Origin of the sequence: Aminobacterium colombiense DSM 12261 (genome assembly GCF_000025885.1) — a bacterium.
Lineage (GTDB): Bacteria > Synergistota > Synergistia > Synergistales > Aminobacteriaceae > Aminobacterium > Aminobacterium colombiense.
The window spans coordinates 344,932-460,274 of record NC_014011.1 but is presented as its reverse complement, the minus strand read 5'-3'; the positions used below and the strand labels follow the sequence as shown (position 1 = coordinate 460,274).

Sequence of the window (115,343 nt, the reverse complement as noted above, 5' to 3'; positions counted from 1 at the left end):
ATCCCATCCACACGAGCAAGCAAGGCGCTCAAAAGCTCATCAAGACTAATCTGCATCGGCATGTGTCGATCCTCCTCTCTTCTCGTAAAATTCAATTTTATATTCTAGCACATTTCAATATCTGGCTTGTAGGTTAAACATTGAAACGAATTTCTATCATGTCGCCATCCTGCACGAGGTATTCCTTTCCTTCAAGGCGCAGCACGCCCTTATCGCGGCAGGCGGGCATGGAATCTCCACAGGCTACAAAATCAGGGTAGTGTACAACCTGGGCTCGAATAAATCCTCTTGCCAAATCAGAGTGAATTGCCCCCGCAGCCTCTACAGCTGTAGCATCTTTTTTCAGCGTCCATGCCTTCACTTCATCTTTTCCCGTAGTAAAAAAGGAGATGAGTCCAAGCAGGCTATAGGCTTCCTGAATGAGACGTTCTCTGCCAGCCTCTTTGATGCCCAGGTCTGCCATGAATTCCCTCTGCTCATCCTCCGAGAGATCTGCCATCTCCATTTCCATCCGGCCAAAAACCTGCACAAGGCCTAGGCCTCGTTCTTTTGCAATAGACATTATTGCGTCAAGGCCTGGCACGTGCCCTTCAGTCTGGGTTTCGTCAAGATTGAGCACGATCATTTCAGGCTTCAGGGTCAGAAAAGCAAAGCCGCTCAATTTTCGCTGTTCATCTTCTGATAAACCAAGCTCTCTAAGAGGTTTTTCCTCCATAAGGAAGGCCTGGCAACGTTCAAGGAGCTTTTTTTCTTCCTCCTCTTCAGGAAGAAGACGTTTCTTTGCTGCTAAACGGGACAGCCTATTATCGATAACTCCGAGGTCTCGATAAATAAGTTCCATTTCCACTATATTCCAGTCCCGTGCTGGATCGATATTATCTTCCGGATGGGGAACTTCCGGGTTATCAAAAGTTCTGACCACATGGACAAGGGCATCTGACTCAGCCACAAAAGAAAGAAAAGCATTTCCCAGGCCGGCTCCTTTGCTGGCATCCCGGGAAAGTCCCGCCAAGTCAACAAACTCCACAGTAGCCGGCGTCTGTTTTTTCGGCTCAAAGATCGTAACGAGATGCTCAAATCTTGGGTCAGGAACTGAAACCATTGCTCGGTTGGGATCGGTTTTACCACTGGCATAGGGCTTTACTTCTGCTCCAGCTCTAGTTATAACATTGAAGACAGTGCTTTTGCCACAAAGGGGCAAACCCACTATACCGCATTTCAGCATGAGGGCATTCCTCCTGTTCATTCATTTATCCATTTATACATGGCGAACATGCATTATAATTGTATTATACGCTTCTGCTAATTAGAAAAAAGAAAAGGAGGTCTTTTCTTCTATGAAAAAGCTCTTGTCTCTATGCTTCGCCACCTTTGTCATCATGTTGACAAGCATATCACTCTTTGCTGCTGAAATGGTTATAGAGCATGTATATGTCTACCCGAGGGGAGCACAAATACGATTGAAGGCAAATGTAACTGGTGAAGGTAAAATTTTGCTTCCCAACACTTTCGATCTCGAAAGTATCAGTGTCATTCCTGAAGATGGCCTTTTATTAGAGAAGGTACAAATTGTGGTTTTGAATGATGCTCAGTGGCTCCCTCCCTCCCTTGTCCCCCTCCAGCTTCGCCTGGAAGACAAAAAAAGGGAGCTCTCGTCCCTAAAATCCCAAGCTGTCGCATTAAAACAATGGTCCGCACTAATAGAAAGCTCCACGCCCGCCGACCTTTCTGTTCATAATCTGGAATCCTATTTGCAGGCAGCGGAAGAATCCCGACAAAAGAAAGAGCAGGAAAGAGCCGCTGTAGAAAGCGACATCGAAAGAGTTGAACAGGAGATTACCGATATAAAGGGAGAAATTGAAGAGAAAAAACCTCAAACTCAGGGGAAGGTTATAGCTATAGAATATAAGACTCTGACAAGTGGCAGTCTTTTCATAGAAGGGTGGACACCCCATGCCCGCTGGGTTCCTGAATATAGTCTTTCTCTTTCCACCAATGAAGGAAGAGTGGAGGGGCAACTATTGGCTAAAGTGCGGCAGCATACCGGACTTATCTGGAATGGAATTATACAGCTCCATACGGCCCAGCCCGTCTCTTCTGTTGAAACCCCTGACATTCCTCCTTTGGTCGCAACCTTTACAGAGCCTCTCTATGGCTCTGGCGCTCAGCAAAATGGGCGAATGCTTAAAACTATGGCAGTAGAAGAAACAGCGATACCTTCTGCTGTAGAAGAAACAATTACAGACCGTTTCTTCACTACTAAGGGAAAGATATCGGGGGATAATATGCCTGTTACACTGCTGCTGCGTGATTTCACAATGCCTGCAACAGTTTCCATAGAGTGTATCCCTCTTCTTTCATCCCAGGCCTGGATAATGGCTTCTTCAGAAGCCATCGAAGATCCGCTCCTACCTGGAAAGGCCGACCTATTTATCGACGGAATGGGGTCAGGGAGAACTAGATTGCCAGCCTTGGCGCGAGGAGAGAAGCTTACTCTGGCCTTCGGCCAGACACCCTCTGTTACCGCTACACGGGAAGAAATTATCCCTAAAGAAGGAAGCAACTGGTTTGGCAAAGGAAAACTGGCTCAGGGTTATACCCTTAATATTACAAACGGTCTGCCCTTTGAAGCTGAGCTTATGATCAAAGACAGAATTCCTGTATCTGCCCATGAAAAAATAACAGTAGAAGTAGAGACCCTGGATCCCCAGCCTGCGGAAAAAGATGAGAAAAAGGGAGTTCTTACGTGGAAAAAGAAATTTAAAGCAGGGGAACAATGGCAAATTTCAGTAGTCTATCGACTTTCTTTCCCCTCTGATAAAGAGATCTGGCTGAAATAAGTTTGAAAAGGGAGAGTGAATGATATATGAATGTTACTGTGGTCGTCGATGATTATTGCGGCACATCTAAACTGCTAGGAGAACATGGTCTCAGTATGTATATAGAAACTCCTAGGGGCTCTTTGCTTTTTGATACGGGGAGGGGGGCCTCCCTTTACCCAAACGCATCGGCCCTTGAGGTTCCTCTTGGCAATCTCAATGGAATCGTTCTTAGCCACGGTCATTTTGACCACACGTGGGGATTGCCTGAAATCTTGAGGCGTGAAGGAAATTTGCCCGTATGGGCTTCTCCATTTTTCGACCGCCAGCGATTTGCGCGGAAAGGAGAAGAACTGGAGATTGCCGGAAGCCTTTTTAGCAAAGACGACCTGAACTTTCGCCCTGTAAATGATAGAACTGAAATTATAGATGCCATATGGGCCATAACAATACCACTCTCAGAAAGAAATCCTGATTTTGTTCCAGTGGATCCCGATCTCGTAATAAAAGAGAACGGTGAGCTCAAAGCTGACCTTATGGAAGATGATCTTTCTCTTGTAGTTCGAGGTATTAATGGATATAGCGTCATTCTCGGATGCGCCCACGCTGGAACCGTGAATATCCTTGAACGGGCTGCCCTTCTTTTTAACACCCGTGAATTTTACAGTGTTACTGGGGGCATGCATTTTCGAAGTCAGGGAAGAGGATTCCTTCTTCGTTCAGCGAAGGAGCTTAAAGACAAATTTTCTGTACAGCATTGGAGACCTTGTCACTGTACCGGCTTCAGCGCTGCTTTTATCCTTGGAGAGCAGCTATCAAATGTTGAATGGGCCCATTCGGGCTCTTCTTTTGAAATATAGAAATCCACAATGTGAAAGGGCGGCTTTTATAGCAAAGGCCGCCCTTCATATTTTTCTTATACTTCTACCCCAACACCCAGCTGTACAAGCACTCCGTCAGCCAAGGCGTTCAGCAATTCTTCATTTTTATATTCCTCCATGCGGCCCTGATCTCCCAGATGGGACAGTTCAAGATCGAGGGGGAATTTGCCAAGCACCGGGAGAGAGAATTTCTCTTCAATCTCCTTCACATGACTGGGACCGAAGACTTCTATAGCCTTGCCGCAATCAGGACAGGTCACATAGCTCATATTTTCGACAGCACCAAGAAGAGGAACCTCCATCATTTTAGTCATGTTAAGGGCCTTTTCCACCACCATTACAGAGAGTTCCTGAGGTGACGTCACTACAAGAAATCCGTCCAAATCAATAGTTTGCATGACGGTAAGAGGAGCATCGGCCGTTCCCGGGGGCAGGTCTACGATGATAAAATCGGTTTTATCCCACGCCACATCTTCCCAGAACTGCTTAATCACGCTAGCAATAATAGGCCCCCGCCAAACTACAGGCTTCGTTGGATCATCAAGAAGAAGATTGACAGACATGACTTTTATATCGAAAATCGATGATGCCGGAGGGATAATTCCCTGAGGAGAACCATACGGCGAATCGGTGACACCCATAAGTTTAGGAACGGAAGGACCAGTTATATCGGCATCAAGAATTCCTACAGAAAACCCCTTTTTAGCTAGAGCCACCGCCAATAGGCAGGATATGGAGCTCTTACCCACTCCACCTTTGCCGCTGCCCACAGCAATAACTTTTCCAACGTCCTTTTTCTTTTTAGAGCATCCACTGCAACCTTCGCAGGAAGACTTTCCACAAGACATTTCGTTACATCCTTGCTCAGACATATATCGTTCCTCCCTGTCAACATCTCCATATAAAGAAATTTTTACCTTCTCTTTTATACGCCTAGCGATAGATAGCGTCAAGTAATATACACTCTTGTCGACTTTTCCGAATAGGTTTATAGCAAAAAATCCATCAGGAGGCGATCTTTAAGGAATTAGCGCTGGGTTCCTGTTCTGGAGGTAATGGCAGTTTTCTTGGCGCAGCAGCTAACCTTGTAGTAGGATTTTATGCGGTGTGTACCTTGTCATTCGAACTCGAACACGTCTATAAGGAAACGATATCCCCCTCTGGACTATAAAGAGGAGGAACGACCATCACCTTTTCGGGGCGCACCCCTTTCTCCTGTATGGCGTTCAAGGACAGGCGCCCCGCAATGGCTCCCAGCTCGAAGGCCGGCCAGTCAAGGCAATAACTTTTCAGAAGTCTAGCCACATTGGGGTATCCGCACAGGACCACATTCTCTCCCCCCCCCGATATGGGGATATCATGGGATGAATCGACCACATACAGCGGGGGCAAGGTTTTGAGGGAGGGCCCTTTTAGAAAGGAGGCAATATCCCTGAAGAAAGGTGCCGACCCACTTCTAACCTCACAGACTCTCCCCTTCGCTATTTTTTGAAGTTTCTGAGCCCCCCTTTCCACATCGATCAACACAGAAAAACCTCGTGGGTTCTCCGAACCCACCGCTACCAATGGCCCGTCAAAGGAAAGGTCTGGTACGGCGCCAGCTATCCAGATAATGCCATCCACATTACGAGAAAGGAGATCCCTGGCCACAACATTTTTCTGGGAAGGGCCCTGTCCCGAACATTTGACAAGCAAACTGTAGCTCTGCTTCGACGCGACACGGTCAAGGCCTGACAAAAAGCTTCCTACCCATGGCTGTGAGAGGTCTACAAAGACTACCCCCAAAAGACCTGTCCTATTGCTCGATAATCCCCTTGCCACAGCATCAGGCTGATATCCAAGAGCTTTGGCCGCTTTCCAAACCCTTTCTCTCGTAGATGCTGATATCCTTGAGTCTCCCTTGAGCGCCCTGCTAACTGTCGCTTTATTAACATTAGCCAGTTTAGCTACATCTTCCATCTTAACTTTCACCGCTGGCACCTCGTTTTGTTGAATCTGTCCATTCAATCAGTGTTCGTAACATCCACCGCCAATAAACTCTCTTAATATGGAATTGGACGGAACATTTTCAGAAGGTAGGGGGGGCACAAACTTTAACATGGAAAGAAGCCGCCTTGCCTCCCCATGCATAGATGAAGATTCTGGAACAGTCTGCAAGAGAGGCTGCGCATACCCCCTCAAGACCGCTAGCTCATAGGGCAAAGAGGAATTAAACATGGCAACAGCGCTGCTCTGGTAGGGGAAAATATACTCTCTTGCCCCTTTAATGACCGATGGCCAAAGATCGAGGGTCCGCTCAGCCGAATGTCCTCTTGTTCTATAATCCCTGATCATCCGTCGCAACAACCTATTGTCCGTAGTACTTGTCCGATTGTGTTCGTCAAGATTGATACCCGTCAAAGGGGACACGAAAATACCAAATTTCATCTCTTCTGGAACAACTGCCGTTACCTTTTCATTTAAACCATGGATACCTTCAATAATAAGGACATCGTGTTTGTTGAGGCGAAGAGTTGCTCCAGGAAATTTTTTGCCTTTAATAAAATCAAACTCTGGAACTCTAACCTCTTCCCCCTTAAGAAGCTTGGCAAGCTGGCTTTCTAGAAGGTCGAGATCTATTGCCTCTAAAACTTCAAAATCATAATTCCCCTGTTCGTCAAGAGGCGTTTTCTCCCTATCCACGAAATAGTTATCAAGAGAGATCACTGTGGGATTTAAACCACAGACCTGAAGCTGGATCTTTAGCCGTTTCGCTGTTGTTGTCTTCCCTGATCCGGAAGGACCTGCAATAACTATGACTTTTGTTTTTTCCCGCAGTGCTACGTCTTCCGCAATACGGCTGAGGCGTTGAGAATGAAAGGCTTCTGAAATAAGAACCAGTTCAAGCCCCTTTCCCTGGGCTATTTTTGCGTGAAAACTATCCATGGTCTTAAGGCCTAAAATTTCCAGCCATTTAGCGTAGTCAAGAAAGACCCCGGAAAGTTTTTTCGATGCCCTGAAGGGCGGAAGCCGGTCTGGGTAGGAAACAGTAGGAAACTGCAGAACCATTCCAGGGGGGAAATACTTCAGTTCAAAAACACGAAGATATCCTGTTGAAGGGGCCAGAGGAGCGTAATAAAAACCATAGTTGTCTTCGCAACGATAAAGCTCTACAGGATCCTCAGCCGCCCACATAAAGAGTCTGGCGCTTTCAGGATTGCCCTGACGCTCAAAAATACGCCGGGCCTTATCAAGAGGAACAACCTCGCGGGTAATGGGAACATCTCGGTTGACCAGATCCCTGAGAGCCTTGTTTATACGAAGAACTTCTTCCTCCGTTAAATCCCTATCTGGAAGCTCCCAATAATATCCGTCACTAATGGAATGTTTAATGGTCACATTTTTTCCCAATGCCCGCTGGGCTGCCAATACAAGCGAAAAACTCAGAGAACGACGATATACTTCCATCCCCTCAAAGGAAGAGGTGTCTACAAATTCCACTTCCGAGTCTTCATCTACAACCCAGCCCAAAGGGCGAAGATAACTGTTGACACGCCAGGCAACTATATGGGATCCTCCATCAATATCAGCTTTAGAGAGAACATCTTTCCCACTCATGGCACTAGAACACTCGCACGTATGGTAGTTACGAATATTGATCTGGAAAGACATTTTTCTCCTCCTTTCGGGCAATTTCGTTATTGCTCTATAATCTTTACTTTTCTATCTGGTATGATTTACTTTACTACAAGAAGGCAAATCCGTCTTGAATTGTTTGTGGAGGGCGATTGATATGACTGGGAAAAAAACCACGAAGAACAGGTCTGTTAAAATATATGAACACGTAGCTGAAGAAATAAAAGAGCTTATTACCCGGGGAGAAATATCCCAGGGAGATCCTCTTCCCCCTGAAAGACAACTTATAGAAGACCTTAACGTGAGTCGAAGTTCTCTGAGGGAAGCTTTTCGCATCCTGGAGCTAGTAGGGCTTATAGAAAGCATCCCGGGGAAAGGACGTTTTGTCCGCAAGTCCCGTTTTGATACCCAGAATATGAGAATGCCACTGCAGGACGAAGCCATTCTAGAACTGGTAGAAGCCCGCATGATTCTAGAACCTGCCATCGTGTCAGAAGCCGTTAAACATGCCACCCCCACAGATCTGACCCGCATACGGAAGATACTGACCCTTACAAGCAAAGATGTAGAGTCCCTTGAACATCGCGCTCAGTGCGATTATGACTTTCATTTGCTTCTCGCCGAAGCTACTCATAATTTCGTTTTCGTCAACATTGTAAAAATGACCTTTAATCTAATTATGGAAACCCATGAGAGGATCTATTCTCTTCTTGATGACAAGGAGATCTTTCTTAAAGAACATAAAGAGATTTATCAATGCATATTGGCAAGGGACATAAAAAAGGCTCAGCGTTTCATGACCAACCATGTAGCCAGAGTATATAAAACACTCCTTGATGGCATTGCCTTGGGAGAGGAAGGGAGACTTCTTCATAATGAAGAAACCTCAAAGCGTTAAGAATTACATTCTGGCTTCTCTCTCTGTAGTTATAATTGCTCTTATCGCTGCTCTATCTTTTCATAAAATGGTACTGAAATCGTGGAATACAGAGGATTCGGTTATTGTCAGTATAGACCGTGTGGGAAAGGTTCGAGGTACTGAAACGCCTCTGCCCTTTAACAATTCCACGGCTGAACGCGAAAAAGCTTCGCCGGAAACAGAAGAATCTCCATGGGAAACAGAATACATTGATATTACTGTGACCTTTCTCAATGGAGAGAAAAAAGGGGAATCAGAAGATATCCTTATTACGCAACTGTCAACATCATCATTGAAGTTGACCGAGGGGCGCAGATATCTTCTTGTCTGCGACCGCTTCGAAGATGGTACCCTCCAGTACTCTATAAGCGATCGGTATAGAATCCCCTGGGTCATCGCTTTTCTGATCTTAGCGTCAGGGGGGCTCATTGCTTCTGCCGGGAAGGCCGGCTTCAGGGCCCTGGCCGGGCTTCTTCTTTCCCTGGCTGTACTGTTGGGATGGTATGTACCAGCTCTTGCCAAGGGGGTGGCGCCAATACCCTTTGCCATCCTTACAATAGGCGCCGTTTCTATTATTACCGTTCTTCTTGTGGTTAGACGCCCGGCGTTCTGGATCGTTGCCTTTTTGGGGGCCCTTGGTGGAGCCATTGCCGCGTCCACGGTAGGCTGGATTATAGTTAAGACATGGCAATTGACTGGATTGGCAAGCGACAGCGCCAGCCTTCTAGCTTCCACTATTCCCAACCTTTCTATGGAAGGCTTGCTTCTTGCGGCTGTCATGATCGGTGCTATCGGGGCCGTACTCGATGTAGCTGTTTCAGTTACATCAACTCTAGCCGAACTTTTTTCATACGACTCCCACATAGAAAGCCATCGCCTCTGGCAAGCTGGCATTGGAGTTGGCCGAGAAGTTTTAGGAAGCATGATCAACACCCTGATCCTGGCCTACCTAGGAAGCTCTCTTCCTTTCACCATCCTTATTTCTTACGCAGGGATCGATGCCATGGCCCTTCTTAACGACCCTTATATTGCGCAGGAACTGTTAAGAAGCGTTGCGGGAACTATCGGACTTCTCCTTACGATCCCCATCACTACCGGAGTTTGTGTCTGGTGGCTGGATTTCAGGTTGCGCTCTAAAAAGAGCGCCGGATAAAAAGACTGATCAGGAGAGACCCAATACTGTCGCCCACAAAGGAATTGTAACAATTGAACATAAAGTTGACGCGGCAATGGACTCTGCCGTGTATGCCGGATCCATCCCCATGCCTTTAGCCACAATATAAGAGTTTACGGCAATAGGCATGGAAGACACAAGCACTGTTGTCTGAAAAAGAATGGGATCAACTGGCCAGAGGAGCAAAAAAAGCCACACAATTGAAGGGAAAATAACAAGCTTGAACAAAAGAGTTTCCCACGTTTCTTTAAGAGACGCCCCTACCCTCGTAAGGTTAAGGGATGCCCCAAGGGCGAGGAGTGCAAGACCATTGCCTACATTCCCTAAGGCCTTAAGAGCTTCGTCGATCCATCTGGGCATGGGGCCCGTTCCTGCAAGGGCAAAGATAATTCCTGCGATACAGGCCATTATAAGGGGGTTGGTAAATATTTTTTTAAACGCATCTTTTAATGCACTGATACGAAAGCTTCCAGAGAGGACGATCTGCCCCCATGCTATGGAAATGAGCTGGTAGCCAGCCATCACCACGGCAAGGTAGAGGGAGAGGGCCTGAAGACCGGCTTCCCCCAAAGCGACAGAAACAGCGGGGACGCCCATAAAGATATTGTTGGAACGAATGGACACCATGGTCAGAACAGCAAGACGTTCCTTTTTCAGTCCCACAAACCGGCCGAAGATCAACGCCATCGGAGGTGCAATCATAAGTGAAACATAAACGGCCTTAACAAAATTCCCTCCAGAGAGAATTCCTACGTCTGCATTGTAAGTTACTCTAAAAAGGAGGGCTGGGAGAGCTACCCAATACAAAATAAAATTCATTCCAGCAAAAGCTTCTTCCCTTACAAGACCTTTATTTCTGATGAACCATCCAATGCCGACGATAATGACAATAGGAAGAACAATGAAAAAGCTTCCCACGAAAAACCACACTCCCCTCAGTTCAAATGGTATTATACAATCTACGTAGGCAAAAAGGTCATAGAAATATAATATTAAGCAAAAAATAATCAGGGAAGGTGATGAGACCTGATGCAAGTACCAAAACATATTTTTAGAGAATATGACATTCGCGGAATAGCCGACACCGAACTCACTGAAAAAACAGTTACCGCTATCGGCAAGGCATACGGGACATTCCTTTACAGAGAGGGAATTACGTCGATTACCGTAGGAGGGGACGTAAGGCTCTCTACAGACCGAATCAAAAAAAATGTCATCGATGGCGTAACGTGGGCAGGAATTCATGTTACGGATATTGGGGTTGCCACCTCTCCCCTTCTTTATTGGAGTCAGTTCCGCTTCAATTTTGATGGGGGTATTATGGTAACGGGCAGCCATAACCCCAAAGATATGAACGGCTTAAAATTGGCTTATGGCAAGAGCACCATGTACGGAGAGCAAATACAACTAATCCTCTCAATGATAGAGAAGGATGACTTCGAAAAAGGCCCTGCTCCAGGGACAATAAAAAAAGCAAATATCTGGGAAGAATATATTGCCATGCTTCTCTCAAAGATAAAACTGGGACCCAGAAAACTAAAAGTGGCAGCAGATGCTGGCAATGGAACCGCTGGCCTTTATATTCAAACCTTCCTTGAAAAACTGGGATGTGAAGTCGTTCCCCTTTTCTGTGAACCTGACGGGACATTTCCAAACCATCATCCAGATCCCCTTAAAAGAGAAAATCTCACCTTTCTAATAGAAAAAGTGAGGCAGGAAAAAGCAGATCTGGGGATCGCTTTTGATGGAGACGCCGATCGTATTGGCGTAGTAGATGAAAAAGGAACAGTCATATGGGGAGACACCCTCATGGGACTCTATTGGCGTGAGATTCTCCCTAAATATCCTGGGGCCGTGGCAATTATCGAAGTCAAGTGTTCACAGGCCCTTGAAGATGAGATTTTGAGACTTGGTGGGAAACCGCTTTATTACAAGGCAGGACACTCTCTTATTAAAGCAAAGATGAAAGAAGTGGATGCCCTCTTTGCAGGAGAACTTTCTGGCCATATGTTCTTTGCTGATGAGTTTTACGGCTTTGATGATTCTTTCTATGCTGCGGGACGACTTCTCAGAATTCTCTCTAACGACGCGCGGTCTCTTTCAGAAATGCTCGTTGACTATCCTGTCTACTACAGCACTGCTGAAATACGGGTAGACTGCCCCGATGAAAAGAAATTTCAGGTTATCGAAAAAATAAAGGAAGAAGCCCTCAAGGATCACGATGCCATTACCATTGATGGTGTGAGGATTCTCTATGACCGGCGTGGATGGGGGCTTGTGAGGGCGTCAAACACTCAGCCGGTGCTTGTTACTCGATGCGAGGGGAAAACTCAAGAGGATCTGGACCATATTACAAGAGATATGAAACAGCGAATGTTAGACGTTGGGATTCCCGATTTTGAGTGGACATACTAATATATGCCAAGGAGCCCTGTTGCGGGGCTCCTTTTCAATGCTTTTTCTGCCATAGAAGGTTGCCTTTTTCTACAAAAGGTACAATCAGTCCCTTTTTCTCCAGAAAGGTTAGATAGGCTGAAAGGGAACTGGAGTTAAGGACATACTGTACGGGATTCATTTCCAGATCCCATTTTTGCACCAGCAAGGCGAGGATTTCTTCACGGCTACGGGGAACAGAACACAAGTCATGAACAGCGTGACTTAAAGCCTCGATTCCCTTCCTATTTTCATTTACGAGAGGACGAATATCTTCAACTGGCTCCGCATGACAGGGAACAAACCATGCAGCTTCAAGTTTTTCCAACATATCTAATGTAGCGAGAGTTGCCTCCACATCAAAAGCAACCATAAAACGATATTTTTCTATGACTTCTTTTGCAAAGAGGCTGTCCGCAATATAACAAACCCCATCTGCCGAAAGAAAACCAATCATATTGATAAAGTGGCCAGGAAGGGCTAATACCGTTAAGTCCGTATCAGGCACTCTTTCACCAGGAGATAATATTTGCGTTACAAGAGAAGGGGCTGCCTGAAGAAACTTTCCGGTCAGGGCACGAAAAGGAGCGGCTCCCCACAAGAGCATCGGCTCCAAAAATGGATTTTGAATTACAGTATCTTCTATTGAACTTGCCCAAATGGGACATGCCGTTTTTTTCTGCAAATAGGCGTTTCCTCCAACGTGATCAGCGTTGGAGTGAGTATTGAGAATCCCTCTGAGTTTCAGATTATTTTCCTGTATCAGTCTGAAAAGCCGCCGCCCTGACGTTTCATCACCTCCACTATCGATAAGAAAACAACCATCTTTCCCATCTTTCCAGAGGCCGACATTGACTCGTCCAGGAATATAGCAGCTTTGTCCTTTCAATATTTTTATTTCCATGGCATTTATCCCCTTTACAAAAAACTTTTTGAACTTTGCATTTCCTTTTTTCCATGCTAAAATGACTTTGTTTGGTCCGTACCAATAAGGGTCAGTAGTCAAATGGTTCGGATTTAATGTTTTTCAGGAGGTGGAACAGCAGTGGAGATGAAAAAAGCAAAAGAGAGCTCTAAGAGTATTCGCGCGAAGCACCTAAACGACCAGAGTGACTCCTTCTCTAACGAGATGTCAGACCTGAATCAGGAATTATACCGTTGCCGTTACGATTCATAGAATAAGGATACAATAGAGTCTTAAGGTAAATCAAATCATGGGGCCGCTGGCCCCTTTTTTTATGGCTTATTTCCCCTTTTTAGAAGGGTAAATTTACTGCGGCTAGATTATATAATCTTATTTTTTAATTTTTTTTCAAAAAAATGTTTGCCAGTAACCTAAAGTTGAGTTATAATTCCCGCGACTAATAGGAGGTGACGATTGTTGCAAAGTGCAATCGAAGTTAAGAATTTACATAAATCCTTTGGAAATCTTCACGTTTTACAGGGCGTATCCATGACCGTGGGCGAAGGTGAAGTTGTTTCAGTCATTGGCCCTAGCGGATCAGGAAAAAGCACTTTAGCACGGTGCATATGCCGTCTCGAGGACATTAACGATGGAGAAATCTACCTCTACGGCCAACGAGTCGATAATGGGAAACATTCAAATAAAGAAGTCGCAACCCTCGTAGGAATGATTTTCCAACAATTTAATCTTTTCCCTCATCTTTCAGTTCTTGATAATATCACACTCTGCCCTATCCAGGCCAAGGGGATGAAAAAAAAGGAAGCGGAAGATCTAGCTATTCGGCTTCTCGAGCGAGTAGGCCTCGGGGACAAGGTATACGCTAAGCCAAGCCAGCTTTCTGGTGGACAGCAGCAACGGGTAGCAATTGCGCGAGCTCTTGCCATGCAGCCTAAGATCATGCTTTTCGATGAGCCTACAAGCGCCCTTGACCCCGAACTCGTGGGAGAAGTGCTCGAAGTTATTGCCCAGCTTGCTGAAACAGGCATGACCATGGTGATTATTACTCACGAAATGCTTTTTGCAAAAGATGTTTCTGACAGAATTATCTTTATGGCCGATGGGAATATTGTAGAACAGGGCTCGCCCCAAGACATTATGGTCAAACCTGCTCATCCACGTACTCAGGCCTTTTTACAACGAATGCTTGTTCATTTTGGTGAAGACCTCACAAAGGAAGAAGGAGGTGCGTGCTGAAATGATGCTTGACTTCTCCTCTATAGTTCCCTATTGGCATATGTTCGTGACGGGAGCTGTTTTCACAGTTAAAGCTTCCATTCTTGCCGTTACCCTTGGTTCAATCATGGGAATTTTAATTGGAGCCCTTCGAGTAGTTCCGGTTAAGCCAATTAAGGGGCTGGCAGCGGCATATATTTACGTTATACGGGGCACTCCACTGCTCATACAGCTCTTTTTGATTTATTTTGGATTGCCTTCCCTTGGCATCAACCTCCCCGCTTTTACAGCAGGGATCATTGGTCTCTCTATTAATTCGGCAGGGTATGTGGGGGAAATTGTCCGCGGGGGCATAGAGGCTGTTCCCAAAGGGCAGTGGGAAGCCGCAAAGGTTCTTGGCCTTTCCTATCTGGGGACCATGCGCCATATTATTCTCCCGCAGGCCATACGGAACATGTTGCCGGCTTTGGGGAATGAATTTGTAACCCTTATCAAAGAATCATCGCTGCTGTCGACGCTGGCCATTGCGGAATTGACCATGGTGGGACAGCAGGTTCGAAGCGTTACATACGCCTCTTTTGAAACCTTTATTATGGTAGGACTGATCTATCTGTGTCTTACCAGCTTTACAAGCATTGCTCTTCAGCTTATAGAAAAACGGTGGCAAGTCCATTAAAAAATAAAAAGGAAGGCCGGGGATAATTTCCTCCCCGGCCCTTTAATTCGGCGATGTTGTAGTTTGTGTTTTCTTTCCGTAATATTCCATTTCCCTCATGGCGTCCCTTGCGTCTATATAACCCCATGAAGCTGACACGATTTCACGTATAGAGAGTTTCCTTTTTTCTCTGAGCTCGTTCCACAAATGAAGAGGAAGGAAAAGCCATATTCGAAATATGGTTTCTGATTTCTCCAGGGATTGCTCCGAAAGAACCAAGTACCCTGTCCGGCTGAAAAGAACAACAGGCCTGGATCTCTGGGAGTTCATTCGTTGAAGATCATCGAGAGTAAAAGACAGGCCTTCTAGCTCTGCCATTTCCTTCCCCCCTGGAAGATCTGTGAGAGAAAACCACATTTGCATAGCCTGACCCACTTCATCAAAAAGATTCCCAACACTTTTAATCCACGTCTTTATGCGGGCAACCGACGCATAATCATTACGTGCCAGAGCAAAACGGATGCCCCAATATGCCTGCTTCACAGATAAATCTCGCTCTATAAGATCTAAAACAAACTGCTCGTCTTTTAGGGTTTCTCCTGACATAATATCAGCCACATCATTCCGCAGGAGCCTCTTAAGGATCAGTATTGTTGACATGTGATCCCCTGGAAGTTCAAGCTGTGACAATAAACTCTTACGGAGTTCTGATACCACTTCATCATTCAAAAAAATGGAATGAAAGCCTTCCACGGCCAATGTCAGTGATTGGTTCTGATATAAGAAGACCTCTGCCCGTCTCTCTTCTCCAATTTTGCCCCATTCCCATTTTTCGCCATTCAAATACGATGACGTCCCTATTAAAATCCTATTGTACGGGAGGAGGACGACGACTATGGGTGCTTTTGTTTTCGGTAGGCCAGGCACTGCCATAGCGTCTGGAAGTCTGACAATGTTGCCGCTTGACATGAGCTCATAGATCACCGATATCCCCTCCTTTCTCTAAAAAGGATACCACGTGAGAAAAACGTTATCAAGGAAAACGAGATCGCCAACGGCGATGAAGCCAAAGCCACTGTTCCGGGTGACGGATCACCATTTTTTCTAAAGTCATATCTACACTCCGTGTCATACCCTCTAACTGCTCCTTCTTCTTTCCAACTCCAGAAAAGGTCAAAGGAGAAGATATTATAATCTGATGCCTAAAAGGCGCTATACGGTAAGAAATTACTGGAACGATAGGAACATGAGCCATGAGAGAAATAGCGGCTGGGCCATTGACTGTAGAGCACTCTTTTCCAAGGAAAAGCGACGGCAGCCCTGTGTGACCGCCATCTTGATCTGAAAGCAGTCCTAAAAAAGCTCCATTTTGAGCCAGCCGGACAGATTCTTTCATAATAGATTTTTTCTTTAGGGTGCGAAGGCCCACGCGGCATCTGTAAGATTCTATAAGTTTCGCCACATCTTTGTCGTCAGGATCCCGTACAACAGCATAAAGGGGATACCCTTTTTGACAGAGCCATGCTGCCAGCAATTCCCAATTCCCAAGATGCCCCGTAAGTATGATTGCTCCCTTTTTTTCTTGCACCAGCTGTTCCAGTATGTGTTCCCCTTCTACTTCCACAACCCAGTCGAGAACCGAGGAAGGATCCTTCACAAGTACCAGATATTCTGCCAACATCCAGGCAATATGCCGATATACACCAGCAAGGGTCTTTTGACGCCACTCCTCACTATCCGGGAAAACAGTGTTTTTCATGTTTTCAAGGGCAACTTTTTTTCTGGGGCCTATGAGACAAAGGAGGTTGTCAAAAATAGCAGCACTCAAAGATGCCCTCCAGCCAGGAGCCACAAATTTTTGAAAAATTTGTAATAAAAAAGAACCAGCGCTCACTTTATACACCGTCCTCATAAAAAACAGAAAGCAGAAGAAACGAAAAGGAGCTTCATAACGAAGCCCCTCAAAAAGATCCAAGGTTGCCTCGTGAGAACTGACCGGCAACAGATCATTAAATGACCAATCAGGGGAAAATGATATTATTCCTTTATCTCGATAAGATTAAATCTCTTTTTCCCAAGGCGCACAAAGAGATGACGGCCACCGATAAGGAGTGTTTTTTCAATAGTTCCGTTCTCATCTTCTATCCTGTCACCATTTACATAGACTCCGCCGCCGCGGATGAGACGCCTTGCTTCTCCTTTGCTTTTACATGCTTCAACAGATACAAGAACATCTACAAGAGAACGAGGCAGAGCTGTGCTGATGGTTCCATAGGGCACTTCCTCTGCCAGCATTTCCATCATCTCTTCAGACATATCTTCGTGGGTTATTTCTCCTCCAAAAAGAATTTCACTAGCCCGCGCCACTGTATCTGCAGCATGAGGACTGTGCACTAATGAAGTAACCTCCCAGGCCAACCGTTTTTGAGCTTCACGCTTTTCTGGAGCCGCAAGATGCTTGCTCATAATTTCTTCAATTTCTTCCAGCGGAAGGAATGTGAAAAATTTTAAAAGCTTTTCTACCATTTCATCTTCTGTGTTGATCCAGAACTGGTAAAAACGGTAGGGTGATGTCCGTTTAGGATCAAGCCAAACTGCACCCCCCTCTGTTTTTCCAAACTTCGTTCCTGATGAAGTGAGGAGAAGGGGGTTTGTCCATCCATAGGCCTGGTCTCCCTTTCGTTTGCGAATGAGATCTATGCCAGACACAATATTCCCCTGTTGGTCATTACCGCCCATCTGTATTTTACATCCATACTTTTCCAGCAAGTGCATGAAGTCATAGGCCTGCAGGAGAGTATAAGAAAATTCAGTATAAGAGATGCTCTTTTCCGGATCGTTAAGGCGAGATTTAACATGTTCTTTATTGACCATGTAATTGATAGTAAAAAACTTTCCCACCTCTCTTAGAAAATCAAGAAAGGAGATGTCTTTTAACCAATCATAGTTATTGACAATGAGGGCCGAGTTTTTCCCGCAATTAAAATTCATAAAATGTTCGAGTTGATTTCTAACACCTCTGATGTTTTCCCGTACCGCTTCTGGGGAAAGGAGGTTTCTCTCTTTACTCTTGCCGGAGGGGTCACCAATCATGCCTGTCCCTCCGCCAGCAAGACAAATTGGCCTGTGCCCCATACGTTGCAGCCAGCTCAGAGTCATTATGGGGATAAGGTGCCCCACATGAAGGCTGTCTGCCGTAGGATCGAAACCAATGTACGCTGTAATCATTTCTTCTTTTTCAAAAAACTCATCCAGTTCTTCCGGATGACTGCACCATTCCACAAGACCTCGCTCTTGAAGAGCGCGGAACGCATTAACCATCGATACTTTTCCTCCCATAATAAATAATCAAGTAGTTTTTATAATTCCGGTGCTGTCCATCTAATGTATCCTTCATTGATGGAGGGCATTACTAAAGATATCTCACCGATGTTGCGTATTTTTTCTGCGCCTCTGGCCAGTTCCTCCACATTTACGCCAATATCACTTCCAAGCTTGCTTGCCATGGCACTCGCCCGGGCCACCACGTCGAAAGCATCTGCAAGACGAGCTCCATGAGCGTAAAGCCACGCAAAGGCTTCGGAGTTATTTTTCAAGGCTGGCACAGTACTACTTATTTTTTTCTCAACTTGTATCTCGTCTTTCTGCATAACTCCAAAAATTGCCAGATCCTCTCTGGCTGCGCCTACTACGGTAAGGGGGACATCTGAAGTTCCTCCCGCATGAAATCCTTCAAGACCTTGAATGGATGGCACAAGCACTCGCCACTCTTGCGACCAGAACTCATTTACAAGCTTTACGCCAGCGACGCCCCTATCTGGCAACTGAAGAAGGATACCAGGCAAGGAAAAGAAAATAAACTTACTGCTTCCACCAACGGTGACACACAGCGGACCTTTTAACAATTCTAAAATTTCTTCAGAAGAAAAGGGAAATCCCTCTGGAATCTCTTCTGTCAAATCCTGTTCTATATCCATATGGGCCACATCAGGAACATTAAGACCGCCTGCCAGCATTAGAGGTTCTGGCACAACTATTCGATTGTCCCACCGAATGGGAGAAAGCCTTTCCAGTATAGGTGCCGGTATGACTCCCTCTATGCCAGTTGTTTTCCATCGAAGTTCGCCTTTTTCCTCATTTTCATTCCATGCCGCGTCAAATGTAAAGGGGACAAGAGATACTTCCACACCATCAAGGGATAGGAGCTGAGAAAATATGCCCCCGTCATAGAAACGAAAATGGCTAGCCCAGTCAGCAGAAACCTTCCAACTCATGTCAAGTTTATCTTTCGTATTGTTCAGCACGTCTTTCATCAGATTCAACCCTTCTCTGGAAGTAGATAAAAGGGTGAGCCCGCCATCTATGTGGACATAAAGTGGAGGCATTCCGCTGCTCCCCATCAAAACAACAGAACCATCCTCCTCTTTAGTTATTGAAATCTGCTCCTCAATCTCTTTCCATTCTTGGGGGAATTCCCCCTTTTCCAAACTCTGCGTTGTAGCCAGGCTAAAAAGCGCCGATCCGTAAAGATGGGGCTGGTTGCTTTCCCACGTTATAAGACTCGCGCCTTGCTGGGAATAGGAAAGGACTGGAGAAAATCCCTGAACAGCAAGTAAAAAAGGCCTTGCCTGACTTGTTTCTTTAACCAGCTCTTCCGGGAGGTCAAAGTCAAAAACATCGCCTTTCCCTTCGAGGTAGACATATGGAGCTGATGGTTCAGGAATTGGAATAGGCTCGGTAATAGCTCGCTGTTCCGGCTGTTTGCCCATAAAGAATATGGCGAGGCCGATGATTGCAAAGCATAGTATAAAGCCTCCCCAGAAAAATAGCCCTTTCCGCATCGTATTCCCTCCCTGCGATAAAAATCAAACTACTGATGTATCATAAGCTCAAAAGCCCCTAAAATCCAGACGAACAAACAGTATCATTCTTTTTCTTCAACAACTCCGGCCTTCTGACTCGCCGTTTCCAATAGGATAATGGTTGACTCCAAAAGAGGAACGAGAAGATCCGGATTCTCTACACTATCAGTTTTGGTACGAATAGAGGCTGCCAGGCCTGAAATATTAGAGAGTAGGGTATTCAGTTCTTCGTAGCCTCTCTTCTCCAGATAGACAGGAGCAATGACCGACGTTGTAATATCTTTTTGTGGAGTCAGTTCAAACTCTTCCCCCGCAATAGGTACAACGGCCCTATGGTTTTTCTTCTGCAAAGCAAGAGCCAGGGCTTGAGATGACTTAGGTTCGCCATGGGTGACAAAAAAGACAGGGTCTGTTTCAAAGTTGTCCGCCCAGGTTAAAAGGTCGTCTCTGTCTCCGTGGGCAGAAAACCCATTAATAGTATGAAGCTGGGCATTGACTGTAACTTCTTCCCCCGCGATTCGAAGGGTTTTCTCGCCATCCACCATGCGGCGTCCCAATGTTCCTTTAGCCTGATATCCTACAAAGATGATTCTGTTGCTCGGATCCCACACTCCATGCTTCAGATGGTGCACAATACGTCCTCCGTTGCACATGCCGCTTCCCGCCATAACGATAGCGTGCTTAATATCATTGATGCGGCGGGAATCAGCAACACTTTCTACATAGTGAAGCTGTTCAGGCGTAAAGGGATCGTACCCTTCTTTAACATGCTGCTGTATTTCCCTGGAGAACAGACTGAGATGCTTGTTATAAATTTCTGTCGCTTTAACACCCATAGGAGAGTCAAAGAAAATGGGAATGTTGTTTCTCAATATCCCGTCCTTCTGTAAAAGCATCAGTTCATACAGTAGACGTTGTGCCCTGTCAACGACAAACGTGGGGATCATAACTTTAGCCCTGGATTTTAGAGCATGGGCTATTACTTGTCTGAATTCTTCACGAGTTTCCTTGTTTGACTTATGAAGGCGGTCTCCATAGGTAGACTCGATCACCACGTAGTCAGCCCTGGAAATAATAGCGGGATTGCGCTCCATAACAGTTTCCTGAGGACCTAGATCTCCACTGAAAACTATTTTTACTTCTTTACCGTCTTCCTGGGCCCAAATTTCTATAATAGCACTTCCCAAAATGTGTCCTGCATCTCGAAAACGCACGGAAATACCTGGCGCCACCTCTATTTTATCGTCATAGGTTGCCGCGGTAAGAAGCTGGGCTGCTTTTTGAGCATCTTCTTCCCTATAGAGGGGTTCCACCGGGGGCAAGCCTTTTCTTTCATTCTTTCTTGTCTTCCATTCCGCTTCTTCTTTCATTAATCGGACAGAGTCCTGCCAGAGAACATTAACCAATTCTACTGTGGGAAGGGTTGCCCAGACCTTACCTTTAAATCCCTGTTGTACTAGGAGAGGAACTCGTCCCGAATGATCCATGTGAGCATGGGTAAGTACCACAGCATTAAGGCTCGATGGAACAAAGTCAAATTGCGCCCTATTCTTTTCGTCGTCCCCCTTCCCCTGATATATGCCACAATCAACCAGGATGCGGCTTGTGCCGCATTCGATCAGATAATTGGAACCCGTTACTTCTCCTGCTGCTCCGAGTACTTTTAATCTCATTTAGTGCGCCCTGAACGGGGCTGCCTCCCTTCCTGGTTTTCCTCATTATCTTTTGGTATGGGGACAAGACATCGTAGTACTGCACCTTTTCCTGGGGCGGATTTGACTTCAAACTCCCCGTGAAGGGTGGTGAGACGTTCCATAATGTTGGCAAGCCCCCTATGACCCTGTATACGAAGTTCCTCGTAGCTCTTGTAAGGCTCGAATCCTTTTCCATTATCTCGTATTTCAAACGACACCGTAGAAGAATCTATAAGAGATACATCCCCATGGACTTCTGTGGCTTTGCCATGACGGACCGCATTGGAAACTGCCTCCTGAAAGATTCTAAAAAAAGCTAAGACCACTTCTGAAGGCATAAAAAGCTGCTCTTCCACTTCTACCGTTATTTCTATACCATTATGCCTTGCCAGTCTATCAGCTAGCTCGGTAAGTGCATGTTCAAGGCCAAGATCAAGCCATGGAGGAGAAAGCTCATCGCATAGTTCTCGTAGATCTCTCACTGCTATCTGAGCCGCTTCTTCTGCCAATTTTAAATGCCTGCTCTCTTTAGGAGGGCAATGATGATTCATATTGAAAAGACGCATCTGCTGAATCATGGCGGTAATATCCTGCAGCGGCCCATCGTGGATGTCTCGAGCAATCCGTTTTTTCTCTTCTTCCTGCACACTCACCACATCGTGGACATAACGGTTTCGAAGATCGTCACGCTCGATAGCTGTTTTTGCCAACCGGTAAAGGGCCCTGCGAAGCCGACCAAGTTCAAAAACTGCCTGGGGATCATCGGCCTCGGGCAATTCCTTACCCCAGGCCAGGATATCAACCTCCGTCACCATTTTTTTAAGAGGAAGAATGAGCCAACGCCACATTGCCCATACGGCGATAAGGCTCGTAAGAGTCATCAGCACTATCAGAACAGGCCAGATATGGCCAAATCTGAGCATGGGGCCAATGAGCTGGCGCCATGCCACCGCGGCAATAACAAGATGATTGCCTCCATCCAGGGGGTAGACTGCTATGGTGTACCTATCCCCCTTGCGATCTCTGACTTCCACGGCCTTCCCTATTGGGATGCGAGGATCCCAGATAGCCGCAAGGTTGCTTACACCTGGAGAGGCCATAAGGATCTTTCCATCAGCAGTCACCACTGCCACCCATCCAGGTAATGACGGCCCCCACGAAAAGACCCTTAATTTTTTTATTAGAGAGGCAAAAGAGTCGCCCCCCCACATAGGCGTATCCAGGTTAAGCCATGATGCTACATTTTCCGCCAGATCCTCCACATATGATCGCGTCACAGCTTCCATCGCCCACTCCTGATGGATCATGGCAAAACTTGAAACGATAAGGACTGCCATGGTGGGGAGTGTTACAGCTAAAACAAGAACTAATAGCAGGTGTCGCCTCATTCCAGTAATTCCTCAAGAGTGACCACACCATACTTCAACGCTAGAAGCAAGGCTTCCGTTTTATTTCTTGCTCCCAGTTTATCGTAAATAGAAGCAAGATGGGTTTGCACCGTTCTTTCGCTGATAAAAAGTTCCGCTGCCACCTCTTTGCTCGAAAGTCCTTTTGATGCCAATACAAGGACCTCCCTTTCCCGTGCAGAGAGAGATTCAGGCACAAGTTCCCGATCTCCTACAACTGTTGCCACTTCCGAATCAAGGTAGAGCCCACCTTGCACTACGGTCTGGATAGCTCTAATCAGATCCTGGGGAGTAGACGTTTTCAGTATAAAGCCTCTAGCTCCCGCGCGAAGAGACGCTACAACATACTGGTGAGCATCATAGGATGTAAGCATCACCGGAATTACAGGAAGTTTCTCTTCTTTTATACGCCGGGCGATAGAAACACCGTCTTCTCCGGGCATCCGAATATCAAGCAGAGCTACATCAGGTTTGAGATCAACAATAAGCTCCCATGCCTTTTCGCCATCTTCTGCCTCACCAACAAGCTCTATGGAATTTTCTTGCTGAAGATAAGCTGAGAGACCAGCTCTGGTAAGGGGATGATCATCCGCCAATACTACACGTATCGTCATGCTTTTCCCTCCAAGGTCTTAATTGTATCGCTCCTATCATAGCGAATCGACCTTATTTGACAATCCGCGAAGTGACTGAACTCTCACTACGCTATTCTATACCGAGACCCAACTCCTCCTCTATTGGGCGAAGGGCCTCAAGAACCCCATCGATCATTTCATCAAGACTCATATCGAGCATATCAACACCTTTTTGAATGACATCGCGATCCACCCCTCTTGCAAAGGCCTTATCCTTCCACTTCTTCTTTACTGATTTTACCTGCAAATCCTGAAGGGATTTTGATGGACGGACTAGGGCTGCCGCTATAATAAGCCCCGTCAATTCATCTACGGCAAAAAGTGTTTTTTCCATAAGGGTGTGGGGCTCCACATCAGACGTCAACCCCCATCCGTGGGCCTGCACGGCACGAATGATATCATCAGCATATCCCTTTTCCTTAAGCCACAAGGCAGCAAGATGGGTGTGCTTCTCTGGGGCCTGTTCTGTGTGTTCCCAGTCAATGTCGTGAAGAAGACCAACAATGCCCCATTTCTCTTCATCTTCTTGAGACTGTCTTGCAAAATACTTCATGGCAGCCTCTACAGCCAAAGCATGTTTAATATGGGATTCATCTTTGTTGTATTCTCTCAAATGTGCCAATGCCTGTTCCCGAGTAAACTTCATATTTCCTTCCCTCCTCAGCGTTTTAGCCTCTTTGTTGTAAGAAGGCTTTGAGAGCCAGATCCATCTCCTGAAACACTTTTTCTGAAAGCTGACATACTTCTAAAGATGCCTGAGAGCGCATTTCTGAGGCCAGAGCATCAGGATAGGGATAAACAAATACTATCCGCCGTATGCCTGCATTAATAATAGCTTTTGTACAGAAGGAACATGGCTCATGGGTACAATAGAGCACCGCTCCTTCTGTGCGGGTTCCTACAGCCGCGGCCTGGGCGATTGCGTTTATTTCCGCATGGGACCCACGGCAGATTTCATGCCGTTCACCTGAGGGAATGCCTAGCTTGTCCCGTAGACACCCAACTTCAGAACAATGGGGCAGGCCCTTGGGCGCTCCATTATATCCCGTACTTATAATCTGTAAGTCTCTTACTATGACTGCGCCTACTTTTCGTCGCAAACATGTTCCCCTCGTAGCCGCTACCGCAGCTATCATCATAAAGTATGAATCCCAATCGGGACGAATGAATGTCATTATGGCCTCCATAATGTTTTAAGTTTTCAATTAATCGACATTATATCATTCAATAGATCTCACCACTGCCACCTTACCCTATGGTACTATCAATTATATTGTTATATTGCGATCAGAGGTGGGACATTGTGGAAAAATTCAGGCTGATCATCCCAAGAGATCGAAAAGTAGCCTCATGGTGCCTGTACGATGTAGGCAATTCAGCTTTTGCAACAACTATTATGGCAGCAGTGCTCCCCGTCTATTTCAGAGAAATAGCCGCTCCTTTTCTGAAAGGGAGTCTTCCCACTGCCTTTTGGGGCTACACTTCCGCATCTGCTCTTCTCTGCTGCGCTGTGGCTGCTCCTTTTCTTGGCGCCATAGGCGACATGGTCAGAAAGAAAAAAATGATGCTTACCATCTTCACTCTCTTGGGTGTCCTGGCTTCTGCCGGTCTTTTTTTTGTGGATTACGGCCATTGGCAATCTGCCCTCGTATTAATGGCCCTTGGAACTATAGGATTCTCTGCCTCTATGATCTTTTACGATTCTCTTCTGCCCCACATTGTCCCCCTTGATCAGGTGGACATGGTCTCTTCACAAGGGTATGCATTTGGATATCTAGGTGGAGGGGTGCTCCTTGCCATCAACCTGGCGATGATCTGGTTACTCCCAGGAACCCTCGGCCCAAGACTGTCTTTTCTATCTGTAGCTCTCTGGTGGGGAGCGTTCTCTCTTCCCATCCTCATCTTTATACCTGAGCCTCCTGCAAAGACCCTTCTTGTCAGACGGCGTAAAAGTATTGCTGGAGAGGCTATTTTACGACTACGGGAAACCTTCTCTGAAATACGTCAGTACCAAGATTTATTCAGGTTCCTCGTTGCCTTCTGGTTCTACAATGACGGGGTTGGGACCATGATAAGAATGGCTGCTATATATGGGGCAAATGTTGGCATATCAATGGCTCATCTAGTAGGAGCCCTTCTTTTAACCCAATTTGTTGGCGTTCCATTCTCCCTTTTCTTTGGACGGCTTGCGGCCCGAATCGGAAGTAAAAAAACAATTCTAATGGGACTTGCCGGTTATACTGCCATCTCTTTTGGAGCTTTCTTCTTATCCCAGGCCTGGCATTTCTGGATTCTAGCCTTTGCCGTCGGAACGGTACAAGGGGGAACGCAAGCAATGAGCAGAAGCCTGTACGCAAGCTTGCTTCCTCCATCTCGAAGCGCGGAGTTTTTCGGTTTCTATGACATCTCAAGCAAGTTCGCTGGGGTTATAGGACCAGCTATTTTTGGCCTTATCACACACATCACAGGATCAAGCCGTATGGGTGTAGCTGTCGTCGCAACTACTTTTATTGTCGGAGGGCTACTTCTTATAAAAGTTGACGTCCACCGGGGGATCAAAAATGTATCACAGCAAAACTCCCTACAATAAATTCAGAGAAAGGTGGTGCTGGTTTTGAACCGTTTTCTTGTAATTTCAACTGGTGGTACCATCGCTTCAGAGCAGGGCGAAGAAGGACTTGCGCCTGTTTTGACCGGAAATCAGCTGTTAAGGTACATACCTGCTCTACAAGAATTTGGGAAGGTAGATGTTCACGACCTCCTTTCAAAGGACAGCTCGAATATGTCCCCTCTCGACTGGAAACGCATCGCTATGTTCCTTCTCGAACAGGAAAAGCAGTATGACGGATTTATTATTCTTCACGGCACCGATACTATGGCCTATACATCTTCTGCCCTTTCATTTATGCTTCCAAGTTTTACAAAACCGGTGATCCTTACAGGTTCAATGCAGCCAATAACAGTATCTGGAACTGATGCCGCAGATAACATCTATACATCGTTTCTTTTTGCACGTGCCTTGTCTGAGGAAAAGAAAAAAGGCGTTGCCATTTCTTTTGGAAACCAGCTGATCCACGGCCCCCGCTCTCAAAAAATATTGAGCCGCGACTATACGGCATTTTCAAGTATTAATTACCCCCATCTCGGATATATCGAACAGGGAAGGGTTTTTTTAACCCATACACCCAAGCCAGGCTCGTCCCCTACCTTGGGGAAAGTTTGTTGCCGCCTCTCAAACTATCTCAGAACAAGGGCATACCTGTGGTCATCGCAACACAGTGTGTATATGGAGGTGTGGATCTTAATGTATACGAAGTAGGAAGAAAAACCCTCAAAATGGGAGTGATTTCTGGAAAAGATATGACCCGTGAAGCCATTATTACAAAACTTATGGTGTTACTCCCCCACCTAAAACCCTATGAGATCCCGGAATGGCTCCATACCAATATCTGTGATGAGATCACCCTTGGTGGTGAATAGAAACACCGTCTGAACATCGTTTGATGAGGTCGGAAATCTCTAGCTCTGCGCGGATTCCAAAACGAGTCAAGGCAAAATCGTACCGAGCCGGATCAAGGGGTGATATGATCTGAAAGGCACGGGTGATTTCCATTACAGTTTTTAGGTCAGCCTGCTTCCGTATGGTGAAATTGAGAGATCTGCCTATTTTATGCATATGGGTATCTACCGGAACGCAGATGTCTTTGGGTAAAAGGACTGTCCAGCCTCCGGGATCAACGCTATCATGACGTACCATCCATTTAAGAAACAGGAAAAAACGTTTACAGGCACTTCCGTCAGCTGGGGAAGCAAGGAGAGAACTTGCCCCTCCAGCCGCTTCTTTTAGGTTTTCGGCGAAGGCTGTTATCCCCTTAAAAACATTCCTCTCATTCTGTGCAGCAATACAGTGGGCAAGACACTCTTCAAGAGAACCAAAACGTATAAGGAGTCTTTTCACGCCCTTGAGAAAAGAAATGAGCTCTCTTCCAGAAGTAAAACGGTGTCTGAAATCATAATAAAGCTCTTCTAGCGCATCTTGCGAAGCTGAAAGAAGAAAGGAACCAGGGGCATGCTCCATTGGTGATAAAACGCGCTCGACACTGCGATGAATCTGCTGCACCCGTCCATAGGCAAGGGAAGAAGCAATGAGAGCCGCTATCTCCCTGTCTACCTTGTCAGAATAGCGGCGAGGAAATTCCACAGGATCAGGGTGAATCAGATCTGGACGGGTATAGGTTATATAAATTTCTTCCAAAACCTGTCTGTAGCATTCGGGGGAAAAAGGTCCCCCGAATGCAGGCGCTACCGTTTTATATTTTGTTTGTTTCATAGATTTTTTCTGCTATAGCTTCTCCCATAGCGTAACATTCTTTGAGATCCTCTTTTCGAGGTACATATTTTACTTTTATCCCCGGATGGGCGATCTTGATCTTCATTGCTTCCAGCTCCTGATTTAACAGCCTAACCGATTCACCAGCCCAACCATAGGACCCGAAGGCTGCCCCTACTTTATTTATAGGGCGCAACCCCTTCGCATAACAGATGAGATCAGCCATGCGAGGCAAAAACCCTGTGTTCAGGGTGGGGGATCCGAGCACCAGGCCTCTCCCTTCCAGTATTTCAGTCATCACATCACTGTGATGTACTACCCGTAAATCCATCACTACTGTTTCAATTCCTTTATTCATAAGTCCCTCAGCAACATATCGGGCCATTGTCTCTGTGCTATGCCACATGGTATCATACGCCACCACTGCCTTATCCTTACAAAGTCCTTCTGCCCATCTCCTATAGGCAGAAAGAACTTCAGGGACGCGACTCCTCCATATAATGCCGTGATCTGGGGCAATCATGTCTATTTCTATGTTCATGCCTGCTATTTCATCAAGTTTTTTAAGCATAAGAGAAGAATAGGGGAGTAAAATGTTTGCATAGTACTTGGCGGTTTGATCCATAAGCTCTCCCCACTCTGCTTCATCATCAAAACGCGCACTCGTAGAATAATGCTGTCCAAATCCATCGTTGGAAATAAGCAGGCGGTCTTCCTTTATATATGAAAACATGCTATCTGGCCAATGAAGCATCCTAGCTTCTATAAAAGAAACTGTCTTACCCCCAAGGGAAATCTCATCCCCTGTAGCAACTACATGTAACGGCCAGCTTTTTACAATGTCTCCAAAATGTTCTATGAGAGCGTCTTTACAGGGTTTTGAAAGAAATATCTTCTCAGGCCTGACTCTATCCACAACCATAGGAAGACTACCAGAATGATCCATCTCTGCATGGCTTACAATAATATAATCTATTTCCTCCAGATTCGTTACTTCCTCGATTCTTTCGATAAATTCTTCGTAATGAGTAGTCTTAACTGTATCGAAAAGAGCTACTTTATCACAACCTTTCACAATATAAGCATTGTAAGTGGAACCTTTTTCTGTAGAGTACCCATGAAAATCTCTCAACGTCCAATCCAGAACCCCTGTCCAGAATACACCCGGTTTGATCTCAAGCGGTATCATTCCTATTTCAACCTCCCGTTCTATGCCTCATGTAAAGAGCTTTATTTTAGCACATTAAAAATGGATGAAGGAGCTTTCTCCGGCGATTTCCCTTTTTTAATAGAGTGATAATCTGCATAGAGCAAAGGTTTTCCTTCCTTCAAGGCTTTAGCGGCCTCAACTTGAGCAATAAAAAGTTTGTGGGTATATACATCTATGACTGAAAGGACTTTGGCTTCTACAGAAGCAAGAGTAAAGTCAGTAACCACCGGAAGTCCTGTGGAACCTGTGATATAAGAGCAGGCATTAAACTTATCAAAATCACGGCCGCAATGAAAACCAAATATGCCTATAAATTTCAGGGGCACACTCTCTTCTAATACAGAAACTGAAAAGCGACGGCTTTTCTCAACCAATTCTGTAGTGTAATTATCTTTGTGAAGACATGCCGCTATGCAAATTGGATCACTTGTCACCTGTATCAAAGCATTTATAATCTGTCCGTTTTTCTTACCCTCAAATTCCGTACTTAATATATATACTCCGTAACTTAAAGAGAAAAGAGCTCTGGGATCAATACTATTCATTGTATTTCCCCTTCCCTTTTTATAATAAAGGGGCATGAGCACCTTCTGCCCCTGCCCCTTCGCTTCGATATCTCTTATCTATAAGGTTAACGATAAATTAGTCTTCTGATTCAGTAGAGAACGGTGTCTGCCCCCGAGCTCCCAACTCTTTATCAAGCATATAGAGGCCATGTTTCGAATCAGAGACAAACTCCAGCTTATGAATGATCTCTTCGGCATGAGCTTCCTCTTCAACCTGTTCCGTAACATACCACTGAAGAAAAATCTGGCTGGCGTGGTCTCTCTCTTCAATAGCCAAGTCAACAAGGTCATTAATACGTCTTGTTACATAACGCTCGTGATCCAATGCTCCCTTAAAAACATCCATGGGGGATTTCCACTCAAAAGGAGGTTCTGCAATAGCCTGAAGCTTAACTCTTCCCCCACGCTCAACAACATAGTGGTAGAATTTCATGGCATGGGTCTGCTCTTCAAAGGCCTGCACATGCATCCAATTGGCCATCCCCATGAGGTTCTGCTCCTCAAAATAAGCTGCCATTGCTAAATATAAATAACCTGAATAGAGCTCTGCATTGATCTGATCGTTAATAGCGTCCTGCATTTTCTTTGATATCATAGTCTACTTCCCTGCCTTCCATAGTCCGTGTATATTGCAATATTCTCTGCTTAATTCTGGCGTAATTTCATGAAATTCAGCTTCAGGAGCATCTCCTGGATTCAAGAATTGACGGTAAATTTTATCCCCTGAAATAACTTCTATCCATTCAATGTAATGCTCAGGTTTCATAGGATGGGGAACACTTCCTACCTTAACTTTTGATCCTTCAATAACTGGCACATGTTTCTCCGTCGAAGCATCGGCCGTCTGTTCCTCTAAAAGTTTCATAGGCTGATTGCAGCAAACAAGTTGTCCTGCTCCGGCATGAAGCACTTCCACAACATTGCCACATAAATCACACTTATATACTTCTAACCTCTTCGTCATCGTCATTCCTCCTCTTGTATGATTTTTGTGTTTGAGATAGTAAAAACTGTATACCTTTTCAGTAGAATTCTCTTTGATTATAACATTATTATCACAGCTATATCCTACCGAGTCGCTAAACTTAATGTATTCATTAATAATATACGGAATATGGGTATATTTGTCAAATTCAGAAAGACAGATCTACCTAACATTTTCGTCTTTAAAAACAGGAATTTTTAAAAAAACAGAGTAAAGAACTGGTACGATAATTAACGTCAAAACCGTGGCAAAAGCCAAGCCAAACATAATAGTAACTGCCAGAGCAGAAAAGAGAATATCAAAATAAAGAGGGATCATACCTAAAACCGTGGTAATAGCTGCCATAAGAACAGGACGAGCACGACTCATAGCCGAATCCACTATAGCTGAAAAGCCCTCTTTTCCTTCCCGTATTTCGAGATCGATCTGATCAATAAGCACAATGGCATTTTTTATGAGCATGCCAGCAAGGCTCAAGAATCCCAGGAGAGCCATAAAGTCAAAAGATTTATGAAAAAGAAGTAATCCCGCCGTTACACCAATAATGGACAAGGGGAGACAAAGAAGGATCATAATGGGTTGTTTAAACCCGTTAAAAAGAACAACTAATATAGCGACCATGGCTAAAAAAGCAATAGGAATCATCCCCACAAGTCCACCTTGAGCTTTTTGAGAACTTTCATACTCGCCTCCCCTACTGAGGCTATATCCTAAAGGAAGAGAAATATTTTCCAGTTCGGGCTTTATACGAGCAAATAAAAGACCTGTTTTCCCAGAACGGGAATCACACTCTACAGAAAAAGTCCTCATACGATTTCGCCTATAAATAACGGGGTCTTCAGCTATGGTATCAATGCTTTTTGTAATCTGAGTTAAGGCTATATATTTTCTCATAAGGGGGCTCCACACTTCTACTTCTGGAAGTGCCCCCAGTCTCGCCCTATCCGCTTTAGGCAATCTAGCTATAATAGGGAGGAGTTTATCCCTCTCTCTGTATAAGCCTGCTTGTATACCCGAAAAGGACATCTCAAGGGCCGATGCTACATCTTGCCGTGTTAAACCAGCTTGTCGGGTTCGCACCTCATCAAGTACGGGACGAATAACCTTGACCCTTTCTCCCCAGTCGCTCCGGATGTTCATCGAATCGGGGGCGTTCCTCATCATATAAAAAGCTTCTTCTCCTAGACGTCGTAAAACACGAGGATCGTCCCCCGTAAACCTCGCCTGTATTTTTGCACCTCCCCCTGTTCCTTTACTAAAGGAACGAACCCTGGGGTCGATATCTGGCATTTCTATATTCATGAAATTTCCCAGTTTACGACGTAAAGACTCTGCTGATTTCAAATCCTTAGCTTCCACTATCAAGTGTCCATAACTATCAGAAGAATCACTTGGCGTATAGGTGAGAATAAAACGAAGGGCTCCCTGTCCCACGTAGCTTGCTACAGAAACTGTCTCTGGCTGTTTCAAAATAAAAGCTTCAACTTTTTCTACCTCTCTCTGGGTCTCTTCTATATAAGCACCCCGAGGACGCCAAAATTCCACTGTAAAAAGGGGGCTTGAGGAGCTTGGGAAAAAAGATTGATCCACAAACGTAAAGCCTATGAGAGCAGAACCAAGCAAACAAACCATAACCAATATTGTTACCTTTCTCTTACGAATACACGCCTTGAGAAATCTTCTATACACCCTATAAAGTTTTGTATCGTAGGGAATTTCTGCTTTTGCTGAAGTTTTTAAAAAACGCACACCGGCTACAGGAGTAACGGTAACGGCAAGCACCCAACTTATAATCAAGGAAATCCCCACCACCTGAAAAAGGCTTTGGCAAAACTCCCCTGTGCTATCTGGGGACAGGCCAATAGGAGCAAAAGCTATAACAGCAATAAAAGTAGCTCCCAACAAAGGCCATTGAGTTTGAGTCACAACACCCACGGCAGAAGATATTCTATCCTCACCACTTTGTATCCGCACAAGAAGGCCATCAGCAACAACGATGGCGTTGTCCACTAGCATTCCCAAAGCTACAATCAATGCTCCAAGAGAAATACTATGAAGATCTATCCTCACAAGTTTCATTGCGATAAAAGTGGCAAAAATTGTAAGCAACAATACCCCGCCAATAAGCATCCCACTGCGGAAACCCATAAATATAAGTAATATGGCAATAACTATACTCAGAGCTTCCAGAAGATTTAATAAAAAGTTATTAATTGCCTTTTGAACTGTATCCGACTGGTAGTAAATAAGCCCTAAATTCATGCCGATAGGAGTCTGCGGCTCTAGTTCCTTGAGCCGCTTCTTTATGGCTTCTCCCATAGCAATAACGTTGCCACCTTCTACGTTGGAGATACCGATTCCAACAGCAGGACTTCCGTTATAACGCATAATTGCCCGTGTCGGCTCTATATAATTACGAGTAACTGTAGCTATGTCATCTAAACGGATCAGCACCCTCGAGGAAGATGCAAGAAGTAACGCCCCTACTTGTTCGACAGAAGAAAACTCCCCAGTTGGAGTTATGCGAATATACTCTGCCCCCGCTCTCACTTTCCCCGATGGAACCACGAAATTCTGAGCTTTGAGAACTTGAAAAAGTTCTCCCATAGAGATACCGAGCTGACTAAGTTTCGTTCTGGAAATTTCTACATAAATAGCCTCTTTTTGTATGCCTGTCACTTCAACACTTGCAACCCCAGGAACAAGGAGCAACTCCCTACGCAGATAATCGGCAAAATCTTCAAGTTCTCTGTAAGAATATCCTTCGCCAGTAAGGGCAAAATAAACTCCATATACATCTCCGTAGTCATCGTTAACTAAAGAACGACTTGTTCCTGGTGGCAAATGCTCTTGAACATCATTTATTTTCCGTCGTAACTCGTCCCATATTTGAGGCAAATCTTTTGCTGTATACGTATCTTTAATATCTACATACACAAGAGAAACGCCTTCCTGAGAAAGAGACCGGACCTTATCCACTTGTCCCATCTGTTGAGCAGCCCGTTCTATAACTTCCGTTACCTCTTCCTCCACTTCTTTTGGCGTAGCTCCTGGATAAGCAGTGGTAACTACTGCGGTCTTAATAGTAAAGGCAGGATCTTCCAGTTTTCCTAATCCTTTATAGGCAAAAACTCCACCTATAATCAAAAAAACTGTAAAAAACCACGTCACGTATCTCTTTTGAATTGAATATTCTGCAATATTCATAATAGGCCTCTACTCGTTAGGAGAAAGGAACGTTACTGGATCCCCTTCGGCTAAATAATTCACTCCAGCCGTAACGACACGATTTCCAACTGTAATATTCCCACCAACAATGACCATATCGCCTTGATACGAATGAATATATACTTCCACCTTATGAACCGTCATGGTTTCTTCATTGATAATCCAAAGGAAATGCGTTGTTCCCTCTCCTGGAACAACGGCTATAGAAGGGACTGCAAATCCTTTAACCTCATGGGCCCCGTTTTGCCCAGTAAATTCAACATTCGCAGTCATACCTGGCAAAACAACTATGTCCTTCGGGTAAGGCATCGTGAATGTAACTGCATACGTCTGTGTTTGTGGGTCGGCTTCTGTAGATATCTCCTTAAAGACAAGAGAGTATTGAGTGTTGGGTGCTGCCTCAAAAGACGAAGATACTCCTAAAGAAGTATTTAAACGAAATTTCATAATATCCTGTTCTGGAATAGAGATCACTATTTCAACCTCTTCCAGATTTTGTAAACTTACAATCGGTTGGTCCTTTTGCACGCTTTGAAAATTGTCCACATATCGAGCAGCAATAATACCTTTAAAAGGAGCTTTGAGTTCTGTATCATCCAAGGCACTTTGAGCAGCTTGAACTTGAGATTCTAACCCCTGTATAGTAGCTTCCATCGCCGCAATGTCTTCAGCCCTAGCACCACTTTTTGCCTTCTGAAGTTCCTGACTAGCAGCATTCACTTCCCCTTTCGCCACCTCATAGGTTGTTTTTGACCGCTCTAAATCTACTTGAGCAACAACTCCTTCCTTAAATAAGCGTTCCATCCTTTTATAATCTGCTTCTGCCTCTGCCAATTTGGCTTTCGCCGAAGCAACTTGAGAAGATAAAGCCGAAATTTCTTCTCTTCTTGCTCCAGCTCTCATAGCAGACAGCTGTGCTTTAGCATTATTCAGGGCGCTCTGAGCATTCATCAATTGAACTTTGAAATCTCGAGGATCTATTTGGGCAACAAGATCGCCCTTATTTATAGGTTCACCTTTCTTCACTGGTAACTCAATAAGAGGACCTGACACTCTAAAAGAGAGATCTGCTGTCTTTGAGGCAAGGACTTTACCTGGAAATACGCGTCGTAAAACAACGTCTGGGGCAGAAAGGGTTATATATTTTACAGGACGAGCGATTTTTTCCACAACCTTCTCTTTTTGTTCCTCTTTTCTATTCGATAAAAGGAAAAAACCTCCAACAACAATAAGGATGGCAGCCACGCCCCATAGTCTTTTAAATCTCATTATCTCTCACCTCTATCTTCTCATCGTATTAATTTATAACAGGGTCAACCACCAGTAACGCAACCTCGTATATTCGTTTTGTAATTCCATTCTGTTAATTTTAAAAAACAAGAAATTTATACTCTTTTATTTTAAAATAAATCTTCAAAAAATAGGGTATACAAAAACAAAAAATCACCCAATCTTCTTCCTTCTCGATACGATCCCATTCTTTTGTGATTAAAATTATTTTTGCTTTCTTTATAACGCAAAAGCCCAACCTTTTTTTCAGGTTGGGCTTTTTTAACATGTAAACAATTTTTTGTAAGAGCAGCGTTTCAAAAGATTGCTACTGCGCTGAAAGTCCCCGCTCTTTTAATGTTCCTGGGATAACATTATCCCAAAATGCCGCACAAATACCTGCGACAGCCATGGGCGTTTTCATAATGGCCCAGAGAACCTGACCTATAATACCAATAGAAAAGAATGCATCTTTTTGAGCTTCCACCCACCCAGGGAGACCTAGAGCCATAAGAAAGGCAAAACCTACAATGAGAACGTTCCGTTGGCTAGTCATGTCCGCCCGAAGAAGAATCTGGATACCAAGAGCTCCGATAATGCCAAAAAGGGCAATATAAGCACCGCCAATAACAGGACTTGGAATCGTTGCGATGAGGGCACCAATCTTTCCTACAAAGCTCATAAGGATAAGGAGAATGGCGCCTGTGCGAACTACCCATCGAGAAGCCACACCTGTAAGTCCTATAAGTCCAATATTCTCTGTGTAGGATGTGGTGGCTACAGCTCCAAGCGCCCCAGCGATCGCACAGTTGAGCCCTTCCGCTCCAATCCCTCTATTAATGGTGGCTGGTGCGGGATCTGGCAACCCCGCCACATAGGAGCAAGAGTGATAATCTCCAATGGATTCAATCATTACGGCAAAGAACCCAGCAATTATGGCCCCAAAGGAAAGGATATCAAACTTTGGCAAACCCCATGGCATAATACCAGTGAAACGGAACCAGGGAGCATCCGCCACACTGGCTAGATTTATAAAAGCAGGATGTTCGCTTGGGAAAAAGCCTAGAAGAGAACCTGCTAAGGCTGCTAGATAAGCAATGCTTATAGAGGCAAGGATAGCAAATATGTTGAAATATTTATTTTTACTCATAAGACTGAAAAAGAATACACACACAACAACAATCAATGAAATGGGCCAATAATTGGCCGCATTACCCTGAATGGCAACTGGAGCCAAAGAAAACCCGATCGCCATGATCGTGGGGCCTATAACTATAGGGGTAATGACTTTTCTAATAACCCCTACTATTCTACTATAACCGATGATCGAAAGAAGAATCCCTCCTGCGATAAGGGCACCTCCTACATGCTGCATTACCGCGGCAGGGCCCGCTGCGCCATAAGCTGCAATAATAGTCATAATTGGAGGGATAAAACTGAAACTGGAACCTTGAACAATGGGAAGACCTGATCCCAACCTGGGGTGGGTCTGAATAAGGGTGGCAATACCCATAGCTAAATAAACGCAAGAAATAAAAAAGCCAATCTCTGCCGTCGTCATCCCCATGGCTGGGCCAAAAATAAGAGGGACAAGAGTAGTAGCGCCAAATAACGTTAAAACGTGTTGAAATCCTGCTAACACCATAATCGGGAATGGAGGTTTGTCATCCACCCCGTAAATCAGGTTTTTGCTAGCCATCGTAACACCTCCATTTTTATACTGGCGACATTGTATCAAAAAGGGCAATCGGTTGCATAAAATTTTCATTAACTTGCAAGTTTTTTTAAGATATAATAAAAACACACGGAGGTGGTCTTATGGATAAAGATTTTATGTTTGATGTTAAACGTTGTGCAGAGGTTTTACTCTCTTCTCGAAAAGTGGTCCTTTTAAGCGGAGCTGGTATGTCAACAAATGCGGGCATCCCTGACTTTAGAGGCCCAAATGGCATTTATAGAAAAAAAATGAAAACTGATCCTGAACTTATTTTCGATATTGATTATTTTTATCAAAATCCGTCATTCTTTTATGAATTCCACCGAGAGTTTCTAAAGACTATTAATGAGATACAACCCACATTTTCCCATTATTTTTTTTCTAACATGGAAAAGGGTGGGCTGCTTAAGGGGATTATTACACAAAACATCGATGCTCTGCATCAAAAAGCAGGTTCGGAAAAAGTATTTGAAATTCATGGCAGCATGTGGCAAAGCTTCTGCACCCGATGCGGTCAAGAATATGATTATAAAACTTCTTTCCACAAGGTTCTTAAAGAAAAGGTCCCTCTTTGTGATATCTGTAAAGGTGTTATTAAGCCTGATGTCGTTTTCTTTGGTGAAAATGTAAAGTATCTCAATGAATGTCAGACCCTCATAAAAAATGCAGACATTCTTTTTGTCGTGGGGTCGTCCCTGACGGTAACTCCAGCAGCTTATCTCCCATCTATGTGTTCAGGAAAGATAGTTGTGATCAACAAAGGAGAGATATCTCACGACTATCTGAGCCCTGGAAGGATTTTTATCCATGGGAAATACGATATCGATGAATTTTTTAACGCTCTAGAAGTGGAATTGTCAAATATAGAAGGCAATCCTAAGAGAAAATGAGTTGCCATTAACGTTGGGTCATACTACTATTTTAGTGTTCATTTACCCCCTTGGTTTTCGGAAGAGTGATCAGGTCTGATTTTTGCGTTGTCTTTATGGAATTTATTGAATATCCGGGGTTTTCGAAGGCGATTTGGAGTGTTTTAAGGTGTTTTGAAGGCATAAAAAAAGATCCCTGGCGGCGACCTACTCTCCCACAGATAGCCTCTGCAGTACCATGGGCGCTGGAGGGCTTAACGTCCGGGTTCGGCATGGAACCGGGTGTGGCCCCTCCGCTGTGACCACCAGAGATCTCAAATCTACTCTTTCGCACAACAACACAGAAATGAGGGAAGAAATTCAAGGGAAAATGAGAATAAGGCCTCGGCGTATTAGTACCGGTCAGCTCAAAGCCTCTCAGCTCGTACACTTCCGGCCTATCAATCCTGTCATCTTCAGGACGCCTTACTTCCCTATCGGAATGGGGTATCTCATCTTGGAGGCGGCTTCCCGCTTAGATGCCTTCAGCGGTTATCCGACCCGAACATAGCTACCCGGCTTATGCAGCGGGCGCTACAACCGGTACACCAGAGGTTCGTCCACTTCGGTCCTCTCGTACTAGAAGCAGATCTCCTCAAATACCCTACGCCTATGGTGGATAGGGACCGAACTGTCTCACGACGTTCTAAACCCAGCTCACGTACCGCTTTAATGGGCGAACAGACCAACCCTTGGGACCTGCTTCAGCCCCAGGATGCGACGAGCCGACATCGAGGTGCCAAACCCTGCCGTCGATAGGAACTCTCGGGCAGGATCAGCCTGTTATCCCCGGGGTAGCTTTTATCCGTTGAGCGACGGCCCTTCCACTCGGTACCGCCGGATCACTAAGACCAACTTTCGTTCCTGTTCGAAACGTCTCTCTCACAGTCAAGCCACCTTATACCTTTGCGCTCTCTATGGGCGGTTTCCATACGCCCTGAGGTGACCTTTGCGCGCCTCCGTTACTCTTTAGGAGGCGACCGCCCCAGTCAAACTGCCCACCTGACACTGTCCTGCCAGCCGATTCAGACTAAACAGTTAGAACTTCAGCATGTCAAGGGTGGTATCCCAACAGCGGCTCCCGCAAAGCTGACGCCCTGCGTTCTATGCCTCCCACCTATCCTGTACATGACAGACCAAAATCCAATATCAGGCTACAGTAAAGCTCCACGGGGTCTTTCCGTCCCACCACAGGTAACTGGCGTCTTTACCAGTACCACAATTTCACCGGGTCCCTCGTTGAGACAGTGCTCAGATCGTTACACCATTCGTGCAGGTCGGAACTTACCCGACAAGGAATTTCGCTACCTTAGGACCGTTATAGTTACGGCCGCCGTTTACTGGGGCTTCATTTCAAAGCGTCGCTTGCGCTAACCTCTCCATTTAACCTTCCAGCACCGGGCAGGTGTCAGTCCCTATACTTCGGCTTACGCCTTATGCAGAGACCTGTGTTTTTAGTAAACAGTCGCCTGAGCCTGGTTTCTGCGACCACCCTTAGCTCCATATGATTTACACTTCACCAGAGTGGCACCCCTTCTCCCTAGGTTACGGGGTCAACTTGCAGAGTTCCTTAACGAGGGTTTTCCCGCTCACCTGAGCCTTCTCAGCTAGCCCACCTGCGTCGGTTTCGGGTACGGGCAGCCTATACCTCCCTAGAGGCTTTTCTCGACAGCCGAGCTTCAATGACTTCGATCCCGTGGGATCTCCCCATCAGACCTCAGAAATAGCGCCTCGGATTTGCCTGAAGCGCCTTCCTACATCCTTGGACCGGGTATTCCATCACCCGGAGCACCTAGCTTTCTGTGTCACCCCTTCAGTTATAACGGCATAGGCCGGGGCAGGAATGTCTACCTGCTGTCCATCGACTACGCTCTTCAGCCTCGTCTTAGGTCCCGCCTAACCCTGGGAGGATGAACCTTCCCCAGGAAACCTTGGGCTTTCGGTGAGTACGTTTCTCACGCACTTCGCGTTACTCATGCCGACATTCTCACTTCCATACAGTCCACGCGACCTCGCGGTTCGGCTTCACCCCGTATGGAACGCTCCCCTACCGATATATACTCATTCGCACATATCCCGCAGCTTCGGCAGTATGCTTAGCCCCCTACATTTTCGGCGCAAAAGTCCTCGACCAGTGAGCTGTTACGCACTCTTTAAAGGGTGGCTGCTTCTAAGCCAACCTCCTGGCTGTCCAGGCACTCTCACATCCTTGCCACACTTAGCATACACTTAGGGACCTTAGCTGACGGTCTGGGCTGTTTCCCTCACGACCACGGACCTTCTCACCCGTAGTCTCACTCCCGCAATACAGATATGGTATTCGAAGTTTGGTTGAATTTGGTAGGACCCCAGTCCCCCGCATCCATCCAGAGCTCTACCCCCATATCTGAACTCGCAAGGCTGCACCTCAATGCATATCGGGGAGAACCAGCTATCACCGCACTCGATTAGCTTTTCACTCCGATCCACAGCTCATCCAAATCTTTTTCAACAGATACTGGTTCGGTCCTCCATCCGGCTTCACCCGGACTTCAACCTGGCCATGGATAGATCGTACGGCTTCGGGTCTATTAAACGAAACTAACGCCCTATTAAGACTCGGTTTCCCTACGGCTACAGTGCTAACGCACCTTAACCTCGCTACGTCTAATAACTCGTCGGCTCATTTTACAAAAGGCACACCGTCACGCTCATAACATCGCTGCCACTCGCGCTCCGATTGCTTGTAGGCACACGGGTTCAGGTCTATTTCACTCCCCGCCAGGGGTGCTTTTCACCTTTCCCTCTCGGTACTGATTCTCTATCGGTCACCAGCAGTATTTAGCCTTGGATGATGGTCCACCCTGATTCAACCGGAATTCCACGTGCTCCGGCCTACTCGGGAGATCCTCTCAGAGGTCGTTACCTGTCGCCTACTGGGCTATCACCTTCTATGGCCTGCTTTCCCAACACAGTTCGGCTAGATAACAACTTTGTAACTCCAACGTCAGCCTGCGGGCTGACATGAGGATTCCCACAACCCCGACAACACAACGACCGCAGCCTTACATGCCATCGGTTTAGGCTATTCCCCTTTCGCTCACCACTACTCAGGGAATCTCTTCGATTTCTCTTCCTCCGGCTACTGAGATGTTTCACTTCGCCGGGTTCCATCCACTTATGGACGCCTGGATTCCTCCAGGCAGGTTGCCCCATTCGGACATCTGCGGGTCAAAGGCCGCTTGCGCCTATCCGCAGCTTTTCGCAGCTTGCCACGTCCTTCGTCGGCTGCTGGTGCCAAGGCATTCACCGTATGCCCTTTATACCTTATTCTACTTACTTTCCCTCGATTACTTCCCTCTATTCCTATGTCAAGGTGCAAAAGCGAAACAGGCAAGACGAAAATTTCTGCCAATCTTACGGCTCCTCATATAAGGCGCCTTTGTCTCCTTAGAAAGGAGGTGATCCAGCCGCACCTTCCGGTACGGCTACCTTGTTACGACTTCACCCCCCTCACCAGACACACCTTAGACGGATCCTTCCTCGAAAGGTTAAGCCTCCGGCTTCGGGTGCACCCAACTCGGGTGGTGTGACGGGCGGTGTGTACAAGGCCCGGGAACGTATTCACCGCGGCTTGGCTGATCCGCGATTACTAGCGATTCCTCCTTCATGCAGTCGAGTTGCAGACTGCAATCCGAACTGAGACCGACTTTGTGGGATCCGCATACCTTCGCAGGCTAGCTTCCCGCTGTATCGGCCATTGTAGCACGTGTGTCGCCCTAGGCATAAGGGCCATGATGACTTGACGTCATCCCCACCTTCCTCCAGCTTGTCGCTGGCAGTCCATCCAGAGTCCCCGACTTCACTCGATGGTAACTGGATGCAGGGGTTGCGCTCGTTGCGGGACTTAACCCAACATCTCACGACACGAGCTGACGACAGCCATGCAGCACCTGTGTACGCTCCTTGCCCGAAGGCTAGGTCCTTCTCCTTTCAGATCCGTACCACGTACATGTCAAACCTAGGTAAGGTTCTTCGGTTTGCATCGAATTAAACCACGTGCTCCACCGCTTGTGCGGGCCCCCGTCAATTCCTTTGAGTTTCAATCTTGCGACCGTACTCCCCAGGCGGAATGCTTATCGCGTTAACTCCGGCACGGATGCCTCTCGACACCCACACCTAGCATTCATCGTTTACGGCCAGGACTACCGGGGTATCTAATCCCGTTCGCTCCCCTGGCTTTCGCGCCTCAGCGTCAGTTGCTGGCCAGTAAGCCGCCTTCGCCACTGGTGTTCTTCCCGATATCTACGCATTTCACCGCTACACCGGGAATTCCGCCTACCTCTCCAGCACTCTAGATACCCAGTTTCAACCGCATCCATGAGTTGAGCCCATGACTTTAACAGCTGACTTAAATATCCGCCTGCGCGCCCTTTACGCCCAGTAATTCCGGACAACGCTCGTCCCCTACGTATTACCGCGGCTGCTGGCACGTAGTTAGCCGGGACTTCCTCGTATGGTACCGTCACTTCCTTCTTCCCATACAACAGAGGTTTACGACCCAAAGGCCTTCTTCCCTCACGCGGCGTCGCTGGGTCAGGCTTCCGCCCATTGCCCAATATTCCCCACTGCTGCCTCCCGTAGGAGTCTGGACCGTATCTCAGTTCCAGTGTGGCCGGTCGCCCTCTCAGGCCGGCTACCCGTCATCGCCTTGGTGAGCACTTACCTCACCAACTAGCTGATAGGACATGAGCCACTCCTTCAGCGGATCGCTCCTTTCACCTCTCGGCATATGGGGTATTAGCAGCCGTTTCCAACTGTTGTCCCCCTCTGAAGGGCAGGTTCTCATGCATTACTCACCCGTCCGCTACTAAACAAATATATCCACCACTCCGAAAAGTCGCTTCAATATCCGTCCCGTTCAACTTGCATGTGTTAAGCACGCCGCCAGCGTTCGTCCTGAGCCAGGATCAAACTCTCCATAAATTTCTTAAATTGACTGGCTTCTCGTTTTCGTCTCGCCTATTCACTTTACAAGGTGCTCTGTTGCCCTCTTTTCCAGAGTGCCTGACGATAATACTTGAGTTTCTCCCTACTGTCAACACTAACACAGGGAACGCTTTTTTCTAAAAAGTATTCCCTGTGAATTCATATCCTTACATTTACTTAAATTTTATAAAGATTTACCAGAGTATCCTTTATATAAAAGGATTTTTTGAATTAAAAGCAAAGAGTTTTAAGGAAGATGTAATGTTTGTGTATAAATAATTTTATTCTTCGTCCAGTTCTAGTATGCCTTCTTCGATAGGCAGATCCTCTTCTTTTTCTATATTTCCACCGTCGTCATCTTCATCCTCGCCCAGAACAAAACCTAAGCCCTCCGCAACCTTCGACATGATCTCTGTCGTAAGTTCCTCCATAAGCTCAGGATGATCTTCTAGATATTGGGCGACGTTATCCTTGCCCTGGCCGATGGTCTCCCCCTTATATGCAAGCCACGATCCCTTTTTTTTCATTACTTCCAGATCAATGGCCATATCAAGCAAGGACATTCCCTTAGGAACACCTTTACCGTAAATTAGACTTGCATGAGCCGTTCTGAAGGGAGGCGCCTGCTTGTTTTTGACAACTTTCATCCATAACTCATGGCCTATGGCGTCTTCACCTTTGTTTATACTCTTTCCCCTTTTCACCTCAACACGTACAGAACTATAAAATTTCAGGGCTCTTCCCCCGGTTGTTGTTTCCTGGGGGCCGCTGCTATATCCAGTGCTGATTTTTGCGCGAAGCTGGTTTATAAAAACAACGACACAATTGCTGCGAGAAATAGCAGAGGTAAGACGACGAAGAGCATAGGACATCAGACGGGCTTGCAATCCAAGCTGACTGTCGCCTATCTTGCCATCTATCTCAGCCTGAGGCGTCAGGGCTGCCACTGAGTCCACCACCACCAGATCTACCGCACCGCTCCGGACAAGCGTGTCAAGAACATAAAGAGCCTGCTCGCCACTATCTGGCTGAGCTACATATAAAGACTGAACATCTACCCCCAATGAAGCCGCAAGCCTAGGGTCAAGGGCATGTTCCGCATCAATGAAAGCCGCTATGCCCCCTGCTTTCTGAGCCTCTGCGATGCCATGGAGCGCCACTGTGGTTTTACCCGATCCCTCGGGGCCAAAGATCTCGACGATTCGCCCCTTCGGCAATCCGCCTATCCCTAAAGCTACGTCAAGGGGCAATATTCCAGTGGATATAACCTCCACCTGCACTTTGAAAGGATCTCCTAGCCGCATTATGGATCCTTCTCCAAACTTACTGCGAATATCATCTATTGCTAGTTCAAGTATGTCTTCTCGGGTCTGTGGATTTTTCTTTTTTGCCATAGAATCAAAACCTCCCATGATTTCATTCCATAAGACCTCACCAAACGTAGTCTATACCATATCATTATAGAGAATATGTTTCCAGAGGAGTGTGCTGCGCCCCTTCGGGGCGTAATTCGCTTTTCATGAGAACAATAGAGCTCACTTTCCAAGATAATGAATTGAAATTCTGTCTACCTAGCTCTTCTTCAAGTTGGGGCGAAACAAAGGTTCCTGGACGAATCCTGGCTAAAGTAAGGTGGGGATGAAAAATCCGCTTCTCTTTTTCAACACCAGCGCGAAGTCCTGCTTTTTCCACTAATTCCACAAGAGATAGGAGGGGGTCTCCTCCTTCTGTTACACCAATCCAGAGAGTCCTTGGTCTTTTAAGAGACGGAAATGCGCCCGCACTCCCCAGGGTGATGAGAAAGGGATCGAGTCGCCGGAGCTGCAATTCTTCTTTTATATAAGAAGAAAAGCAGCCTATGGTGTCTTCTGACTGCTCCCCGCAAAATTTAAGGGTAAGATGTAGCGTCTGAGGAGACACCCATTTTATTTCTGAAAAGTTCTTTTTTAGGGACTTGAGTGTCACAGCGAGAGTTCGGCGATGCTGCTCTGGCAATTCTACACAGACAAAGGTCCTTATGAATAGGGACATACAATTTCTTCTCCCTTCAAAGACCTCCATAGATATTCAAGAGCTGCCGCAGTGGCCCTTTTTCTTACTCTATCCCGGTCCCCTGAAAAAAACTTTCTGAAAGTGCAGGAGTGTTCTGATGAAGCCAGACCAAACCACACCATCCCTACAGGTTTTTCAGCGGTTGCCCCATCGGGCCCCGCTATGCCCGTAACAGAAATCGCTATATCTGTCTTAAACATCTTTTGTGCCCTTTCCGCCATAACAATGGCACACTCTGAGCTTACTGCCCCATATTTTTCTATTATAAAGGATGGTACTGCAAGAAGATCTTTTTTAGCATCATTGCTGTAACATACAGCACTTCCATAAAAGACTTTAGATACTCCTGAAATGCCAGTCAAGGCAGCACCTATCATTCCCCCAGTGCAAGATTCTGCCGCTGAGACAGAAAGGTTTTTCTTCGTTGCCTCATAATAAATGGCTTCGGGGAGAGAGCGACATCCAGAGGGGAGACAATCATGAGGGAGCAAGGAAAGAATATCCGATGCCACTTCATTGACAATGGATTCTTCGCCGCTTAAAGCCAGTTCTATGAGGTTCACTGAAGGAAGAATGGAAATATGGAGATCCCTCCTTTTAAAGACAGACGCCAGATGATCCTTTAAAAGACTTTCTGCCCAACCTGTAACAAAAAAGGACCGTCGCGCCGCAAACTCATTTTGAAGAATAGGAATAACGCACTCTTCCGCCATTTTTTGAAATTCATCAGGAACCCCAGGGAAGGAGAAAAAAACAGTCTGTTTATGGTGGAAAGAAATACCGAGGGCAGACCCTTTCGAATTATGCACTGCGGTCGTTCCTTCCGGAATGGCCCCTTGGGTGCTTCTTGAGCGTTCTATCCCTTCCTGTTCCGCTGGGTTATAACGCTCCGCAATTTTGTTGTACGCCTTATGGTCTATTATGAGAGGGACACTGAGAAAATCCGCAAGGGCCTGACGGGTCTTATCATCATGGGTTGGCCCCAATCCCCCAGATAGAACGACTATTTCTGTCTGACCCGCCCAATGATCCAGGGCCTGAACGATAGGAGCGTTTTCATCCGGTAAAAACTCTATTTTGCGAACCTCCCACCCTGCATCTGCAAACTTGGAGGCCAACCATGAACAATTAATATCCCGCCGACTGCCGCTCAGTAATTCGTCACCTATGGCGAGAAGAACAGCACGCTTCACTACACATCATCTCCCAAGAAGAATTTGAAGTCCTCCTCCGCAATAAAGCCAGTATATTCCCCAAAGCAATAGGTTCGTCATGATTCCGCCTACAACGTCATCAGCTACAATCCCCAATCCTCCAGGGAGTTTCTCGACTGTAGAAACAGGAATAGGTTTGATAATATCTATAATTCGAAAGAGAAAAAGTGCGGGGACCCAAAATCCTGCAGGAAGACCGTACATTGAGATCCACGTCCCCACTACTTCGTCAATAACCACTTCTTTAGGATCTTTTTGACAAGTTTCTTTTCCGTAAAGATCCGCTGCCCATATCCCCAGCAGCATAACAGCTATTATTCCCCACCAGGGCACTGCCCAAAGTAAATAAAGGGCAAAGGCCACTCCTGAACCAAGGGTGCCGGGCATGGATGTAAAAAAACCGAGTCCCGCCAGAGTTGAAATTTTTCCCGCTATAGAAAGATTTCGCTTCATGAAACAACCTCCACGCCAAGAAGGTCATACTCTTCGGCTTCTGTGATTTTAACTTTAACAAAAGCCCCCTCTTTTAAGTGGGCTCCTTCCATAATTCCTACAAGGCCATCCACTTCTGGAGCATCTCTATAGGAACGTCCCCAAGCAATATTGTCTTCGTTATCTATGGTTTCCACAAGAACTGTCAATTCCCTTCCCACAAAAAGACTTTGTCTGCGTAAAGAAATTTCCGATTGCAGTTCCATTAAGCGATTGTATCGCTCTTCTTTTATCTTCGACGAAAGCTGCCCAGGTAAAGTAGCAGCAATGGTTCCCTCTTCTGCGCAATAGGCAAAAGCTCCAACTCTATCGATTTCCATATCTTCAGCAAAATCAAGTACCTTTTCAAACTGTTCTTCTGTTTCTCCAGGGAAACCCACAATAAAGGTGGTTCGCAAAGCAAAAAGCGGGTTCTTTTTGCGGATGTATCCAAAAAGAGTACGGAGGGATTCCTCGTTTTCTTTCCGGTTCATACGCCGGAGCAGGTCTCCTTCCACATGTTGAATGGGGATATCAAGATACGGCAGTACACTCTTGCTGGAAGAAATATAATCAATAAACCTTTCATCCACCCGCGCAGGGTGAAGATAAAGGAGGCGAAGCCACACTTCCTGAGGCAATGATGCTGTAAGAGAGTCGAGAAGGGCGATCAGTGAAGGCTTACCATAAACATCTCGCCCATACACTGTAAGATCCTGGCCAACAAGACAGATTTCCCTGGCTCCTTCTTCTACTAAACGAGACGCTTCACTGGTCAGAACTTCTATGGGATAGCTTCGAGCCCATCCACGAATTGAAGGGATTGTGCAGTAAGAACAAAAGCTGTCGCATCCCTCCCCCACTTTTAAATAACGGCTCCAGGGCCGGGTCCCCGGCAACATCCCCCGCTGCCAGTTAGAAGGTTTGGCTCCAAGCTGCCGTACGACAGATTCCCATTCTTCTGCCTGAGACCATATATCAACACTGGGAAGTTCTTTTTTGAGCTCTTCACCATAACGGTTGACAAGACATCCGACCACCCCAATTTTCTGGAGTCTGCCCTCCTCTTTTAATCGCTCCAAGTCGAGGATTATGTCAACATTCTCTTCCACCGCCGGTTGAATAAATCCACACGTATTGACAATGGCCACCTGGGCTTCATCTATAGAGTCAACAACTCTAAAACCAGCGGCCCGAAGCATTCCTATAAGGTTTTCGCTATCTACTGAATTCTTTGCGCATCCAAGACTAATGATATAAATATTCACTAGTTCACCCTGCCTGTCTTTCCGTCTGAAGAATAAAAAATATGAACAACTCGCCCTCCACTTCCAGGGCGACCTAATTCTTCGCCATTCCAGGTCACTTGCACGTCGCTGGCCCGTCCATAGGTCACTGTAACTTCTTCTTTCACTTCAAGAGTGTACTTTTGTCCTTTTTCCAGGATCCCCTGATGAATGGTTGCTTCCTTGGTACGAACCTTAAGCCAGCAGGCTCCAGTACCCTCTATTTCTAAAGTAGGAAATTGGGGGACAGGTTCTGGGGCTTCTGCTGTTTCTTCTGCCATTTCACCATCGTCAAGGATCTTTTTTTCTGCATCAGGAGAAACAACTCCTTCAAAAACAACGATCAAATCTTCTGACTTAACGTCTCCAGATTTTATATCTTCGGACACTACTGAAGTTTCAATGGCTCCATTGTTTCCTCCACCGCCCTGAGCAACCTGCTCAATGTTGAGTCCCCCTTCTTTCCAGGAAAACCATGCATACCACCCTGTCCCCACAACAGTAAAGAGCAGAATCAGTATGACCCAGAAACGAGAGGCAGGTTTGAATCCCCGGGTTGGGGGGGTGCAGGCACCTGTTAATTTGCTCTCCTTTTCATCTCGCCCGGGAGCGTCATACAAAAGGGGCTTATAGTATTCCCAAAGGTCTTCAGATTCTATAACTTTAAGTACGGAGCGCACAAAGCCCCTCGCATAGACAATGCCGTGAAATTTTTCAAAATGTCCGTTTTCTATATACTCGATGAAATGAATTCGTATCTTAGTGATATCAGCAACATTCTGAAGAGACAACCCCTTCTCTTCTCTTCTAGCCTTTATTGCCCGACCGAGCTCTTCAAGAGTTACTTGGCGTCGTTCCCTTTTCACCGACCACTGCCCCCTTAACACATGCTCTCAGTTCACGGATTGTTTCAGCAGGGTCAGGAGTTCCAAAAATAGAACTCCCCATAACTACTACGTCGCATCCTGAGCTTACAACCTCTCTAATCGTCTCGCGGCCAATACCACCATCCATTTGTATGAGGAAGGAGAGGTTATGGGCGACACGATGCCTATAAAGATCCACCGTTTTTTGTAAAGTTTCGCTGATAAACGACTGACCGCCAAATCCAGGGTTAACAGACATGACAAGCACGAGGTCAACCATGGGAAGTACAGGATATATCCACTCTACTGGAGTAGCAGGATTAAGGGCTACCCCTGGCCGGCAGCCAAGATCCCTGATCCTGGACAAAACCCTATGAAGATGTGGAGTCGCCTCGACGTGAACCGTTAAGTAATCCGGTTTTGCCGCTGCAAAAGCATCGATAAAGTCTTCTGGTGGCACTACCATTAAATGAGCATCTATGACAGTTGACGGATAACTGCTCCTTAAAGCTTTCGCGAGACCTGGTCCATAGGATAAATTAGGAACAAAGTGGCCGTCCATAATATCAAGATGCAGCCAGTCGTGAGTTCCCTGTAACAATGTGATGCTTTTTTCCATATTTAGAATATCCGCAGAAAGAAGAGAAGGGGCCACAAGAAAAGCACCCGGCTCTTTCTCTAGCGGTAACGATCTTGCCACACGAATTCACCTCCGAGAAAGATAGTAACGACCCCTTCCTCTATATAAGGAGCTTCAAGGGAAACGTATTCCCCACCCTTTACTTCACGATTTAAAAGAACTCGCGTACCACTTCCATCAACAATCTCTATTTTCAAGGGCATCTGCTTTGTCAAAGGAGGAACCTGGTAGCGTATCTTTGCCACTTTACTTCCTGCCGGTACTGGCGCTGATTTTGGAGTCGCTGCCAGCTGTGTGGAAGGCTTAGTCACAGGAGCCGTCGCGGTACTTGGTTTCGAGGATGGCGGTTTTACAGGAATCAATGTACCACCTGAGGGCAACTGACTTTTTGAAGTTGCCTCCGTCTGTCCAGAAACTTTCTCTGCCGTGCCAGAAACAGCTGAAGCCAGAACTGTTCCAGCCTGAGAAACTTCTGCTTTCTCCTGGGATGGCGGCTTCTTCAAAGACGCCACCTGCAGAACAACTCCCTGCCCCCGTTTAAGGGAGGTCCCCACTTTTGGACGAATAGAGATGACCATCCCTTCTGGGGAGTTCTGAGTATAGACATACTCTACATTTGCAACAACAAGGCCTGATTCTTCTACGAGCTTGCGAGCAATTTGTTCTTCTCGCTGCAATACTTCCGGCACCTGAATCAAGCCGTTCTGGGAAACTTGCCCCTGACTCACAAGGAGATCTATCTTTCTCGTACTCTCTAACATTACTGGGGCTGATGGGCTCTGGGCAATAACAACCCCTGCAGCTCTGGTATCATCAGAAACTCGTAAAGTATCTCCCGCCTGAAAACCACTCTCTTCCAGTTTTTTAAGAGCCTGAGAATATTCAAGTCCTCTCACGTCCGGCAAGGCTATTCGATTTCCACCTTTACTAACCTTCAAAATTACCGTTGCGTCTTTTTTTATTTTTGCACCTGGTTCAGGCCATTGGGATAAAACGGTTCCTCCCGGAAGGGTGGATTCGATCTGTTCTATCTTTAATTTAAGCCCTAACCGCTGAGCTTCATCTACTGCCTCTACGACTGACATTTCTTTCAAAGGAGGAACTGCCAGCCCTTTGCCGCCTGACCAAATAGTTAAAACAGCCATCCCGCCGGAAACGACTATCACAAGCAGGATCAGGAACATCACCCATTTATACATTCTACCCATTTTTTTAAACCTCCTGATTTCTTTTCAGGATTGCCATCATATAAAAACCATCAAGCCATGGCAACAGTGGCCAAATATATGTACCCCATGGCCGCCCCTTACGCACATGCCGTCCTGAAAGAGGAAGAGACATTTCAATAAGATTATGATTATCAGCTAACACTTCTGCAATAACCTGTTCATTTTCCTGACGTAATAAACTACATGTAGAGTAAAGGATGAGTCCACCTGGTGCAACTAGATCTACCGCTTTTCTCAGAAGTCCTTTCTGAAGCTGTACAAGTTCCTCCATTTTCTCTTTTGTAAGGGCCCATCTAGATTCAGGATGTCGGCTCCAGGTACCGCTTCCGGAACAGGGAGCATCAAGAAAAACAAGATTCGGAGTGCTCTGTGGAGACATACTCAAAGAGTCCCCCTGACGAATTATAACCCGCTGAGAGATAGAAAGACGCTTTAATTCTCTTCTCGCAGCGGCACATCTTCCTTTGGAAAGTTCCCACGCTTCAATCTTAGCATGAGGCAAAAGGGTTGCAATCTGTCCCGTCTTAATACCTCGCCCCGCACACATGTCAAGAATTAGGCCATCTTTCCATAAACGGGTCACCATTTCCCCGGCAAGCATGGATGATTCGCTTTGCACCGTAACTTTTCCCTCGTTAAATCCTGGAAGATTGGGGGGAAAAGCAAAAGAAGCTGTTCTAACGGAGCATTCAAGCAGTGGTGATGGCCATCCATATATATGATCCTGTTTTAGGCCTTTAACAAGAGAAGGAATATGGTCTTTCGGCAACACCCTTAAAGATGCGTAAGGGCGAATACGAAAGAGATTGATGAGTTTCAGCGTCTCAGCCTGTCCCCAGGTATCTTTCCATTGATAAGCTACAAAAAGAGGAATGCCTCCCAAAAGGGCTTTATCCTGGAAGGAAGAACTTTTCTTCATTTCATCAACAATAAACTTGCCCCGTTCTTCAACTCTATGAAGTACTGCATTTACAATGCGGGCCTCTTTTTCTAACCCACGTTTTTTTATTTCATCAACTAATGCGCTGACAAGAACCATGGGGGCAAAATGTCGCAACTCTATAATTCCGGCCGCCCCTATTACCAGCGCGTGGCGCGTGCACCATGACAAGGAATCAAAAGGAAACCTAAGAAAATTTTCGCAAACCTTTTTCCAAAGCGTCTGACGGCGTAGAGCCGCATACACGAGAGATGAAGCCAGAATTCTATCTCCCTCTGTCATTCGATCTGATACTTTACGAAGAGACTCGCTGGCAAACCGTCCTTTGGAAACTTCCGTTAATACGTAAAGCGCCGCTTCTATTCCCCTCATGAAAAAAGGACCTCCGGTTCAATAACATTGGATTTTTGACGTGTTCGAATAAATAGCTGGGAGGGCCCATAAACATATACGCCTCCAAACCCCCTATTTGCAGCACGCACTTCTATGCCAGTTATTTCAAGACCTTGAACGTCGGAATCAGTGGTAACATAGCGCTGCACCACTGAACTCATAACTGGACCAAGGACATGAGCTGCAATAAGGGCGATTATAACGTTCAACAGGCTCAAAGAACCTGTCGCCAAAAGCAAGAGTATAAAAAGCAGGGACGAAAGGGTGTTAATGACAACGACAGTAGTACCGCATCTTGGATGAATGGCAAGGGATGACTCTCCTCTGTTCATGCGCTCAAGAGCCACTCTTGCAGCATAAAGAGCAGCGGCGGGTTCTACGAGGCCACGCAATGAAAAACCATTATCATATGACATCCCTTCAATATTGCATTGTCCAAGAGACTCTTCAAGAATATGGATAGTCCCGTGTTCCAAAGCGTGATTTTTGCGGACTTTCTTATTGAACAAGACACGAAAAAGCTGTGTCGGCCCGACGATAAGCCACATAAAAGAGCTGGCAGCAAACCCCAAAGGCAGGAGGACAATAAAAAAGACAAGAAAAAACAGCAGTGCCACCATACCGAGCCACGGTGCTATGAAAAACATCAGTAATAAAAAAAGAAAGGGCATGAATACCATCCTTTTTTAGCATAAAAATAAAAGGTGAGGCAGCATGATCGCCACCCCACCATCATATCGCACCTTGCTTCAGGATGACAGCCTGCTAATCGCGGTGTCCAAACATTCCACGGAGGAACAAAAGACGAGCCAACTGCGCAAAAGCCATAACTGCCGCGGCTACATAAGTTAAAGCAGCAGCGTTAAGAACCGCTTTAGCCCCTGTTATCTCATCAGAACCAAGAATGCCCGTATCGCCAAGAAGTTTCACCGCCCTGGTACTCGCATCAAATTCCACTGGAAGAGTAACAAGATGAAAAATGATCACCCCTACAAAAAGGAGGATGCCAATATCCATCAAAAGGGGACCTCGAAAAAGCAATCCCAAAAAGAACAGAGGGAAAGCCAGAGAAGAACCTACTCCCACCACGGGAACAACTGCATTGCGAAACTTAAGGGGAGCATAGTTTTTCTGATGCTGCACTGCATGGCCCACTTCATGGGCTGCCACGCCTATGGCTGCAATGCTCGTACTGTTAAATACCCCTTCGGATAAATGCAATGTTCTGTCCCTTGGGTCATAATGATCTGTTAAGTTTCCTGCCACTCTCTGAATAGGAACGTTATACATTCCAAACTGGTCAAGAAGGGCCCGCGCCGCCTGAGCGCCGGAGATACCCTTCCTTGAGAGAACTCGGCTATATTCAGAATAGGCGGTTTTCACCTTCATTTGCGCCCAAAAGGCCAGAATGACTGCTGGAATAAGCAGTACGAATGTTGGGTCAAAAAACAAGGGAAACATGCCATCACCTCCATCGTTCCGGCTTTTTGAATTATGTTACTTGAAAAAACATCAATTTACATCCGTATTTTACACGGTTAGGAGCGAAAGAGCAATATTGGTCAAATTATTTTTGACGGAAAAAATCTCTTATTGCTGAAGCTATATAAACTTGCTCATCCTCTGTTAATTCCGGGAAAATGGGAAGGGCGAGACTTTCACGGCTTAATCCCTCAGCTACAGGGAAATCTCCTTCTTTGTGGTTCAAAAAAGCGAAGCATTGTTGCAGGTGCAAACAAAGGGGATAATAGACACGGGTTGTAATACCCTTCGTTGCCAAATATTCAGAAAGCTCTTCCCTTTTCTGCATAACTCTTGGAACATACTGATGGTAAATATGGTAATTCCCGTCCAGTTCATAGGGAGGCTGAATTTTGTCCAGCAGGTCATATTCCGCAAAAAGTGTTTTATATCTGTCTGCGACCAGTCTTCTTTCTTCATTCCATTCATCAAGATGACGAAGTTTCACACGCAAAACTGCCGCTTGCAAAGCATCAAGACGGCTGTTGAGTCCGACTTCTTCATGTATATATGTGGTTCCGGCTCCATGCACCCTCAAAGTTTTCACCCTGGACGCAAGAGCTTCATTTGAAGAAACGACCATGCCGCCGTCGCCATACCCCCCGAGATTTTTCGTGGGGAAGAAAGAATAGCACCCCATTGTCCCCCAGGCACCAGCCCGCTTTATATCATTCGAGACCTTTCTCCAGGAACCGAAGGCCTGCGCAGCATCTTCAACAATGACAATTCCCCGCTCTTCAAGATCCTCAACAATCCCCTCCAGGGGAACCATCTGTCCAAAAAGGTGAACTGCGATGATCGCCCTGGTCTTAGGGGTAAGTTTTTCTCGAACCTGGTCCAAATCAAAGTTGTATGTGCAGGGGTCTATGTCTACAAATACAGGTTTGGCGCCAAGACGGGTGATACAACTGACTGTGGCAAAAAAGGAGTAGGGAGTCGTGATAACTTCGTCTCCTTCCTTTATGCCGAGAGCCATCAGAGCAAGATACAATGCATCGCTACCAGAAGCACAACTAATGGCTTGAGCTCCTTCAAGATAACTTGAAACTTCATCCTCAAAATTCTTGACTGAGGGGCCAAGAATAAAATACTGGCTCTCAAGAACTTCATTTAGTGCCACCTGTATTTCTTCTTTGATACGGGTATAGTTCCTTTTAAGATCAAGTGTCGGTATTTTTCTTTCCATAGTTGTTTTCCTCCTCATAGATACATTCTCCTGAATGGGCATTATGACAAAAAAAGCCTGTCTCCGCTATATATCTTCCCAATGCAACTCTATTTTTGGTAAAAAAAAGGGCTGGATGTTATCCAGCCCTGGCTTTCTGACCTCGCATATCATCATTATTATAAACCTATATTATAAATCTATGCTTCTTCTCTCGCTTTGCGCAAACCCATAATAGCTTCCTGGAGATGTCCCCGCAGAAGCTTGACACACTTTTCTGCATCATGATGTCGCAGAGCCACAAGGATTTCCCTGTGGGCATCAATACTTGGCATTGTTTCAAGCTGATAGAAGGGGTCATAGAAAACAATATAGGCATTAGTTCGGGCAAGTATGTTTTCTACATATTCTGCCAAAACTCTATTTCCACTTGCATCTGCAATAGCCTTATGGAATGCTTCGTTTACTTCAAGATATTTTTCGAGGTCTTTTTCTTCAATGGCACGGCCTTCCTCAATCATAGCTTCTTCTAGACGACGAAGGTGTCTATCTCCGATTCTTTCGGCAGCAAGCCTGATAGCCAAGGTTTCAAGCTGATCTCGTACCAAAAAAGTATCCTCGATCTCTCTGGCTGTCGGTGCCGCTAATCTCGCCCCACTATTGGGAATAATAATTACCAGCCCCTCACTAGCCAATCTTCGCAAGGCTTCCCGCACAGGGGTACGGCTGACCCCCATCTGAACAGCAATATTCACCTCCGGAAGTCTCTGTCCTGGCTTGAGCTGTTTTGTAATAATTTTGTGGCGCAATTCCTGATAGGCATAATCAGCAGAGGTCGTATATAACCTAGCTTCTCGCATTCAAAAATTCCTCCTTGATTAAAGTAGACAATTTTAATTGTATAACAGTCTGTCTTTTGCATAAATAACTTTAACATACGTTATACTGCTCTACAAGGTATAACGTGGTAAAATACCCTATAAAAATAAAAAAATAACTGAATTGAGCTCATTATACAGCATCCCTAATGCTGCATACAGCATATATCTGGAGGTTTTTTATGAGATTTGGTGTTTTATTGCTTTCAATCACTACCCTTGTTCTTTATGGCTACGCTCTTGCCGGACTTGGCGGCTTTCTTTGGGGTAAAGGAAACACTTTTTACATTTGTTTCGGATTGCTAGGGGGAACAGCTTCTGCTCTCCTGGCTCTGTGGCTATGGAAAAAATATCTGGACTCTCTTACCCAATAAGGGCCACGCTCAAAAATGGCGTAAAGGAAACAAAGAAGCGTTCCATGCCTTATCAAGACATCCGACAATACTCGTTATATGCTCACTGGGAACACCGCAAACAGACAAGCGAACCGCTTCAACCCGTTTACTATCTAAAGAAAAGATGTTCCCTGGAGTTACAAGAACCCCTTGTTTTCGAGCCTTTTGTGCAGCATCCCAGCCATCGAGCCCAGGCAAACGAAGCCAAAGATATATGCCACCTTCAGGCATTAAAAACTGCGCTTTAGGCAATTTCTCCATCAAAGCTCCTGTGAGGGCCTTCATGCGAGATTCAATGGCTCCCCGAGCCAGTTCCAGTGCGGATTCAAGCCCCTTGCCCTCGATAAATTTTTGCACTACAAGTTGATCAAGAGATGAGACTGGCCCCCATTTTCTCGCCTGGATACAAATAAAAGAATCCTCAAGTTGCTCTGGGACAAGAGAGTAGCCTATGCGTAAGCCGGGGAATAGCACTTGACTGAATGACCCGAGATACACTACTTTGTCCGCCCCATCCATTGCTTTCAGAGCAGAGATACTCGTGTCTCCATACCGTAATTCTCCGTATGCATCATCTTCCAGAATCCAGAACCCGTATCGAATGCTCCCTTGCAAAATCATCTGCCGCACAGCAACGGATATAGTTTGCCCCGTTGGATTCTGGAAACTGGGGACGAGATATAACACATCAGCTCCAGACAGGGATTCATACCATGTTTCAGCGATTTCTTCAAGGGGGGGAAGTATTCCTATGCTTAGCCCCTCAGACTGGGCAATGGCAATAGCGTCAGGATAGGTCAGCTCTTCTACCCACATTTTTTCAACACCACAGCGCCGTAATGCTCCTAATGAAAGGGCCAGACCATGGCGTCCCCCTGCCGTGACAAATACATCTTTCCAAAAAGCAGGTATACCCCTTGATGCGCCATGCTCCACTAAAACCTGCCTAAGTGTGTCCAGACCGGCAAGAGGAGCTTCGCAAAGAGCCTGGGGTCCCCAAAAGGCTAAAACATCTCTGGCAATTCTTGACAGTTCTGTTGCGGGGATAAGATCTGATGAGGGACGAACGCAATCTAAATCCCAATTTGTTTCGATTTTTTGTTCTCTGTTTTCATTACATGTTTTTCTTTGTGCCACATAGGTGCCACTTCTTCCCCGTTCCACCACATAGCCATAGTCGGCTAGAAGTCTATAGGCTTCAATTACAGTCACCCGTCCTACTCCAAGGTCTTTTGCCAGCTGCCGGGAACCCGGAAGTTTCAAGCCCGGAGGCAAGGCCTCCTTTTCTATCATTTTTTTAAGATGAAACGTTATCTGACGATAAAGGGGGATGTCTGAATCGTAATCAAGAGGAATCTCTATCATGTCAATCTTTCCCTTCACAAGGCTTATTGCTCTAAGAACTATTATACTTAATTTATAACAGCTCCATAATAGAAATGGGCCCCGACTCGGGGCCCATTTCTATTATTATATGTATTATATGCTTCGTACTATAGGATGGGCTACATTTGGGAAGAGGTCATAGATTAACTCATATTTTTTCTCTACGCTCCTTAAAGCTTCAAGGCTGATAACCCAAACATCCATAGGATGCGCAGGACCTATGAGACTTTCTCCCATGGGGGCAAGAAGACCATGCATTGATATTGCTTCTTTTTCTGTATCCACAACCCAGACTACCCAATTGAGGGAATCCTGATCTGCTGAATCAACATCTACATAGCCCGGAATATAGAGCCTACGCTGATTAAGCAGAAAGAGATGTATTTTCCCAATGATGTCTATATATTTTTTACAGCTTTGATCGAAAGGGGGAAGTGTGCGAAAACAATAGAATCTGTCCGCGTTCACAAGCCCCAAGACATCGTTAGGATGTTTAGGATGATGCATATAATAAGCAAAATCACAACGATTCAATAGTAAAAGATCCACATATAAAGATCCTTTTACAACTTCATTCTTACTATGCCAGCTCTCTATGGCTTCCAAAGAAGGAGGAGTCGAATCCCTTGCCTTCAGGCCCAAGATAGGAAAATCTTCTTTCATTCTTTCAACGGCAGGATGGCTATCATAGGTCCATGTTACATGGGGGGGATGATCTATATGGTATAGTTCTTCTTTCGGGAGGGCCGGCGCATATTCAAGATAAGTATCTACATGAAACTCCTTCACTCCCCATCGAGCTGTAAAGCTTTGATCGAGAAGATTTTTAAATTTTGTGCGCCATAAAAGGTAGGCCTGCCCGTAGCTATTATCGGGAGACTCTCCTGGAACGCTTTCACAAAAGGATTGGGAACAATACTCCTTAAAAACCTCCATCCCTCGTGGGGTCAGAGAATATATCGTCTCATTTCTTTTCAGAAGACCTTCGTCACAAAGCCTCTTAAGGCTCCCTGGGTCCTCTCCCATCAAAGCGACTGCCTCGTCATCCCAACAGGGATGATGACGATCAAAAAGCAACAGTACCATTGCGTCACCTGTCATTTTAAACGCCTCCTCCTTCTCTCTCTTTTTCAAACTCCTTTCATCATGTATGATGATGAAGCAAATAGAATGTTTCTAAAAGGAGTTTCTGCTATGCCCTTTACCCTTGAAGAAAAAGCCGACCTTCTAATATTTGACGTTGACGGTGTTCTTATCGACACGTCTTTATCTTTTCCCATGGTAGTAAAAGACAGCATTCAATGGATATGGCAAAATATTCTCAATTACACTATGGATGGCACAGGTTTTACTTTGGATCATTTTTATGCAGCAAAGCAACATGAGGCCTTCAACGACGATTATGACATAGCGTGGGCATTTCTCTGCGCTATCCTCTCACAAGAAACAAAAAATTTTAAAGATGCCGTACCTCCTGTTAATCAATGGGAAAGGCTTCTTATTAGGTGTGACGGAAATAATGTGACAGAATGGGTTATTAAAGAGTTTGGTGAAAGGATCTCTCGCAGTATGGTACGAAGAATCTGTGAGGAGTTTTATTTTGGATCTGAAGACGTTATGTCAATTACAGGAAGATCGCCTCTTTTCATAAAATCTTCAAAAGGATATTGGAAACGGGAAAAACCCCAGATCTCCTGTCACTGGAAAAAACTCCCCCTCCCTTCTGGTATTTATACGGGACGGTCAAAAGATGAAATGAACCTCGCTCTTTCCTTGCTTGGGTGGGAAGATTTTCCCAACGAACGTATTGTCACTCCTGAATCAGGAATAACAAAACCATCTCCGAAAGGAATTGAATTTCTTTGTAGCCTTTTTAACGCCTCCTATCCCTTATATTTCGGCGACGCAGAAAGCGATCGAAAAAGCCTTGAGTCCTTTGGGAAGGGTGTTTTTATAGCCATTGGTCCAACACTTCTAGGCCAGGAATTCACATTTAGCACTACCGCAGAGGCTCTTTCTTTTCTATTTGGTCAAAAAAGGTAGATTTAAGGCGAAGAGCCATTTCTGACATGTCTCTTGCATAACACCCTGTAAGGATCTCGCTTAAAGAAACTATAGAGGTACCACGTTTTTGTACGGCCATACCCGCTGCCATATTTGCAAAACGACATGCTTCCTCTATAGGAAAATCTCCGCCTAGCGCCAGGGAAATTGCCGCGACTACGGTGTCTCCTGCTCCCGAAACATCATAGACTTCCATAGAAAGAGCAGGCAAATGAAAGGTCTGTTGTGCACTGGCATAGGTCATACCATCACTGCCCTGGGTTACCAGAACGCCTTTAAGGGAAAGTTTTTCCCTCAGTTCACGAGCCCCCGCCTCTATAGCCTCCTGATCAACAAGCCCTCTCCCTATAAGTTTTCCAGCCTCGGCTACATTTGGAGTAATAAGGGTTGCTCCACGGAAACGGCGGCAGTGAGGAGGCTTGGGATCAGCTATAACCGGAACGCGATGCTCATCGCCCCAACGAATAATATTCCTTGCTAAAGTCGAGGTAACGGTCCCTTTTGCGTAATCTGAAAAAACAACAATTGAAGGCAAAGGCGAGATAGCATCAAGAAATCCTAGGATATCACCTTCCTCGTTTAAGGTCAGGGAAATCTTCTTTTCTCTGTCAATTCTTACGACCTGCTGATTCAGAGCTAAAACCCTCGTTTTTACCGTTGTTGGAACATGGGGTCTTATCAAAGAAGTCTTAACGTTAACTCCTTTTTCTTTAATAGCATCGAGCAGGATGTTGCCGGCATAATCCGCACCTATAGGGGACAGCAGGGTAACTTTCCCTCCCAATGCAACAATATTAACCGCTACATTGGCAGCTCCTCCTGCTCGGTACTCGTCTTTACCCACCACTACTATCGGTACTGGCGCTTCGGGGGAAAGACGGGAAACCCCTCCCCAAATATAGTGGTCAAGCATAGCATCTCCAATAACGACCACATGAACGTTCTTAAAAAGATTCGAAAGGATGTTTAACAATTCCATGTGTTTATCCTTCTCTCAACTGTCTCCTCAGCACTTTCCCCAAACTGTTGCGGGGGAAATCATCAACAAATTTATAGATACGAGGAACTTTATAATGAGCTAACTGCCCTTTGCAATATGACATAAGCTCTTTTATGGTAATATCAGGGTTACTACGTATAATATAGGCCTTCACTATTTGTCCGCTCACAGAATGGGATACGCCAACCACTGCGGCCTCCTTAACTCCTGGATAATTGGTAAGGATTTCCTCAACTTCCTGAGGGTAGACGTTGAATCCCCCTACGATAATAATGTCGCTTACTCTGTCAACAATAGTAACGTACCCTTCATCATCAATGCGTACGAGATCGCCCGTGTCAAACCAGCCGTTCTGAAATTTGAGAGCCGTGTTCTCAGGATCTCGAAAATACTCCCTAACTACTGAAGGTCCCTTCAGCCAAAGAATGCCTTCTTTTTTGCCAGGAACAGGATTGTTATTCTCATCTCGCAGTTCATACTCAAATCCCGGCAAAAAAGTGCCGACTGTTCCTATTTTACGGCGGAGCGAATCTGGGTTGACAGCAACTACAGGGGAACATTCTGTCAATCCATAGCCTTCCATCACATTTACACCAAAAGTAGAACGAACCCTTTCATCAAGGGAAACAGGAAAACGATCTCCACCACTCACAATCGTAGAAATATGCCTTGGTACCTCTATTCTTCCTTTGGCAGCTGCCGCTACAAGCAACGCTATCATTGCAGGGACACCTATTATAAAATTCACTCCGGCAGCAGAAATGGCCTGTAAAGCCCTTTCTGGGGGCATAAAAGAAGGGATGACAACTTGCCTGGCCCCTTTAAGCAGAGGCAAAAGGCCGCTGGTAGAATATCCTAACGTGTGAAAGTTGGGCAACGCGTTCAGCATAACGCATTCTTCCGGCTTGAATGCTGAAAAATGCTGAGCTGCTGCTTCTATATTGCTATATATGTTCCCATGGGTTAGGGGAACAGCTTTCGGCAATCCGGTAGTTCCTGACGTATAAAAGAGGACGGCTACATCTTCATCACATGGAGTTTGGCATATGCCTGAAAAGGAGGGAAGTGTTCCAAGAAGATTTCCAGCAATCACCGGGACTGCTACTTTTTTTAAAGTTTCCATGCCAAGGGGGGTAACACCCTCAGAAACAACGATTACAAAAGGTTCTGCATGTGCGATGCTTCTGGCAAGGGATTGGGGCCCCGCTAACATGTTAAGAGGAACAACCGCCCCTTGTTGCCGCCAACAAGCTGCTGACAACGCTAAAAGAAGGGGGCAATTAGGGAGTAATGTGACGACTCTCTGCCCTGCTTTAAAACCAGCTTCAATCAGAACTTTTTCTATAGATTCTACAGTATCCTGAAAACGCTTTCTGCTCCACCATTCGCCATTCCACCAAATGTAATCTCTGTCTGGCGCTTCTCTACTGAAATCTTTTACAACATCACCGAGATTTTTCTCCATTATTTTCCCCCCAACCCTCAAAAGTCCTGCTTACTCTGAACCGCACTTTGAACTCTTGTAATTTTCAGAGTAAGAGACGATACTGTGGTAATTAAGGTTAAAGGTATCTTTACTATTGCCACAGGGAAAGGATTTTATTTCAGCAAACCATTGATAACATACACACTGTACCTAAATCTAAAGGCTTTGAGATATACTATAAAAACCTTCCTTTTTGCAGATACCGACTTAGTGTATCATATAAGTCAAACGTAATATACATGATAGGACGGAGGTTGGTCTAGATGTCCGCACCATGGATCTACATTCATAACCTGGCTCAACACGAAGGGGAAAGTGTCACCATTAAGGGCTGGATGTACAATAAGCGCAGTTCAGGCAAAATTCATTTCCTCCAGTTGAGGGATGGAACTGGAACGGTACAAGGCGTTATGGTTAAAAGGGAGGTTTCTGAAGAGGCTTTTGAAAACGCCAAGCGACTCTGGCTCGAAGCATCTGTAGAGGTGGAAGGTACTGTTCGTCTGGATGAGCGGGCGCCATCAGGAGTAGAACTCACTGTTACAGGCCTGAAAGTTATTCAAAACCCTGATGAAGAATATCCCATCGGGAAAAAAGATCACGGTATCGACTTTCTTCTTGATAACCGTCATCTCTGGCTCAGAAGCAGCCGCCAGCAGGCTATTATGCGGATAAGAGAGAGAGTGATCTGGGCCGCAAGAGAATATCTTCATAATGAGGGCTTCATGCTGATTGACAGCCCCATTCTCACAGGTTCCATTGGCGAAGGAGCCTCAGGACTTTTTGAGCTTGATTACTTTGAGAATGACAAGGCCTATCTTGCCCAGACAGGGCAGCTTTATGCTGAAGCCGCCGCTGCTGCTTTCGGGAAAGTGTACTGTTTTGGCCCCACCTTTAGGGCTGAAAAATCTAAAACCAGACGCCATCTCACTGAATTCTGGATGCTTGAGCCGGAAGTGGCCTTTTATGACCACGATTTGAATATAAAGCTGCAGGAAAATCTTGTCGCCTATATTGTGGAACACGTTCTTCTCCACTGCAAAAATGAACTTGAATCTTTAGGGCGAGACCTCTCAAAACTAGAGAAGGTCAAACCTCCTTTCTATCGGATCACCTACGATAAAGCTATAGAAATGCTCCACGAACTGGGAAGTTCCACTCCATATGGCGATGACTTCGGTAACGAAGATGAAACTATTCTAACCCAGCAATTTGACAAGCCCATATTTGTAGAATGCTACCCTAAAAAGGTCAAGGCTTTTTATATGAAAGAACATCCCGAAAATCCGGACCTCGTTCTATGCGATGATCTCTTAGCTCCGGAAGGATATGGCGAAATTATAGGAGGTTCTCAGAGAGAAGACGATATGAAACGCCTTATTGCCAGAATTAAAGAAGAAGGGCTTAACGAAAAGTCCTATGACTGGTATCTCGATCTGCGCAAGTTTGGAACTTTCGTTCATAGTGGATTCGGTATGGGAATAGAGCGGGTCATAGCATGGATTTGCGGCCTCGAGCACATTCGGGAAGCAAGTCCATGGCCGAGGACAATCTATAGGATAAAACCGTAAATCCTCGGCGGTAATAGATCTTACTGATCTACGTTTTTTGATTTGATGGGATAAAGAAAAAATTATAATAACAAGCAGCTAAAAAAGCAAAAGCAGGGACAACGGAAAATGCCCCTGCTTTTATGTGCTTAAGAATCTAGAACTTAAAGGAAAACCCCTCTCATACGGACCGCGTCTGAAACACGCTGAATCGCTGCCATAAAGGCTGCTCGACGCATTTTGACATTTTTCTCCTGGGAGTAATCCCAAACTTTTGCAAAGTTGTCTTTCATGATACGGATCAGACGCTCGTTGTACTCTTCAATAGACCAGAAGAAACCGCTGAGATTCTGGGCCCACTCGAAGTAGGAACCGATAACTCCACCGGAATTGGCAAGGAAGTCGGGTACGATCAATACGCCTTTTTCATCGAGAATAGCATCGCCTTCTGGTGTAAGAGGCCCATTGGCTGCCTCTACAATGTACTTGGCCCTCACTTTATCAGCGTTATTAGCATTGATAACGCCTTCAAGAGCCGCAGGAATAAAGAGATCTACATCAAGGAAGAGAATGTCGGAAAGTCCCATCTTTTCAAGACCGGGCTGTTCATAGCCCTCAAGAAGTCTCTTCGGGTGAATGTTCTGAACATAGTTCATAGCCTTATCAACATCAATACCGTCTTTACAATAATAGGTTCCGGTAATATCGCTGATGCCTACGACTTTTCCACCAGCATCCTGCAGAGTCTTTGCAGAGTAGGTGCCAACATTTCCAAAACCCTGAATAGCAAAGGTAGCGCCCTTAACATCTTTTTTCAGGGCTTTAAAAAGCTCAAGTGCACAAGTAGCAACACCGTACCCTGTCGCTGCTGTTCGCCCTTTTGATCCCCAAAGTCCTATGGGCTTTCCCGTAAAAATAGCTGGCTCCAGGCGTCCTCTCATTTTACTGATCGTATCCATAAACCAGACCATCTCAGGCGCGCCTGTTCCCAGGTCAGGAGCTGGAACATCTGTCCAGGCATCGACAAAAGGCTCTATACGGGCGGCATAAGTTCTTGCCACACGCTCTTTCTCCCGTTTGGACATTTCAAGAGGATCGCAAGACACTCCACCCTTGCCTCCGCCATAAGGAATACCGGCGAGGGAGCATTTCCATGTCATCATCATTGACAACGCTTCACATTCATCAAGGCACACTTCAGGATGGAAACGAACTCCACCTTTAGCCGGCCCAATAGCTGTAGAATGCTGCACGCGGTAACCTTCAAAAACCTTGACTGTCCCATCGTCCATTTCAACAGGAATAGAAACAGCCAACTTTCTTTCGGAATGGCTCAGAATATCGATAAGCCCATCTTCAAGACCCATTTCTTCGGCTGCTGCATAAAAATTTTTCAGAGCGGTGTCAAGGAGTACATTAGAGGACGTACGCTTAACCACGGACATCTAACAAACACCTCCTGGTATGCTGACGGCTCACGCCGCTAATTGTGCTCCTTTCATTTTAAGGAGCATTCAGTTGATAATCATATCACGAATTCTCCAGACCAACCAATAAAAAACATCGTTTTCCTACAAATAATTCTTAATACCTAAAATAATTCTCACTAGTCTATAAAAAGAATAAAATATACTGTATTATTATTCATATTTCATCAAAAAAACAAGAGGCGGTCATTGAAAACCGTCTCTTGTTCTTGCTTATGTTCTTAGCGTTTAATGACAGCTGCAACTGCCGCAGCCTGAACCTTGCCCGAGGAGGGCGGATACTACAACAAGATTTGCCGCCCATAAAAAACCTTTCAGGTCAATAATAACCTCATCGTTCTTAAAGGCCATAAAATCAGGAATCCACAAAGTCACTCCCTCAGTCTCATAGGCAGAATACCCCTCTGTTACTGGTGCCTTGCCGCTCTCCACGAGAACGGCCCTAACTGCGGCTCAACCCCCACCTATAGTTCTCTCAACAAGATGGCCTTCTCCCATTTTTGATAGACGCTCAAATGCCTTGTCTGACACTGATATCTTTAGATTCCTCATATAATGCACCTCCATTTACCTTGCTAGAGAACATTATACCCCCTCAAGGTATGTTTGCCAACCCTTTGTACGAAGGAATTTTAAAAAAAGTCTATCTGGCGGCGCAGAAAATTCCCTTCTCTCTATATATGAGAGAGGGGGGTTTAATCTCCTAAAAGAAATCTTCCACGCGTGCAACAGGGGATGATCCAATCGAATGCGATGATACCATTGCTTATTTAAAGCAAAATCCCCATACTTCACGTCTCCTATGACTGGATACCCCGAGATGGCCAAATGTACCCGTATCTGATGGGAACGCCCAGTCAAAAGACTGACCTTGAGAAGAGAGCATTCGTCATCTCCCGCTATTTTCTCGTAATGGGTATGAGCTGGCAGGCCGTCAGGGCTCGCAGTAACAATGTTGTGGTCTCTGTCTTTCTGCAAGGGGGCTGTAATATCCCCCTCCAGAGGCGTCTGTCCCCGGACAGCCACAAGATAGGTTTTGTCCACATCGTTATCACGAAAAGCCCGCTGCAATTCCCTAAGGGACTGGCCGTGTAATGCTACCACTACAAGCCCCGTAGTATTGCGGTCAAGGCGATGGACTGCACAGGCTCTGAAATCACCTTCCGGTTCAACCTCTAGCCATACCCGCTCAATAAGACTCTCTTCTCCTGACTGGTCTGGCTGGATAATAAGCCCCGCCTCTTTGTTAAGGACCATAATGTAATGGTCTTTATACACTATTGAAAGGGCTCCTGTTCTTTTTGTTTTCACCGATTTCTCAATGAGCTCAGGCTCTTCCCACGGAACATAAACAGACTGCCCATCTTCCAGGCGGACGGAACAAGATGTTTTTCTCCCATCCACACGGACAAGCCCCTTGCGTATCCCCCTCATCATGGCACCCAGGGGAAGATTGGGCCATAAGGTGCGGATCACTTTATCCAGTCTTCGCCCCGCGTGATGCTCTGAAACTTTAAATGTATAGGACATCTATTCCAGCTCCCATTTCCAGAAACGGCGCTGAGCAGAGTAATTCCATTCTGAAATTTCTTTTCCCTCATCGATCTGATCCACCGCGTCGCGCCAGCAATAGAGCTTAAAGTCGAGTTCATCAGCCGCTGAAACGATCATGGCTTCAGGAGTCGCAGGAACCACAGGTGAGCCAAATTCCTTACAGCCGTGGTGACTGACAATAATATGCCCTAAAGCTGCAGCGTACTTTTCGTCCAGTCCAAAATCCTCTGCCAGACGAGAAAAACGATTATACCCCAGAACAATGTGGTCGATTACTGTTCCTTCCACTGTCATTTCAGGAGCTGGAGAGAGACGGTAAGAGTCAATTTTTCCTATGTCATGCAGAAGAGCTCCCGCTACCACAAGATCTCGATTCGCGCCATATCCAGAACTGGTACTGGCATCTACCATGCCGCAGGCCAGCCTGGCCACTCCCAGGGTATGTTCCAGTAACCCGGAAACATAGGCGTGGTGATGGGAAACAGCAGCAGGCCAATTTTCGAACTGCCTCCAGAAATCCCCACTGAAGACAAAGGCCAAGAAGTCTTTTATTGGCGGCTGGCAGCTTTCAACAAGGCCAAAAAACTCATTCTTCATTTCTTCAAGGGGAAATGGAGATCTCTGCACAAAAGTGTAAGGCGGATACTTGTTCTGATCCACATAATAAATGGCATTAAAGTTGTATTGAGGCTGCCCTCTAAATTCTGCGACTTGTCCCAGCAATCCTACTGTTTGCCCTTGAAGGTCAGACATGCATTCCCATGTGAGGGGATCTATCTTTTTTTTAGACTCTGCGGCTTCATGGGATCCTGTTTCATTCTGCCCCTCTGGGCGGCAATCCCACCATTCGGCATTGCCCCATATCTTTCCCTCGATGGTCCCCTCTTTATCCATCAAAGAGAGTTCCCAATAGGTCTTGTTATTCTTATCTTTTTTAGAAGCCAGCTTGCTCACTACGCCAAGACAATAAAATTTACTGTCTCGGGGCAATTTTTTAACAGCTCCCGTTCCTAAAACATTCTGTTTCTTAACAGTTTCAGTCATTTTCTTAAGGGTTTCTGCTTCAGCCACGAAATCACTTCCAATCTTTCTAAATCAGGCACCGTATTTATTCAATTTTAGACTGTGAGCCAGCATGAGTCCCATAAGTTTTTCTCCCTGCATATGGCCTATATTTCCTTGAGCACACGATTTTTCTCCAAATTCTGCCGCACCACTTCGACGGGCGTAAGGGCTCCAGAGCAAAAGAGGGACATCATGCCAGGAATGGCCCGCAAGAATGGCAGGAGTGCTGTGGTCTCCAGTAATAGCTAGCACGTCAGGCCGCAGATCGAGAATCTTGGGCAACAGGCGGTCGACATCTTCTATCACTCTTACCTTTTCAGAAAAGTTTCCATCTTCTCCGCGGCTGTCTGTATATTTCACATGGACGTAAAAAAAATTATAGTCGTCCCAATAGGTTCCTACCGCATGAAAAAGCTGCTCAAGGGTCTCTCCCGCATCTCTGACATCCATTCCTACGAGACTGGCAAGCCCTCTGTACATGGGATACGTTGCTAGTGCAACCGGTTTTATCTTGTAGAGTTCGCCAAGGGATGGAATATGTGGAGCTGAAGAAAATCCCCTCAAAAGACATCCATTGGCGGGGTGCTCATCATTTAGAACATCCCATACCTCCTTAATAAAGGCATTAATAATCTCCTCTGTTCGGCGTGCTTTTTCATTTTGTGCTACGGCCCACCGCATGGGAAGCCCTTCTTTTTGAGGGTCGGCGTCGTTGACTTCCTCACAGAGCCCTTCTCCTGAAAATACCACGACAAAACGATGTTCAAGGCCCGGGTAGAAGGTAACCTGAACATCATCTATGGACCGAATGGCGTCTTGAAGTTTTTTTACCACCTTAGCGCTCTCTTCTGTAGGAATACGCCCAGCCCGTCGATCTACAATAATACCTTCACTACCAACTGTACAGAAGTTTCCTCGGGCACATATATCCCCCGCCCCGACATGGGCTCCCACTCCAAGAGCTTCGAGGATTCCCCTTCCTATAGACCAGGAGAGAGGGTCGTAACCAAAAAGAGAAAGATGGCCTGGGCCGCTCCCCGGGGTAATACCTACATCCACCATAGAGAGAAGGCCTAACTCCGACTCCGCGGCAAGGCGATCCATAAGAGGGGTCTGAGCTTTTTCAAGTTCTGTCAACCCATCAGCCCCTTGGACTCCTCCCAAACCATCCATAACAAGCAGTACCATCTTTTTTTCGTTGTCTGTTGCAAGAGAATGCAATAAACTCATTCGAGAATGCATTTGAACACCTCCGGAACTCAAATTATATATTTTTATAGGAAATTCTTCACTACATCTTACCCTTTGGGAATGTGTTAACGTTTTTATACTCTTATGCTATCATTTAAATGAGGTTCTGCTTCATAATTTCTATTTTAAGGGGGACGTTGTTTCATGAGGTTTTCTAACAGAATTATGGCTATGCAGTCTTCTCCCATTAGAAGACTGATTCCATACGCCGATGAAGCAAAAGCAAAAGGGAAGAAAGTGTATCATTTGAATATTGGTCAGCCGGACATCAAAACTCCTCCCTCATTCCTCCAGGCTATTAAAGATTTCGCTCAGGAAGTTATCGCATACTCTACATCCCAGGGCAGCAACGAACTTCGCGATGCCATGAGGAGATACTACGAAGGCTACGATATTCATTTCGAGCGGGATCATATCCTTGTGACAAACGGCGGAAGCGAAGCTATTATGTTTGCTGTAATGGCCACTTGTGACCCAGGAGAAGAGATTTTGATTCCCGAACCTTTCTATGCAAATTACAATGCTTTTTCAAAATGCGTCAATGTCAATATCGTTCCGATTACAACAAAGGCAGAAGAGGGCTTTCATCTTCCTCCGAGTGAAAAGATCGAAGCCGTTATCACTCCCAAAACTCGCTGCATTCTCATTTCTAACCCTGGAAACCCCACAGGAACCATCTACACTGCTGATGAAATGAGGATGTTGGCAGATCTCGCAAAAAAACACGATCTTTATATCATCGCCGACGAAGTGTACAGAGAGTTCGTCTATGATGGACTTAAGTACACAAGCTTCGGAAACCTTTCTGATGTGGAAGATAGGGTTATTATCATCGATTCTGTGTCAAAACGCTATAGTGCATGTGGTGCTCGTATTGGGTGTGTCGCATCTAAGAATGAAGAGCTTATGAAACAAATCCTGAAACTATGTCAAGGAAGGCTCTGTGTTCCCACTCTCGAGCAGGTAGGGGCTACGGCCCTTTACAACACCCCGGTTTCATATCTTGAAGAAGTGAATAAGGAATATCAGTCGAGAAGGGATACCCTTTATAAAGCCCTTCAGTCTATGCCTGGGGTTGTCTGCGAACAGCCAAAAGGCGCCTTCTACGTTGTTGTAAAAATGCCCGTCGATGATGCAGAGAAATTTGTTATCTGGATGCTTCAGAACTTTGACATCAACGGAGAAACCATGATGGCAGCTCCAGCAGAAGGATTTTATGCCACTCCTGGACTGGGCAAAAACGAAGCCCGCCTTGCCTATGTTCTTAAAAACGAAGACCTCGTAAAGGCCATGGATATACTCAAGGCGGCTCTTAAGGCCTACCCGGGGCGGGTAGAACCCGTATCGGCCCAATAATAGAAACGTAAAGAAACCTTTAAGTCTCTTACAAAGGCCCTTTCCGGAGGATACCCCGGAAAGGGCCTTTGTGGTAGCATATATTCTGGTTTATTCTGAACTGAAGGGAGCGCTTCACAATGCCGTTACGAGTTAAAGAGGCCCTGTCAAAAGACGTGGGGCGATGCATTGCCCGTATCGATCCTGAAGATATCAAAAGATATGGGCTTTCAGAGGGACAAATCATAGAACTGGAAGGGAAGCGGAAAACACCTGCCCGGCTGCTGGCTTGCGACTCTGGAGATATGGGACAAAAAGCTATTCAAATCGATGGGATAACCAGAGAGAATGCTCAAGTAGGACTTGATGAAAAGATTTCTATCCACAAGGTGGATCATCATTTTGCAGGGAGCATCACCCTCAGGCCCCTGACATCCACTCCCCTTCTGGAAAAAGAACGGGATTCGGTCTATCTCAGCAACCTCCTCGAGGGACTGCCAGTGATAGAAGGGGATCGTATACGGGCAAATCTTTATGGGACAAGGACATGTGATTTTCTTGTAACGGACACGACCCCTAAAGGAATTGTCCTAATAAGCAATGCCACCTATATAAACGTTGAAAAACAACTATCCCAGGAGCAAAAAACCTCACGGATCTCCTACGAAGATATTGGCGGGCTCGGCCCTCAGATTCAGCGTGTGCGTGAAATGATAGAATTGCCTCTACGCTTCCCCCAGGTCTTTGACAGGCTAGGCGTGCAGCCCCCAAAAGGGGTGCTGCTCTACGGCCCCCCTGGCACAGGGAAGACTGTTATCGCAAGAGCGGTAGCAAATGAAACTGACGTTTATTTCACCCACATTTCCGGGCCCGAAATTATCGGCAAGTTTTACGGTGAAAGTGAGGAGCGTCTGCGGAATGTCTTTGATGAAGCCCAAGCCCACGCTCCTGCGATTATTTTCATTGATGAAATAGACGCTATCGCCCCCAAGCGTGAAGAAATGGGTGGTGAAAAACAGGTAGAGCGGCGAGTTGTTGCCCAGCTCCTGGCTCTTATGGATGGATTGGAATCCCGTGGACAGGTTATTGTTATAGGGGCAACAAATATTCCCAACACCCTTGACCCTGCGTTGCGGCGCCCTGGCCGCTTTGACCGGGAAATTTCCATCCCCATCCCTGACCGCAATGGCCGCTTTGAGATTTTGCAAATTCATACAAGAGGGATGCCCCTGGCAGAAGATGTTGATCTCATGCGCCTGTCAGACATTACCCACGGTTTTGTAGGAGCCGACTTGGAAGCACTGGCTAAGGAAGCCGCCATGTCTTCTCTCAGAGAGCTTTTGCCATGTATCGACTATGAACAGGCCGTCATTCCCTACGAAAAGCTTCTCTCTATGAATGTCACTATGGAGAATTTTCTCGACGCACTGAAAGAAGTGGAACCATCCGCTATCCGCGAAGTGTTTGTGGAGGTTCCAGACGTAACCTGGAGTGATATCGGCGGTCTTGAAGCTATTAAAGAGGAGCTTATCGAAGCAGTGCAGTGGCCTCTTAAATATAACAGCGTATACGAAAAATTTAATATCACTCCTCCCCAGGGCATATTGCTGCACGGGCCTTCCGGTACAGGAAAAACCCTGCTGGTAAGGGCCCTGGCTCACGAAAGCGGTGTGAATTTTATACCGGTAAAGGGGCCTGCTCTAATGTCAAAATATGTGGGGGAAAGCGAACGGGCCATAAGGGAAGTGTTTAAAAAGGCGAAGCAGGCGTCTCCTTCTATTCTCTATTTTGATGAAATAGAATCTCTCGTCCCCATTCGTGGGCGGGATAGCGGGGCTGGCGCCAGCTTTACAGAGCGGGTCATCAGTCAATTCCTTGCGGAGATGAGCGGCATTGAAGAGCTTAAGGGCGTTACAGTTCTCGCTACCACAAATAGGATAGACCTTATTGACCCAGCCCTTCTGAGCAGCGGCCGGTTCGATGTGGTGCTTGAGCTTCCCATGCCTGACGCAAAAGCCAGACTAGAGATCTTCCAGATACATCTACAGAAAAAACCTCTAGCGGAGGACGTACATCTCGAAGAGCTTGTCCGGTCCACTGAGGGACACTCCGGAGGGGATATACATTTTATCTGCCGCAAGGCTTCCGCCCTTGCAATTCGCGACTTCCTAAAAATTGGAGAAAAAGGGGCGCCATGTATAGAAAAGCATCATTTTGAAATCGCTCTATCCCTTCTGAAAAGCAACCGCAGTCTGCAATAAATAAAGGAAAGGGACTTTAGTGAAGTACACCACCAAAGCCCCTCTCCTTACTTTTTAGTAGAGCATTCTGTAAACAAAAAGATTTCCCATCACTTTACGTACATAGTTTCTCGTCTCATTATAGGGAATATCTTCCATCCATTCATCAAAGGGGCGCTCTTCCCCCTCTTTTATCCATCGTCCTACAGCCCCGCCTCCAGCGTTATAGGCTGCAATAGCCCATTCAAGTCGACGGAAACGTTTTTGCAATCGCCCCAGATGGGAAGCAGCAAGCAAAATATTAGTTTCAGGCTGCCAAAGATCCACTTTTTCCATCCCCAGGAGTTTCGCCTCTTCTTTACCTGTAGCGGGCATAAGCTGCATAAGGCCAATGGCCCCAACCCAGCTGTTTACATCTGCATCAAAAGCGCTTTCCTGTTTCATCACTGACCAGATCAAATTCGGCTCCACACCAAATCGTTCTGCTGACTGGAGAACGTGGCCGCGATAAGGGCGAGGATATAAAAAACAGATGCCTTTTTTAGGCAAGGGATTTTTCTTTAAAAGGGCAGAGGCCAATGTCGATGCCGCACTGTAGGCTCCAGGCTCATCTTCAAGCCATTCTGAGAGAATAGCAGCCCGATAATAGGCGGAACTACTTCCTTCTTTCAGAAGTCTCAATCTCGCGTAAAAAACGAACCCCCATTCTTCAAGCTCGCACTTTTCTCTCTCGAGCTCTGACGGAGTTTCTCCAGTAAAGGATGGCCCCCCTGGTGAAGCGAGGAAACTGTATATTGAGAGAGGATAATCCGAAATAAGCGTATGAAAAAGTTCCTCTGCCTTGCCTTTTTGCTCAAGCTTCTCATACCCTCTGGCAGTCCAATATAAAAGCCGTTCTCTCATGGCGCCGTTGCTCAGTGAAAAGAAGTGCTCCCATATGCGAAGGGCTTCCCGTGTGTTGCCTTTTTTCCAGGCCTGCCAAGCATCGTCCCAAAGAATGGCCTGGGTCCCTTCCGTCATTGCATACTTATCAATGAGTTCTTTTTTAAGAAACTCCTTCTGTTCTTCAGGTACAAGGGTGTAAAGAGAGTAAAGAGCCCTTGGCCGCACTGTAGAATTTCCTCTATCAGCTATGCGCTGCAATGATTCAAGGGTTTTCTCCCTTTCCCCCTGGCCAGCCAGAATTCCCAGACGCCGAACAGAAGATTCCCCATAGCTTTTACCATTCAGAGCCAGCCATTCCCACAATTTCAATGCCTCTTCATACCGCTCGAGGCGGTAGAGGGAAACTGCCCTATAGTAACGGGACTTGAGGCCATCGGCTGAATCGAGAGGAACCTCTAAAAAAAGGGGGATGGCTTTGGCATATTCTCCCCGTAAATAGGCCGCATACCCAAGGGCGTTTGCGACAGGTCCGCCATAAGGTCTCGGACTCTTTCCAAGGCAGGACAAAGCCTGGCTATTCATAGGTTCAAATTTTAATAGCTGCAGGGCATAGGCCAAATTATCACCTGCCGTCCGTAACAGCTCGTTAAGGGTCTGAATCGTCTGTGCCTGGTTTGTAGCTTTTGTTAGCATTGTTTCAAGCCAACACCTTCGAGTTTCATTATCATCAGAAAGGCGGGAAAGTGCATAGGCTACATAGAAACCCAGTTCTTCCGGAACCTTGTTAAGAAGCCCCTGAGCTCTCTCATATGCTTTCTGTTTTTCACCAGTCCTCTCAAGGGCGAGAACAATCATCATATCCCGATAGGGAACTAATGCGGAGGGGAAATCCGCTTCATCTATTTTCTGAAGAAGAGCAAGGGCCTCCCCCCATCGCTTCTGCAGCCATAGAGCATTCGCCCCTAAGGTCAGTTCTCTTGGAGAAAGGGCCGCATGATCAAGTTTGAGAAATTCGTCTATGGTCTTCCATTCTCTCTTCCAGAAAGCCTCTTCCACAGAAGGGGGCTGAGATGTATCTGGGGAACCAACTGCCATTCCTGCACTTACTGATAGAAAAAGCAATACTATTGCCAGAACATGAAGTTTTCTTATCAACACGTCAATCCTCCTTCCAATCAAGATGGTGGTTTTTCATTATAAATGATGAAAGAACCTCTATCGAAGTAATATTACGTATTTGGCCATAAAAATTTTTATGCAATGTCGAGCTTATCAAATCCTTACAGATGAATTCTATTAGAATTTCGCTATTACAAAAGTTCTATACTTTTACCTATTGGAAGCTCCCTCCTCTCTATGTTAGCATTGACAAAGAAAGAGGGTGACCCTATGAGAAAACACCTTGCCATAAAAATTCTTTCACTCTTTATCGCACTATTGCTTATTGTCGGATCTGCCCATGCAGCCCTATCACCACAAAAGGCAAACCTCGCCTGGGAGCGCATATCTAAGGCTGCTGGGCTCAAGACCGATCCTATTACTATAGAAGACAAAAAAGAACCTAATGCCTGGGTTCGTTTTTCTGGAGACAGTTACTCTGTACATGTTACAACGGGCTTGCTGAAAATTCTCGACACTGAAGACCAGATCGCCGGGATTCTTGCCCATGAAACAGGACATATCAAGCTTAATCATTATGGGAGCACCGTAGGAAGGAACTTGCTCTGGAGTCTTCTTTACAAAAGCCTTAAAGGAAATCAAAGCAACGAACTTTTGGCTGGTCTTGGCATAACTCTTGCCGAGTCGGGATTTAGCCGTGAACAGGAAGTTGAAGCTGATGATTATGGTATTAAATTATCGGTAGAGGCTGGTTATAGTGCCTGGGGACTGGTACAGGCCCTTGAAAAAATGAAAGAAGCGGGATACGAAACATCCCCTAGCGGCTTCAACTCACACCCCCCAACAGAACGCCGCCTGGAACATGCCAGGGCTACTGCCCGAGCCTATAGTCAGAAATAGGGGCGCAATATGTATATTTTATTTCTGGCTAAGGAACATTCTTTTTCCTCGTTCAGTGATATAATTGTTTTGTACTGTCTTGTTTTTTCTTACTTATAACAATGTAGTTTACAATTTATAGCCTTTTACTTCATTGTTTTCAGAATTGATGGACTTTATTAACAAGCCAATGGGGAGGCGATATTGTTGAGTAAGGTTTGGGAAGAAAATTTTAGCTACAACGCTAAGAACGTGAGGCCTTCACCTGTAAGAGAAATGCTTGCGGTTATTAAGCAACCAGGCATGATTTCCTTTGCTGGTGGAATGCCGGCACCAGAAATATTCCCCGTGGACGAATTTTACGAAGGTGTCCATATTTTAAAAGAAGATGGTAAAAATCTTCTTCAATACGGCACCACTGAAGGTTACCCCCCACTGAAAGAGTTTCTCGCAGAATGGACATCACCTCGCATGGGGAAAGTAGCCGCTTTAGACGAAATGCTTATCACCACGGGCTCTCAGCAGGCTCTTGATCTTTTTTCATGGGCAATAATCGACAGAGGAGACTTCGTTATAACGGAAGATCCTACGTATCTTGCCGCGCTATCTACATTCTATAACCATGGGGCGGAATTCCTGGGAGTTCCCTGTGACGGGGAAGGAATGCAAGTGGATCTTCTACCTGAGATCATTGAAAAGGCCCGCAAAGAGGGGAAAAAGGTAAAATTCATTTATACCATTGTTAACTTCCAGAATCCTGGCGGTTCTACTATGACTCTGGAAAGACGAAAGAAACTTGTTGAGATTTCACACAAGTACTCCATTCCCATCTTTGAAGACGATCCGTACGGGTACGTACGATTTGATGGCGAGCATTTGCCTTCTATATTCTCCCTTGACGATGCTGGCGGAGTGATTTATGCCGGCTCTTTCTCGAAGATCCTCTCTCCAGGGAGCCGTATTGGATGGGTTACGGGTTCGAAAGAAATAATTAGAAAGATGACCGTTTTCAAACAAACAGCGGATTTATGCACCAGTACCATTGCCCAGGCCCTTGTAGCCGAATATTGCAGAAACGGTCATCTTGATAAGCATATTCCCGTCATTATCGACAATTATCGCGTTAAAAGAGATGCCATGCAGGAAAGCTTTAAACGCCATTTAGAACCCCTCGGCGTTTCATGGGTTAAGCCGGAAGGTGGCTTCTTCTATTGGCTGAATTTCCCTCAAATCAATACGAAGGATCTTTTCAAAAAAGCGATTGAGAAAAAGGTTGCTTTTGTCATTGGGGAACCCTTCTGCACGAAGCCAGGAAGCGGCATTCATAATGCACGCCTCTGCTACACCTTCCCCTCGCCGGAAGTAACGGAGGAAGGGGTCAAACGTTTAGCTGAAGCAGTGCAAGAGCTTGCTCAAATAGCAACGGTATAAGCTAAGCAGGGGGCGCTAATTAAAGCGCCCCCTTTTGCTCTGTTTACACCTTCGCTTCGAATGAAATGGTCGACGAAGGAATTTTCTGCTTCGGCAAAACCATAAAGAAACTTTTTAGTTTTATTTAAGAGCCGCTTCTCAGAAGCAGCTCTTTTTGTTGTAAGATACTGGCATGGGAGAAATTTCTACCCAAAGCAGGGAGGAGACATCCATGTCAGAAGATATTATTGCCGCTATTTCAACAGCCTGGGGGGAAGCCGGCATTGCCATAGTCAGGCTCTCGGGATTTAATTCACGAGAACTTGCTGATGAGGTAGTGCATGGCATTCGACCTTTGTCAGAAACTCCCCCGCGCGTTTTACGGAATGGATATCTCCTTGATGAAAAGAAAGAACCTATAGATCAGGTTCTTTTCTCGTGGTTTAGGGCCCCTAAAAGTTACACAGGGGAAGAGATGGTTGAAATATCAACTCATGGCGGAACGCTGGTCGCTCAAAAATGCCTGGAGTCCCTTATCGGGAAGGGGGCAAGATTGGCCGAGCCAGGGGAATTTACCCGTCGCGCTTTTCTGAACGGGAAAATTGACCTCTCACAAGCTGAAGCGGTATTAGGCATAATCAGGTCTAAAAGCGAAGAAGCCCTTCGCGCAGCGACACGTACCCTAAGAGGGGAACTTTCCAGCTTTGCAAAGGATATTTATAATGAGATGCTCACAATCTCGTCTTCTATCGAAGTTGGCCTTGATTTTCCCGAAGAAGATATCCCTTTTATAGAAAACGAAGGAGTCGAGTCTGCTCTTTACACTTTGAAACAAGGGCTGGAAGACTTACTGGATCGGTGTAATACTGGTTTTCTCCTTCGGGAAGGAATTCGCGTTGCCCTGGTAGGCCGACCTAACGTGGGAAAATCTTCTCTTCTTAATGCCTTACTCAAGGAATCCAGGGCTATTGTTACAGCCATACCTGGAACTACGAGAGATTTGATCGAAGAAGTTCTTACATACCGCGGCATCCCTATTCGATTGGTTGATACTGCGGGCATTGGCGCCCCTGGAGATGAAATAGAGGCTATGGGAATAGCTCGAGCTGAAAAAGCTATGATGGAGGCTGACGTAAGAATCTGGGTTATTGACGGAAGTGAACCTTTAACCCCTGCAGATCTCGCCCTTGTTCAAAAAATATCGGCAACCAACCATATCGTAACCATTAACAAGGCCGATCTTCCACTCGTTATTTCAGAAGAAATGATAAACGGGCTATTGCCTCAGAGTCCTGTCTTCGTCATCTCGGCAGAAAAAAGAGAAGGAATAGAGGCTTTAAAAGATGCTATTGTCACTAATATTGCCGGTGGGGGAACATTGACATCGGGCCTCAATGCTTCTTCCCGTCAAGTAGAGGAGATTCGCAAAGCTATCCAGGCTCTTGGCCAGGGAATATCTGCCCTTAACGAAGGGATGGGACAAGATGTAGTCGCCGCATGCCTTTATGACGGGCGAACCTGTATGGAGCGACTGCTGGGCCTTTCTGTCGATGACGCCCTTTTGGAAACTATTTTCAGCCAGTTTTGTGTGGGAAAATAGAGCATTATTAAAAAGGGGGCGAAAATGATGGAAAAAAGAGCGAAAACTGAGTATCCGATACACGAACTTCTTTGCAGTCGGTGGAGCCCAAGAGCATTTACAAAGCAGATTCCGAGTAAAGATCAACTTCTATCTCTTTTCGAAGCTGCCCGGTGGGCTCCGTCATGTTACAATGATCAACCCTGGTTTTTCATTATAGCTACAAAGGAAAACATTAAAGAATTTGAGGTCATGCTTTCATGCCTCGTAGAACAGAATCAGGTTTGGGCCCAACATGTTCCTGTCCTTGTAATTGGCATAGCAAGAACGGTCTTTGCACTCAATGGAAAAATAAACCACTATGCCTTCCACGATCTTGGGATGGCCATACAGAACATGGCCCTTCAAGCAACGGCTATGGGGTTAGCTGTTCATCCCATGGCGGGATTTTCCAAATCATGTATACGAAAAACCTATAACATACCGGAAGAATACGATCCCATGACCGCAATAGCGATAGGATATCCTGGAACCCCTGACGAGCTGCCTGAGCTACTAAAACAAGAAGAGCTGGAACCCCGGGAACGGAAAAGGGTTCGTGAATTTGTTTTTACCCGGGCGTGGGGGAAAAAATTTACAGATTAGCCATTACAAACACAAGGAACCTGGTTTGACAACCAGGTTCCTTGTGTTTGTACGTTAAGAACGTTTTTGAATCCATTGGGGCATATCTTCTCCCAGGGCTGGGATACTTAAAAAATCTCCTGACTGGCGAGTCAATTTAAACTTTTTCTCTATTTCCTTAACAACATTTTTCTTTTCATCCATGATCTCTACATGGATGGTGTGGGATTTCCCAACAACAAAAAGAACATCCCGTCCGCCGGCTTTCAGAAAGACTGGCTTTCTTGCCGTGCTTATATTAACTCTTACCCATGGATACGGAGCCAGGTCTTTCCCGTCCATGGTTATGGCTTTGTTATCTATAAGCAAATTGTACCCTTTTCCAGCGTTATAAAGAAATATAGAAAAAATTACAAAAAATATGATCAATCCCACGTTTACTGTCATTCGCCTCATCATAATGCCTCCTGTCTACGCACTGTTAGGCATTTCCACGCAAAGCCCGCCGTGCCCGCTCTTTATCCCGCTGCCGGCGCCATGCATGAAGCACAAGAGCTATTGCAATAATTCCATAGGAAACAAAGACTCTAAAGTACTCACCTAACTGCGCCTCGCCAATGAGATACTTGCCAGCCATAGGCGAAACTACAAACATGAGATGGAAAAGCACAACCCCTAGAAAAACATTGGGAATGGTAGCTTTCGTAACACTCGCTCCTCCAACAAGAAGGGCAGCGATAGCAAACATCCCAGCCTGCTCATGACTGTTATAGGTATTCATGGTACCTATGTTCTGTAAGAAGAGTATCTGTCCGTAACAAGCGAGAACAGTGGATATAACTATAGAAATGATGCGGGTCCGCTCCACAGGGATACCTGCAGAATCGGCAACTTCCATATCCTGCCCCACTGCCCGCATATCCTGCCCCAACTTTGTTTTGCGGAACCATACCACAAAGATACAAAAGACAGCGATGACTAAAAATGTCGCAACAGGAATAGAGACGCCTCCTATGGTGAGTGGAATAAAATTATCGAGGCATTTTCGTATGTTTTCAAGATTGGTTACATTGCGAATGCCGAATCCTCTTGATAGAACAAGATCAGGGCTCTTAATAGGAAAGACACTTCCAAAACCATATAGGACAATAAGCTGGTAGACGCCATTCATGAAAAATCCCAGTATAAAAGATGTTACCATTTCGCGCCCCTTAGCCTTGTTCAGAATCACACCGCACATCCATCCAAGGAAGATAGCCAGCGGAGTTGATATGATCATGGCCAAAAGCATTCCGGGAATGCCCACCACGTTCCAGTCTGTAATAAGAATGAGCCCTATTTCTCCAGCCATCGCCCCTAACACCATACCAAAATTCAGCCCCATGCCTGCCATAATTGGAATAAGAAGGGAAAGGACAAGAAAAGAGTCTCGGGCTAGGCGCACAAGCATCTCCTGTACCAAATATTGGGGTGAGAACCGCGATATTGGAATAGCAACTGCGCTTAGAGCTATGAATATGATTGGAACGGCGTTGCTAATAAGAAAATGGATCAAATTATCCTGAAAAGACGTTTTTTTTGTCATCATGATTTCACTTTCACCGCCCTCGTGAGAGCATACAGAATCATACCGTTGGATACTATGATCCGTATGACTTCTGACATGTCAGTCTCAATGAGGCTATTAATGACCGATGGAGTCATGGTCAGAATGCCTTGAAACAAGATTGTACCAACAACAACATTGAAGATAGACGCTTTGTTTACCGATGCTCCCCCTATGAGAATAGCGGCTACCGCGGGGAAAGCCATGTAAAAAGGCCCCATATACAGCTGTATGAAGCCAAAACTCTGTTCATATATGATGATCCCAATTGCGCCAAGAACAGTAGAGAGGATGACTGAAAGGGTCCTCATTTTATTCACATCCACCCCAGCCGCTTTTGCATATTCAGGATTCGACCCTACAGTGGTCATAGCCGTTCCAACTCTCGTCTTCATGAATAGCCACATTACAAAACACAGAAGTGCGAAAAAGAGAATCATACCTGTGGGGCAATAGAAAAAGTTACCTAACTTAAAAGAAAGTATGTCACTAATGGCTCTGTTCCAGTAGCCATCCACGGAAATAGTGGTTCTCAACCCAGTTCCCGCATACCCCCACACCATGTTCGGGCTTTTATATGGAAGGACAAGCCACATGATACACATAAAAGCAACAGAGGAAAAACCAACGTAGGTAGCGATCATCATTTCGCCACCCTTGACTCTATTGAGCAGCTGTCCATAGAGCCAGCCAAGTACAACCGCTATGGGAGCAGCGATGGCCATGGCTGTGAGCACTCCCATAAGACCTGTTATGCCTATTTCGATACTTGTTACTGCTCCTAAAAGACCGGCAATGATCCCTAGAGGCAAACCGAAATTAAGCCCGCATCCTGCCTGGATCATGGGAACCATGGCCAAAACCATGACCCCATTCATGCCAAAACGGACAAGGGTATCACTGATGGACGTATCTACGCGAACCCTGACAAAGGGTGCCATGACAAAAAGGCCGATGAGGAAAAGGCCTATAATAACTCTGGGCCAACCGGCTTTTTCTACAAAATTTCGTAAGCTATTCATCATACACTCACCTTTTCTGCCCCGTTTTTGATTTCACCAAGCATCAGCAGACCAAACTCTGTAGAGGGGCATGTTGCAGGACGGGTTCCTGCAATTTTCCCTTCATTGACAATAGCAATTCTGTCACATATGGAACGCAGCTCTTCAAGCTCCGAAGAAATCATAACAATTGTTGTTCCCCGTTTTTGGTTATATTCCCTCAAGGTATCAAGAACTACTCTCTTAGCCCCTACATCTATGCCTCGAGTGGGCTCTGAAACAAATAGCAATTTCGGATGGAGAGCAAAGGCCTTTGCTAAACACACCTTCTGCTGATTTCCTCCAGAAAGCTCCTGAACCCGCTGATAATCCCCAGTACATTTAATTTCTAGAGTATCAATATATTTTTTAGTGACTTCCCTGATTGCTTCCTCATCTCGAATCTTAAATAAACCACCTAAAACTGGCTTTAAATATTTTTGCTGCATCTGGAGTGCCGTAAAAATAACATTCCATGAGATGGGTTCTTCAAGAAGGAGTCCCACTCCTCGACGGTCTTCCGATACAGAAGCTATGCCTACAGATAACGGGGATCGGGGATCATTCAATATTATTGGAGTTTCATCAAAGGTGACAGTTCCCCCTGATGGATACATCCCCATAATACCATTGGCTATTCCTAATTTTCCCTGGCCGGCCAATCCTCCGATTCCAAATATTTCCCCTTCTTTTACCGTGAAAGATACGTCACGCACCGTTTCTCCGGGCATATCCACCCAAAGATGCTCTACCTTGAGGATATTACCCGCAAGGGACCTCTCTGTCTCATCCCTGGCAAAGGCTGCCTCAATGCTTCTACCAACCATATGGGTTGCTATTTCCATAACATTCGTTTTGGCCGGCGTTGTTTCATGAACAACCTGCCCATCCCGCAAAACCACTATCTTATCGCAGACATCAATCACTTCATGAAGTCTGTGGGAGATAAAAACAATAGCAATGCCAAGGGCTGCCAACTTGCGCATGGATGCAAGTAGTATCTCGGCCTCTGATTCCGTCAATACAGCCGTTGGCTCATCAAGGACAAGAAGCTGTGTTTTTTTCTTATCGATTTCCCTGGCAATCTCCGTAAATTGCTTATGCCCTACAGGCATTTCTGAAACAAGGGTATCAGGACTTATCACAACATTGAGCTTTTCAATGGCATTTTCTCCCCGTTGTCTCATTTCTTCAGTATTAAGAGTGCGAAGTCTGTCTCCGAAGGATTCCACAAGAAAGTTGTACTGAGTAGATTCTCTGTTTAGAACGATGTTTTCTGCTGCAGTAAATCCTGGAATAAGGGAAAACTCCTGATGGACCATTCCTATTCCCGCATCAAGAGCATCAAAGGGACTTTTAAATTGAGCTTCCTGGCCGTTAATAAAAAACTTGCCTTCGTAACCACCTGTTTCCTGTATTACAGGCATCCCGAAAAGGATGTTCATTAAAGTGGATTTCCCCGCACCATTTTCTCCAACAAGTCCAAGGATTTGTCCCTTCTCGAGGGTGAAACTTACATCTTTTAACACTCTGTTGCCAAAATACGCTTTACCGATATTTTCCATCTTCAATAAGGGTTCAGATAGAGCCATTGCTGTCACCTCTTCACGTCTAAGCCTTCTATTAGAAAATCTCCCCGGAAATAGGAGCAGATATAAAGGGGAGGAAAGTTTCCTCCCCTGAAAAGGCTTGTATCTTTGTTGCTATGCTGTTTCTACGGGGCCCATTATTTAATGGAGAAATATTTCTCCGGTACCTCTACTTCAGTCATTCCAAGGTAACCAAGGCCAAACACGTAAGTATCCTGATAGACAAGGATATGGTTGTTTTTCACTACGCCAGTAGCAATATCGGTGTAAAGGCTTCCGTTCCACTTAGCCCCTGGAGTATATTTTCCGTAACATTCGAAAAGTGCTTCCATATTTTCAACCTCTACAGCACCTTCCAGTACTCTCCTGGCAAATTCGCCAAGGGCAGCAGTGGTAGTATAGCCATAAGAGTATGCCCATGTCCCCATTCTCTTTGCTCCGCCTTTAGCGTCAACTGCCTCTTCCACTCTCTTGAGAATTGCGGGCCAGTCACCCTTCACATCAGATAGTTCAATGCCAAGAGCGCCAGGATATCCCATCAAAGGTGAAGGAAGATCCGCTTCTACAAAATATCCGCCCTCTTCTGCGATCCTCTTCAGCAAGGGTTCTGTATGAGCGTCATTTGTACAGAAGAATGCCGTATCTTTCCCATACTTCTCAAGCCAGGCGGGAACTTTCTCAAGAATAAACTGCTGTGCACCTGCAACTCCCACGTCGCTTGTCGGGTCTGGAGCCGTTTCAAAATGGAAGCCTATGCCAAGATCGTTGCATGCCTCTTCCATAATGTTACGACGGCGAGAAAGAAGCTCATAGCTCATGTGACGAGGGAAGGAAATATGAACAAATTCTTTTGCTCCCATTTTCTTCGCCGCATCTACAATAAGATATCCACGAGCTATATTGTCACAGTTGATGACAAGGTCTGCCGCTGATTCGATAACCCCTGGATCTTCGTGAGCCTCGCCAGCGAAAAGAAGGATATCAGAGCGTTTTTCACGAACTCTTCTGAAGGCCTCTGTTGTTCCTGGAATCGCCTGGTTCACGATGATAGCTTTCATCAGAGGATCGTCTGCCAACCCTGAAATCTGGGCAATAGTGGTTTCCATTTCAACCATGAAATTGTCCGGATAGGTAATGTGCTGGATCATACCGCCATCGCTGACACTGCCGTATTCTTCGATAAGCCGCTCTGCCCCCCGAAGGTCATCTTCGGACTGTGAAACTGTACCAGTGCAAATGCCAATATGGAATGCAGCTTTTTCTGCTGGAGCTTCTGCTGGCTTTTCAGCAGGTGCAGGTGCTTCTGCAGGTTTCTCTTCAGCCGGCTGTTCCGCTGGAGCTTCTGCTGGTGCCTCAGCTGGCTTCTCCGCTGGTGCCGGCTCCGCAGGCTGTTCAGCCTGGGGCTGTGGAGCAGGTGCCTGTTCCTGAGGTTTGTTCCCCATCATCATCCAACCACCTACAGCAACTAAAAGAACAATAACTAAAACGATAAGTTTCTGTTTGTTCATGACGTTACCCCCCACTTTAGATATAAGTCTATACTTTTATTTGAAGACTTCACCATGCCTATTCTATGAATAAAGCATAGAAAAGACAAGAGAATTCTTATCTAAAGTGATCATTTCTTTACCAAAGTAAACAAATTAAATAAAAAATAAACGGGAGGACATTTTTGTCCTCCCGTGGGAAAGGGGAAATTTATTTTTAATGGCACGGCCAGGCCATTCCTCATATGACTCCTCAATTTCTCTTATGACCTCAACCAAACCCATCACTTGGAGTTTTTGCAATAGTTCGCTCCTGATTCACTTTGACAGGATCTGGCTTGTCTTTTTTGTTCTTTAAGTATATTATACACAAAATAAAACACATAACATGGTTCAATAAAACAGTAATAACAAATTTATTAGATACTTTATTGTATTTTTACACAAAGACATAACGAGTAGAACTAAAATTAGGGAGGAACTAAGTGATGCTTGAAAAAATTGCACAAAAAATCGCTTCTTCTACCGCCGAGCTTATAAATATAGACTTGATTATTACTGATGAAAAAGGAATCATTATCGGGGCTAGCGATCCTAGCAGGAAGGGGTCTCTTCATGAACCTTCCCTTGAAGCAATCCAAACAGGAAAGATTTCCATCCAGAGAGAGAACGAAGTTACACATTTAACGGGCGTGAAACCTGGGGTAACTTTACCTATCGAATTTACTGGGAAAAGAATTGGAACCATAGCCCTCACAGGTTCCCCAGCAAGAGTTACCCAATTTGGCCTGCTTGTAAAAAAGCATACAGAGCTGATATTAAGCGAAAAGTTGTTCTCTGAAGTTTTCTTTATTCGAAGCCGGGCTATCCAAACCCTTATGGAGCAAATCGCCTCTTTTAACCCCGAGCGCGATGATGAATCATCATTGTATGTTTCAGCACGCGGACTTGGGTTTGAGCTTCAAATTCCAAGAATTGCCGTAGCAGCGGAATTACTCTATTCCCGACCGGCAGACAAGGTTACAGACGTGGGAACTGCCCCCTATACCCAGATGGACGTGCTCATGGCCATAAGAACAGCCTTTAACCGACCTCAAGACATTTCAACCATGATGGATTCTGACCGCTATGAGATATTAAGGGCCGCTAACTCTTTGCTCAATGAAAAGGAAGTCGTGGAAAGAACTCGAAAAGAATGTGAAGTGCTACAAGGCCTTCTCCAGGAGAAAGGGCTACATATTGTCATTGGCATTGGATCTCTTGCTCAAAACCTGTCAAGGCTCCCAGCTTCCCATCGCGACGCCTGGAAAGCCGTTACTATAGGGAAAAATATTTATCAAAAACCGGGGATCTATTCTATCGGAGACATGATGCTTGAAGATCTCCTGACTACAGCGAGCCGCGATGTTGCCGAACGTTACAGAAATTCCCATTTAGCTCCTTTGAGGAAAGCTTCCGACAGTCAGGAGCTCATTCATACCTTTCGGGTCTGGTGCGAGCACCGTTTTAGCCCAAGCGCTGCTGCTCAAGCTCTCAACATCCATAAAAACACGCTCAACTACAGGATCAATAAAATTGAGTCTATCTGCGGGCTTGATTCTCAGAATTTCAAAGAGATATTTTCTCTTTATACAGCAATCATTATCCACGAACTTTCTGATAGGGGTGACAGTCAGCTCTTTTTGCGATAATTAACGATACTTACTCCTGTCAAAACCAGTCCCCCGCCAATGATACTAGACAGAAGAAGGGGTTCTCCAAGGAATATCCAAGCCACAGCTACAGCTACAATAGGACTGATATAGAGAAATACCCCAACTTCTGAGGCGGGAAGTAATTTTAAAGCATCGTACCAAAAAACATAGGCAAGAGCGGAACAAAAGACTCCAAGAAAAAGTGTGCTTCCCCAGCCCGCCATATCCAGCTTTGAAATTTCTCTGACACCCTGAAACAGAAAGGGGATCGACGAAAAAAACCAGCCGGATAAAATGACATAGAACATGGCCAAGGCTGGGGGAATGGTTTTAAGCGCCTTTCTGGAAAAAACAGAGAAAAGAGCCCAGGTGAAAGCAGAACAAACCACGAGCAATTCCCCGAAACTGTAATTGCCCTCTTTCAGAAAGGCTAAATTCCCTTTTGAAAGAATAAAAAGCACACCAAAGGCAGCCATGATAATTCCCAAAGATTGTCTTTGGACGAGTTTTTCTTTAAGTAAAAAAGCACTGAGCAATGCGATGATAACGGGGGTGCAGGCTATGATAAGCGCGGATATTCCAGCAGCTGCTGTGCGAAGGCCCCATGCTTGGATGTAATTATGCAGAAAAACCCCAAAGAAACCCAGAAAGCACAGCTCTGTCATTTGATGGAGGGGAAGGAGCTGGAGCCTCTTTTTCAGAAAAAGGACTAGCCCAAGTACAGCTGCCCCAATTCCAAAACGAAGCCACAAAACAGCTACTGGAGAAACCCGAGATACAGCTATTTTAGTAGCTGTATAAGACCCTCCCCAAAATAGAACCGCAAGAAGCACCTTAAGTCGCGGATGGGTAGAAGATGTCACTTATAGAACTCCTGTCCCTCCTAATAGAAGGAGTTTAGTTTTTTTGCAAAGCGCTTATCCAGCTCATGGCGATAGGAGTATATTTTATTCACATATTTCACATTTTTCCCCCCATAGTATTTCAGCAGCGCCCGTCCCAAATCTCCATTGGAAGAACTGAGATAACATGAAAATATATATGTTCCCACTAAAATGTTATTTTTAGGTTTCATCATTTCTGTGAGGGTCCTAATATGGGAGAATGCCTTTCCGATGTTATGCCTGTGCACTTTCCAATTGATCTGCATGAGGCCATAGGCTACCCGGGATTTTGCGCTGTCTCGCACTCTTGATTCTTTGATAATTATTGCCGCTATGAGAAATGGGTCAACACCGAAAGTATGGGCTGCTTCTAAAACATAGTGCGCGTAGCTTTCAGCCCGTTCTGACTCAAGATGTTTGTTCTTTTCCTGAAAAAACTCAGCAATGGCTTCTTTGCGAACTTGATGTTCCGCCTCTTTCTGCCGTCTTTTCTGAACGACAACGGTTCTCTCCTTTTCTCTTTGGAAATTTTCATGGTGGGCGTGTATTTCAGAAGGAAGGGTCAGATATTGCCCCTCAGCCCAGGAAGGAGATGCCCCTCTTACTTCCATACAGAAAAGTGTAAGAGCGAGAAAGAAAGTTACCCTCAGGAAACGCCAAGCCATTATCAACTCCCCTTTCCTCTTTAAGCCTTTATTCAAAGGTCTTAAAGGTTCAAGTTGAACCTTGTTTTTATAGGCCGTAATTAGATTTAATGATTGGAGGTATTTTAATTGATATTCAAAATCTTATCAACCGTCATCATGCCAAGTCCTTCTGTGAAGGATCCCGTACACGGGCGGTACCACAAAGAGCGCGAGGGTTCCTCCAGCGAGTAGACCCCCTATTACTACAATGGCCATAGGGGCGCGGTAAGGGCCTCCTGCCCCCTCTCCTAAAGCCAACGGAATCATGGCAATAATAGATGTCAAATCAGCCATAACGATAGGGCGCAATCGCACAGAGCAGGCTTCACGAATTGCTTCTCTGGGAGAAACCCCTTCTTTTCTCTTTTTTTCAGCGTAATCTATGATTACAATGGCATTGTTCACCACAAGGCCTACAAGCATAACTACACCAAGCAAACCATAGAGAGAAATAGCAGTGTTTGTGATGTACAGAAACGGGAGAACACCAATTGCGGAAAGAGGCAAGGTGACCATAATAATAAAGGCATAGATGTAGGATTCAAGGATAGCGGCAATCATCAGGAAAGTGAGTACAATAGCCATGGCAAAAGCCACAAAAAGGTAATAAAAATTTTCTTTAATATCTTCTACCTCGCCTGCATAGGAAAAACGATAGCCTCTGGGTAAGGTTACTTCTTTGAGTTTTACCTGTATTTCTTCAAAAGCGGAACCTACACTTCGACCGTTCACATCCCCTTCTATGGTAATAGCACGTGTCCGATCAGAACGGAGAATACTTGTTGGGCCCACTCCGTGAGTAAACTCTGACATTGATGAAAGAGGAACGAAACCTGCGGACGTAGCAACAGGAAATTCCTCCACATCGCTCATTTGGGATATGTGGCCGGGATCAAGGAGGGTCAAAATATCATATTCCCTTCCTTCTAATCTAAAAACACCTGCTTTTTTCCCTGTAATATAGTTGCGCACCGTATCGGCAACATCTTTTACTGAAACCCCTAAAATCCCCAGGCGCCAAGGTTCCGGGATAACTTGAAATTCAGGACGTCCCAACCGCCAGTTTGTATCTACATCAACTACTCCCCGGACACTTCGCATTGTAGCAACAACTTGACTGGCAATTTTATTGAGTTCTTCGATGTTTTCCCCTGAAACAAGAATCTGGATCGGTTTGCCAGGAGACCCTCCGCCACTTACAGAGGCTGTGATACTCGCGTTTACATCTGGAATCATTTTGAAATATTCCCGCAGCTGCTCAGCTAAAGCAAAGGAAGTGGGGCGCCTTGGATCGTCAGAAAGGATGATTCTGAGGCGGCTTTGATTCACTCCTACATCTGCTCGACTGCCTCCCACCGCTACTTCTATTGCCGCCACTCCAGGTAAAGAGCGAACATGTTTCTCCACAGCTTCCGTCACTTCTTCTGTGTAAGAGAGAGACGAAGCAGAAGATAGTTCCATGGATATTTCCATGAGTCCGCGATCAACCCGAGGAATAAATTCTGTTCCCAACATAGGAAGAAGAAAGAGAGATGCTATAAAAGCAAAAAGGAAGAGAGCAAGGGTCAGATAACGGCTATCAATAGCTTTCCTTACAAGAATATCATGGGCTTTATCAAACTTATCGTACATCCACGACCACCAGGCTGTTGCTTTCTGACTGAAAACTGAAGGTTTTGAACCATATCTGATTCGCGCCGCAACCATAGGAGTTAACGTCATGGCCACCCAAAGTGAAAAAATTGTAGCAAAGACAATAGTCAAAGCGAAATCACGCAAAAACTGTCCCGCTATGCCTTTCATGAAAACTACAGGGATAAACACTCCTAAATTTGTAGCCGTGGTAGAAAAAACAGAAAGGGCAATATCTGCCGTCCCCTTTTCAGATGCTTCAAAAGGTCCTTCTCCCATTTCCCTGTACCGATAGATATTCTCAAGAACTAGAATAGAGTTGTTAACGAGAATTCCGACAGAAATGGCAATGCCGAGAGTGCTCATCATATTCATCGTTATGCCTGAGACAAACATGGGAATAAATGTTGAGATAATCGCAGTGGGCATTGCCACAGCAACAACAAAGGTGAGAGAAATGCGTTGCAAAAACAGGAAAAGAACGAGGCCCGTAAGAAGAATACCCACGACCATGTCGCGAAAAACATTTCGTATTGATTCTCTGACAAAAGTTGAGATGTCATCTGTAATTGTAACTTCAAACCCCTCTGGCAAAAGAAGTTTAATATCTTCCAGTTCTTCTTTGATTCTATCGCTCACTTCAACAATATTGCTTCCTGGAGTGGCAATGCAATCGAGAAGGATAGCCTCTTTTCCCTCATATCTAGCGTACCCTCTTCTCTCTTCCGTGGTATCTGCCACTTTGCCGATGTCACCAAGACGTATGGAAGTGGATCCATGCAGCGGAATTCGTATATTCTCCAGCTCTAAGGGGTCTTCCACTTCTCCTAGAACGCGGACGGAGAGCTCTTTACGTCCCTGAACTATGTGGCCCGAAGGATCATTGAAATTATTTCTTTGCAAAACCTGAATAATCTTGTCTGGAGAGATCTGATATTGATGTAATTCCACCGGATCAAGATAAACATGGATCTCCCTTTTTAACCCGCCAATAATCTCAGCCCTTGCCAACCCTTGTAATTGGGTCAGTCTACGCTGAATTCTGTCTTCCACAATATCAAAAGCATATTCCGGGGGGAGATTTGATGAAATAGCGATAGTCATGAAGGGGAAGGCGTTAATATCAAATTTTTCCGTAATGGGATCCTTAGAATCTTCTGGCAAAGTTCCGCTTATTGCTTTTACGCGATTGGAAACATCCATAGTGGCTTCTGAAATATTGATATCATACTCAAATTCCACTACGACAAAGGAAATCCCTTCTAAAGAATAGCTGCGGATACGTTTGACTCCTTCAACCTGAGAAACAGCATCCTCTATTGGCTTGCTCACTAAAAGTTCAATTTCAGAGGGCCCTGCCCCTAAGTAGGTTGTCGTAACAGAGATGACCGGTATGTCTACGTCGGGAACAAGGGCTATCCCGAGATTTAAATAACTATACACTCCCAAGACAATAGCCATAAGGACGGTAACACTTGTAAATACTGGCCGACAAATAAATACTCGCAAAAATTTCATGCCAAACACCCCATGTACCTAGGGCTTTTGCCCTTTCTGAATGACCACTACCGTCGCTCCGTCATATACTCGGTCTACTCCCTCTCTAACTAACACTTCTCCTTCATCAAGCTCTCCACGAACCTCCAATAGGCCATCCTGACTCTTCCCTGGATTAATTTTTCTTCGAAAAGCCTTATCTTCGATAATGACAAAAACGTACGCTTCGTTTCTTTCCCTCCGTAACAAATCATCGGGAATTACAATAGCATTTCTTCTCGAATCCATACGAATCTGAACCTCTACAAAGGTACCGGGATAAAGATTCAGCGTGCGTTCGAGAGATATCACTCCTTTATACATTCCTGTTTCAGCCTGGGCCTCTGGGTCAATGCGCTTTATTACTCCTCGGGTTACTGTTTCACTATAAAGAACTCTGCAAGGAACGCCAACATCAATGTGGAGGGCATCGGAAGAAGCGATCATGACTTCCAGTTCCAGGTCCTCCAGACTGGCTAGACGGAAAAGTTCCATTCCAGGCTCCGCAATTTCCCCTACATGAATGTTCTTTGAGAGAACCACTCCCTTTGTCGACGAGCGGATCGCTGTTCGCTGGAATACTGTTCTCGCCTCTTGCAGACGGGCTTTTCTCTCATTAAGAAGGGCAACAGCCTGCTCTACTTCTTGTTTTGATATGCCGCCAGCCTGGTAAAGATGCTTCTTCCTTTCGAGATCTCGCCGGGCATTCTCGAACTCAGTCTGTTGAGAGGTCAATACCGATGTCTGAGTGACCTTCTCAAGCTCGCAGAGAATATCCCCTGGAATGACCATATCTCCCACATCTACATGGACAGATGACACAAACTCCCGAACATAGGCTGTTATAGACTGCTCCGAAGCAGCCTTGATCTTGCCATAATAGGTTTTCCAATAATCCCAGTAGGCTCGTTCCACTACATAGGAAGTAACAGGAATTCCAGCTGCCGCTATCTCTTCTTTCATAGAGGTCTGGCTTTTTTGCTCTTCTCTCTTCTGACTGAAGAAAAAAATACACCCTATTCCTAATAAAATGATAACAAGCAGAAGAAACATCACTTCTTTGCGTGTTTTCATGGCTGCCCCTCATTTTCATTGTCCTGTTTCGACAATCCTGCCGTGAGAGGACAATATAATCCTGCCGCTTTCTTTAGATTCGCCAATGCCTGATGCGTTTTCCGAACAGAAGCCAAAAACTCTGGACATAAAGGATGCTAGAAAGTATAATATTCTAATAATTTAAAATCTGTCAAGACGCAATACATGATACCCCGATATCTAAAACTGAAGGTTTCGAATTTGATTGACAAAACGAAAAACTTCTGCATAATAGTAAGATACAAGAAAGGGTAGTGAAGATGTGGCCCCCTTTTGAAGGAGGCCATTTTTTTATGCCCTATGAGAAACAGGAGGCACTTTTATATTCATGGAACAAAACAATTTTGAGCAATACGAGTTACGGGCAGAACTCCTAAAAGCCCTCGCGGAAAAGGGATTTTCAACACCAACCCCTGTGCAAGATCGGGTTCTGTCTGAAAAGATTTTTGAAAAGGATATTATTGTCAGAGCTAAGACGGGATCTGGGAAAACTCTCGCATTTCTTCTCCCTCTACTGCAAAAAATCACGGCGGGAGAAAGGGAATCTAAGGTTCTCATTCTTTCTCCTACAAGAGAACTCTCCCAGCAAATATGGAAAGAAGCCAAATGGTTTGGAAACTATATTAATGTATCTGCCGCCTCCCTCGTTGGTGGAATGGATATGTCTCAGCAGATACGCTCTCTTCGAGATGGTTCCGCCGTTGTAACGGGAACGCCTGGTCGTGTCCTTGACCATATCAGAAGGGGTACTCTTGATACGTCTGGCATAAAAATAGTCGTTCTCGACGAAGGGGATCATATGCTTGATCTGGGATTCAAGGAGGAGCTGGAAGCAATTCTAGATAGCCTTCCAAACTGTCAGAGAGTATGGCTTTTTTCAGCAACTATGCCGGCGGAAATTAAGAATCTGGCAAAACGATATCTTAAAACCCCTGTCTTTATTTCTCTTACAGAAGAAGGGGAGGCTCATGAGGATATTACTCATGAAGTATATTTGGTACCCACACGGCACAAGGAAGAAGGCCTTATTAATGTACTCTTGTGGGAAAAGCCCTCACGAGCTATTGTTTTTTGTCACACCAGGGCTGAAACGGTAGAGCTGACTCGACGGCTTCATGATGAGAACTTCCAGGCCATGTGCCTTCATGGAGAGATGAGCCAAAGGGAGAGGAATATGGCCCTCTCACAATTTAGAAGTGGACGGACTCCCCTCCTTGTAGCAACGAATGTTGCAGCCAGAGGTCTTGATGTGGAAGGGGTTTCTCATGTTATACAAATGGGATTGCCTGATAATCGTGAAACGTTTGTCCATAGGAGCGGCAGAACTGGACGAGCCGGGCATGAAGGGCGCAACCTGCTTGTCCTTTCTCCAAAAGAAGCAACGGGCTTCAAGAGCATGGTGAAAACATCCACCATTCCAATTACATGGAAGAATGTTCCTGATCCTAAAGATATCCGCAAGAAACAGCGCATTAGCTATGAAGAAAGAGTCTTTGCCGCTGAGCATTATGAAACCCCAGAGAATCTAGAGTGGGCAGATTCTCTGCTGGAGTGCAACGAGAGCAGAGCTATGATCGCTCGGCTTCTGGGATTGCTTTTCTCCAGAAAGAATGCCGGATACGAATTAACTGCCGATCTCGAACAAGATTTGAAACGGGGACGCACACCCCGAAGAAGCAGAAGCAAAGAAAGCGGAAGCGCGGGATCATCTCTTCAGACCACCATTAGGATCGAACGTGGCAGAGACCAGGGTTGGGATGTTGGCAAAATCTTGAGGGTCATTTGCTCCACGTTGAACATTGACAAGTCGGGAGTGGGTGCTATTCGTTTACAAAATGACCATGCCCAGGTGGAATTGCTCCCGTCTATAGAAAAAGATTTTGAGCGTTTTGGCCATCGTCTTATTGAACGAGGACTAATAACCGAAGGAAGAAAATCATATAAAGCGGTAGAAAAACGTGGGAAAAAGCCTTTCCGTCAGCGGAAGAAAAGATAATAAAAAAGCGGAGCCTTGAAAGCTCCGCTTTTCTTTATTATCTTCTTATTCTCTAATACCCTAAAACTACAGCTTCTGAACGTTGGCAGCCTGTGGCCCCTTTTCTCCTTGAGTAACATCGAAGGAAACTCTCTGATTCTCAGCCAATGTTTTAAAGCCGTCACCCATGATTGCACTATAATGGACAAAGACGTCTTTTCCCTCATCTGTCGTAATAAAACCATACCCCTTGCTATCGTTGAACCATTTCACTGTGCCCTGAGCCATAAAAAAGAATCCTCCTAATGAAGAATATGGAGCCGTCTATACAAACACGGCTCCTAGACGATACCTGATCGAGTAAATACTGTCAAGCAATATTTAAGATTTTGCGCTACTCAGCTGGGCTCTACTCCTATTCTTCCTGGCAAAACTCATCTATAGATATTTTCCCCTTTTGTTTCAGGAACAAATAACGCACATACAAAACTCAGAAGGACTGCCGCAAAACATGGGAATAACACCCGCTGAAATAAGAGAGGACCCTGAAGAAGGTTTCCATAACGATCAAGGATTTTTCCTAACAATGTTGTAAAAAGACCGATGGAAAGAAAACACGCCGTATTCATAAGGGAAATAGCAATACCTGTGAAGTTAGAAGGAGTTACTTCTCTAGCAAGAGCCCATGATACAACGTAACCTGTCGCAGTAAAGCCCATTATAAAAAAAAGAGGTTTGAGTATTGCAAGTGGCGGTTGACCTCCATTGTAAAAGACAAGGATTGCCCATGTTGCGACATTCAGGGAGGCAAGAAAAAGCATGGGCCATTTACGCCTCCCCATCCTATCTGAAAACCATCCTGAAAAAAGGCTGCCTACCATCAGCCCTATTAATATGACTGCAATATAAGAAGAAGCGCTAGTAGTAGGAAGACCATATACCGATTCCATATAAGCAACTCCCCAGGCACTTGTAAAAGACAGACTGGCTCCTTGATTGAAGGAAAAGAAAAAAATCACTGGCCACAGATGGCGCACACGCACCACTTGTTTAAATCCTTCTTTTAGGCTAATTTTCCCCCCAATGCTCTTGTCTGAAGATTCGTTGCGCTTCCTCTCTGATTCGTTAATAGAGGGGAACCCCATATCCTGAGGGCTATTGCGAACAAAAAGATAGCAAACACCAGCAAGGAAAACTGAAAAAACTCCTATGGCAGCAAACGTCGTCCGCCACGTAAGAAAAGCTACAGCTAAAGCAAGAGGTGTCTGGGCCAAAAGCCCCCCTCCATTACCAATAAGGGATGTCATTCCAGAGAGCGTTGCAAATTCTCGCTCACGAAACCATTGTGATTGAACTTTCAAAATAGAAACAAATACTGTGGCAACACCAATACCCACTAGGAAACGCCCCAAGAAAAGCACGGACGCAGTAGGGGCATACCCAAAAAATAGCGCTCCTACTCCAGCGATGAGGGTACCGACGGAAATAGTTATTCTTGCACCAAGAGAGTCTACCAGGAGGCCAACGGGGATTTGCATCATCATGTAGGCATAAAAGTAAAGGGATGCCAGGGTTCCAAAAGCCGCTCCGCTTAAACCGAAAGCTTCGACTAAATCGTTACGCACTACCCCAGCGGCAAGCCGATGAAAGAATACAACCACATAGGATAAGACCATTACTCCCCATACAATCCATCTGTAGCGTAAGCCTCTTTCCATCTCCTCATCTTTTCCCACATAAAGCACCTCCCTAACAACAAGCATCCCTTCTTTAATCTCTAAAAAACAGTACCATAGCATAAAGACAAGAATACTTCTAGCTTCTCATACATGATATAATTTCTGCCGCAGAATAGATAAAAAGGTGAAGAAAATGATTCAACTTGTAAATATTACTCATTTTTACGGGGAACAAGGGCTCTATAACTCTCTGAATTGGTCTATTACACACGGAAGTAAAACAGGCCTCATTGGGAGTAACGGCACTGGAAAAACAACTCTCTTTAAAATCATTATGGGACTGGTAGAACCCCGTGAAGGAAATGTTTACTTTCCCAAAGGCATCCGTATTGGGTATCTCTCCCAGGATCTCGTAGAGATAGAAGACACAGTCCTCCTTCACTATCTTAAAAAACAGGCCGGGATAGCCCTTGTGGAAAAAGAGCTGAGAGCTACAGAAGAGGATATAGCCAGAGCTGCTAAAAACGAGGAAGAGTATCATTCTTTGCTCAAAAGGCATGATCACCTCTCACATCGTTATGAACAGCTAGGGGGTTACGAATTTGCCGCCATGGCACAAAAGGTAATGAAGGGGCTTGGCTTCTCTGATGGCGATGGCCAGAGGTACACAAGTACGTTTTCAGGGGGCTGGAAAATGCGTATTTCTCTAGCAGCCATGCTACTTTCTTCACCTGATATCCTTCTGCTCGATGAGCCCACCAACCACCTCGACACTGAAAGCATGGAGTGGCTTGAGGATTGGCTTTTAAATTTTAATGGCACTCTCATCGCCATTTCTCACGACAGACATTTTCTCGACAAAATCTGCACATCAACTGCGGAGCTTTCACAAGGCGCCATCTCTCTGTATAAAGGGAATTTTTCGTGGTTTCTGGAAGAAAAGGCCCGGCGAAACGAAGAAAGAGAACGTATAGCCCGTAAACAACGTACCGAAATGGATAAAAACCTCGCTTTCATCGAACGTTTCCGATATAAGGCAACAAAAGCGACACAAGTTCAGAGCCGTATTAAAAAACTCGAAAGGATGAGCCTTGTAGACACTGATAGCTCAGAAAAGGCGGTCGCTATCCATTTTCCCCAATGCCCTAGAAGCGGCCAAGAAGTTATTTCTGTCAAGGATGTCAAAAAAACATATGGTGACAACCTCATTTTCAAGGACATTTCTTTTTCTGTCCACAGAGGAGAAAAAATCGCTCTCGTCGGCGTGAACGGTGCCGGGAAATCTACTCTTTCAAGACTCATCAGTCAGTCAGAAGTTCCTACAGAGGGAAATATTTCTTACGGCTATAATGTAAAGATGGGTTTTTTCTCCCAGGAAAGCGCTCAAAACCTCAACTACAATCGAACTATCTGGGAGGAAATTTCCAATACTGGCTATCTCGGAACAGATACAGAAAAGAGAGGTCTTCTTGGAGCTTTTCTTTTTTCCGGTGATGATATTTATAAATTAATATCTGTTCTGTCCGGTGGAGAAAAATCCCGGGTAGCTCTCCTTAAGCTTCTTCTGGAAGAAACAAACCTGCTCATTCTTGACGAGCCGACGAACCACCTTGATATGCGAACTCGAGATATATTTCAGCAAGCATTAACAGAATATCATGGTACTATTATTATCGTATCTCATGATCGGTATTTCCTCGACAAACTTGTATCACGAGTTATTGAGATACGGGAAGGGAAAATTCTTGAGTATCCAGGAAACTATTCTTATTTCATCCAGAAAAGAGCAGAAAGGCTCGAAACTGAAAAACTATCCCTCACCGAAGAATCCAGCAGAGAGAATGCTACTCCCTCTAAAAATGATGAAAAAGAAAGAAGGCGGCAAGAGGCCGAAGTAAGAAACCTTCTATACAGAGAAAAGCAGAAAATCATGAAAGATCTCACACCTCTGGAGACAATAATTGAAGAGCTGGAAGAAGAAAAGCTGCAGATTGAAACCTCTCTTTGCGACCCCTCATTTTTAGAAAACACTCTTGAGGTTCAGAAAATTATGATGCGGCATAACGAAATTATGGGGCTGCTCGTTACGTACATGAAAGAATGGGAAATGCTCATGGAACAAATTGAAACTGTGGAAGAAAAAGTGAAACAAAAGAGCTCATCATGAAAAAGGATCAAGACCCTTTTAAAAAATTAGCACCTTATTACGATCTTTTTATGATTAAAGCTGGTCTTTACAAAACAAATACCATACTTAAAATGGTTCCCCTTGAGCCGGAACAAAGAATACTGGATCTGGGAGGAGGAACCGGCTATTTAGCCCGCAAACTCCTCGGAGAAAAAAGGGAAATACACGTACTTGACACAAGCCCTCATATGACCCGCTTTTTACAAAATACTCCAGTTATAACTACACTTGGAGATGGACGAGCAACTCCCTACAAAGAAGATTTTTTTCATGGGGTTATTCTTTCAGACACCTATCATCACATAGAAGAGCAAAACATGTTGCTTCAGGAAATAGACAGAATACTTGCTCCCGGCGGTTTTTTGCTCATTCACGATTTTGACAAGAACTCAATTCTTACCGCATTGATAGGTTGCCTTGAAAAACTATTCATTTCTCCTGTGTTTTATACTACCCCCCAGCATCTTAAAGAAAAGATCTTAAAAAGGAACTACGTTCTTGACAAAGAAACCTATGGCTTGTACTGGTTTATCCACGTCTACAAAAAACTGACCCTTTAATGATAAAATGACTGTCGGTCTATTTAAATTAACTCTCTAGGAGGGTACTTTATGATGAAACGTTCCCTTATATGTCTTGTTTCAATCATACTTATATTCTTCTCAAATCCTCTTTGGGGGGGACAAGCGGAAATCATGACCCCTAGCCAAAGGCTCCAGCACCATTTCATAAAAGAACTGGACCCCGAAAAAATGACAATAATTTTTGACGAAGAACCAGATGAAAGTGGATATATCCGCGATATATATATGAATTTGGAAGGGGCCATCATTGGTGGTGTTCGAATTGACAATCTCTCTCTTCGAGCCATGGGTGTACAGCTCACCCCCATGAGAGACTGGGGAGAAAAAGGGCCGGAAGCAGACTACATTATGAACATTCTCGCTAAAGGCATTATTGATGAGGATGACATCAACAGGAACCTGATCCAAAAAGAGTTTGGAAACGATGATCACTGGCACAACATACAGTTGGACATCCATCCTGAAGGCATTTACGCCAAAGGATACTATCTTGTCCGCTTGTTATTCAAGCTTGACATCCTTATCGAAATAGAAAGCCGGCTCAAAATAGTGGATTTTCAGCAAATATGGCTTGATAACTATAAGGTTCGGGTTAACAGAGTGGATGTACCTGAGTTCATAACAGAAAAGGCTGTCTCTCAAATACAGCCCCTTTTGGACCTCAGCAAGTTCGTGTTTCCGTTGAAACTAACGTCAATCTCTTATAGTGACACATCTATAACTTTGTCAAGCGCTAAAGAACCTGAACCTTTTGAGGGGGTTGTTTACAAATATGAAAAAGAATCTTCAACTCCCATAGTTTGCTCAAACTCCGGTAAACAGTGAATGCCATAATGTACTGCGCCCCAGAGCCCATTATCGACATTTTTAAGCAACAACACCGGGATAGTGTTGAGAAAGGCGCTATGGGAAGAGGAAAAAGTGAATTCTTTCTTGAAAATATCGTTATCAACGATCCATGGATTGGAGATAGCCACGCCGCCAGAGATAAAAAGTCCTCTGGAAGGGGTTACGGTTAAAGCAAAATCCCTGCAGGCTCTGGCATAAAATGTAGCAAATAGCATGGCAGTAAGAGATGACGGACTTATCTTTTCCGCTACTTCCAGAGGGGTTAAAGAGTGTCCCGTTAAGAACTCATAAAGAAGGGACAGGCCTTTTCCGGAAACCACCATTTCTTTTGTGATGTAAGAGGCCGAAGTCCTTTTCCTGAGAAAAACCTCGAAAGACTGCTCTTCTTTGAGAAAAGCAAAGGTTGTGTGGCCCCCCTCAGATGGCAGGGGGGCATATTTCTGAAAAGCATATGGAACAAGCACGCCGCATCCTAGACCTGTTCCTGCCCCTATCACTGCAACATGTCCTTCCGGATCCATCTGTCCTTCATTGACTGTGAAATAGTCCCCCTTATGGAGGGTTAAGCAACCATAGGCTTGGGCAATAAAATCATTTACTACCAAAAGAGGGGCTTGACTATAAGCTCGTCGAAGAGAGGCTATTGGTATGGGCCAGGTCACATTGGTCAAAGCGATGTCATCTTGTTTTCTTACAGGGCCAGGAAGAGCAAGCACACTAAACAGCACTTCATCAAAGGAAAATCTGCCGTCTTCCATACGAATCTCTTCTAAAATTTCAAAGAAAGACGCATATCTGGCCGTTGCCTTTCGAATAATCTTTTCGAGAAAGACCTTCTTATCCCTTACGGAAAAAAGTGCAAAACGACTTGTAGTTCCGCCAATATCCGCAGTTAGAATATGCACTATCTCCCTCCTCACTGAGGAAAAAAACGAGCCAGGTAAACATTCAACCAGGCAATCAAAATAACAAAGAGAAAAACGAAACAGAGCAATTTCAACTTGTTTTTCATGGAATTGCCTTTTTTCGTTTCTCAGAAATAGCCCCTTCTATAAACCCCTTGAGACTGTTGTCAATAAAATACCTTTCTCTTCGTTGCATTTCAGTGGAGAACTCAAAAAACCCCTTGAGATTTGCATCCTTGTCCAAAACTATATCTATTAGTTCTTCCCGTGTTCCTGAATGTTTTTCTACAAAATTTCTCCATAATCTCATCTGTTCAAGAGCTTTCAACAAAAATCTCTTCCCATCCCGAACCCAACCATAATGGGCGTAACATAACATGGAGAAAGAGCTCTTTATCAAAAATTCAATGGACTCCTCAGCACTGTGAAAGAAAAAACGAGGCGGGGTTGCAGGGCGCATATAGAAAGTTTTCCCTTCTACATCTCCTATATACGTTCCTGCGGCTTCTCCCGCGAAAAGGATCGGGAAGTCTTCTTCCAAATCATAAAAAATCGCCTGATGGTGGGCAGCATGACCTGGGGTCATGAAAAATCTTACTCCTTCCACATCTCCAGGATCTGCAAAGGCATCTTCAGAAATAGCCTCCATCTCCCCATAGACTTCCACCATGTCCCGTAATGTTTCGAGACTTGCAGCCAGAAGCTTTGAAGGGTCTACAAGATGTTTGATGCCATTGGAAGGAGCAACTATTTTCGCTTTTGGAAAAGTGTCCATGAAATCTCCCATCCCTCCGGCATGATCCATATGAACATGAGTGAGCAGTACATAATCTATGGAAGGGGTTCCCAACTCTTCTAAAGCCCCATAGAGCCGGGGCAGAGTTGAGGCCGGGCCCGGATCGATCAAGAGGGTTCGATTTCTTGTCTGATCCCTAATAAGCCATGCCGATATGAATTTCTCAAAACCTGGACGTGCAATGGGCAGATCAATAAGATATAGAGAACCTCCCTCAAATTCCGCAGCGAGATGGGGGAACTTTGATTGGTAGAAACTGTGAATATTCAACATTATTTTTTCCTCCAAGAGCTTTCTTTTTAAACTAAAATTATGTATCTTCTTATACTCGACATGGTTTTGTACATTGCCTAGTGTAGAGAGAATTTAATAAGGCTGTCAAGAAAAAGTCCTCTTACATTCCTTGTATGAAAGGTATTAAAACGTTACCATTAGTATAGCGTAGTATAAAAAAATTTATTTGGAGGTGCTGCAGTGGAAACATCCCATCACTACGAGTTTGATCTCGAAAGATTTATGACGAGAGAAAAATTCGAACGAATTAAGGCTTTTGCGGCAGATAAGGAAACACCTTGCCTCATCATCGATCTTGATGTTATCGAGAAACAATATGATTCATTAAAGAAAGGCATGCCCTTTGCAAAAATCTACTATGCCGTAAAGGCTAATCCGCTCGATGACGTGGTGAAACTGCTCGTTGAAAAGGGAAGCTGTTTTGATATCGCATCGGTATACGAACTCAACCAGGTTCTAGCTCTCGGAGCCACACCAGACCGCATTAGTTACGGCAACACTATAAAGAAGGCTAAAGATATCGCCTACGCATACGAAAAAGGGGTTCGTCTTTTTGCTACCGACTCGGAAAGCGACTTATACAAGCTGGCAAAACATGCTCCCGGTTCAAAGGTCTTTTTTAGAATCCTAACAGACGGAAGCGGAGCCGACTGGCCCCTATCACGAAAATTTGGCGCCCATCCTGATACTCTCTACAAGCTTATTCTAATGTCTAAAGAGCTCGGCCTTGAACCCTATGGAGTTTCTTTTCACGTAGGGTCCCAGCAACGGGATTTAGGGCAGTGGGATCATGCTATTTCAACATGTAAATATCTTTTTGACTCTGTAGCTGAAAAAGGAATTCGCCTCAAGATGATCAACCTTGGCGGGGGATTTCCTTCTCAGTACATTTATCCTACAGTCGGGGCAGAAGTTTACGGAACAGAAATAACGCGATACCTAAAAGAAGATTTTGGAGAAAATTTGCCGGAAATCATTCTTGAACCTGGCCGATATATGGCAGGAGACGCAGGGGTCATGGTCACCGAAGTTGTTCTTATCTCAAGAAAGTCTGAATTTGGTCAATATCGGTGGATTTACCTTGATGCGGGAAAGTTCGGAGGACTTATTGAAACTCTTGATGAGTCCATTAAATATCCTATCTATGTAGAGAAAAAAGGGATAGTACAAGAAGCGATCATTGCAGGCCCCACATGCGATAGCATGGACATCCTCTACGAACAATACAAATATGAACTACCTCTGACCCTGGAAGAGGGAGACCGTGTTTACATCCTTACAACGGGGGCCTATACACAGAGTTATTCATCAGTGTATTTTAATGGATTTCCTCCCCTTGCGGCATATATTTTGCCACGGGAGGAATAAATAGCTAAAGCTAAAGGAGATGAGAAGCATTGGAACGTAGGGCGAAGCGATACAATGAACTCTGGGTGACAGAAGAACAAACTTCTAATATGAAGTTAAGTCTTCGTATCAATCAGATTTTGATAAACAAAAAATCAGAGTATCAGGATATTCTGCTTGTAGAAACATTTGAATATGGCCGGATGCTTATTCTTGATGGCGCCATTCAGATAGCCGAAAGAGACGAATTCTGCTACTCAGAAATGATGGCCCATATTGTTCTCTGTGCTCATCCCAGCCCTAAGCGAGTTCTTATTGTTGGCGGCGGCGATGGCGGTGTGCTTCGTGAAGTACTACGACATAAAGAGGTAGAAAAAGCTACTTTGATTGATATTGACAAAGAGGTAATTAATGCTTCTAAAAAATACCTCCCCACTATAAGCTGCGCTATGGACGATCCCAGGGCTGATGTTCAATCCATGGATGCTCTGGCCTATATAAGCTCTGTATCAAATGAATTTGATGTAGCTATTATAGATAGCACTGACCCTGTGGATTTTGCGGCAGGGCTATTTGAAGCTGATTTTTACAGCGATGTAAAAAGAGCATTGAAAGAGGACGGCATGATGTTGGCCCAGACAGAATCTCCTTTCTCTGACTCCAATGTCGTTGTGGGAGCTTTTCAGGAGATAAAAAAAGTCTACCCCATCACTTCCCTCTGCTGGGGAGCTATGCCAACTTATCCAACGGGAATATGGACCTATACAATCGGCTCAAAAAAACTGGATCCTTCTGTTCCTCGTTGCCCAGCTCCGGAAGGGACAAAATATTACACTACAGAAATACACAAGGCAGCATTTGTCCTTCCGCCTTTTTTAAAAAAACTACTTGATAAGGCATAAAAAACAACAGCCCCCGTTTTACTGCGGGGGCTGTTACATTATTGACTAAAAGGAAATAACGCCGATAGTGTTTAGGAAAATAATTACAAGAAGAGCTGGTGAAACATAACGAATTACGAAATTGAAAAAAGAAACGTACGTATCATTTTGAAGGCTTCCATGATTGGATAATTCACAAGCAACGTCATCTTTTTTAGCAAAATATCCCACAAAAATAGCGATGAGTAGACCGCCCAAAGGCATAATAATGTTTGAAGACAGATGGTCAAAGAAATCGAAGAAGCCCCGTCCCCATAGCTTATATCCACCAAGCAAGCTTGAGCTATCCACAGATAAGGCGGCTGTGACACCAACTAGGCCGATAAAGAGGCAATTAAGAAACGTTGCTTTTTTCCTCGAAATGTTAAACTCCTCGGTCCAGAAAGCCACGGGAACTTCCATAAGGGAGAGTAATGCCGTTGTTGCGGCAAAAGAAGTCAGAAGGAAAAAGGCTGCAAGTAAAAAAGCGCCCAGTGGCATTTTGGAAAAAACAAGAGGAATAGTCATGAAAAGCAGCCCTGGCCCCGCGGAAGGCTCCATCCCAAAAGAAAAAACGGTGGGAAATATGGCTATTCCCGCCAACATAGAGACAAGGGTATCAGAAAAGGCGATCTTGCCAGCGGTCTTAAACAGATGGACATCTTCTGTGAAATAAGAACCATAGGTAATCATAACTCCCATAGCCAGCGAAAGCTTAAAGAAAGCCAGCCCCAAAGCACTCAATACAACTGCAGGTGTAATCTGAGAGAAGTCTATATGAAACAGAAATCGAATGCCTTCCCCTGCTCCTGGCAACGTAAGAGCACGAATATCACAAATAATAATGAGCATAAAAAGCAATGGCATGAGGGTTTTTGTAATTCTTTCTATACCAGACCTGACCCCCATAGAGATTCCTGTCCCCACAACACAAAGAACTATCACCTGCCAAAAAATGGGAGAAAGAACATCTTTTGAAAAGAATGATTTACCGGCAGTCCCTACGCCTATAACCTGCCCAAAGAGTTCTTCTACCGTATTGGCCGTCACTGATGCGAAAGATCCGGTAAAAGCCTTGAAACAGTAAAAATAGACCCATCCAGCCACGCACGTATAGAAAAACATAATCAAGTATGACGCCAAAACTCCCATTACTCCAATTCCTTTCCAGGCAGAACCAGGCTTAAGGCTTTCAAAAGCTCCAACTGCGTTGCGGCGAGTATAGCGTCCTACATACCACTCACAGAGCAAAACTGGAATTCCTACGAAAAGGACACAAATGAAATAAACAAATAAAAAAGCTCCACCACCGTTAGCACCTGTTAAATAGGGGAATTTCCAGATATTACCCAATCCAACTGCAGAACCCAGTGCGGCTAAAAAAACAGCCAGCCCAGACGAAAAACCTTCTCTGGGCGATGTTGATTTTTCCACTTTTACCACTCCCTTGAAATGATGATGTCAGGCAAAGCGCCATAATAAAACGTATTCATAATAAAAGTCCTTGTATACTGCGTACTTAGCCGCAAAAAGGAAATTGTATCGAATTTTAAATCATGGGTTCTTCTGAGTCAACATCTAAAAAGCTTTCTTTGACATTCCCCTAAAGATTTATCATACTTGCAGAGTAAACTTTTGAGTAATGAGGTGAACTGCTTATGGGAATAATGAGGGCAGGCGGCCCTATAATGTGGGTTATATTCGTTCTTTCTATAATCGCTTTGGGAGTCTTTATTGAGCGAGTACTGTTTTTTCGACGGTCTTCAACTGATCCAGAAAAGCTTGAACTGGCGCTTAGCGAGGCCCTTTATGAAAATGACGCTGAGAAAGCAACTCAAATAGCAAAGTCTGGAGATTCTTCTCTTCACCGTCTTTTTATTGCTGCTGTAGCTCACTGGCAAGTTGATACAGAAGCATTCAAACTTCTTCTCGAACAACAGATTCGAAGAGAGCTCTTCCGATGGATAAAGGGGCTTACTCTCCTGGGCACTATTTCCCGAGTGGCTCCCCTCCTGGGGCTGTTGGGAACGGTACTAGGCATGGTAGAAATCTTTCGCGGCCTTCCTCAGGCAAGCCAATCCCCCATGATCGCCCTTTCCGGAGGAATATGGCAGGCCCTTTTAACGACCGTTGCGGGACTGAGCATTGCCGTACCAACAGTATTGGCTTATACATATCTAAATGCCAAGATCGATGATCAGGAGGAAACCCTCTACCGGGGGGCTGATTTTTTAATAAGGGAAAAGCTTACGGCAGGAACGAAAGCTCCTCACGGAAAGGACAAATAATAATGGCCTCCCGTCCCACGCGAAGCAAACTCCCAGAGATTGACATAACACCTCTTGTTGACATTCTATTTATCCTTATCATCTTTTTCGTGCTGACGACTACTTTTGGCCAAAGCCAGCTGCAGGTTCAACTTCCGCAAGGCAAGGCGGATGCTCTAGAATCAGATCAGGACATCTATATTACCCTTAAAATCGATGGCACCCTTCTCTGGGAGAATGAGCCCATATCTGAAGAGAAACTTGCTCTTCGAGCTATAGAGGCAGAAAAAAACAACAGGACCATTCTATTGGCTGCTGACCGTGAGGTCCCTTATGGAACTGTTGCCGCCTTTTTAAGCCGCCTCCATGAAAAAGGGCTCATACAAATAGCCCTTATGCTACAGGAGGAGTAATAATTGAAGCGTTTCATGCTCCCCTTTATTTGCAGTTTTTTTCTTCATATATGCTTATTGATAGGCCTCTCAGTGCTCGCCACAGGGGCAACTGCGCCCTTTGCCCCTCCTCAAAAGACAATGACCCTTAGGCTGGTAAGTGTCCCCTTTCCAAAGTCCGAAAGACCTAAAGACAATAGCAGTCTTTACGATACACCCAGGGAAAACTACAAAGAAGAAACAAAGCCGACTCAAAAAACAGAAACAAAAATAAAGGAAGAAAAACCAGCAAAATCTATTCCTAAAGCAAAAACAAAACCGTCAGAACTCTCAGAAAAAAAAGATGTTTCTCAGAAAAAAACTACTACTCAGCGCCAGACGCCTGTAAAACAAAAATCAGCAAATGTGCTTAATGCCGCTGCCAACGAAACTCAAGGTTCAACAGCGAAAAAAATGAGTATGAATAAAAGTAGAGCGCCCCTTCCTCAGCATCAGGAAAGCAATCTCGCCATCGAACCAGTTGACGTGGCATCTCTTTCTATAAAGAAGAGGGAAAAGCCGCTCTATCCCCTATTAAGCCGGCGGAAGGGGGAAGAGGGAAAGGGCATATTTATAGCTATTGTAGAGAAAGGAAAGGTTATAACAATAGAAACGGAACAAAGCTGCGGTTATGACCGTTTAGATAAAGCTGCCTATCGCGCCCTTAAGACGTGGCTTTTCTCTGAAGATTTCACAGGAAAAGTTCGCATCCCTGTTATTTTTTCCTTAAAAGATTGAAAACTAAAGATAATACGAAAGAAGGGCGAGAGCTTCCTCTAGAGAAGCTGCATGAGCTACTTGCCCACTGGGAAAGGAAAGAACCCACAAAGGGTCAGGGTCTACGGTTACTTTTATAGAGGCATGCCATGATTGAATACTTCTTTCTAATTCTGAAAGGAGTTTATACCCCTTTCTTTCCAGAGCCCTGCCTGTCCATATGACCGCAACAGGATCTCCCTCGATCCATATACCCATACCTGGCGTTTCCTTTAACTTCCATCCGCCTTTTTCTTTGTCAAATCTGATGGTTTCTGATGAGAATACTTCCTCTATAACGCCGGACAGCACCAGATCCTCCGGAATCCCAACAGTAAAAGAATGACTGGGGGACATGACCCAGATGCGATCAGCAAAACGCAAGGCTAAATCTATGTCGTGCACCGACATAAGAACTCCTTTGTTCATCTTCCAGGCATACTGCCTCAAAAGAGAAAGAAGTTCCACTTTTCGGGGCAAATCAAGAAATGCCGTAGGCTCGTCAAGGAGCAAAATAGGGGTATCCTGGGCAAGGGCCCTCGCTATAAGGACACGTTGACTTTCTCCATCGCTCAGCTTTGCAAAATCGCGCCCTGACAAATGCCAGGCATTCACCTCTACAAGAGCCTTCTCCACTGCTTTTATATCCCTGTCTTCAAGTTCTCCCTTCCAGTTTGTATAGGGGTGCCGTCCAAGGGCGACTAATTCAAAGACAGAGAAACCCTGGATCGCGGGCCGGCCAGATATGACGAAACTCAGCAATTGTGCCCGCTTCTTATGAGAAAGTTCTGCCAGAGAAGATTCCAAAACCCTTATTTCCCCACCTAAAGGGTTTTGGGTTCCTGCCAGGGTTTTCAGCAATGTTGTTTTACCAACACCGTTGGGACCAATAAGACAAACCAACTCTCCTTCATAAAGGGATGTTGCGATAGGACCAGCGACAAGAGTTGTTCCTTTTTTCGGACCATACCCTATAGAGAGGTCTTGGGTTGCGAGTAGGGGCCGCTTCAAACTCATGATACTTTTGCTCCATATGGGCTTCGAAGTATAACCCAGACAACAACAGGAGCCCCCACAAGGGACGTAACGGCATTAAGAGGCAATACAAGAGCACTTCCAGGCAAATGGGCAAAAAAATCTGCGGCAAGGGCGAGGACTCCCCCACTTAGAGCACTGGCAGGAATAAGAAGACGATGATCCCCGCTTTTCAAGAAGTGTCTGCATAAATGGGGAACTGCCATTCCAAGAAAAGCAATGGGACCGCAGAAGGCAGTTACGGTTCCAGCAAGAATGGCTGTAACAAAAACCAATGCCAGGCGTATATGGCGTACAGATACTCCCATAGTTGAAGCATAAGATTCCCCTAGCAAAAGGGCATTCAACGGTTTGGCGAGAAAAAACATCGCCATTACACCTGACAAAGAAACTGGCACGAAAAGAGAGAGCTGTTGCCATGTTACGGAAGAAAAACTACCGAAACTCCATAAAACAAACTGTTGTATTTGTTCAGGGGAGCTAAAATGAATCAAAACGCTCACAAGGGCGCTAACACCGTACCCGAACATAAGACCTAATATTAAAAGTGTTATGTTATTTTTGAGCCGTCCTGCAATACCTATCATTACGAAAAGGACAAGAGAACTTCCAAGCCATGAAGATGCCGCTAGGCCTAAGCTTGCTAAAGCCCCGGTAAGGAGGGTCGCTAATGCTACGCCTAAACTGGCTCCCGCGTTGATGCCAAGGACAAATGGGCCAGCAAGGGGATTCTGAAAAAGGGTCTGCATTCCCAACCCGGCTACAGATAATGCGCTGCCTGCTGCCAGGGAAGTAAGAATACGGGGCAGACGTAATTCAAGAACAATAATCCTCCACCCATTTTCTATACCACCATGGTTAAAGATCACATTCCATAGCTCGTAAAAAGGGATAGAAACCGACCCTAAAGAAAGGGACAAAGCAGCAAAAAAAATTCCCAGAAAAGACACTGCTATAAAAAAAATGAAAGGATAGCGTCTCATTTGCCTGTTCCCTCCTCTAAGAGACGATAGAAATAAAGCTCATGATTTGGAAGCAGGGTTGGATGGAAAATAGAGATAAGATCTGCAAGTATCAGATCAGGACGCATGACGCCCTGTTGGTAATAGTCGTTAGCTCCTGCCCCATTAATCCTGGCATTATTATTGTAAACTTTTTTCTCTCGAAAAGGGCGAAATGCTGTATAACGGGAATCCTGCCCCCTCCCCTCGTCAAGGTTCCGCCAGGTCGTGGGGTTAATCCAAAAATCGCTATTCAGCGCCCGTTCCAGCACCTTTTCAAAATCTATGGGGATACTCCCGGGAAGATCCACTTCCGACCACAAATATTCACCGCCAGCATCTCGGATGAGAAGGGCAGGCCAGCTTCGCCCCCCTGAAACATACCACATACCGCCTATAGCTGCGTTAACCATAACAGTGGGGCGGGCCTCTGCCTTATTTGCAAGCTCTTTCAGGCAATTATATCGCTCTGATACTCCTCTAAAAAAAATCTCAGCTTTTTTTTCTTCTCCTAGAAAAAGCGCAACGAACTTGATCCACTCTGCCATGCCAAGGGGCGTTTCTTCCAGATAATCAGAGGCAATGACAATAGGAACTCCTAGCGCGGCCAATCTTTCTGCTGCTTCTTTTTCCGTTGCAGTGTAGGTATAGACAAACACTACATCCGGCTGGAGGGAAAGAATCTTCTCAACGTCGATACGAAGCCCTGATCCGGCATCTGATGCCACATCGAGGAGGTTCAAGTTTCTGATGTCCTCGGAATAAACATAGCGCTTCCCCCCCACACCAACGAGAGAACTCTTATCCGTAAGTCTTTCTATAAAAGGAAGCATCGTCATGGAAGTCGTAATAATCCGCTTGACTGGTATATATATGACCGGCAAATCCTTATGGGCTTCAGGCACAGATCCTCCCTTTGACAACAATAGATAGGACTGGGAATCCGCGGCATCTGAGCACGGTCTGTCTACTGTAACCACATAATAACCATTTCCGCACTCTACTCTGAAGCCATGGGCATATTGCAAAGAAACTTCTGGAAAGGGATGGGGAGATCCCCACACAGAAGGGGTAATGACGAAAAAAAATAAAAATAAGAGAGAAATTCTTTTTATCATATTTATCCTCACACTCAGGGCCTTCAAAAAAGATTTTACTATACGGTTTACATCGGCTGTAAATCAAAAAACACTTGACTAGCAATCAATTATGGCTATGATATCTGATAAAATCAAATAAGAAAGTCTGTTTTCCGGTATAGGGAATCTGGTGCAAAGCCAGAACGGCCCCGCCACTGTAACAGCGACGAACTCGCAAAGCCACTGGAATTTCCGGGAAGGCGCGAGGGAGGATGAACTGGAGTCAGGAGACCGATCGGAAAGCTTGGTGGTTCATTATCATGCGAGGGCGTGATATGATAACTCTTCTTTTTGCCCTTCTGTGTGGCGAGGAAAGGTTGTCGTATCAATCCTTTCCTCGCCACTTATTTTTTATTTCATTTAGGAGGGACTACAGTGATTCAGAAAAAGAGACTCATCATGTTGTCTATGGTTTTGTTGCTAGCATTTTTTGCAACAAGCGCAACAGGGACAGAAAAAGTCTACGAGGTTCCTGAGGAACTAGTAACGGGAAGCCGTTTGGCTACAAGTCTGGAAGAAGTGCCCGCGCCAACCTACGTTATTACCCGCGGCCAGATAGATCAAAGCGGCTCAAAGGATCTGGCAACTGTTCTTGAAAAGCATGTACCAGGAATGTTTGTAAAGCAAAAATCTGGCTTTTCAAACGCTTCTCAGGTTACAATCCGTGGTTTTTTAACGGAAATACTGGTTCTCGTTGACGGTATCCCTTATTACAGATCCTCTCATGGCGCTGGAGCTGCAACCGTTGATTTCAGAAGCTTTCCGATCAGCAATATCGAGGAGATACACGTTGTAAAAGGTGCGGGTTCTGCTGTTTACGGTTCTATGGCTGCGGGAGGCGTTATTAACATCATTACCAAGAAAGGCGCTCAGGGCGGCTTTTTGGAAGGAGAAATCGGCCCTAATGACTGGCGACGCTATGCTATTCAAGGAAATGCCGCTGATAACGGTCTAAATGCGGGACTCTGGTACTCTCGAAAAGAAGAAGGCAGACACCGTCTTTTAAAAGATACGTTCTCCATGGAAGATTTTTATGCTCTTAAGTATCGAGAGGACGCTTACGGTTTCACTTTTAGCGGGAAAAACTGGTTTTTAAAAAGTGAAATCGGAGAATATAAAAATGAATATGAAACTCCCGGCTGGTTTACACCCGTGGATATAAATAGTGAAAAGGGGCAATATCAAAGATACGCCCTCCGCTATGCCGGCAGCAATTACTACATTCTTATGGGATACGATGACCAGCGATATTATATTTTGCAAAATCCTGATAATTACTATAAGGATCGGGCTTTCACCACAGAATTCGCAAAACAGAAACAATGGGGAGAAACTTTGGCTTCATGGGGACTGTTTTTTAGAAGAGAAGAATCAACATTCCGTGGTTCCTCTTTTGATCCGGAAGTGGAACAGAACCGAACAAATTACGCTCCCTTCGCAGAGTTTTCCCGCCCCATCGGCGATTTTATAGGAACCCTTGGGCTAAGATACGAAATCTGGCGCCAGGATGATGCGGAAAACCACAATGAGCTCATGCCTAAATTGACCCTTCAGTACCCTCTGGACAATGGAAGCACATGGTATCTGTCTGCGGGACGTTTCTTCGCCATGCCAAGCATTTACGAACTCTACGCCAAAGGGCCGTGGGGAACTGTTGGAAATCCAAACCTCAAGCCAGAAAAGGGTTGGAGCTATGACCTCGGCATAAAAGGGGCTGACCACTCCGGCAGCTGGAACCTTGGACTTTTTTACTCCGACATGGAAGACAAGATTATTTGGCGAAACAGCACCTACGAAAACGTTGATCAGTTCAAATCCTATGGATTGGAAGCCTTAAGGAGATGGGACATCACGTCGAAGTGGACTCTGAGCCTTAGCGGCACCTGGATGAAGGCTCAGGAAAAATCAAATGACGAATGGGTTAACAGCTACGGGTTCCCCGAATGGCTTTTAAAAACTTCTGCTGAATATCATTCTGGTCCATGGACTGCCGGGGTCGATTTCTCTTATCTGGCTAACCGCAACGGCTACCCCTCCGGCGATGATTATTTCCAGACCGATGTTTTTGCGGAGTGGCGCTCTGGAGATCATACCCTTCGCCTAAGCTGCTACAATCTCTTCGATGAAGAATTTATGTACGATTCCGCTGGCTGGGAATATTACGGCCCTGAACGAAGTATTTACATCACATGGAAGTATAGTTTTTAAAGAAAAATTAAAGATAAAGAGGGGCGGCTAAAAAATGCCGCCCCTCTTTATCCATTCTTTTATCAGGCTCGCTCAATAATAATAGGGTCCCCATTCTTCACTGTTTTTAAAATTTCCAGGTTTCCTTTGATCTTTCCCACAACTGTCACTGCGCTGGCTGGCCTGATTTCGTCCCCTTTACTGGCAGGAGTTGGACCAAAAAAAATGCAGAATGCACTTCCAGTAGGCCAAAAAGCGATGTCCCCGGCTTCTACTACCTCTTTTCCATCCTCTAAGTCTGCAATAAGGGGGATCATGAAATAAATTTCTTCTCCCCACGTGTTTGCCCTACTTTTTATAGGTAATATTTTTAAGATACGAGAAGCAGTCACAGAATTATTTAAGGCAGCGTTGATTTCAATTTCTCCTGTTCGAATTCGTATGTCCATCACCCATCGGCTCCTTCCCTTTTCTCTGTTCTTGTTCCTGGCATAACCGGCACAAAACGGCAATAATCATGCCACGTATCGATCCATTGATTTTTCTTTTTTAACAAAACTACCAAACGCTGTAACCCAACATCCACACTCAATGGCACTACAAGACGCCCTCCTATTGAAAGTTGATCCCTCCATGCCTCTTCTACTCTATCTGCCGCCGCTGTTACAATAATTCCATTATAGGGAGCTTCCTGGGCATACCCCTCCCTGCCGTCAGCAGTAACAACAACTACTTCATAACCAGCTTTACTTAACACATTTCTCGCCTTTTTTGCAAGAGATGAAATGCGTTCTATTGAGAAAACTTTTGCTCCAATCTCAGCTAAAACTGCAGCCTGGTAACCGGATCCTGTTCCTATTTCGAGAATCTTCATACCTGGAGAAACCTGAAGAAGCTCTGTCATTAATGCCACCATGTAAGGCTGTGAAATAGTCTGACTTTCCCCAATTGGAAGAGGTGCGTCAACATAGGCAAGGGACTGATACTCTTCGGCAACAAAAAGATGCCTTGGAACCTTCTTCATAGCCTGAAGAACTCTTTCATCCTCCACCCCTCTGCTCTCTATTTGGGTTTTTACCATTAGCCACGCAAAGTCTTGCCATTTTTCCAAATCCATATTGCACCCCCTGCCATACTTGAAGCTATATAATACCTATGAAAGAAAGGTACTATATTCTCGAGGAGACTATCTATGTACAAGAAACCGCTATCCATCCTTTTCAGAGAAAGAAGAGAGCAGCCAGCAAAAAAGGCTGCTTCCTCATCGATTATTATAGACTATTTAACAAAACACCTGGCATCTTTTGGACGAGGTATGGGGTATGATCTCAAAAATATTGCTTGAATGGTTCTACTGCCACAAGCGAAACCTTCCATGGCGCCATTCCTACAATCCCTATGAGGTTTGGATTTCAGAGATAATGTTGCAGCAGACTCAAATAGATAGAGTGATACCCTTCTTCAACCACTGGATGGAACGGTTTCCGAACCTTGCAGAACTCACTGAAGCATCAGAGGAAGAAATTTTAAAGTTGTGGGAGGGGTTAGGATATTATTCTCGAGCCAGAAATATTCTAAAAGCCGCAAAACAGCTTGTGCATATGGGGTATTCTACAGTTCCTCCAGATGAAGCCGTGCTACGAAAACTGCCAGGCATTGGCGCATATACCGCAGGAGCTATTCTGAGCATTGCCTATAATCTGCCCTTTCCAGCTGTAGACGGAAATGTACGAAGGGTTTTCGCTCGACTTTTCAATATAGATATGCCGGTTATAAGTGGGATGGGGCTGGATCTTCTAAACAATTATGTATTATCCACACTCCCTTCTGAAAATGCTCGGGACTTCAACCAGTCCGTAATGGAACTAGGCGCTCTTGTATGCATTCCACGGTCGCCGCGATGTCCTCTTTGCCCCTTGCAGAAATTCTGCCAGGCTTTCCAAGAAGGGGAACAAAATAATCGACCTATTACAAATAAAAAAGCTGGAATTCAAAAAAAGAAGGCTGTGGCAGGGATTTTCTATTGCGATAAATTTATATTATTGAGACAAAGGGAAACAGACGGTTCCTGGGGTGGCCTATGGGAATTCCCATGGGGTTTTGAACATGATGATCTAGCTGCAGAGGAAGTACTTATGAAAGAAATAGACAAAGTACTGGGAACAGCTTCTTTTACACTCCGGAGCCTCGGAAGGGTTCGCCACTCTATTATGAACACTCAGATTGATCTCAATGGCTATGTGGCATCCCTGCCGTCTCTTGTTCACGTTGAAACCCCTTTCAAATGGGTGATGCCAAAAGAGCTCAGCAAGCTGCCTCTTCAGGGAGGAAGCGCGAAACTGCTTCACCTTTTCATTAAAAAAAGCAGGCCCTCCTCTATTAAAGGCCTGCCACATGAAGATATCTAAAGTTCTAAGGAGAAATCTCTTTCGTCAAAAAAAATGTTTTCCCCATTTTCAAAGCGAACCTTGATGCCTTTTAAATGTTCCCCTTTGGGTCCAACTTGTTTTTTTATTTTCTCTTCCTGTAAAGATGGCCTGAAGATTGCCCGCAAAATTCCAATCCAGGGACAATCCTTTCTATCTTTTGGCAAACGGACCTGTATAAAAAAATGGTTCTTGTTTACATGTACCTTAATGTCTTTTTTATTCCCTGGTTTTCCATCAAACCCTGGAAAGTGAAGAGCTATATTCAGCATCGCACCTTCCGGGAGGTCCGCATCTCCTCTAATATGAAGCTTGGACCCCTTTACTGCTATCTCTCGAATCTCAAAAAGAGAGAAATCGCTTGCGTCCGCAGCACTTACGCCTAATGCCGCAAAAATAGCCATACATATCGCCAATATTAACAAAGGTCTTTTCATAATCCTCACCTCTTCAGAACCTTTTTCTTATTTCACTCCCACGAGTGAAAATTGTTTCGATTTCTATTATTTTACACCAAATCTTTGTCAGGATGCTGCATTCTGCGCCAACGTAACAATTTCTCTCCCGTAAAGAGAGCAAGCGCCACCCATACACAAACAAAAGTAAGCAACTGTACTCGATCAAACGGCTCTTTATAAACAAAGAAGCCCAGCAGAAATGACAATGTGGGAGCCAAATACTCCATAATACCCAACATACTTAATGGAAGCCGCCTCGCTCCATATGCAAAACATATCAGAGGCAGTGATGTTACAATTCCGCTACTTAATAGCCATATCTTCTGCTGTGCCGTTTCCCCTGCCAGGAACGGTTCTTCCGGAAGTCCAACAAAAAGATAGAATAACGCGGGAAAAACCAAAAGAAGGGTTTCTATGAAAAGTCCGGGAAAAGACTCTACCTCGGCCACTTTTCGGATAAGGGCATATAAGGCGAAAGACACGGC

101 protein-coding genes, 3 rRNA genes and 1 riboswitch (2 of these 105 only partly in view) are annotated in these 115,343 nt (G+C 45.2%); of the genes, 33 read left to right on the top strand and 71 right to left on the bottom strand.

The window, feature by feature from the left end; translation table 11 throughout:
- Both AMICO_RS02180 and ychF read right to left on the bottom strand, forming a co-directional pair.
- Positions 1-62, bottom strand: partial view of a hypothetical protein gene (locus AMICO_RS02180; RefSeq protein ID WP_013047837.1) — the 5' end (the start) only. 379 nt of this gene lie to the left of the window's left edge; the window shows 62 of its 441 coding nt (coding positions 1-62); its start codon is at positions 60-62; the stop codon falls past the left edge of the window.
- Between the two features lie 71 nt (positions 63-133).
- On the bottom strand, positions 134-1,225 hold the full coding sequence (gene ychF, locus AMICO_RS02175) for a redox-regulated ATPase YchF (protein ID WP_013047836.1): 1,092 nt from the start codon (positions 1,223-1,225) through the stop codon (positions 134-136).
- Positions 1,226-1,337: 112 nt separating this feature from the next.
- Between ychF and AMICO_RS02170 the strand changes: the two genes are divergently transcribed.
- Positions 1,338-2,840, top strand: coding sequence for a mucoidy inhibitor MuiA family protein (locus tag AMICO_RS02170; protein ID WP_013047835.1), 1,503 nt, complete (start codon positions 1,338-1,340; stop codon positions 2,838-2,840).
- A gap of 26 nt (positions 2,841-2,866) precedes the next feature.
- Positions 2,867-3,679 carry an MBL fold metallo-hydrolase gene (locus AMICO_RS02165; RefSeq protein WP_013047834.1) on the top strand — a complete coding sequence of 271 codons (813 nt, stop codon included), beginning with the start codon at positions 2,867-2,869 and terminating at the stop codon, positions 3,677-3,679.
- Between the two features lie 56 nt (positions 3,680-3,735).
- Here AMICO_RS02165 and AMICO_RS02160 read toward each other — a convergent pair whose 3' ends face one another.
- The 3 genes from AMICO_RS02160 to AMICO_RS02150 all read right to left on the bottom strand — a co-directional run bounded on the left by AMICO_RS02160 (position 3,736) and on the right by AMICO_RS02150 (position 7,351).
- Positions 3,736-4,572: an Mrp/NBP35 family ATP-binding protein gene (locus AMICO_RS02160; RefSeq protein ID WP_013047833.1), complete on the bottom strand. Its 837-nt coding sequence runs from the start codon at positions 4,570-4,572 to the stop codon at positions 3,736-3,738.
- Between the two features lie 265 nt (positions 4,573-4,837).
- Positions 4,838-5,707: a LacI family DNA-binding transcriptional regulator gene (locus tag AMICO_RS09775; RefSeq protein ID WP_052292784.1), complete on the bottom strand. Its 870-nt coding sequence runs from the start codon at positions 5,705-5,707 to the stop codon at positions 4,838-4,840.
- Positions 5,708-7,351, bottom strand: coding sequence for a nucleoside kinase (locus AMICO_RS02150; RefSeq protein WP_013047831.1), 1,644 nt, complete (start codon positions 7,349-7,351; stop codon positions 5,708-5,710).
- Between the two features lie 121 nt (positions 7,352-7,472).
- On the opposite strand from AMICO_RS02150, the gene AMICO_RS02145 reads away from it, so the two are divergent.
- Both AMICO_RS02145 and AMICO_RS02140 read left to right on the top strand, forming a co-directional pair.
- Positions 7,473-8,213 carry a FadR/GntR family transcriptional regulator gene (locus AMICO_RS02145; protein ID WP_013047830.1) on the top strand — a complete coding sequence of 247 codons (741 nt, stop codon included), beginning with the start codon at positions 7,473-7,475 and terminating at the stop codon, positions 8,211-8,213.
- On the top strand, positions 8,191-9,387 hold the full coding sequence (locus AMICO_RS02140; protein ID WP_013047829.1) for a YibE/F family protein: 1,197 nt from the start codon (positions 8,191-8,193) through the stop codon (positions 9,385-9,387). Before AMICO_RS02145 ends, AMICO_RS02140 begins: the two co-directional genes overlap by 23 nt.
- 9 nt (positions 9,388-9,396) lie before the next feature.
- Here AMICO_RS02140 and AMICO_RS02135 read toward each other — a convergent pair whose 3' ends face one another.
- Complete coding sequence (locus AMICO_RS02135) at positions 9,397-10,326, bottom strand: AEC family transporter (RefSeq protein WP_013047828.1); 930 nt, start codon at positions 10,324-10,326, stop codon at positions 9,397-9,399.
- A gap of 111 nt (positions 10,327-10,437) precedes the next feature.
- Here AMICO_RS02135 and AMICO_RS02130 point away from each other — a divergent pair, with 111 nt between their 5' ends.
- On the top strand, positions 10,438-11,823 hold the full coding sequence (locus AMICO_RS02130; protein ID WP_013047827.1) for a phosphomannomutase/phosphoglucomutase: 1,386 nt from the start codon (positions 10,438-10,440) through the stop codon (positions 11,821-11,823).
- Between the two features lie 34 nt (positions 11,824-11,857).
- Here the strand turns inward: AMICO_RS02130 and AMICO_RS02125 are convergent, their stop codons facing one another.
- A complete protein-coding gene (locus tag AMICO_RS02125) occupies positions 11,858-12,745 on the bottom strand; it encodes an MBL fold metallo-hydrolase (RefSeq protein WP_013047826.1) in 888 nt (295 codons plus the stop codon).
- A 477-nt stretch (positions 12,746-13,222) separates the two neighbouring features.
- On the opposite strand from AMICO_RS02125, the gene AMICO_RS02120 reads away from it, so the two are divergent.
- Positions 13,223-13,999, top strand: a complete 777-nt coding sequence (locus tag AMICO_RS02120; RefSeq protein ID WP_013047824.1) for an amino acid ABC transporter ATP-binding protein — start codon at positions 13,223-13,225, stop codon at positions 13,997-13,999.
- 1 nt (position 14,000) lies between these two features.
- The gene (locus AMICO_RS02115; RefSeq protein WP_013047823.1) at positions 14,001-14,654 is read left to right on the top strand and encodes an amino acid ABC transporter permease; all 654 of its coding nucleotides are present in this window, start codon (positions 14,001-14,003) and stop codon (positions 14,652-14,654) included.
- Positions 14,655-14,696: 42 nt separating this feature from the next.
- On the opposite strand, the gene AMICO_RS02110 is transcribed toward AMICO_RS02115, so the two are convergent.
- The 9 genes from AMICO_RS02110 to AMICO_RS02070 form a co-directional block, all read right to left on the bottom strand.
- Entirely contained in the window at positions 14,697-15,617 is a 921-nt protein-coding gene (locus AMICO_RS02110) for a hypothetical protein (RefSeq protein WP_013047822.1), read from the bottom strand.
- A 49-nt stretch (positions 15,618-15,666) separates the two neighbouring features.
- Positions 15,667-16,461 carry a lysophospholipid acyltransferase family protein gene (locus AMICO_RS02105; protein ID WP_169302789.1) on the bottom strand — a complete coding sequence of 265 codons (795 nt, stop codon included), beginning with the start codon at positions 16,459-16,461 and terminating at the stop codon, positions 15,667-15,669.
- Positions 16,462-16,670: 209 nt separating this feature from the next.
- Entirely contained in the window at positions 16,671-17,954 is a 1,284-nt protein-coding gene (tyrS, locus tag AMICO_RS02100) for a tyrosine--tRNA ligase (RefSeq protein ID WP_013047820.1), read from the bottom strand.
- A gap of 38 nt (positions 17,955-17,992) precedes the next feature.
- Entirely contained in the window at positions 17,993-19,474 is a 1,482-nt protein-coding gene (locus AMICO_RS02095) for a hypothetical protein (protein ID WP_013047819.1), read from the bottom strand.
- 83 nt (positions 19,475-19,557) lie between these two features.
- Complete coding sequence (locus AMICO_RS02090) at positions 19,558-21,168, bottom strand: MBL fold metallo-hydrolase RNA specificity domain-containing protein (RefSeq protein ID WP_013047818.1); 1,611 nt, start codon at positions 21,166-21,168, stop codon at positions 19,558-19,560.
- The gene (locus tag AMICO_RS02085) at positions 21,165-22,577 is read right to left on the bottom strand and encodes a sensor histidine kinase (protein WP_013047817.1); all 1,413 of its coding nucleotides are present in this window, start codon (positions 22,575-22,577) and stop codon (positions 21,165-21,167) included. The genes AMICO_RS02090 and AMICO_RS02085 overlap by 4 nt, the downstream gene beginning before the upstream one ends.
- The gene (locus AMICO_RS02080) at positions 22,574-23,209 is read right to left on the bottom strand and encodes a response regulator transcription factor (RefSeq protein WP_013047816.1); all 636 of its coding nucleotides are present in this window, start codon (positions 23,207-23,209) and stop codon (positions 22,574-22,576) included. The genes AMICO_RS02085 and AMICO_RS02080 overlap by 4 nt, the downstream gene beginning before the upstream one ends.
- A gap of 91 nt (positions 23,210-23,300) precedes the next feature.
- A complete protein-coding gene (locus tag AMICO_RS02075; protein WP_013047815.1) occupies positions 23,301-23,876 on the bottom strand; it encodes an HDIG domain-containing metalloprotein in 576 nt (191 codons plus the stop codon).
- A 22-nt stretch (positions 23,877-23,898) separates the two neighbouring features.
- Positions 23,899-24,405 carry a deoxycytidylate deaminase gene (locus tag AMICO_RS02070; protein ID WP_013047814.1) on the bottom strand — a complete coding sequence of 169 codons (507 nt, stop codon included), beginning with the start codon at positions 24,403-24,405 and terminating at the stop codon, positions 23,899-23,901.
- Positions 24,406-24,533: 128 nt separating this feature from the next.
- On the opposite strand from AMICO_RS02070, the gene AMICO_RS02065 reads away from it, so the two are divergent.
- The 3 genes from AMICO_RS02065 to AMICO_RS02055 are packed head-to-tail and all read left to right on the top strand — an operon-like array spanning position 24,534 to position 26,710.
- Positions 24,534-25,820, top strand: coding sequence for an MFS transporter (locus tag AMICO_RS02065; RefSeq protein ID WP_013047813.1), 1,287 nt, complete (start codon positions 24,534-24,536; stop codon positions 25,818-25,820).
- A 24-nt stretch (positions 25,821-25,844) separates the two neighbouring features.
- A complete protein-coding gene (locus AMICO_RS02060; protein WP_052292783.1) occupies positions 25,845-26,549 on the top strand; it encodes an asparaginase domain-containing protein in 705 nt (234 codons plus the stop codon).
- Positions 26,492-26,710: a hypothetical protein gene (locus AMICO_RS02055; protein ID WP_244392421.1), complete on the top strand. Its 219-nt coding sequence runs from the start codon at positions 26,492-26,494 to the stop codon at positions 26,708-26,710. Before AMICO_RS02060 ends, AMICO_RS02055 begins: the two co-directional genes overlap by 58 nt.
- Here the strand turns inward: AMICO_RS02055 and AMICO_RS02050 are convergent.
- From AMICO_RS02050 to AMICO_RS02010, 8 genes are all read right to left on the bottom strand, one after another.
- Complete coding sequence (locus AMICO_RS02050; RefSeq protein WP_013047812.1) at positions 26,691-27,560, bottom strand: TIGR02757 family protein; 870 nt, start codon at positions 27,558-27,560, stop codon at positions 26,691-26,693. The two genes, AMICO_RS02055 and AMICO_RS02050, sit on opposite strands and share 20 nt — an antisense overlap.
- Positions 27,541-28,749: an FprA family A-type flavoprotein gene (locus AMICO_RS02045; protein WP_013047811.1), complete on the bottom strand. Its 1,209-nt coding sequence runs from the start codon at positions 28,747-28,749 to the stop codon at positions 27,541-27,543. Before AMICO_RS02045 ends, AMICO_RS02050 begins: the two co-directional genes overlap by 20 nt.
- Positions 28,750-28,790: 41 nt before the next feature.
- The gene (locus tag AMICO_RS02040) at positions 28,791-29,315 is read right to left on the bottom strand and encodes a flavin reductase family protein (RefSeq protein WP_013047810.1); all 525 of its coding nucleotides are present in this window, start codon (positions 29,313-29,315) and stop codon (positions 28,791-28,793) included.
- Between the two features lie 97 nt (positions 29,316-29,412).
- A complete protein-coding gene (locus AMICO_RS02035) occupies positions 29,413-29,931 on the bottom strand; it encodes a ferritin (protein WP_013047809.1) in 519 nt (172 codons plus the stop codon).
- Positions 29,932-29,934: 3 nt separating this feature from the next.
- Positions 29,935-30,300 carry a desulfoferrodoxin gene (locus tag AMICO_RS02030; protein ID WP_013047808.1) on the bottom strand — a complete coding sequence of 122 codons (366 nt, stop codon included), beginning with the start codon at positions 30,298-30,300 and terminating at the stop codon, positions 29,935-29,937.
- A 183-nt stretch (positions 30,301-30,483) separates the two neighbouring features.
- Positions 30,484-33,528: an efflux RND transporter permease subunit gene (locus AMICO_RS02025; RefSeq protein WP_013047807.1), complete on the bottom strand. Its 3,045-nt coding sequence runs from the start codon at positions 33,526-33,528 to the stop codon at positions 30,484-30,486.
- A gap of 9 nt (positions 33,529-33,537) precedes the next feature.
- The gene (locus AMICO_RS02020) at positions 33,538-34,818 is read right to left on the bottom strand and encodes an efflux RND transporter periplasmic adaptor subunit (protein WP_013047806.1); all 1,281 of its coding nucleotides are present in this window, start codon (positions 34,816-34,818) and stop codon (positions 33,538-33,540) included.
- A gap of 328 nt (positions 34,819-35,146) precedes the next feature.
- On the bottom strand, positions 35,147-36,517 hold the full coding sequence (locus AMICO_RS02010) for a uracil-xanthine permease family protein (protein WP_013047805.1): 1,371 nt from the start codon (positions 36,515-36,517) through the stop codon (positions 35,147-35,149).
- Between the two features lie 119 nt (positions 36,518-36,636).
- Here AMICO_RS02010 and AMICO_RS02005 point away from each other — a divergent pair, with 119 nt between their 5' ends.
- Positions 36,637-37,425: an SIR2 family NAD-dependent protein deacylase gene (locus AMICO_RS02005; RefSeq protein WP_013047804.1), complete on the top strand. Its 789-nt coding sequence runs from the start codon at positions 36,637-36,639 to the stop codon at positions 37,423-37,425.
- Between the two features lie 173 nt (positions 37,426-37,598).
- On the opposite strand, the gene rrf is transcribed toward AMICO_RS02005, so the two are convergent.
- The 16 genes from rrf to AMICO_RS01925 all read right to left on the bottom strand — a co-directional run bounded on the left by rrf (position 37,599) and on the right by AMICO_RS01925 (position 55,048).
- Positions 37,599-37,714, bottom strand: a 5S ribosomal RNA gene (gene rrf / locus AMICO_RS02000).
- 62 nt (positions 37,715-37,776) lie between these two features.
- A 23S ribosomal RNA gene (locus AMICO_RS01995) occupies positions 37,777-40,755 on the bottom strand.
- Positions 40,756-40,876: 121 nt separating this feature from the next.
- A 16S ribosomal RNA gene (locus tag AMICO_RS01990) occupies positions 40,877-42,408 on the bottom strand.
- Together the 16S, 23S and 5S rRNA genes form the textbook arrangement of a ribosomal RNA operon.
- Before the next feature lie 284 nt (positions 42,409-42,692).
- A complete protein-coding gene (gene recA / locus AMICO_RS01985; RefSeq protein WP_013047803.1) occupies positions 42,693-43,805 on the bottom strand; it encodes a recombinase RecA in 1,113 nt (370 codons plus the stop codon).
- 64 nt (positions 43,806-43,869) lie between these two features.
- On the bottom strand, positions 43,870-44,442 hold the full coding sequence (gene thpR / locus AMICO_RS01980; RefSeq protein ID WP_013047802.1) for an RNA 2',3'-cyclic phosphodiesterase: 573 nt from the start codon (positions 44,440-44,442) through the stop codon (positions 43,870-43,872).
- Positions 44,427-45,656, bottom strand: a complete 1,230-nt coding sequence (locus AMICO_RS01975; RefSeq protein WP_013047801.1) for a nicotinamide-nucleotide amidohydrolase family protein — start codon at positions 45,654-45,656, stop codon at positions 44,427-44,429. Before AMICO_RS01975 ends, thpR begins: the two co-directional genes overlap by 16 nt.
- Before the next feature lie 6 nt (positions 45,657-45,662).
- Positions 45,663-46,130, bottom strand: a complete 468-nt coding sequence (locus AMICO_RS01970; protein WP_013047800.1) for a phosphatidylglycerophosphatase A family protein — start codon at positions 46,128-46,130, stop codon at positions 45,663-45,665.
- The gene (gene rimO, locus AMICO_RS01965; RefSeq protein WP_013047799.1) at positions 46,127-47,416 is read right to left on the bottom strand and encodes a 30S ribosomal protein S12 methylthiotransferase RimO; all 1,290 of its coding nucleotides are present in this window, start codon (positions 47,414-47,416) and stop codon (positions 46,127-46,129) included. The genes AMICO_RS01970 and rimO overlap by 4 nt, the downstream gene beginning before the upstream one ends.
- On the bottom strand, positions 47,416-48,300 hold the full coding sequence (locus tag AMICO_RS01960; RefSeq protein WP_013047798.1) for a helix-turn-helix domain-containing protein: 885 nt from the start codon (positions 48,298-48,300) through the stop codon (positions 47,416-47,418). The genes rimO and AMICO_RS01960 overlap by 1 nt, the downstream gene beginning before the upstream one ends.
- Positions 48,269-49,000 carry a ribulose-phosphate 3-epimerase gene (gene rpe / locus AMICO_RS01955; RefSeq protein WP_013047797.1) on the bottom strand — a complete coding sequence of 244 codons (732 nt, stop codon included), beginning with the start codon at positions 48,998-49,000 and terminating at the stop codon, positions 48,269-48,271. Before rpe ends, AMICO_RS01960 begins: the two co-directional genes overlap by 32 nt.
- Entirely contained in the window at positions 48,979-50,148 is a 1,170-nt protein-coding gene (locus tag AMICO_RS01950; RefSeq protein WP_013047796.1) for a PASTA domain-containing protein, read from the bottom strand. The genes rpe and AMICO_RS01950 overlap by 22 nt, the downstream gene beginning before the upstream one ends.
- 4 nt (positions 50,149-50,152) lie before the next feature.
- Entirely contained in the window at positions 50,153-51,481 is a 1,329-nt protein-coding gene (locus AMICO_RS01945) for an RsmB/NOP family class I SAM-dependent RNA methyltransferase (RefSeq protein ID WP_013047795.1), read from the bottom strand.
- Entirely contained in the window at positions 51,478-52,149 is a 672-nt protein-coding gene (locus tag AMICO_RS01940; protein WP_244392419.1) for a DUF6391 domain-containing protein, read from the bottom strand. The genes AMICO_RS01945 and AMICO_RS01940 overlap by 4 nt, the downstream gene beginning before the upstream one ends.
- A 118-nt stretch (positions 52,150-52,267) precedes the next feature.
- Complete coding sequence (locus tag AMICO_RS01935; RefSeq protein ID WP_013047793.1) at positions 52,268-52,963, bottom strand: zinc metallopeptidase; 696 nt, start codon at positions 52,961-52,963, stop codon at positions 52,268-52,270.
- 106 nt (positions 52,964-53,069) lie between these two features.
- Positions 53,070-54,209, bottom strand: a complete 1,140-nt coding sequence (locus AMICO_RS01930) for a DegT/DnrJ/EryC1/StrS family aminotransferase (protein ID WP_013047792.1) — start codon at positions 54,207-54,209, stop codon at positions 53,070-53,072.
- 179 nt (positions 54,210-54,388) lie between these two features.
- On the bottom strand, positions 54,389-55,048 hold the full coding sequence (locus AMICO_RS01925; protein ID WP_013047791.1) for a GntR family transcriptional regulator: 660 nt from the start codon (positions 55,046-55,048) through the stop codon (positions 54,389-54,391).
- Between the two features lie 200 nt (positions 55,049-55,248).
- Between AMICO_RS01925 and AMICO_RS01920 the strand changes: the two genes are divergently transcribed.
- A complete protein-coding gene (locus tag AMICO_RS01920) occupies positions 55,249-55,440 on the top strand; it encodes a hypothetical protein (protein ID WP_013047790.1) in 192 nt (63 codons plus the stop codon).
- A gap of 9 nt (positions 55,441-55,449) precedes the next feature.
- On the opposite strand, the gene AMICO_RS01915 is transcribed toward AMICO_RS01920, so the two are convergent.
- Positions 55,450-56,826, bottom strand: a complete 1,377-nt coding sequence (locus AMICO_RS01915) for an aminotransferase-like domain-containing protein (protein ID WP_041459309.1) — start codon at positions 56,824-56,826, stop codon at positions 55,450-55,452.
- 114 nt (positions 56,827-56,940) lie between these two features.
- On the bottom strand, positions 56,941-57,948 hold the full coding sequence (locus AMICO_RS01910; RefSeq protein ID WP_013047788.1) for a hypothetical protein: 1,008 nt from the start codon (positions 57,946-57,948) through the stop codon (positions 56,941-56,943).
- Between the two features lie 69 nt (positions 57,949-58,017).
- On the opposite strand from AMICO_RS01910, the gene AMICO_RS01905 reads away from it, so the two are divergent.
- A complete protein-coding gene (locus AMICO_RS01905) occupies positions 58,018-58,890 on the top strand; it encodes an HAD family hydrolase (protein ID WP_148211309.1) in 873 nt (290 codons plus the stop codon).
- Here the strand turns inward: AMICO_RS01905 and AMICO_RS01900 are convergent.
- Together AMICO_RS01900 and AMICO_RS01895 are read right to left on the bottom strand one after the other, a co-directional pair.
- Positions 58,847-59,890, bottom strand: coding sequence for a bifunctional heptose 7-phosphate kinase/heptose 1-phosphate adenyltransferase (locus tag AMICO_RS01900; RefSeq protein ID WP_013047786.1), 1,044 nt, complete (start codon positions 59,888-59,890; stop codon positions 58,847-58,849). The genes AMICO_RS01905 and AMICO_RS01900 overlap by 44 nt on opposite strands.
- 4 nt (positions 59,891-59,894) lie before the next feature.
- Positions 59,895-61,376: an AMP-binding protein gene (locus tag AMICO_RS01895; RefSeq protein ID WP_013047785.1), complete on the bottom strand. Its 1,482-nt coding sequence runs from the start codon at positions 61,374-61,376 to the stop codon at positions 59,895-59,897.
- A gap of 284 nt (positions 61,377-61,660) precedes the next feature.
- Between AMICO_RS01895 and asnS the strand changes: the two genes are divergently transcribed.
- Positions 61,661-62,965 carry an asparagine--tRNA ligase gene (asnS, locus tag AMICO_RS01890; RefSeq protein ID WP_013047784.1) on the top strand — a complete coding sequence of 435 codons (1,305 nt, stop codon included), beginning with the start codon at positions 61,661-61,663 and terminating at the stop codon, positions 62,963-62,965.
- A 143-nt stretch (positions 62,966-63,108) separates the two neighbouring features.
- Here asnS and AMICO_RS01885 read toward each other — a convergent pair whose 3' ends face one another.
- From AMICO_RS01885 to AMICO_RS01865, 5 genes are all read right to left on the bottom strand, one after another.
- Positions 63,109-64,389, bottom strand: a complete 1,281-nt coding sequence (locus AMICO_RS01885) for a Glu/Leu/Phe/Val family dehydrogenase (RefSeq protein ID WP_013047783.1) — start codon at positions 64,387-64,389, stop codon at positions 63,109-63,111.
- Between the two features lie 270 nt (positions 64,390-64,659).
- Positions 64,660-64,863 (bottom strand): hypothetical protein, encoded by a 204-nt coding sequence (locus AMICO_RS01880; protein WP_013047782.1) that lies wholly within the window; start codon positions 64,861-64,863, stop codon positions 64,660-64,662.
- A gap of 153 nt (positions 64,864-65,016) precedes the next feature.
- On the bottom strand, positions 65,017-65,961 hold the full coding sequence (locus AMICO_RS01875; protein ID WP_013047780.1) for an RluA family pseudouridine synthase: 945 nt from the start codon (positions 65,959-65,961) through the stop codon (positions 65,017-65,019).
- Positions 65,962-67,056, bottom strand: a complete 1,095-nt coding sequence (locus AMICO_RS01870) for a 3'-5' exoribonuclease YhaM family protein (RefSeq protein WP_013047779.1) — start codon at positions 67,054-67,056, stop codon at positions 65,962-65,964.
- Positions 67,057-67,080: 24 nt separating this feature from the next.
- Positions 67,081-68,292: a 2,3-bisphosphoglycerate-independent phosphoglycerate mutase gene (locus tag AMICO_RS01865; protein ID WP_013047778.1), complete on the bottom strand. Its 1,212-nt coding sequence runs from the start codon at positions 68,290-68,292 to the stop codon at positions 67,081-67,083.
- 153 nt (positions 68,293-68,445) lie between these two features.
- Here AMICO_RS01865 and AMICO_RS01860 point away from each other — a divergent pair, with 153 nt between their 5' ends.
- Together AMICO_RS01860 and AMICO_RS01855 are read left to right on the top strand one after the other, a co-directional pair.
- Positions 68,446-69,657, top strand: a complete 1,212-nt coding sequence (locus AMICO_RS01860; protein WP_013047777.1) for a pyridoxal phosphate-dependent aminotransferase — start codon at positions 68,446-68,448, stop codon at positions 69,655-69,657.
- Between the two features lie 119 nt (positions 69,658-69,776).
- The gene (locus AMICO_RS01855) at positions 69,777-71,897 is read left to right on the top strand and encodes a CDC48 family AAA ATPase (protein WP_013047776.1); all 2,121 of its coding nucleotides are present in this window, start codon (positions 69,777-69,779) and stop codon (positions 71,895-71,897) included.
- Positions 71,898-71,951: 54 nt separating this feature from the next.
- On the opposite strand, the gene AMICO_RS01850 is transcribed toward AMICO_RS01855, so the two are convergent.
- Positions 71,952-73,919 carry a transglycosylase SLT domain-containing protein gene (locus AMICO_RS01850; RefSeq protein WP_013047775.1) on the bottom strand — a complete coding sequence of 656 codons (1,968 nt, stop codon included), beginning with the start codon at positions 73,917-73,919 and terminating at the stop codon, positions 71,952-71,954.
- Between the two features lie 231 nt (positions 73,920-74,150).
- Here AMICO_RS01850 and AMICO_RS01845 point away from each other — a divergent pair, with 231 nt between their 5' ends.
- From AMICO_RS01845 to AMICO_RS01830, 4 genes are all read left to right on the top strand, one after another.
- Positions 74,151-74,780: a M48 family metallopeptidase gene (locus AMICO_RS01845; RefSeq protein ID WP_013047774.1), complete on the top strand. Its 630-nt coding sequence runs from the start codon at positions 74,151-74,153 to the stop codon at positions 74,778-74,780.
- A 186-nt stretch (positions 74,781-74,966) separates the two neighbouring features.
- Positions 74,967-76,190: an aminotransferase-like domain-containing protein gene (locus AMICO_RS01840; RefSeq protein WP_013047773.1), complete on the top strand. Its 1,224-nt coding sequence runs from the start codon at positions 74,967-74,969 to the stop codon at positions 76,188-76,190.
- Positions 76,191-76,401: 211 nt separating this feature from the next.
- Complete coding sequence (mnmE, locus tag AMICO_RS01835) at positions 76,402-77,769, top strand: tRNA uridine-5-carboxymethylaminomethyl(34) synthesis GTPase MnmE (protein WP_013047772.1); 1,368 nt, start codon at positions 76,402-76,404, stop codon at positions 77,767-77,769.
- 27 nt (positions 77,770-77,796) lie between these two features.
- Complete coding sequence (locus tag AMICO_RS01830) at positions 77,797-78,393, top strand: nitroreductase family protein (RefSeq protein ID WP_041459307.1); 597 nt, start codon at positions 77,797-77,799, stop codon at positions 78,391-78,393.
- Between the two features lie 54 nt (positions 78,394-78,447).
- On the opposite strand, the gene AMICO_RS01825 is transcribed toward AMICO_RS01830, so the two are convergent.
- The 5 genes from AMICO_RS01825 to AMICO_RS01805 all read right to left on the bottom strand — a co-directional run bounded on the left by AMICO_RS01825 (position 78,448) and on the right by AMICO_RS01805 (position 84,115).
- A complete protein-coding gene (locus tag AMICO_RS01825) occupies positions 78,448-78,828 on the bottom strand; it encodes a DUF6672 family protein (protein ID WP_013047770.1) in 381 nt (126 codons plus the stop codon).
- Positions 78,829-78,853: 25 nt separating this feature from the next.
- Positions 78,854-79,957 carry an ABC transporter permease gene (locus tag AMICO_RS01820; protein WP_041459465.1) on the bottom strand — a complete coding sequence of 368 codons (1,104 nt, stop codon included), beginning with the start codon at positions 79,955-79,957 and terminating at the stop codon, positions 78,854-78,856.
- Positions 79,957-81,000 (bottom strand): ABC transporter permease subunit, encoded by a 1,044-nt coding sequence (locus AMICO_RS01815; protein ID WP_041459464.1) that lies wholly within the window; start codon positions 80,998-81,000, stop codon positions 79,957-79,959. Before AMICO_RS01815 ends, AMICO_RS01820 begins: the two co-directional genes overlap by 1 nt.
- On the bottom strand, positions 81,000-82,610 hold the full coding sequence (locus tag AMICO_RS01810) for a sugar ABC transporter ATP-binding protein (protein WP_013047767.1): 1,611 nt from the start codon (positions 82,608-82,610) through the stop codon (positions 81,000-81,002). The genes AMICO_RS01815 and AMICO_RS01810 overlap by 1 nt, the downstream gene beginning before the upstream one ends.
- A 134-nt stretch (positions 82,611-82,744) precedes the next feature.
- Positions 82,745-84,115, bottom strand: coding sequence for a DUF3798 domain-containing protein (locus AMICO_RS01805; protein WP_013047766.1), 1,371 nt, complete (start codon positions 84,113-84,115; stop codon positions 82,745-82,747).
- Between the two features lie 467 nt (positions 84,116-84,582).
- Here AMICO_RS01805 and AMICO_RS01800 point away from each other — a divergent pair, with 467 nt between their 5' ends.
- Positions 84,583-85,785 (top strand): CdaR family transcriptional regulator, encoded by a 1,203-nt coding sequence (locus tag AMICO_RS01800; protein WP_013047764.1) that lies wholly within the window; start codon positions 84,583-84,585, stop codon positions 85,783-85,785.
- Here AMICO_RS01800 and AMICO_RS01795 read toward each other — a convergent pair.
- The 4 genes from AMICO_RS01795 to AMICO_RS01780 all read right to left on the bottom strand — a co-directional run bounded on the left by AMICO_RS01795 (position 85,767) and on the right by AMICO_RS01780 (position 91,600).
- Positions 85,767-86,651 (bottom strand): DMT family transporter, encoded by an 885-nt coding sequence (locus AMICO_RS01795; protein ID WP_013047763.1) that lies wholly within the window; start codon positions 86,649-86,651, stop codon positions 85,767-85,769. The two genes, AMICO_RS01800 and AMICO_RS01795, sit on opposite strands and share 19 nt — an antisense overlap.
- 20 nt (positions 86,652-86,671) lie before the next feature.
- Positions 86,672-87,337, bottom strand: a complete 666-nt coding sequence (locus tag AMICO_RS01790; RefSeq protein WP_013047762.1) for a transglycosylase SLT domain-containing protein — start codon at positions 87,335-87,337, stop codon at positions 86,672-86,674.
- Between the two features lie 126 nt (positions 87,338-87,463).
- Positions 87,464-90,508, bottom strand: a complete 3,045-nt coding sequence (locus AMICO_RS01785; protein WP_041459306.1) for an efflux RND transporter permease subunit — start codon at positions 90,506-90,508, stop codon at positions 87,464-87,466.
- 18 nt (positions 90,509-90,526) lie between these two features.
- Positions 90,527-91,600, bottom strand: a complete 1,074-nt coding sequence (locus tag AMICO_RS01780; RefSeq protein WP_013047760.1) for an efflux RND transporter periplasmic adaptor subunit — start codon at positions 91,598-91,600, stop codon at positions 90,527-90,529.
- A gap of 349 nt (positions 91,601-91,949) precedes the next feature.
- On the opposite strand from AMICO_RS01780, the gene AMICO_RS01775 reads away from it, so the two are divergent.
- Complete coding sequence (locus AMICO_RS01775) at positions 91,950-93,617, top strand: DEAD/DEAH box helicase (protein WP_013047759.1); 1,668 nt, start codon at positions 91,950-91,952, stop codon at positions 93,615-93,617.
- Positions 93,618-93,683: 66 nt separating this feature from the next.
- Here the strand turns inward: AMICO_RS01775 and AMICO_RS01770 are convergent, their stop codons facing one another.
- Both AMICO_RS01770 and AMICO_RS01765 read right to left on the bottom strand, forming a co-directional pair.
- Positions 93,684-93,884 carry a cold-shock protein gene (locus AMICO_RS01770; RefSeq protein ID WP_013047758.1) on the bottom strand — a complete coding sequence of 67 codons (201 nt, stop codon included), beginning with the start codon at positions 93,882-93,884 and terminating at the stop codon, positions 93,684-93,686.
- A gap of 146 nt (positions 93,885-94,030) precedes the next feature.
- Positions 94,031-95,332 (bottom strand): MFS transporter, encoded by a 1,302-nt coding sequence (locus AMICO_RS01765; RefSeq protein ID WP_169302787.1) that lies wholly within the window; start codon positions 95,330-95,332, stop codon positions 94,031-94,033.
- Between the two features lie 136 nt (positions 95,333-95,468).
- On the opposite strand from AMICO_RS01765, the gene AMICO_RS01760 reads away from it, so the two are divergent.
- The 3 genes from AMICO_RS01760 to AMICO_RS01750 are packed head-to-tail and all read left to right on the top strand — an operon-like array spanning position 95,469 to position 98,872.
- On the top strand, positions 95,469-97,442 hold the full coding sequence (locus tag AMICO_RS01760) for an ABC transporter ATP-binding protein (protein WP_013047756.1): 1,974 nt from the start codon (positions 95,469-95,471) through the stop codon (positions 97,440-97,442).
- Entirely contained in the window at positions 97,439-98,023 is a 585-nt protein-coding gene (locus AMICO_RS01755; protein ID WP_013047755.1) for a class I SAM-dependent methyltransferase, read from the top strand. Before AMICO_RS01760 ends, AMICO_RS01755 begins: the two co-directional genes overlap by 4 nt.
- Before the next feature lie 51 nt (positions 98,024-98,074).
- Complete coding sequence (locus tag AMICO_RS01750) at positions 98,075-98,872, top strand: LmeA family phospholipid-binding protein (protein ID WP_013047754.1); 798 nt, start codon at positions 98,075-98,077, stop codon at positions 98,870-98,872.
- On the opposite strand, the gene AMICO_RS01745 is transcribed toward AMICO_RS01750, so the two are convergent.
- Together AMICO_RS01745 and AMICO_RS01740 are read right to left on the bottom strand one after the other, a co-directional pair.
- On the bottom strand, positions 98,812-99,801 hold the full coding sequence (locus AMICO_RS01745) for a glucokinase (RefSeq protein WP_013047753.1): 990 nt from the start codon (positions 99,799-99,801) through the stop codon (positions 98,812-98,814). The genes AMICO_RS01750 and AMICO_RS01745 overlap by 61 nt on opposite strands.
- Positions 99,802-99,904: 103 nt before the next feature.
- Positions 99,905-100,870 (bottom strand): MBL fold metallo-hydrolase, encoded by a 966-nt coding sequence (locus AMICO_RS01740; RefSeq protein WP_013047752.1) that lies wholly within the window; start codon positions 100,868-100,870, stop codon positions 99,905-99,907.
- A 201-nt stretch (positions 100,871-101,071) separates the two neighbouring features.
- Here AMICO_RS01740 and AMICO_RS01735 point away from each other — a divergent pair, with 201 nt between their 5' ends.
- On the top strand, positions 101,072-102,259 hold the full coding sequence (locus AMICO_RS01735) for a type III PLP-dependent enzyme (RefSeq protein WP_013047751.1): 1,188 nt from the start codon (positions 101,072-101,074) through the stop codon (positions 102,257-102,259).
- 29 nt (positions 102,260-102,288) lie between these two features.
- Positions 102,289-103,140, top strand: coding sequence for a polyamine aminopropyltransferase (gene speE / locus AMICO_RS01730; RefSeq protein ID WP_013047750.1), 852 nt, complete (start codon positions 102,289-102,291; stop codon positions 103,138-103,140).
- A 45-nt stretch (positions 103,141-103,185) separates the two neighbouring features.
- On the opposite strand, the gene AMICO_RS01725 is transcribed toward speE, so the two are convergent.
- Positions 103,186-104,592 carry a sodium-dependent transporter gene (locus AMICO_RS01725; RefSeq protein WP_013047749.1) on the bottom strand — a complete coding sequence of 469 codons (1,407 nt, stop codon included), beginning with the start codon at positions 104,590-104,592 and terminating at the stop codon, positions 103,186-103,188.
- Between the two features lie 224 nt (positions 104,593-104,816).
- Between AMICO_RS01725 and AMICO_RS01720 the strand changes: the two genes are divergently transcribed.
- The 3 genes from AMICO_RS01720 to AMICO_RS01710 are packed head-to-tail and all read left to right on the top strand — an operon-like array spanning position 104,817 to position 106,594.
- Positions 104,817-105,446 carry a MotA/TolQ/ExbB proton channel family protein gene (locus tag AMICO_RS01720; RefSeq protein WP_013047748.1) on the top strand — a complete coding sequence of 210 codons (630 nt, stop codon included), beginning with the start codon at positions 104,817-104,819 and terminating at the stop codon, positions 105,444-105,446.
- Between the two features lie 2 nt (positions 105,447-105,448).
- A complete protein-coding gene (locus AMICO_RS01715) occupies positions 105,449-105,838 on the top strand; it encodes an ExbD/TolR family protein (RefSeq protein ID WP_013047747.1) in 390 nt (129 codons plus the stop codon).
- Between the two features lie 3 nt (positions 105,839-105,841).
- Positions 105,842-106,594, top strand: coding sequence for an energy transducer TonB (locus AMICO_RS01710; RefSeq protein WP_013047746.1), 753 nt, complete (start codon positions 105,842-105,844; stop codon positions 106,592-106,594).
- Between the two features lie 3 nt (positions 106,595-106,597).
- Here the strand turns inward: AMICO_RS01710 and AMICO_RS01705 are convergent, their stop codons facing one another.
- The 3 genes from AMICO_RS01705 to AMICO_RS01695 are packed head-to-tail and all read right to left on the bottom strand — an operon-like array spanning position 106,598 to position 109,766.
- Positions 106,598-107,629, bottom strand: a complete 1,032-nt coding sequence (locus AMICO_RS01705) for an ABC transporter ATP-binding protein (protein ID WP_013047745.1) — start codon at positions 107,627-107,629, stop codon at positions 106,598-106,600.
- The gene (locus AMICO_RS01700; protein ID WP_013047744.1) at positions 107,626-108,630 is read right to left on the bottom strand and encodes an iron chelate uptake ABC transporter family permease subunit; all 1,005 of its coding nucleotides are present in this window, start codon (positions 108,628-108,630) and stop codon (positions 107,626-107,628) included. Before AMICO_RS01700 ends, AMICO_RS01705 begins: the two co-directional genes overlap by 4 nt.
- Positions 108,627-109,766 (bottom strand): ABC transporter substrate-binding protein, encoded by a 1,140-nt coding sequence (locus AMICO_RS01695; RefSeq protein ID WP_013047743.1) that lies wholly within the window; start codon positions 109,764-109,766, stop codon positions 108,627-108,629. The genes AMICO_RS01700 and AMICO_RS01695 overlap by 4 nt, the downstream gene beginning before the upstream one ends.
- A gap of 118 nt (positions 109,767-109,884) precedes the next feature.
- Positions 109,885-110,041: riboswitch (cobalamin riboswitch) on the top strand.
- A gap of 121 nt (positions 110,042-110,162) precedes the next feature.
- Between AMICO_RS01695 and AMICO_RS01690 the strand changes: the two genes are divergently transcribed.
- On the top strand, positions 110,163-111,995 hold the full coding sequence (locus tag AMICO_RS01690; RefSeq protein ID WP_013047742.1) for a TonB-dependent receptor plug domain-containing protein: 1,833 nt from the start codon (positions 110,163-110,165) through the stop codon (positions 111,993-111,995).
- A 62-nt stretch (positions 111,996-112,057) separates the two neighbouring features.
- On the opposite strand, the gene AMICO_RS01685 is transcribed toward AMICO_RS01690, so the two are convergent.
- Both AMICO_RS01685 and AMICO_RS01680 read right to left on the bottom strand, forming a co-directional pair.
- Positions 112,058-112,423 carry a cyclophilin-like fold protein gene (locus AMICO_RS01685; RefSeq protein WP_013047741.1) on the bottom strand — a complete coding sequence of 122 codons (366 nt, stop codon included), beginning with the start codon at positions 112,421-112,423 and terminating at the stop codon, positions 112,058-112,060.
- Positions 112,423-113,091 (bottom strand): protein-L-isoaspartate(D-aspartate) O-methyltransferase, encoded by a 669-nt coding sequence (locus AMICO_RS01680; RefSeq protein ID WP_013047740.1) that lies wholly within the window; start codon positions 113,089-113,091, stop codon positions 112,423-112,425. Before AMICO_RS01680 ends, AMICO_RS01685 begins: the two co-directional genes overlap by 1 nt.
- 75 nt (positions 113,092-113,166) lie before the next feature.
- On the opposite strand from AMICO_RS01680, the gene AMICO_RS10135 reads away from it, so the two are divergent.
- On the top strand, positions 113,167-113,319 hold the full coding sequence (locus AMICO_RS10135; protein WP_013047739.1) for a hypothetical protein: 153 nt from the start codon (positions 113,167-113,169) through the stop codon (positions 113,317-113,319).
- The gene (mutY, locus tag AMICO_RS01675) at positions 113,297-114,382 is read left to right on the top strand and encodes an A/G-specific adenine glycosylase (protein ID WP_013047738.1); all 1,086 of its coding nucleotides are present in this window, start codon (positions 113,297-113,299) and stop codon (positions 114,380-114,382) included. The genes AMICO_RS10135 and mutY overlap by 23 nt, the downstream gene beginning before the upstream one ends.
- Here the strand turns inward: mutY and AMICO_RS01670 are convergent.
- Positions 114,379-114,837: a hypothetical protein gene (locus AMICO_RS01670; RefSeq protein WP_013047737.1), complete on the bottom strand. Its 459-nt coding sequence runs from the start codon at positions 114,835-114,837 to the stop codon at positions 114,379-114,381. The two genes, mutY and AMICO_RS01670, sit on opposite strands and share 4 nt — an antisense overlap.
- A 71-nt stretch (positions 114,838-114,908) precedes the next feature.
- Positions 114,909-115,343: the 3' portion of an EamA family transporter RarD gene (gene rarD / locus AMICO_RS01665; RefSeq protein ID WP_013047736.1), read on the bottom strand. 471 nt of this gene lie beyond the right edge of the window; the window shows 435 of its 906 coding nt (coding positions 472-906); its start codon lies off the right edge, out of view — the gene reads right to left on this strand; the stop codon is at positions 114,909-114,911.

What these genes read in the sequence shown, in the direction of transcription:
- ychF (WP_013047836.1), bottom strand. Translation starts at nt 1,225, where the DNA reads ATGCTGAAATGCGGTATAGTGGGTTTGCCCCTTTGTGGCAAAAGCACT.
- AMICO_RS02170 (WP_013047835.1), top strand. Translation starts at nt 1,338, where the DNA reads ATGAAAAAGCTCTTGTCTCTATGCTTCGCCACCTTTGTCATCATGTTG.
- AMICO_RS02165 (WP_013047834.1), top strand. Translation starts at nt 2,867, where the DNA reads ATGAATGTTACTGTGGTCGTCGATGATTATTGCGGCACATCTAAACTG.
- AMICO_RS02160 (WP_013047833.1), bottom strand. Translation starts at nt 4,572, where the DNA reads ATGTCTGAGCAAGGATGTAACGAAATGTCTTGTGGAAAGTCTTCCTGC.
- AMICO_RS02150 (WP_013047831.1), bottom strand. Translation starts at nt 7,351, where the DNA reads ATGTCTTTCCAGATCAATATTCGTAACTACCATACGTGCGAGTGTTCT.
- AMICO_RS02145 (WP_013047830.1), top strand. Translation starts at nt 7,473, where the DNA reads ATGACTGGGAAAAAAACCACGAAGAACAGGTCTGTTAAAATATATGAA.
- AMICO_RS02140 (WP_013047829.1), top strand. Translation starts at nt 8,191, where the DNA reads ATGAAGAAACCTCAAAGCGTTAAGAATTACATTCTGGCTTCTCTCTCT.
- AMICO_RS02130 (WP_013047827.1), top strand. Translation starts at nt 10,438, where the DNA reads ATGCAAGTACCAAAACATATTTTTAGAGAATATGACATTCGCGGAATA.
- AMICO_RS02125 (WP_013047826.1), bottom strand. Translation starts at nt 12,745, where the DNA reads ATGGAAATAAAAATATTGAAAGGACAAAGCTGCTATATTCCTGGACGA.
- AMICO_RS02115 (WP_013047823.1), top strand. Translation starts at nt 14,001, where the DNA reads ATGATGCTTGACTTCTCCTCTATAGTTCCCTATTGGCATATGTTCGTG.
- tyrS (WP_013047820.1), bottom strand. Translation starts at nt 17,954, where the DNA reads ATGGTTAATGCGTTCCGCGCTCTTCAAGAGCGAGGTCTTGTGGAATGG.
- AMICO_RS02095 (WP_013047819.1), bottom strand. Translation starts at nt 19,474, where the DNA reads ATGCGGAAAGGGCTATTTTTCTGGGGAGGCTTTATACTATGCTTTGCA.
- AMICO_RS02090 (WP_013047818.1), bottom strand. Translation starts at nt 21,168, where the DNA reads ATGAGATTAAAAGTACTCGGAGCAGCAGGAGAAGTAACGGGTTCCAAT.
- AMICO_RS02085 (WP_013047817.1), bottom strand. Translation starts at nt 22,577, where the DNA reads ATGAGGCGACACCTGCTATTAGTTCTTGTTTTAGCTGTAACACTCCCC.
- AMICO_RS02080 (WP_013047816.1), bottom strand. Translation starts at nt 23,209, where the DNA reads ATGACGATACGTGTAGTATTGGCGGATGATCATCCCCTTACCAGAGCT.
- AMICO_RS02075 (WP_013047815.1), bottom strand. Translation starts at nt 23,876, where the DNA reads ATGAAGTTTACTCGGGAACAGGCATTGGCACATTTGAGAGAATACAAC.
- AMICO_RS02070 (WP_013047814.1), bottom strand. Translation starts at nt 24,405, where the DNA reads ATGACATTCATTCGTCCCGATTGGGATTCATACTTTATGATGATAGCT.
- AMICO_RS02050 (WP_013047812.1), bottom strand. Translation starts at nt 27,560, where the DNA reads ATGAAACAAACAAAATATAAAACGGTAGCGCCTGCATTCGGGGGACCT.
- AMICO_RS02045 (WP_013047811.1), bottom strand. Translation starts at nt 28,749, where the DNA reads ATGATACCGCTTGAGATCAAACCGGGTGTATTCTGGACAGGGGTTCTG.
- AMICO_RS02040 (WP_013047810.1), bottom strand. Translation starts at nt 29,315, where the DNA reads ATGAATAGTATTGATCCCAGAGCTCTTTTCTCTTTAAGTTACGGAGTA.
- AMICO_RS02035 (WP_013047809.1), bottom strand. Translation starts at nt 29,931, where the DNA reads ATGATATCAAAGAAAATGCAGGACGCTATTAACGATCAGATCAATGCA.
- AMICO_RS02030 (WP_013047808.1), bottom strand. Translation starts at nt 30,300, where the DNA reads ATGACGAAGAGGTTAGAAGTATATAAGTGTGATTTATGTGGCAATGTT.
- AMICO_RS02025 (WP_013047807.1), bottom strand. Translation starts at nt 33,528, where the DNA reads ATGAATATTGCAGAATATTCAATTCAAAAGAGATACGTGACGTGGTTT.
- AMICO_RS02020 (WP_013047806.1), bottom strand. Translation starts at nt 34,818, where the DNA reads ATGAGATTTAAAAGACTATGGGGCGTGGCTGCCATCCTTATTGTTGTT.
- AMICO_RS02010 (WP_013047805.1), bottom strand. Translation starts at nt 36,517, where the DNA reads ATGGCTAGCAAAAACCTGATTTACGGGGTGGATGACAAACCTCCATTC.
- AMICO_RS02005 (WP_013047804.1), top strand. Translation starts at nt 36,637, where the DNA reads ATGGATAAAGATTTTATGTTTGATGTTAAACGTTGTGCAGAGGTTTTA.
- recA (WP_013047803.1), bottom strand. Translation starts at nt 43,805, where the DNA reads ATGGCAAAAAAGAAAAATCCACAGACCCGAGAAGACATACTTGAACTA.
- thpR (WP_013047802.1), bottom strand. Translation starts at nt 44,442, where the DNA reads ATGTCCCTATTCATAAGGACCTTTGTCTGTGTAGAATTGCCAGAGCAG.
- AMICO_RS01970 (WP_013047800.1), bottom strand. Translation starts at nt 46,130, where the DNA reads ATGAAGCGAAATCTTTCTATAGCGGGAAAAATTTCAACTCTGGCGGGA.
- AMICO_RS01950 (WP_013047796.1), bottom strand. Translation starts at nt 50,148, where the DNA reads ATGGGTAGAATGTATAAATGGGTGATGTTCCTGATCCTGCTTGTGATA.
- AMICO_RS01945 (WP_013047795.1), bottom strand. Translation starts at nt 51,481, where the DNA reads ATGAGGGGAATAGAAGCGGCGCTTTACGTATTAACGGAAGTTTCCAAA.
- AMICO_RS01940 (WP_244392419.1), bottom strand. Translation starts at nt 52,149, where the DNA reads ATGTTTTTCATAGCACCGTGGCTCGGTATGGTGGCACTGCTGTTTTTT.
- AMICO_RS01935 (WP_013047793.1), bottom strand. Translation starts at nt 52,963, where the DNA reads ATGTTTCCCTTGTTTTTTGACCCAACATTCGTACTGCTTATTCCAGCA.
- AMICO_RS01930 (WP_013047792.1), bottom strand. Translation starts at nt 54,209, where the DNA reads ATGGAAAGAAAAATACCGACACTTGATCTTAAAAGGAACTATACCCGT.
- AMICO_RS01925 (WP_013047791.1), bottom strand. Translation starts at nt 55,048, where the DNA reads ATGCGAGAAGCTAGGTTATATACGACCTCTGCTGATTATGCCTATCAG.
- AMICO_RS01920 (WP_013047790.1), top strand. Translation starts at nt 55,249, where the DNA reads ATGAGATTTGGTGTTTTATTGCTTTCAATCACTACCCTTGTTCTTTAT.
- AMICO_RS01915 (WP_041459309.1), bottom strand. Translation starts at nt 56,826, where the DNA reads ATGATAGAGATTCCTCTTGATTACGATTCAGACATCCCCCTTTATCGT.
- AMICO_RS01910 (WP_013047788.1), bottom strand. Translation starts at nt 57,948, where the DNA reads ATGACAGGTGACGCAATGGTACTGTTGCTTTTTGATCGTCATCATCCC.
- AMICO_RS01905 (WP_148211309.1), top strand. Translation starts at nt 58,018, where the DNA reads ATGTTTCTAAAAGGAGTTTCTGCTATGCCCTTTACCCTTGAAGAAAAA.
- AMICO_RS01900 (WP_013047786.1), bottom strand. Translation starts at nt 59,890, where the DNA reads ATGGAATTGTTAAACATCCTTTCGAATCTTTTTAAGAACGTTCATGTG.
- AMICO_RS01895 (WP_013047785.1), bottom strand. Translation starts at nt 61,376, where the DNA reads ATGGAGAAAAATCTCGGTGATGTTGTAAAAGATTTCAGTAGAGAAGCG.
- asnS (WP_013047784.1), top strand. Translation starts at nt 61,661, where the DNA reads ATGTCCGCACCATGGATCTACATTCATAACCTGGCTCAACACGAAGGG.
- AMICO_RS01885 (WP_013047783.1), bottom strand. Translation starts at nt 64,389, where the DNA reads ATGTCCGTGGTTAAGCGTACGTCCTCTAATGTACTCCTTGACACCGCT.
- AMICO_RS01875 (WP_013047780.1), bottom strand. Translation starts at nt 65,961, where the DNA reads ATGTCCTATACATTTAAAGTTTCAGAGCATCACGCGGGGCGAAGACTG.
- AMICO_RS01865 (WP_013047778.1), bottom strand. Translation starts at nt 68,292, where the DNA reads ATGCATTCTCGAATGAGTTTATTGCATTCTCTTGCAACAGACAACGAA.
- AMICO_RS01860 (WP_013047777.1), top strand. Translation starts at nt 68,446, where the DNA reads ATGAGGTTTTCTAACAGAATTATGGCTATGCAGTCTTCTCCCATTAGA.
- AMICO_RS01855 (WP_013047776.1), top strand. Translation starts at nt 69,777, where the DNA reads ATGCCGTTACGAGTTAAAGAGGCCCTGTCAAAAGACGTGGGGCGATGC.
- AMICO_RS01845 (WP_013047774.1), top strand. Translation starts at nt 74,151, where the DNA reads ATGAGAAAACACCTTGCCATAAAAATTCTTTCACTCTTTATCGCACTA.
- mnmE (WP_013047772.1), top strand. Translation starts at nt 76,402, where the DNA reads ATGTCAGAAGATATTATTGCCGCTATTTCAACAGCCTGGGGGGAAGCC.
- AMICO_RS01830 (WP_041459307.1), top strand. Translation starts at nt 77,797, where the DNA reads ATGGAAAAAAGAGCGAAAACTGAGTATCCGATACACGAACTTCTTTGC.
- AMICO_RS01825 (WP_013047770.1), bottom strand. Translation starts at nt 78,828, where the DNA reads ATGAGGCGAATGACAGTAAACGTGGGATTGATCATATTTTTTGTAATT.
- AMICO_RS01820 (WP_041459465.1), bottom strand. Translation starts at nt 79,957, where the DNA reads ATGACAAAAAAAACGTCTTTTCAGGATAATTTGATCCATTTTCTTATT.
- AMICO_RS01815 (WP_041459464.1), bottom strand. Translation starts at nt 81,000, where the DNA reads ATGAATAGCTTACGAAATTTTGTAGAAAAAGCCGGTTGGCCCAGAGTT.
- AMICO_RS01810 (WP_013047767.1), bottom strand. Translation starts at nt 82,610, where the DNA reads ATGGCTCTATCTGAACCCTTATTGAAGATGGAAAATATCGGTAAAGCG.
- AMICO_RS01805 (WP_013047766.1), bottom strand. Translation starts at nt 84,115, where the DNA reads ATGAACAAACAGAAACTTATCGTTTTAGTTATTGTTCTTTTAGTTGCT.
- AMICO_RS01800 (WP_013047764.1), top strand. Translation starts at nt 84,583, where the DNA reads ATGCTTGAAAAAATTGCACAAAAAATCGCTTCTTCTACCGCCGAGCTT.
- AMICO_RS01790 (WP_013047762.1), bottom strand. Translation starts at nt 87,337, where the DNA reads ATGGCTTGGCGTTTCCTGAGGGTAACTTTCTTTCTCGCTCTTACACTT.
- AMICO_RS01785 (WP_041459306.1), bottom strand. Translation starts at nt 90,508, where the DNA reads ATGAAATTTTTGCGAGTATTTATTTGTCGGCCAGTATTTACAAGTGTT.
- AMICO_RS01780 (WP_013047760.1), bottom strand. Translation starts at nt 91,600, where the DNA reads ATGAAAACACGCAAAGAAGTGATGTTTCTTCTGCTTGTTATCATTTTA.
- AMICO_RS01775 (WP_013047759.1), top strand. Translation starts at nt 91,950, where the DNA reads ATGGAACAAAACAATTTTGAGCAATACGAGTTACGGGCAGAACTCCTA.
- AMICO_RS01770 (WP_013047758.1), bottom strand. Translation starts at nt 93,884, where the DNA reads ATGGCTCAGGGCACAGTGAAATGGTTCAACGATAGCAAGGGGTATGGT.
- AMICO_RS01760 (WP_013047756.1), top strand. Translation starts at nt 95,469, where the DNA reads ATGATTCAACTTGTAAATATTACTCATTTTTACGGGGAACAAGGGCTC.
- AMICO_RS01755 (WP_013047755.1), top strand. Translation starts at nt 97,439, where the DNA reads ATGAAAAAGGATCAAGACCCTTTTAAAAAATTAGCACCTTATTACGAT.
- AMICO_RS01750 (WP_013047754.1), top strand. Translation starts at nt 98,075, where the DNA reads ATGATGAAACGTTCCCTTATATGTCTTGTTTCAATCATACTTATATTC.
- AMICO_RS01740 (WP_013047752.1), bottom strand. Translation starts at nt 100,870, where the DNA reads ATGTTGAATATTCACAGTTTCTACCAATCAAAGTTCCCCCATCTCGCT.
- AMICO_RS01720 (WP_013047748.1), top strand. Translation starts at nt 104,817, where the DNA reads ATGGGAATAATGAGGGCAGGCGGCCCTATAATGTGGGTTATATTCGTT.
- AMICO_RS01715 (WP_013047747.1), top strand. Translation starts at nt 105,449, where the DNA reads ATGGCCTCCCGTCCCACGCGAAGCAAACTCCCAGAGATTGACATAACA.
- AMICO_RS01705 (WP_013047745.1), bottom strand. Translation starts at nt 107,629, where the DNA reads ATGAGTTTGAAGCGGCCCCTACTCGCAACCCAAGACCTCTCTATAGGG.
- AMICO_RS01700 (WP_013047744.1), bottom strand. Translation starts at nt 108,630, where the DNA reads ATGAGACGCTATCCTTTCATTTTTTTTATAGCAGTGTCTTTTCTGGGA.
- AMICO_RS01695 (WP_013047743.1), bottom strand. Translation starts at nt 109,766, where the DNA reads ATGATAAAAAGAATTTCTCTCTTATTTTTATTTTTTTTCGTCATTACC.
- AMICO_RS01685 (WP_013047741.1), bottom strand. Translation starts at nt 112,423, where the DNA reads ATGGACATACGAATTCGAACAGGAGAAATTGAAATCAACGCTGCCTTA.
- AMICO_RS01680 (WP_013047740.1), bottom strand. Translation starts at nt 113,091, where the DNA reads ATGGATTTGGAAAAATGGCAAGACTTTGCGTGGCTAATGGTAAAAACC.
- AMICO_RS10135 (WP_013047739.1), top strand. Translation starts at nt 113,167, where the DNA reads ATGTACAAGAAACCGCTATCCATCCTTTTCAGAGAAAGAAGAGAGCAG.
- mutY (WP_013047738.1), top strand. Translation starts at nt 113,297, where the DNA reads ATGATCTCAAAAATATTGCTTGAATGGTTCTACTGCCACAAGCGAAAC.
- AMICO_RS01670 (WP_013047737.1), bottom strand. Translation starts at nt 114,837, where the DNA reads ATGAAAAGACCTTTGTTAATATTGGCGATATGTATGGCTATTTTTGCG.